112 protein-coding genes and 1 pseudogene (1 of these 113 only partly in view) are annotated in these 115,343 nt (G+C 40.6%); 32 read left to right on the forward strand and 81 right to left on the reverse strand.

Annotated features, from left to right (window positions below):
• The coding region (gene istB, locus KQ486_RS01775; protein WP_246569090.1) for an IS21-like element helper ATPase IstB at positions 1–662 on the forward strand (662 nt) is incomplete at its 5' end.
• A 628-nt stretch (positions 663–1,290) separates the two neighbouring features.
• Here the strand turns inward: istB and KQ486_RS01780 are convergent.
• From KQ486_RS01780 to rpoE, 23 genes are all read right to left on the reverse strand, one after another.
• Positions 1,291–1,548, reverse strand: coding sequence for a hypothetical protein (locus KQ486_RS01780; RefSeq protein ID WP_144161487.1), 258 nt, complete (start codon positions 1,546–1,548; stop codon positions 1,291–1,293).
• A 162-nt stretch (positions 1,549–1,710) separates the two neighbouring features.
• Entirely contained in the window at positions 1,711–1,920 is a 210-nt protein-coding gene (locus KQ486_RS01785; protein WP_216686602.1) for a hypothetical protein, read from the reverse strand.
• Between the two features lie 78 nt (positions 1,921–1,998).
• Positions 1,999–2,202 carry a hypothetical protein gene (locus KQ486_RS01790; RefSeq protein ID WP_216686603.1) on the reverse strand — a complete coding sequence of 68 codons (204 nt, stop codon included), beginning with the start codon at positions 2,200–2,202 and terminating at the stop codon, positions 1,999–2,001.
• Positions 2,203–2,327: 125 nt separating this feature from the next.
• Entirely contained in the window at positions 2,328–3,239 is a 912-nt protein-coding gene (locus KQ486_RS01795; protein WP_216686604.1) for an ABC transporter ATP-binding protein, read from the reverse strand.
• A 2-nt stretch (positions 3,240–3,241) separates the two neighbouring features.
• Positions 3,242–3,940, reverse strand: coding sequence for an ABC transporter permease (locus tag KQ486_RS01800; RefSeq protein WP_216686605.1), 699 nt, complete (start codon positions 3,938–3,940; stop codon positions 3,242–3,244).
• A 27-nt stretch (positions 3,941–3,967) separates the two neighbouring features.
• The gene (locus KQ486_RS01805) at positions 3,968–4,255 is read right to left on the reverse strand and encodes a hypothetical protein (RefSeq protein WP_216686606.1); all 288 of its coding nucleotides are present in this window, start codon (positions 4,253–4,255) and stop codon (positions 3,968–3,970) included.
• Positions 4,256–4,257: 2 nt separating this feature from the next.
• The gene (locus KQ486_RS01810; RefSeq protein ID WP_144089044.1) at positions 4,258–4,554 is read right to left on the reverse strand and encodes a DUF2089 family protein; all 297 of its coding nucleotides are present in this window, start codon (positions 4,552–4,554) and stop codon (positions 4,258–4,260) included.
• Positions 4,555–4,718: 164 nt separating this feature from the next.
• Positions 4,719–5,555 (reverse strand): peptide chain release factor N(5)-glutamine methyltransferase, encoded by an 837-nt coding sequence (prmC, locus tag KQ486_RS01815; protein ID WP_144161472.1) that lies wholly within the window; start codon positions 5,553–5,555, stop codon positions 4,719–4,721.
• A 21-nt stretch (positions 5,556–5,576) separates the two neighbouring features.
• Positions 5,577–6,647, reverse strand: a complete 1,071-nt coding sequence (prfA, locus tag KQ486_RS01820; protein WP_144161469.1) for a peptide chain release factor 1 — start codon at positions 6,645–6,647, stop codon at positions 5,577–5,579.
• A gap of 102 nt (positions 6,648–6,749) precedes the next feature.
• The gene (locus tag KQ486_RS01825) at positions 6,750–7,367 is read right to left on the reverse strand and encodes a thymidine kinase (RefSeq protein WP_144161599.1); all 618 of its coding nucleotides are present in this window, start codon (positions 7,365–7,367) and stop codon (positions 6,750–6,752) included.
• A gap of 311 nt (positions 7,368–7,678) precedes the next feature.
• Positions 7,679–8,074, reverse strand: a complete 396-nt coding sequence (locus KQ486_RS01830) for a hypothetical protein (protein WP_216686607.1) — start codon at positions 8,072–8,074, stop codon at positions 7,679–7,681.
• A gap of 4 nt (positions 8,075–8,078) precedes the next feature.
• Positions 8,079–8,324: a type B 50S ribosomal protein L31 gene (locus KQ486_RS01835; protein WP_144089048.1), complete on the reverse strand. Its 246-nt coding sequence runs from the start codon at positions 8,322–8,324 to the stop codon at positions 8,079–8,081.
• Positions 8,325–8,455: 131 nt separating this feature from the next.
• Positions 8,456–9,730 (reverse strand): transcription termination factor Rho, encoded by a 1,275-nt coding sequence (gene rho / locus KQ486_RS01840; RefSeq protein ID WP_144089049.1) that lies wholly within the window; start codon positions 9,728–9,730, stop codon positions 8,456–8,458.
• Positions 9,731–9,949: 219 nt separating this feature from the next.
• Complete coding sequence (locus KQ486_RS01845; protein WP_144089050.1) at positions 9,950–10,654, reverse strand: hypothetical protein; 705 nt, start codon at positions 10,652–10,654, stop codon at positions 9,950–9,952.
• Positions 10,655–10,656: 2 nt separating this feature from the next.
• Positions 10,657–11,526, reverse strand: coding sequence for an ATP-binding cassette domain-containing protein (locus KQ486_RS01850; protein ID WP_216686608.1), 870 nt, complete (start codon positions 11,524–11,526; stop codon positions 10,657–10,659).
• Positions 11,516–11,899 (reverse strand): GntR family transcriptional regulator, encoded by a 384-nt coding sequence (locus KQ486_RS01855; protein ID WP_216686609.1) that lies wholly within the window; start codon positions 11,897–11,899, stop codon positions 11,516–11,518. Before KQ486_RS01855 ends, KQ486_RS01850 begins: the two co-directional genes overlap by 11 nt.
• A 398-nt stretch (positions 11,900–12,297) precedes the next feature.
• The gene (locus KQ486_RS01860) at positions 12,298–13,335 is read right to left on the reverse strand and encodes a nuclease-related domain-containing protein (protein ID WP_216686610.1); all 1,038 of its coding nucleotides are present in this window, start codon (positions 13,333–13,335) and stop codon (positions 12,298–12,300) included.
• Positions 13,336–13,743: 408 nt separating this feature from the next.
• Positions 13,744–14,715, reverse strand: coding sequence for a class II fructose-bisphosphatase (glpX, locus tag KQ486_RS01865; RefSeq protein ID WP_144161457.1), 972 nt, complete (start codon positions 14,713–14,715; stop codon positions 13,744–13,746).
• Positions 14,716–14,771: 56 nt separating this feature from the next.
• A complete protein-coding gene (murA, locus tag KQ486_RS01870) occupies positions 14,772–16,058 on the reverse strand; it encodes a UDP-N-acetylglucosamine 1-carboxyvinyltransferase (RefSeq protein ID WP_216686611.1) in 1,287 nt (428 codons plus the stop codon).
• Between the two features lie 55 nt (positions 16,059–16,113).
• Entirely contained in the window at positions 16,114–16,764 is a 651-nt protein-coding gene (gene fsa / locus KQ486_RS01875; RefSeq protein WP_216686612.1) for a fructose-6-phosphate aldolase, read from the reverse strand.
• A 355-nt stretch (positions 16,765–17,119) separates the two neighbouring features.
• The gene (locus tag KQ486_RS01880) at positions 17,120–17,503 is read right to left on the reverse strand and encodes a response regulator (RefSeq protein ID WP_186278552.1); all 384 of its coding nucleotides are present in this window, start codon (positions 17,501–17,503) and stop codon (positions 17,120–17,122) included.
• Positions 17,504–17,609: 106 nt separating this feature from the next.
• Positions 17,610–19,214, reverse strand: coding sequence for a CTP synthase (gene pyrG, locus KQ486_RS01885; RefSeq protein ID WP_216686613.1), 1,605 nt, complete (start codon positions 19,212–19,214; stop codon positions 17,610–17,612).
• Positions 19,215–19,395: 181 nt separating this feature from the next.
• Entirely contained in the window at positions 19,396–19,929 is a 534-nt protein-coding gene (gene rpoE / locus KQ486_RS01890; RefSeq protein WP_216686614.1) for a DNA-directed RNA polymerase subunit delta, read from the reverse strand.
• Positions 19,930–20,266: 337 nt separating this feature from the next.
• Between rpoE and KQ486_RS01895 the strand changes: the two genes are divergently transcribed.
• Positions 20,267–21,280, forward strand: coding sequence for an ABC transporter permease (locus KQ486_RS01895; RefSeq protein WP_216686615.1), 1,014 nt, complete (start codon positions 20,267–20,269; stop codon positions 21,278–21,280).
• Between the two features lie 40 nt (positions 21,281–21,320).
• Positions 21,321–21,482 (forward strand): hypothetical protein, encoded by a 162-nt coding sequence (locus KQ486_RS01900; protein ID WP_216686616.1) that lies wholly within the window; start codon positions 21,321–21,323, stop codon positions 21,480–21,482.
• Between the two features lie 21 nt (positions 21,483–21,503).
• Here KQ486_RS01900 and KQ486_RS01905 read toward each other — a convergent pair whose 3' ends face one another.
• The 10 genes from KQ486_RS01905 to KQ486_RS01950 form a co-directional block, all read right to left on the reverse strand.
• Positions 21,504–22,055 carry a guanylate kinase gene (locus KQ486_RS01905; RefSeq protein ID WP_216686617.1) on the reverse strand — a complete coding sequence of 184 codons (552 nt, stop codon included), beginning with the start codon at positions 22,053–22,055 and terminating at the stop codon, positions 21,504–21,506.
• A 103-nt stretch (positions 22,056–22,158) separates the two neighbouring features.
• The gene (locus KQ486_RS01910; RefSeq protein ID WP_216686618.1) at positions 22,159–22,350 is read right to left on the reverse strand and encodes a hypothetical protein; all 192 of its coding nucleotides are present in this window, start codon (positions 22,348–22,350) and stop codon (positions 22,159–22,161) included.
• Positions 22,351–22,434: 84 nt separating this feature from the next.
• On the reverse strand, positions 22,435–22,584 hold the full coding sequence (locus tag KQ486_RS01915) for a hypothetical protein (protein ID WP_216686619.1): 150 nt from the start codon (positions 22,582–22,584) through the stop codon (positions 22,435–22,437).
• A 158-nt stretch (positions 22,585–22,742) separates the two neighbouring features.
• Complete coding sequence (icmF, locus tag KQ486_RS01920; protein WP_216686620.1) at positions 22,743–25,973, reverse strand: fused isobutyryl-CoA mutase/GTPase IcmF; 3,231 nt, start codon at positions 25,971–25,973, stop codon at positions 22,743–22,745.
• Between the two features lie 19 nt (positions 25,974–25,992).
• Complete coding sequence (locus KQ486_RS01925; RefSeq protein WP_144161421.1) at positions 25,993–26,610, reverse strand: TetR/AcrR family transcriptional regulator; 618 nt, start codon at positions 26,608–26,610, stop codon at positions 25,993–25,995.
• Between the two features lie 5 nt (positions 26,611–26,615).
• Positions 26,616–27,557, reverse strand: a complete 942-nt coding sequence (meaB, locus tag KQ486_RS01930) for a methylmalonyl Co-A mutase-associated GTPase MeaB (RefSeq protein ID WP_216686621.1) — start codon at positions 27,555–27,557, stop codon at positions 26,616–26,618.
• Positions 27,558–27,651: 94 nt separating this feature from the next.
• Positions 27,652–28,791, reverse strand: a complete 1,140-nt coding sequence (locus KQ486_RS01935; RefSeq protein WP_144161418.1) for an acyl-CoA dehydrogenase — start codon at positions 28,789–28,791, stop codon at positions 27,652–27,654.
• A 290-nt stretch (positions 28,792–29,081) separates the two neighbouring features.
• Complete coding sequence (locus tag KQ486_RS01940) at positions 29,082–30,218, reverse strand: acyl-CoA dehydrogenase (RefSeq protein WP_144161415.1); 1,137 nt, start codon at positions 30,216–30,218, stop codon at positions 29,082–29,084.
• A gap of 48 nt (positions 30,219–30,266) precedes the next feature.
• Positions 30,267–31,118: a 3-hydroxybutyryl-CoA dehydrogenase gene (locus tag KQ486_RS01945; protein WP_144161412.1), complete on the reverse strand. Its 852-nt coding sequence runs from the start codon at positions 31,116–31,118 to the stop codon at positions 30,267–30,269.
• A 32-nt stretch (positions 31,119–31,150) separates the two neighbouring features.
• Positions 31,151–32,335, reverse strand: a complete 1,185-nt coding sequence (locus KQ486_RS01950) for an acetyl-CoA C-acetyltransferase (protein WP_144161409.1) — start codon at positions 32,333–32,335, stop codon at positions 31,151–31,153.
• Between the two features lie 268 nt (positions 32,336–32,603).
• On the opposite strand from KQ486_RS01950, the gene KQ486_RS01955 reads away from it, so the two are divergent.
• Positions 32,604–33,266, forward strand: a complete 663-nt coding sequence (locus KQ486_RS01955; protein ID WP_216686622.1) for a VC0807 family protein — start codon at positions 32,604–32,606, stop codon at positions 33,264–33,266.
• 41 nt (positions 33,267–33,307) lie between these two features.
• Here KQ486_RS01955 and KQ486_RS01960 read toward each other — a convergent pair whose 3' ends face one another.
• A complete protein-coding gene (locus KQ486_RS01960) occupies positions 33,308–35,428 on the reverse strand; it encodes a (Fe-S)-binding protein (protein ID WP_216686623.1) in 2,121 nt (706 codons plus the stop codon).
• A gap of 981 nt (positions 35,429–36,409) precedes the next feature.
• Between KQ486_RS01960 and KQ486_RS01965 the strand changes: the two genes are divergently transcribed.
• From KQ486_RS01965 to KQ486_RS01975, 4 genes are read left to right on the forward strand one after another with little or no spacing between them, the layout of a single operon-like run.
• Positions 36,410–36,628 carry a hypothetical protein gene (locus tag KQ486_RS01965; protein WP_216686624.1) on the forward strand — a complete coding sequence of 73 codons (219 nt, stop codon included), beginning with the start codon at positions 36,410–36,412 and terminating at the stop codon, positions 36,626–36,628.
• Between the two features lie 22 nt (positions 36,629–36,650).
• On the forward strand, positions 36,651–37,700 hold the full coding sequence (locus KQ486_RS01970) for a sodium:solute symporter family protein (RefSeq protein WP_246569092.1): 1,050 nt from the start codon (positions 36,651–36,653) through the stop codon (positions 37,698–37,700).
• On the forward strand, positions 37,616–37,888 hold the full coding sequence (locus tag KQ486_RS14300; protein WP_246569141.1) for a sodium:solute symporter family transporter: 273 nt from the start codon (positions 37,616–37,618) through the stop codon (positions 37,886–37,888). Before KQ486_RS01970 ends, KQ486_RS14300 begins: the two co-directional genes overlap by 85 nt.
• A gap of 19 nt (positions 37,889–37,907) precedes the next feature.
• Positions 37,908–38,492: a hypothetical protein gene (locus KQ486_RS01975; RefSeq protein WP_216686625.1), complete on the forward strand. Its 585-nt coding sequence runs from the start codon at positions 37,908–37,910 to the stop codon at positions 38,490–38,492.
• A gap of 465 nt (positions 38,493–38,957) precedes the next feature.
• On the opposite strand, the gene argS is transcribed toward KQ486_RS01975, so the two are convergent.
• Both argS and KQ486_RS01985 read right to left on the reverse strand, forming a co-directional pair.
• Entirely contained in the window at positions 38,958–40,628 is a 1,671-nt protein-coding gene (gene argS, locus KQ486_RS01980; RefSeq protein ID WP_216686626.1) for an arginine--tRNA ligase, read from the reverse strand.
• A gap of 3 nt (positions 40,629–40,631) precedes the next feature.
• Positions 40,632–41,063, reverse strand: a complete 432-nt coding sequence (locus KQ486_RS01985) for a YwiB family protein (RefSeq protein WP_216686627.1) — start codon at positions 41,061–41,063, stop codon at positions 40,632–40,634.
• A 248-nt stretch (positions 41,064–41,311) separates the two neighbouring features.
• Between KQ486_RS01985 and KQ486_RS01990 the strand changes: the two genes are divergently transcribed.
• The gene (locus KQ486_RS01990; protein ID WP_216686628.1) at positions 41,312–43,249 is read left to right on the forward strand and encodes a transglycosylase domain-containing protein; all 1,938 of its coding nucleotides are present in this window, start codon (positions 41,312–41,314) and stop codon (positions 43,247–43,249) included.
• A gap of 264 nt (positions 43,250–43,513) precedes the next feature.
• On the opposite strand, the gene KQ486_RS01995 is transcribed toward KQ486_RS01990, so the two are convergent.
• From KQ486_RS01995 to KQ486_RS02015, 5 genes are all read right to left on the reverse strand, one after another.
• Positions 43,514–44,044 (reverse strand): YwhD family protein, encoded by a 531-nt coding sequence (locus tag KQ486_RS01995; RefSeq protein WP_144161388.1) that lies wholly within the window; start codon positions 44,042–44,044, stop codon positions 43,514–43,516.
• Between the two features lie 89 nt (positions 44,045–44,133).
• Complete coding sequence (locus KQ486_RS02000) at positions 44,134–44,541, reverse strand: hypothetical protein (RefSeq protein ID WP_144161385.1); 408 nt, start codon at positions 44,539–44,541, stop codon at positions 44,134–44,136.
• A gap of 346 nt (positions 44,542–44,887) precedes the next feature.
• A complete protein-coding gene (locus tag KQ486_RS02005) occupies positions 44,888–45,256 on the reverse strand; it encodes a DUF423 domain-containing protein (protein WP_144161382.1) in 369 nt (122 codons plus the stop codon).
• A 24-nt stretch (positions 45,257–45,280) separates the two neighbouring features.
• Positions 45,281–45,613, reverse strand: coding sequence for a DUF5327 family protein (locus KQ486_RS02010; RefSeq protein ID WP_144161379.1), 333 nt, complete (start codon positions 45,611–45,613; stop codon positions 45,281–45,283).
• A gap of 143 nt (positions 45,614–45,756) precedes the next feature.
• The gene (locus tag KQ486_RS02015; protein ID WP_311379119.1) at positions 45,757–47,112 is read right to left on the reverse strand and encodes a sodium-dependent transporter; all 1,356 of its coding nucleotides are present in this window, start codon (positions 47,110–47,112) and stop codon (positions 45,757–45,759) included.
• Positions 47,113–48,065: 953 nt separating this feature from the next.
• On the opposite strand from KQ486_RS02015, the gene KQ486_RS02020 reads away from it, so the two are divergent.
• Complete coding sequence (locus KQ486_RS02020) at positions 48,066–49,421, forward strand: YjiH family protein (protein ID WP_246569094.1); 1,356 nt, start codon at positions 48,066–48,068, stop codon at positions 49,419–49,421.
• An 86-nt stretch (positions 49,422–49,507) separates the two neighbouring features.
• Here KQ486_RS02020 and KQ486_RS02025 read toward each other — a convergent pair whose 3' ends face one another.
• From KQ486_RS02025 to KQ486_RS02060, 8 genes and pseudogenes are all read right to left on the reverse strand, one after another.
• On the reverse strand, positions 49,508–50,809 hold the full coding sequence (locus KQ486_RS02025; protein ID WP_216686629.1) for a helix-turn-helix domain-containing protein: 1,302 nt from the start codon (positions 50,807–50,809) through the stop codon (positions 49,508–49,510).
• 108 nt (positions 50,810–50,917) lie between these two features.
• Complete coding sequence (locus KQ486_RS02030; protein WP_216686630.1) at positions 50,918–52,153, reverse strand: aminopeptidase; 1,236 nt, start codon at positions 52,151–52,153, stop codon at positions 50,918–50,920.
• 232 nt (positions 52,154–52,385) lie between these two features.
• Positions 52,386–53,465: a hypothetical protein gene (locus KQ486_RS02035; protein ID WP_216686631.1), complete on the reverse strand. Its 1,080-nt coding sequence runs from the start codon at positions 53,463–53,465 to the stop codon at positions 52,386–52,388.
• A gap of 140 nt (positions 53,466–53,605) precedes the next feature.
• Positions 53,606–54,429 (reverse strand): annotated as a pseudogene (locus KQ486_RS02040) (TerC family protein).
• Between the two features lie 331 nt (positions 54,430–54,760).
• Complete coding sequence (gene dctP, locus KQ486_RS02045; protein ID WP_144161362.1) at positions 54,761–55,921, reverse strand: TRAP transporter substrate-binding protein DctP; 1,161 nt, start codon at positions 55,919–55,921, stop codon at positions 54,761–54,763.
• 271 nt (positions 55,922–56,192) lie between these two features.
• Positions 56,193–57,467, reverse strand: coding sequence for a TRAP transporter large permease (locus tag KQ486_RS02050; protein ID WP_216686632.1), 1,275 nt, complete (start codon positions 57,465–57,467; stop codon positions 56,193–56,195).
• A gap of 35 nt (positions 57,468–57,502) precedes the next feature.
• Positions 57,503–58,111 carry a TRAP transporter small permease gene (locus tag KQ486_RS02055; RefSeq protein WP_246569097.1) on the reverse strand — a complete coding sequence of 203 codons (609 nt, stop codon included), beginning with the start codon at positions 58,109–58,111 and terminating at the stop codon, positions 57,503–57,505.
• Positions 58,112–59,409: 1,298 nt separating this feature from the next.
• The gene (locus KQ486_RS02060; RefSeq protein ID WP_216686633.1) at positions 59,410–61,212 is read right to left on the reverse strand and encodes a cation:proton antiporter; all 1,803 of its coding nucleotides are present in this window, start codon (positions 61,210–61,212) and stop codon (positions 59,410–59,412) included.
• Positions 61,213–61,333: 121 nt separating this feature from the next.
• Between KQ486_RS02060 and KQ486_RS02065 the strand changes: the two genes are divergently transcribed.
• Positions 61,334–62,905, forward strand: a complete 1,572-nt coding sequence (locus KQ486_RS02065; RefSeq protein ID WP_216686634.1) for an FMN-binding glutamate synthase family protein — start codon at positions 61,334–61,336, stop codon at positions 62,903–62,905.
• Positions 62,906–63,126: 221 nt separating this feature from the next.
• Complete coding sequence (locus KQ486_RS02070; RefSeq protein WP_216686635.1) at positions 63,127–63,891, forward strand: zinc ribbon domain-containing protein; 765 nt, start codon at positions 63,127–63,129, stop codon at positions 63,889–63,891.
• Between the two features lie 563 nt (positions 63,892–64,454).
• Here the strand turns inward: KQ486_RS02070 and KQ486_RS02075 are convergent.
• On the reverse strand, positions 64,455–64,637 hold the full coding sequence (locus KQ486_RS02075) for an SE1832 family protein (protein ID WP_144161352.1): 183 nt from the start codon (positions 64,635–64,637) through the stop codon (positions 64,455–64,457).
• A 358-nt stretch (positions 64,638–64,995) separates the two neighbouring features.
• Between KQ486_RS02075 and KQ486_RS02080 the strand changes: the two genes are divergently transcribed.
• Complete coding sequence (locus KQ486_RS02080) at positions 64,996–65,148, forward strand: hypothetical protein (RefSeq protein WP_186278546.1); 153 nt, start codon at positions 64,996–64,998, stop codon at positions 65,146–65,148.
• Between the two features lie 129 nt (positions 65,149–65,277).
• On the opposite strand, the gene KQ486_RS02085 is transcribed toward KQ486_RS02080, so the two are convergent.
• The 6 genes from KQ486_RS02085 to KQ486_RS02110 form a co-directional block, all read right to left on the reverse strand.
• Positions 65,278–65,808, reverse strand: coding sequence for a hypothetical protein (locus KQ486_RS02085; protein ID WP_144161350.1), 531 nt, complete (start codon positions 65,806–65,808; stop codon positions 65,278–65,280).
• 254 nt (positions 65,809–66,062) lie between these two features.
• Complete coding sequence (hutH, locus tag KQ486_RS02090; RefSeq protein ID WP_144161347.1) at positions 66,063–67,538, reverse strand: histidine ammonia-lyase; 1,476 nt, start codon at positions 67,536–67,538, stop codon at positions 66,063–66,065.
• Between the two features lie 131 nt (positions 67,539–67,669).
• The gene (hutP, locus tag KQ486_RS02095) at positions 67,670–68,119 is read right to left on the reverse strand and encodes a histidine utilization transcription antiterminator HutP (RefSeq protein ID WP_144161344.1); all 450 of its coding nucleotides are present in this window, start codon (positions 68,117–68,119) and stop codon (positions 67,670–67,672) included.
• Between the two features lie 187 nt (positions 68,120–68,306).
• Positions 68,307–68,855 carry an acyl-CoA thioesterase gene (locus KQ486_RS02100; RefSeq protein WP_246569101.1) on the reverse strand — a complete coding sequence of 183 codons (549 nt, stop codon included), beginning with the start codon at positions 68,853–68,855 and terminating at the stop codon, positions 68,307–68,309.
• A gap of 62 nt (positions 68,856–68,917) precedes the next feature.
• Positions 68,918–70,537 (reverse strand): BCCT family transporter, encoded by a 1,620-nt coding sequence (locus tag KQ486_RS02105; protein ID WP_216686636.1) that lies wholly within the window; start codon positions 70,535–70,537, stop codon positions 68,918–68,920.
• A gap of 574 nt (positions 70,538–71,111) precedes the next feature.
• On the reverse strand, positions 71,112–72,731 hold the full coding sequence (locus KQ486_RS02110; protein WP_216686637.1) for a BCCT family transporter: 1,620 nt from the start codon (positions 72,729–72,731) through the stop codon (positions 71,112–71,114).
• A 507-nt stretch (positions 72,732–73,238) separates the two neighbouring features.
• On the opposite strand from KQ486_RS02110, the gene KQ486_RS02115 reads away from it, so the two are divergent.
• Positions 73,239–73,721 (forward strand): tetratricopeptide repeat protein, encoded by a 483-nt coding sequence (locus KQ486_RS02115; RefSeq protein WP_216686638.1) that lies wholly within the window; start codon positions 73,239–73,241, stop codon positions 73,719–73,721.
• A 551-nt stretch (positions 73,722–74,272) separates the two neighbouring features.
• On the opposite strand, the gene KQ486_RS02120 is transcribed toward KQ486_RS02115, so the two are convergent.
• The 6 genes from KQ486_RS02120 to KQ486_RS02145 form a co-directional block, all read right to left on the reverse strand.
• The gene (locus KQ486_RS02120) at positions 74,273–75,226 is read right to left on the reverse strand and encodes an L-threonine 3-dehydrogenase (RefSeq protein ID WP_216686639.1); all 954 of its coding nucleotides are present in this window, start codon (positions 75,224–75,226) and stop codon (positions 74,273–74,275) included.
• 33 nt (positions 75,227–75,259) lie between these two features.
• Complete coding sequence (locus KQ486_RS02125; protein ID WP_144161328.1) at positions 75,260–76,453, reverse strand: glycine C-acetyltransferase; 1,194 nt, start codon at positions 76,451–76,453, stop codon at positions 75,260–75,262.
• Positions 76,454–76,606: 153 nt separating this feature from the next.
• Positions 76,607–77,665, reverse strand: coding sequence for an ABC transporter ATP-binding protein (locus KQ486_RS02130; protein WP_144161326.1), 1,059 nt, complete (start codon positions 77,663–77,665; stop codon positions 76,607–76,609).
• On the reverse strand, positions 77,637–78,668 hold the full coding sequence (locus tag KQ486_RS02135) for an ABC transporter ATP-binding protein (RefSeq protein ID WP_216686640.1): 1,032 nt from the start codon (positions 78,666–78,668) through the stop codon (positions 77,637–77,639). Before KQ486_RS02135 ends, KQ486_RS02130 begins: the two co-directional genes overlap by 29 nt.
• A gap of 23 nt (positions 78,669–78,691) precedes the next feature.
• On the reverse strand, positions 78,692–79,612 hold the full coding sequence (gene nikB / locus KQ486_RS02140) for a nickel ABC transporter permease (RefSeq protein ID WP_216686641.1): 921 nt from the start codon (positions 79,610–79,612) through the stop codon (positions 78,692–78,694).
• Between the two features lie 21 nt (positions 79,613–79,633).
• The gene (locus KQ486_RS02145) at positions 79,634–80,533 is read right to left on the reverse strand and encodes an ABC transporter permease (RefSeq protein WP_216686642.1); all 900 of its coding nucleotides are present in this window, start codon (positions 80,531–80,533) and stop codon (positions 79,634–79,636) included.
• 444 nt (positions 80,534–80,977) lie between these two features.
• Between KQ486_RS02145 and KQ486_RS02150 the strand changes: the two genes are divergently transcribed.
• Positions 80,978–82,780 (forward strand): glutathione ABC transporter substrate-binding protein, encoded by a 1,803-nt coding sequence (locus KQ486_RS02150; RefSeq protein ID WP_216686643.1) that lies wholly within the window; start codon positions 80,978–80,980, stop codon positions 82,778–82,780.
• Between the two features lie 351 nt (positions 82,781–83,131).
• Here KQ486_RS02150 and KQ486_RS02155 read toward each other — a convergent pair whose 3' ends face one another.
• Together KQ486_RS02155 and typA are read right to left on the reverse strand one after the other, a co-directional pair.
• Positions 83,132–84,115 (reverse strand): ATP-grasp domain-containing protein, encoded by a 984-nt coding sequence (locus tag KQ486_RS02155; RefSeq protein ID WP_216686644.1) that lies wholly within the window; start codon positions 84,113–84,115, stop codon positions 83,132–83,134.
• Positions 84,116–84,380: 265 nt separating this feature from the next.
• A complete protein-coding gene (gene typA, locus KQ486_RS02160) occupies positions 84,381–86,210 on the reverse strand; it encodes a translational GTPase TypA (RefSeq protein WP_216686645.1) in 1,830 nt (609 codons plus the stop codon).
• Between the two features lie 128 nt (positions 86,211–86,338).
• Between typA and KQ486_RS02165 the strand changes: the two genes are divergently transcribed.
• Entirely contained in the window at positions 86,339–86,563 is a 225-nt protein-coding gene (locus tag KQ486_RS02165; RefSeq protein WP_216686646.1) for a hypothetical protein, read from the forward strand.
• A 49-nt stretch (positions 86,564–86,612) separates the two neighbouring features.
• On the opposite strand, the gene KQ486_RS02170 is transcribed toward KQ486_RS02165, so the two are convergent.
• Both KQ486_RS02170 and KQ486_RS02175 read right to left on the reverse strand, forming a co-directional pair.
• A complete protein-coding gene (locus KQ486_RS02170; RefSeq protein ID WP_216686647.1) occupies positions 86,613–87,059 on the reverse strand; it encodes a hypothetical protein in 447 nt (148 codons plus the stop codon).
• A 20-nt stretch (positions 87,060–87,079) separates the two neighbouring features.
• Positions 87,080–87,367: a HesB/YadR/YfhF family protein gene (locus KQ486_RS02175; protein WP_212369231.1), complete on the reverse strand. Its 288-nt coding sequence runs from the start codon at positions 87,365–87,367 to the stop codon at positions 87,080–87,082.
• Positions 87,368–87,492: 125 nt separating this feature from the next.
• Here KQ486_RS02175 and rarD point away from each other — a divergent pair, with 125 nt between their 5' ends.
• The 3 genes from rarD (at position 87,493) to KQ486_RS02190 (ending at position 90,061) form a co-directional block, all read left to right on the forward strand.
• Positions 87,493–88,392, forward strand: coding sequence for an EamA family transporter RarD (gene rarD, locus KQ486_RS02180; RefSeq protein WP_212369228.1), 900 nt, complete (start codon positions 87,493–87,495; stop codon positions 88,390–88,392).
• 166 nt (positions 88,393–88,558) lie between these two features.
• Positions 88,559–89,755, forward strand: coding sequence for a methionine gamma-lyase (megL, locus tag KQ486_RS02185; RefSeq protein ID WP_216686648.1), 1,197 nt, complete (start codon positions 88,559–88,561; stop codon positions 89,753–89,755).
• A 30-nt stretch (positions 89,756–89,785) separates the two neighbouring features.
• Positions 89,786–90,061 carry a hypothetical protein gene (locus KQ486_RS02190; protein WP_216686649.1) on the forward strand — a complete coding sequence of 92 codons (276 nt, stop codon included), beginning with the start codon at positions 89,786–89,788 and terminating at the stop codon, positions 90,059–90,061.
• Here the strand turns inward: KQ486_RS02190 and KQ486_RS02195 are convergent.
• Complete coding sequence (locus tag KQ486_RS02195; protein ID WP_246569103.1) at positions 90,053–90,688, reverse strand: lytic transglycosylase domain-containing protein; 636 nt, start codon at positions 90,686–90,688, stop codon at positions 90,053–90,055. The two genes, KQ486_RS02190 and KQ486_RS02195, sit on opposite strands and share 9 nt — an antisense overlap.
• A gap of 156 nt (positions 90,689–90,844) precedes the next feature.
• Here KQ486_RS02195 and kynU point away from each other — a divergent pair, with 156 nt between their 5' ends.
• Both kynU and kynB read left to right on the forward strand, forming a co-directional pair.
• Positions 90,845–92,128: a kynureninase gene (gene kynU / locus KQ486_RS02200; RefSeq protein WP_375713315.1), complete on the forward strand. Its 1,284-nt coding sequence runs from the start codon at positions 90,845–90,847 to the stop codon at positions 92,126–92,128.
• A gap of 31 nt (positions 92,129–92,159) precedes the next feature.
• Positions 92,160–92,786 carry an arylformamidase gene (kynB, locus tag KQ486_RS02205; RefSeq protein ID WP_216686651.1) on the forward strand — a complete coding sequence of 209 codons (627 nt, stop codon included), beginning with the start codon at positions 92,160–92,162 and terminating at the stop codon, positions 92,784–92,786.
• Here the strand turns inward: kynB and kynA are convergent.
• Positions 92,781–93,608, reverse strand: coding sequence for a tryptophan 2,3-dioxygenase (gene kynA, locus KQ486_RS02210; protein ID WP_216686652.1), 828 nt, complete (start codon positions 93,606–93,608; stop codon positions 92,781–92,783). The genes kynB and kynA overlap by 6 nt on opposite strands.
• Before the next feature lie 137 nt (positions 93,609–93,745).
• On the opposite strand from kynA, the gene cysK reads away from it, so the two are divergent.
• The 9 genes from cysK (at position 93,746) to KQ486_RS02255 (ending at position 102,433) form a co-directional block, all read left to right on the forward strand.
• Entirely contained in the window at positions 93,746–94,675 is a 930-nt protein-coding gene (gene cysK, locus KQ486_RS02215) for a cysteine synthase A (protein WP_216686653.1), read from the forward strand.
• A gap of 167 nt (positions 94,676–94,842) precedes the next feature.
• Positions 94,843–96,096 (forward strand): MFS transporter, encoded by a 1,254-nt coding sequence (locus KQ486_RS02220; protein ID WP_375713316.1) that lies wholly within the window; start codon positions 94,843–94,845, stop codon positions 96,094–96,096.
• Positions 96,097–96,454: 358 nt separating this feature from the next.
• Positions 96,455–97,456, forward strand: a complete 1,002-nt coding sequence (locus KQ486_RS02225) for a PstS family phosphate ABC transporter substrate-binding protein (RefSeq protein ID WP_216686655.1) — start codon at positions 96,455–96,457, stop codon at positions 97,454–97,456.
• Positions 97,457–97,620: 164 nt separating this feature from the next.
• Positions 97,621–98,523, forward strand: coding sequence for a phosphate ABC transporter permease subunit PstC (gene pstC / locus KQ486_RS02230; RefSeq protein WP_375713319.1), 903 nt, complete (start codon positions 97,621–97,623; stop codon positions 98,521–98,523).
• A 1-nt stretch (position 98,524) separates the two neighbouring features.
• Positions 98,525–99,409, forward strand: coding sequence for a phosphate ABC transporter permease PstA (gene pstA, locus KQ486_RS02235; protein WP_216686657.1), 885 nt, complete (start codon positions 98,525–98,527; stop codon positions 99,407–99,409).
• Between the two features lie 15 nt (positions 99,410–99,424).
• Positions 99,425–100,255 carry a phosphate ABC transporter ATP-binding protein PstB gene (gene pstB / locus KQ486_RS02240; protein ID WP_216686658.1) on the forward strand — a complete coding sequence of 277 codons (831 nt, stop codon included), beginning with the start codon at positions 99,425–99,427 and terminating at the stop codon, positions 100,253–100,255.
• A gap of 258 nt (positions 100,256–100,513) precedes the next feature.
• Positions 100,514–101,305, forward strand: a complete 792-nt coding sequence (thiD, locus tag KQ486_RS02245; protein ID WP_144161263.1) for a bifunctional hydroxymethylpyrimidine kinase/phosphomethylpyrimidine kinase — start codon at positions 100,514–100,516, stop codon at positions 101,303–101,305.
• Positions 101,306–101,415: 110 nt separating this feature from the next.
• Positions 101,416–102,033 carry a spore coat protein gene (locus tag KQ486_RS02250; protein WP_216686659.1) on the forward strand — a complete coding sequence of 206 codons (618 nt, stop codon included), beginning with the start codon at positions 101,416–101,418 and terminating at the stop codon, positions 102,031–102,033.
• A 118-nt stretch (positions 102,034–102,151) separates the two neighbouring features.
• The gene (locus KQ486_RS02255) at positions 102,152–102,433 is read left to right on the forward strand and encodes a hypothetical protein (protein WP_216686660.1); all 282 of its coding nucleotides are present in this window, start codon (positions 102,152–102,154) and stop codon (positions 102,431–102,433) included.
• Between the two features lie 156 nt (positions 102,434–102,589).
• On the opposite strand, the gene KQ486_RS02260 is transcribed toward KQ486_RS02255, so the two are convergent.
• Positions 102,590–103,729 carry an ion transporter gene (locus KQ486_RS02260; RefSeq protein ID WP_311379120.1) on the reverse strand — a complete coding sequence of 380 codons (1,140 nt, stop codon included), beginning with the start codon at positions 103,727–103,729 and terminating at the stop codon, positions 102,590–102,592.
• Positions 103,730–103,886: 157 nt separating this feature from the next.
• On the opposite strand from KQ486_RS02260, the gene KQ486_RS02265 reads away from it, so the two are divergent.
• Positions 103,887–105,077 carry an MDR family MFS transporter gene (locus KQ486_RS02265; protein WP_216686661.1) on the forward strand — a complete coding sequence of 397 codons (1,191 nt, stop codon included), beginning with the start codon at positions 103,887–103,889 and terminating at the stop codon, positions 105,075–105,077.
• 57 nt (positions 105,078–105,134) lie between these two features.
• Here KQ486_RS02265 and KQ486_RS02270 read toward each other — a convergent pair whose 3' ends face one another.
• The 6 genes from KQ486_RS02270 to KQ486_RS02295 form a co-directional block, all read right to left on the reverse strand.
• Entirely contained in the window at positions 105,135–106,589 is a 1,455-nt protein-coding gene (locus tag KQ486_RS02270) for a UDP-N-acetylmuramoyl-L-alanyl-D-glutamate--2,6-diaminopimelate ligase (RefSeq protein ID WP_216686662.1), read from the reverse strand.
• Positions 106,590–106,823: 234 nt separating this feature from the next.
• Positions 106,824–107,159: a thioredoxin family protein gene (locus KQ486_RS02275; RefSeq protein ID WP_144161247.1), complete on the reverse strand. Its 336-nt coding sequence runs from the start codon at positions 107,157–107,159 to the stop codon at positions 106,824–106,826.
• Between the two features lie 74 nt (positions 107,160–107,233).
• Positions 107,234–107,530, reverse strand: a complete 297-nt coding sequence (locus tag KQ486_RS02280) for a 4a-hydroxytetrahydrobiopterin dehydratase (RefSeq protein ID WP_144161244.1) — start codon at positions 107,528–107,530, stop codon at positions 107,234–107,236.
• 78 nt (positions 107,531–107,608) lie between these two features.
• Positions 107,609–108,046, reverse strand: a complete 438-nt coding sequence (locus KQ486_RS02285; protein WP_216686663.1) for an SRPBCC family protein — start codon at positions 108,044–108,046, stop codon at positions 107,609–107,611.
• A 216-nt stretch (positions 108,047–108,262) separates the two neighbouring features.
• Entirely contained in the window at positions 108,263–109,639 is a 1,377-nt protein-coding gene (locus KQ486_RS02290; RefSeq protein WP_216686664.1) for a sensor domain-containing phosphodiesterase, read from the reverse strand.
• Between the two features lie 177 nt (positions 109,640–109,816).
• Positions 109,817–109,966, reverse strand: a complete 150-nt coding sequence (locus KQ486_RS02295) for a hypothetical protein (protein WP_216686665.1) — start codon at positions 109,964–109,966, stop codon at positions 109,817–109,819.
• A gap of 182 nt (positions 109,967–110,148) precedes the next feature.
• Here KQ486_RS02295 and KQ486_RS02300 point away from each other — a divergent pair, with 182 nt between their 5' ends.
• Positions 110,149–111,045 (forward strand): RNPP family C-terminal domain-containing protein, encoded by an 897-nt coding sequence (locus KQ486_RS02300; RefSeq protein ID WP_216686666.1) that lies wholly within the window; start codon positions 110,149–110,151, stop codon positions 111,043–111,045.
• A gap of 129 nt (positions 111,046–111,174) precedes the next feature.
• Here the strand turns inward: KQ486_RS02300 and KQ486_RS02305 are convergent, their stop codons facing one another.
• The 6 genes from KQ486_RS02305 to KQ486_RS02330 form a co-directional block, all read right to left on the reverse strand.
• Entirely contained in the window at positions 111,175–111,660 is a 486-nt protein-coding gene (locus KQ486_RS02305) for a PaaI family thioesterase (protein ID WP_216686667.1), read from the reverse strand.
• A 120-nt stretch (positions 111,661–111,780) separates the two neighbouring features.
• The gene (locus KQ486_RS02310) at positions 111,781–111,972 is read right to left on the reverse strand and encodes a hypothetical protein (RefSeq protein ID WP_144161229.1); all 192 of its coding nucleotides are present in this window, start codon (positions 111,970–111,972) and stop codon (positions 111,781–111,783) included.
• A gap of 105 nt (positions 111,973–112,077) precedes the next feature.
• The gene (locus KQ486_RS02315) at positions 112,078–113,070 is read right to left on the reverse strand and encodes an ABC transporter substrate-binding protein (RefSeq protein WP_216686668.1); all 993 of its coding nucleotides are present in this window, start codon (positions 113,068–113,070) and stop codon (positions 112,078–112,080) included.
• 17 nt (positions 113,071–113,087) lie between these two features.
• Positions 113,088–113,846, reverse strand: a complete 759-nt coding sequence (locus tag KQ486_RS02320; RefSeq protein WP_144161223.1) for an ABC transporter permease — start codon at positions 113,844–113,846, stop codon at positions 113,088–113,090.
• Positions 113,830–114,615: an ABC transporter ATP-binding protein gene (locus tag KQ486_RS02325; protein WP_216686669.1), complete on the reverse strand. Its 786-nt coding sequence runs from the start codon at positions 114,613–114,615 to the stop codon at positions 113,830–113,832. Before KQ486_RS02325 ends, KQ486_RS02320 begins: the two co-directional genes overlap by 17 nt.
• Positions 114,616–114,822: 207 nt before the next feature.
• Positions 114,823–115,343, reverse strand: the end of a protein-coding gene (locus tag KQ486_RS02330) for a YeeE/YedE family protein (protein WP_144161217.1). 733 nt of this gene lie beyond the right edge of the window; only the last 521 of its 1,254 coding nucleotides appear in the window; its start codon lies beyond the right edge, outside the window; the stop codon is at positions 114,823–114,825.

The following is a 115,343-nucleotide window of genomic DNA, read 5'->3' on the forward strand; positions in this document are numbered from 1 at the left end:
GAGTCCCCTTCGAGGATCCCAGTCAATACCTAGAGGCCTTATTTCAGCAGGAATTCGACCTTCGTGATACAGCAAAGGGTGAACGTCTCATAAAGAAAGCCAGATTCATGAACAATAAAGAGCTAGACAGTTTCCAATGGGGTGACCAAGTGAAATTCCCACCGCAGATCGACCGTGGAGACCTAGAGAGCTTGAGATTCATTTCGCGAAAAGAAAATGTCATTCTGACAGGCTCCCCCGGTACCGGCAAAACACATATCGCCACTGGGTTAGGACGGAACGCATGCCGAAAAGGATATGAGGTGCGTTTCTACCGCGTAGCAGATTTGGTGGATCAGTTGGAGAAAGCTTGGAGCGAGGGAAAATTACAATGGTTTAGAAACAAGTTTAAGAAAGTGGATCTCGTCATCTTGGACGAAATGGGTTATATTCCGTTTAGTAAAGATGGGGCTGAGCTACTGTTCCAGCTAGTTACGGACTGGTACGAGCAGAAGAGTCTTATCATTACTTCCAATCTAGAATTCAGCCAATGGAATCGCATCTTTGTCGATGCAAGACTGACAGCTGCATTGGTGGATCGTGTGATTCACCATGCTCATATACTAAGTTTTACCGGTGACAGTTATCGTGTTACACACGCTCTATCGAACTACCCATCATAAAAAATGGGCTGGCAAAGTTCTCGAATTTCTTTTGCATTATTATCAGATTTTCTCTTGCAAAATACATTAATCATCGAATCCCCCTTAAAATAGTTCTAACATTAGTTCCCTTTTATTCTGCTATGTGGCCCAATTGAAACGTAGTCCTTACTAAGCAATTGCGCACATCTATAAAAGATCATTAAATTTAAAACACATGTTAATCATTAGTAATTTTTAATATTTATAAGCTGTACATGTATAGCTACAAGAACTTCATCTGGTATATTTGTATGGAATTTCTTTACTTCAGGCCCAGTGCCTCTTCCATAACTACGTCCAATTGATGTATAACTTTCTTCTAGGAAACTATTGAAATTAGTAAACTGAGAGCAAAAAGAATAAATGCAAACAGTATCGTTAAGTACATTATTAACTCAAGTGAGGTAAGTTTTCTTTGTTTTTTAGTCTTTTCTAAATCCCTTAGATAAAAACCAGCACTTATAATAAGCAAGGCGCTAGCTACAACTCTTAAAATTTCCACTAGAAGATCCAATTATATAACCCCTCTTCCCCAAAGCATTTTTCCGTTAAATGGCCCTATTCTGGAATATCTTATTCGTTTATTGCGTACGATTGCTGATAGATACTATTTTACTGAGTCAACAATTTTTTTCGCATCTATCAATGACAAACCGTATTTCTCTCTCAATGATTTCACAGTCTTTACTTCCGTTGAACTTTTTAATATTTCTTTTGCTTCATTTTTCATATCGTCATATTCTCCAGTTTTCTTCAAAAGCCTAAGGTTTTCTTTTTTTAGAGCACTGTTTTGACTCATTAAACTGATACCCCAACCTAAGAGCAAAAGCATAATTAATATTGAGCTTATTTCTGACCACTGCATCTAAATGACCTCCCTATAATTTAATTTTATTTTATAATCTGGACCGATTCTAACTCAAACCTTGCGCGACAACCGCGCGCGAAGCAATAGAGGTGTCGAGCCTGCTAGCATTCACGCTTACATCCCCTCCTAATTAACTTTCTGCTACATTTTCATTATTATTTAGGTAATACGCTCAAACACTTTTATAAAGATGAATGGTAATGCTGTGGCTATTGAAACACCAATCATAGTGGAAGAAGCTACTAATAGTCTATATTTTTGTTTTGATATTTCCTTCCTCTTTAATGCAATATTTAGTGCCTTAATTATTGTACTAATCGTCATACAAATAATTATTATTGAATTAAGACTAACTAAAAATACCTCCATATTTTTCTCTCCAATCGTCAACACCTTTTATAAATAAACTATGTAGTTAAATAGCCGTTTTGTTGAAGAAAAATAATTCTATATTTTAAAATTACTTAGCCCTAATGTATCATAAGTTTCTGTGTTTTGAAGAAGATTTCCTAAAATAATCAAGTCTTTTTTTGTTACGTTATTGCTTCGATCTTGAATACTGGTTCTAAAACTTCCTTGTAGAAATGCGATGCCAACTAAGAGTGTGGTCGATTTCGTTTGACGACTTGAAGGTCTGGATAGATATGTCATATATTTACTTCCTAGTTTGTCAGAAATAACAGTTCGGAAAGATAAAAAGCCAAGTTCCATACTGATTTTTTCAGCAAGGAAATTGGCTTTGATTTCATTTTGAAGACGTCTCGAACGAGGATCACTTAAGCATTCATAAAGACATCTTCTAATGAACGTTCCTCCACTTTCATCTCATACAGATGAACATCCGATTGAATGATCTCTTTTGATACTTCTGGCAAATCTTCTTCTGAAGGCACCTGTAGGAGCGTATAATCTTTTTTAGCTTCCATAAAGATTATGTCTGTGTTCATTTTCTCGGACAGTTTTTGAATATCATTTTTCTGCAAAATCGGTTTTGTTCTAACGGAAATCGTAACGCCTGCAGCAATTCCCTCTTTTAATTGGCGTGGGGTGCCTAGTTTTTTAATCTCACCATCACTGAGAATGCCGACCCGATCACTGACTTTATCGATTTCATCTAAATTATGTGAGGTAAGAAAGACCGTTTTCCCTTCTTCCTTCAATTTTATCACTAAGTCTCGTATGTTAATTGTTGATTCTGGATCAATTCCTGATGTTGGCTCATCTAGAATAATTAAATCAGGATTTCCTAGTAACGCTTGTGCTATACAAATTTTCTTTTTCATACCAAAGGAATAGGACTTAATTTTTTTCTGTGCGGCGTCCTCTAAGCCTACTTCTTTCATTAATGTTTTCAACTCTGGCTTGCTACGCTTATCGCCAGCTAACTTACCCATGTAGCGTAAAAAGTTTAACCCTTTCATATTTTCATATAAATTAGAGACGTCTGGCATAACACCTATTCTTTTTTTGGCATGGTTGAGTTGGCTGTCTGAAATGCCCATTATCTTAAAAGAGCCTGCGCTTTTATTCGTTATACCTGTAATCGTATGAATGAAAGTAGATTTCCCAGCGCCATTATGACCCACAAAACCAAAAACCTCGCCTTGGTAGATTTCTAAGTTAATATCTTTTAACACTTCTGTTGTTCCATACTTTTTTGTTAAATGATTCACTTCAACTATACTCATATCTATAAATCCTTCCTTTGCATGATGAACACAGATATTAGTAGGTAGATCACTCCTATAATGATGGGAACGAACATCAATCCGATCGAACCTTCTAAATATCTATAAGGTAATAGGTATTTGAACGGGACTAAATACCATTTACTCGAGACAGCTGAAGCGAGCCCTAAAATCGGTAAGGCAATACCGAATAGAATACCCAAGAACATTGTTAATTTTGACTTTGTGAATACGGTGGAAACTAAAACGACGAAGCTAACAATGTAAAATAAAAATACGAAGGAATGAAAATAATCTTTCAAAAACCACGATCCAGAGATGATGAATATAACTGCAAATGATATCGTTATCGTAGCTACCCAAAATAACAATGTTCCTAAAAATTTACCTACCATGATTTGCATCCTCGACGTTTTCGTCACGAGTAAACGTATCGTTTTTAATTCGATTTCCTTGTTGATCAAATCATGAGACGTCGCAAAAACAAATAGAAATCCGAGTATTAATACGATGAGAGCGATCGCAGCAGTATATACTGTTCCTTCCTCACCACCGATTTTTACAATTTCTTGAATCAAACCTGGATTGCTATCAATGAACGTAGCTGATTGATAAGATACAAATGTAATAAATAATATAATTAGGATGGACCGCACACTTTTAAAAGAGTCAAGAAACTCTCTTGATAATATATGAATCATTCTTTGCTTTCTCCTTTTGTCATCTATTTACTTCAAGTCATGAGACGTCATTTTATCCAACTCTTGTTTCCTCTTTTTTTCGAGGGATTCTCTACCTGATATCCACTCTCCCAGTAAAATCGTTGTGCCTAAAATGGCAATAAACCAAAAGTCCCTTGAACCGACGTCCATTAATCCTGACAGAATAAGGTAAATTAGGAGTATGACATAGGCTACTGGTAGTAAACCTCCCCAAAAAACTTTATTTCTTGTTGAAAGGAAGTGTTGAAGAACTAGTATGAAAATCGCGAGTAAAATATTTAGAGACCAATGCATTGCTACCTCTCCTTTTCTTTTTTATATTTTTCAATAATCAATTTCGCTTCTTCCAAATTGATTCGATCATCAATCGATAGCTTTTTGATAAACTGAATAAATTCTTCATTTTCCGCAGCATCATTTAATTTTATTTTTTCTATTAACCGATCTAACTTAATCCTTACTGTCGGATAAGAAACCTCATAAACTTTTGCGATTTCTTTTAAAGAACCTGAGTTCATGACGAATTTTTTGATGAATTCCACATCCTCTTGATCCAAAGACAAGATCCAACTTGGAACATCTCTTATATCCATTTAATCACCTCATCTCATCTAATGTGTAAGTTTACTTTAACATTAAATTAAATAATATTAAAGTATTTTTCAATTTTATTTAAATATTATTTATATAGTGCTGAATTTTATTCCATAAAAAAGAAGCCTCTCAACAGTTTAGTAAACTAATGAGAGGCTTCGCTTTAACACTCAGCAAAAACGATACGGTCTTTTTTATTGATGTCTTGAATAATTTCCGGGCTAGCTTTGGAGCAGGTTTGTTGAATTAACATGCTTACTGCCTCGCCTTGTTGATAGCCGATTTCGAAGGCGAGCTGCTTTGGTTTTAGACGTTTCGATTGTGCAATGATTTGTTCATAAGCAAACAGTCCGTCATTTTCAGCAAATAATGCCATTTGTGGGTCGAAAATGACCGTATCGCTCAAGCTGTCTCGGTCTGATTGTGCGATGTATGGCGGGTTGGAGACAATGACGTCAATGTTGTGACCAGCCTCGATGACGGGTTCCAAAAAACTTCCTTGCAAAAACTCGATGTCCGCAGTGTGTGCCGTTGCATTTCGACGAGCAACTTGAAGGGCTTCATGCGATAAATCGGTTGCCAATACACGTAAGGTAGGCATTTCTTTTTTTAACGAGACCGCTATGATGCCGCTTCCTGTACCGATATCCACAACTGTTTCTGTTCCTGAAAGTTTTCCAAGCAAGTATTGGACTAATTCTTCGGTTTCCGGACGTGGAATGAGGACATTTTCATCGACGTAAAAGTCGCGTTCATAAAACGTCGCTGTATTGGTGAAATGTTCGAGTGGTTTTCCTGTTGCTGCATGGGTTTCAACCCAACCGACGAATGTTTCGTGCGTTTTCGTTTCCAGTTTTTCAAGGGCGTTCATAAATAACCCGCTCATTGTCGTATCCAGCAAATGACACAACATGAGGTCTGCCACGCGCTCTTCTCTATCATGTGACTGTAAAAAAGAAGAAGCCCATTTACGAGCTTCTTGAATCGTTGGTTGTTCCATGTATTTCACCGTTTCTATCAATTATTCCGTAACTTGATCAAGTTTCGATGTCTGTTCTTCAATCGTCAACGCTTCGATAATTTCGGAAAGTTTTCCTTCCATAATTTGATCGAGTTTATTGATCGTCAAGTTAATGCGGTGGTCCGTCACACGGTTTTGTGGATAGTTGTACGTACGGATTCGCTCAGAACGGTCACCTGTACCGACTGCTGATTTACGGTTTTCATCGTATTCTGCTTGTGCTTCTTGTTGGAATTTTTCATACACACGAGCACGCAAAACTTTCATCGCTTTTTCTTTGTTTTTGATCTGGGATTTTTCATCCTGACAAGATACGACTGTTCCAGTTGGTTCGTGGGTCAAACGGACAGCTGACATCGTCGTATTAACACTTTGCCCACCTGGTCCACTGGATGCGAACGTGTCGACACGAATATCTTTTTCATGGATATCTACTTCAACTTCTTCCGCTTCCGGAAGCACGGCGACGGTTGATGTAGACGTGTGAATCCGTCCACCCGATTCGGTCTCTGGGACACGTTGTACACGGTGTGCACCGTTTTCGTATTTCATTTGAGAGTATGCGCCTTTACCGGTAATCATAAAGATGATTTCTTTATAACCACCCATATCAGATTCATGGGCATCGATGATTTCGGTTTTCCAGTTACGAGCTTCCGCATAGCGTGCGTACATACGGTAAAGATTTCCAGCAAATAATGCCGCTTCTTCTCCGCCTGCTGCACCGCGAATTTCCATAATAACGTTTTTATCATCGTTCGGGTCTTTCGGAACGAGCAGTAATTTCATTTCTTGTTCGAGTGGTTCGATCTGTGGCTCGAGTTCGTTTAGTTCCTCTTGAGCCATCTCCATCACGTCTTCATCAGACTCTTCTTCGAGCATTGTTTTCGCTTCGTCTATTTGTTGCCGAATTTCTTTGTATTGACGAAATTTCTCAACGATTGGCTGTATGTCTGATTGCTCTTTTGAATAATCGCGTAATTTATTGGAATCATTGATGACTTCTGGGTCCATCAATTTTTCAGTCAATTGATTGTAACGGTCTTCGATATTTTGCAATTTATCGAACATATTCTGTTCACCTCTACTTTTTCCTTCATTATTATATTACAGTGGCGGGCTACCGTCAAAAATAGCAAGCACTAATTCACGGATAGTGCTTGCTATGTTATCTTATTGATTCATTTCTGATTTCGATACTTGATGTAAATGTGGGTGATTCGGCACTTCATGATGATGACGGCAGCGTGGCTCGTACGATTCAGAAGCGCCAACCATGATGACGGGATCGTCGTATGAAGCCGGCTCACCGTCGATCAATCGCTGTGTACGCGTTGCTGGTGACCCACACATCGGGCAAATCGCATGCAGTTTTGATACCATTTCACTGTTCGCCATCAATTGTGGCATCGGACCGAACGGCTCGCCTCTGAAATCTTGGTCAAGACCAGCAACAATGACACGAATGCCTCGATTCGCTAATCGCTGTGTCACTTGAACGATTTCTTCGTCAAAGAATTGGACCTCATCAATACCAATGATATCCAAATCATCCGTTACATTTTCTTCAATTTCTGAAGCTTGTCGGATCGGGTGGGCGATGATCGCGTTTCCGTTATGAGAGACGACCGAATCATCTTTATACCGATTGTCGATAGCTGGTTTAAATACGCGAATTTTTTGATTGCCATATGTCGCTCGTTTCACGCGTCGGATGAGTTCTTCTGATTTCCCAGAGAACATACTTCCGCAAATGACTTCCATCCAGCCTTTATGGTTCATTATATACATCATGGGAGGCACCTCTTTTTTCGTGGTTTATGTTAAAACATATTCATATATGTGTGTTAATCGTCAGTAATGCTTGCGGTATTTGTCAAAATGACATGAAAAATCATACCCGCAAATGGTCACTTATCATTCTACCGAATCCGAAGAGGAATAAAAAGGGTTAGTTTTTCCTAATTTTGATTTTGGGCAGTGGATTGTTTAGATAAAGGTAGATTCGCTTGGCTTTGATTAGATGAAGATTTTTTAAGTCGAGTTTGGTAGATCAGGTCTAACCGCTCGATGAGTGAGGGGCAACCGCTCGATAACGCGTTCTAACCGCTCGACAAACGGGGGGAAACCGCTCGATAATGCGTTCTAACCGCTCGACAAACGTGACGAACCGCTCGACGAAGCGCTCCAGCCGCTCGACAAACAGGGTGGAACCGCTCGATAAAACGTTCCAACCACTCGACAAACGTGACGAACCGCTCGACGAAGCGCTCCAGCCGCTCGACAAACGGGGTGGAACCGCTCGATAATCCGTTCCAAACGCTCGACAAACGGGGGGCAACCGCTCGATAAAGTGTTCCAAACGCTCGACAAACGGGGTGGAACCGCTCGACGAAGCGCTCCAGCCGCTCGACATAAAAAGAAAAAAGCTGACCGCGATCAGCCGCATCCCTTTGACAGGTGATTGGCTGAATTACGGTCAGCGTTTGTTTTCTCATCTTATTAGTTAAGATTGTATTTTTTCTTGAATCGGTCTACACGGCCACCGACTTTGTCAGCTTTTTGCTTACCAGTGTAGAAAGGATGTGACTCTGAGCTGATTTCAACTCGGATTAATGGGTACGTATTGCCGTCTTCCCATTCGATTGTTTCGTCAGAATTAAGAGTAGATCCAGACAAAAATTTGAAATCAGAACTTGTATCTAAGAATACAACTTTGCGGTATTCCGGATGAATATCCTTTTTCATGGTTAACCCTCCTTGCCCTGAATCCTGTGGAAACAGAGTTTTTTCAAAACAACGGTGTGCTTTGTCTTTTCATACAGAGTGATTATATCAACTGCATGTTCATAATGCAAGAAGTTTTTACTGTGCTAAGACTAGTTTTTCCCTTGCATTTCATCTTCCATTCGTTTGAAGAATTCATCGTTCGTTTTCGATTGTCTTAATCGCTTCATGAAGCGTTCGAGGAATCCATTTTGATCCTGCATCGTTTTCCGGATGGCCCACATTTTATCGAGTTGATCTTTCGGTAACAACAGCTCTTCTTTCCGTGTGCCGGAGCGCAATACATCGATTGCTGGGAAGATTCGACGCTCGGCCAAGCTTCGGTCGAGGTGAAGCTCCATGTTCCCCGTTCCTTTAAATTCTTCGTAAATGACATCGTCCATGCGTGATCCTGTATCGACTAAGGTCGTTGCCAAGATGGTCAAACTGCCGCCTTCTTCGATATTTCTCGCCGCACCGAAGAAACGTTTTGGACGGTGGAAGGACGCTGGGTCGATCCCTCCGGACAATGTTCTTCCACTTGGCGGGATGACGAGGTTGTAAGCACGCGCTAAACGCGTAATACTATCCATGAGAATTACGACATCTTGTTTATGCTCAACAAGTCGCATCGCTCGTTCTAACACAAGTTCGGAAACCTTAATATGGTTTTCCGGAACTTCATCGAACGTGGAACTGACAACGTCTACCTCATCAGCGACAGAGCGTTCGATATCCGTCACTTCTTCTGGACGCTCATCGATTAAAAGTATGATCAATTTGGAATGTGGATGATTTTTCGTAATCGCATTCGCCATTTCTTTTAATATCGTTGTTTTCCCCGCTTTTGGCGGGGCAACGATGAGGCCACGTTGACCAAAGCCGACGGGTGACATCATATCAACAATCCGAGTTGATAATACATTGCTCGTCGTTTCCAAGTTCATTTTCCGATCAGGATAAAGAGCGGTCAGGCCTGGAAAGTGGATTCGTTCTTTCGCGCTTTCCGGGTCGTCACCATTGACGGCGTCGACGTGTAGTAGGCCGAAATAACGCTCATTTTCTTTTGGTGGACGTGCTTTTCCGGAAACCAAGTCGCCATTTCTTAGGTCAAAACGACGGATTTGGGATGCGGAAATATAAATGTCTTCCGGACTCGGCGCATAGTTAATCGGACGCAAAAATCCGAAGCCTTCTGTCGGGATAATTTCTAAAATCCCATCAACGAATAGCTTGCCGTCTTTTTCAGCTTGCGCTTTTAAAATCGCAAAAATCAATTCTTTTTTGTTTAGTTTTGCATAGTAAGAAACGCCGAAATCACGTGCAAGGGCATAGAGGTCCTTGAGTGTTTTCGTTTCTAACTCTGCGATTGTCAATGTTTTTGACAAATCATTACACCACGCTTTTATTTTATATTATTTTTCATTCAAATTTATTTTGGAAATAAAGGGATGATCTCTTGGGTTGGGAAGAGAAAATCTTGGGGTAAAATTATGACTCTTCCATTGTATCGATTTTACTGTCAGATAGCAAGAAAGAGTCTGATTTTTTATTGGGATTTACTGTTAAAAAGACTGGCTAGGAAGTTCTAGCCAGCTTACGTTCTTTTATAATTCTAATGCTATGTTGCGGGTAAGGCTCCGGATTGTGATGAAAAGGCCGACTAATATGATCAGCGTTCCGGTTAGTGAGATGAAAAAGTGAGATTCCCAAAAATTATTGAAGTCTATTCCGTTTATTGTGATTACAAGAAACTCATTTTCCCAAAAGTAATCTAGTATTCCAAATAAAAACAATGAAATGATGATGGCAATCGTCCCTCCAAACCAACCAAGTCTGTAAAAGGATAACCCGATGGTCCATCCTATGAAAAAGATGGCCAGCGAAGAGAGGTAATAACCGACTGAAGCAAGGAGAAGGTTTTCACCGAAACCACCTAATTCAAGCGTGCCATTAATAGGCAGTTGAAATACGTTCTTTGCAACATATGCCAAACCGAGAAACACAAGTGCAATCAATAAAGAAAGAAATGTTGTTTTGATGGCAGCTGCGATGGTCCCTTTCAAGTAATTTTTACGAGTAACACCATGGAAAGCGAGCAACGTAAGATAAGGATAAACCGCCATGACTCCAAAGACTATCATGACGACAGAATAAGCATCAAATGCCGTGGTGAACACATCACCTGTCTCTACGCTAAAAATAACTTTTACGATTGTGACACCAATTTGTAATACGAGTAATACGGTTGCTACGATGAGTATCCATGTGGCGAAAAATCGTTGTAAATCATTCGTTACTAGTTTGCTCATCACTACGCTTCCCCTCCTGTCAAATGGATAAATAAATCTTGCAAAGACACATTGCCGATTTCAAGCTCTTGCTTCTTCGCTTTCTGACGCTCTTCTTCGCTTAATTCACCGTAGATTGTCACGGATTTCGTCGGGCCCAGTCGTTGTTCGTTCAGTACTTTTTTCCCAGAAACGAATTGATCGACAGCATTTGCTTCACCGATCACTGTCTGCCCTTTCAGTGTCATTGCTTCGTACTCATCGTGAAGCAGTAATTTCCCTTGGTGAATCATAACAATCTCATCGAACAAATAGTCCATTTCCGAGACGAGATGTGTTGATAGAATAAACATGCGTGGGTGTTCAGCTTGCTCATTTAAGACTTCATTGTAAAATTTCTTCCGCGTCGGTGCGTCCATTCCTGTGTAAACTTCATCAAATATTGTGATTGGCGCTCGACTTGCTAAGCCTAAAACGACTTGCAGGGCCGACCTCATTCCTTTCGACAATTCACTCATACTTTTTTTTGTTGATAAGTTAAATGTTTTGATTAACTCATCCGCATATATTCGGTCGAAATTCGGACGGAATGTTTCAGTCATATCAAGCATTTCTCTGACTTTCAATGATTGATCACGTTGGGAGTCTGATAGGAACATGACCTGTTGCATCCGTGATTGATTTTCAAAGATAGGCTCCCCATCCAAAGTGATTTCTCCTTGATCTGACTGCTTAAGCCCAGCAATTAAAGAGAGCAACGTTGTTTTCCCTGCGCCGTTTCGACCGATCAGTCCAACGATTTTATTTCCTTCGACATTAAAGTCAATTTCATTAATTACTTCATGCTTTTTAAATGACTTTGACACTCGCTTGATTTCTAATTTATGATTCATGTTCTTCACCTCTCTTAATCTTTTGAATTAACCTCAGCATTTCTTTTTCTTCAATCGCCAATTTTTCCGCTTCCTGAACCATCGGAACAACGTAATCATCCATAAAGGCATCGCGACGCTTCTGCACTAGCTTTGTTTTTGCACCCTCTGCCACAAACATTCCAACACCTCTTTTTTTAAATAAAATTCCTTCGTCGACGAGTTGATTCACTCCCTTTGCGACCGTCACATGGTTAATCTCATAAAACTGGACCAACTGATTGGTTGAAGGTGCTTGATCTCCTTCTTTTAACTGATCATTCACAATCTGATCTTCAATCCGTTCTCGTACTTGTTGGAAAATCGGCTTCCCTTCATCAAAATCTCTTCTCATCGTCTTCACCGCCTTATTGTGTGGCTTTGTTGATTTATCTTGTTTGTTCTGTTGTTTGTTGGTTATATAGTTTAGTATATGACCATAATACGTTTGAGAGTTGAGTTTGTCAACGAATTCTTAAAAAGTTGTGGGGTTTTCCATTTTAATAGTGAGGAATTACGGGGCATTGGAAGATTGTTTTGACGTGGTTACGCAGCTTTTTCGATGGCTGGGCGCCTCTTTTCGATGGCTGCTATTCATTTTCCGACGGCTTCGTTGCTTTTTTCGACGGCTAGCGCTCATTATTCGACGGCTTCGTTGATTTTTTCGACGGCTTCTGCTCATTATTCGATGGCTTCTGTTCGTTTTTCGACGGCTCCGTTGCTTTCTAGTTATTCGGCAGCATTCAAAGCCGACTACTGAAGCTCATTTTTCAACTTGCTTTTTATTGTGTTCAATTTAGATAAATAATTGAAATCCTCTGAATCAAAATTATAAGAAAGTTGGTATTGTCTGGATTTTGTATTGCCAGTAACTTTTGATGAAGCTTTGTTCAACATGTCTTTCGCTGTACTGCCGGATTTTAACGATGTGAAGTTTCGAAAATTTTGATTCGTAATGGTGGGACCAATCAGCAAGAAATAATCTTTCAACGTATTTTCATGAGCATCACGAGAACGGTAATCACATGTAACACATTGCCATCTAAGTCTGTACATTTTCATGCCAACCGTTCCGCATTTCATACAAATAACACCTTTCAAAATGTCCCCTTCACTGACTTTCATTGTTTTTAAAATATCTGGATTATAGGTCTGATGATGATAAGAAATGGTTTTAGTGAGGTTACTCATTTCATTTAACGTGAGTGTATCTTGTTGATATCTTTTGATTAGTTCACGAAACAGGGAAGGTAACCGCTGGAGGGAGATAACTTTTTCAGCATGATGATTATTAGTAGGATCGATTCGCAATCGTGTTTGAGAATTCGTCATGACAACATAATACTCAATCGGCAAATTACTGTAGCCTAGTTTTTCTAACCACATCGTGAGTTGATATGCTTGTTCTTCAGCTTGTAGAACAGGGTCGTCGAATACTCTTATTTGCTGATCCTTTTTCTGAATTACTTGATGAACCGTGTCATCGAACATTAGATCATCACTATAATATTTTGATTCAAGGATGAGTAGAAATTTAGGAGTGATAATTAAAAAATCTATTTGAAAGTAGGACGAGTGAAGATAAAGACGCGTGTTTTGTAAAACTTTGTGTGGAGTTGGGAATTTACTGAGTGGATAATATAATCTTGATTCGCCGTATAAACCAGCAAGTTCATTTTTGATCCTTTTTTCAACATGAGGGTAACGGCTGTGATTCAGAGGTAGACGGTGGTACAGAGCTTGTAACTTGAGGATGTGCGGGGGAATTGAGGACTTTTTATCAATAGACAAGTTTTATCTCTCCTTCTATGTAATTTTAATATTATTATAGCCTATAGCTTTTTGGTGACAAGCTTTTGATACTTCTGTTTTTGCGTAAGATTCAGCGGCTGAACATGGTTATTCGACGGCTGCAAGGCGGCTTTCGACGGCTCGATTTCATTTTTCGATGGCTAGGCGCGCTTTTTCGATGGCTCGACCCCACTTTTCGACGGCTTCACTCTGTTTTTCGACGGCTCGAGCTGACTTTTCGACGGCTCGATTTCATTTTTCGACGTCTACACTTCTTTTCAGCAGCTTGTCACGCGGGATCGGGTGAAAGACATCAAAAGGTCCATTTTTGCCTAAGCAAAAATGTTCCACTCAAGGCTTTAAATCAAAAAACCAACCGCCACAGCGGTTGGTTTCCTAATAAAAGTTTTACTCATCTGTCATGACGAGGTTTGGTTTTGTTGTTAGGCGGTGGGCACCGTCGACGAAACGGATGGTGCCTGATAGTGCACGCATGACTAGGGTTTGTGTGGTTGCGCGATCGCCTTTGAATTGTACACCTTTTAGCAGTTCACCGTCTGTAATGCCGGATGCTGCGAAGATGGCGTCGTCTCCTGAGACGAGGTCTTCCATTGTCAGTACGCGATTCGGGTCGTCGATGCCCATTTTTTTGCATCGTTCGACTTGTTCGTCGTTTTCTGGTTTCAAACGGCCTTGGATTTCTCCGCCGAGGCATTTTAAACCGACGGCAGCGAGGACTCCTTCTGGTGCGCCGCCTGTTCCGAATAGGATATCAACACCTGTATGGTCAAATGCTGTGTTAATTGCTCCGGCTACGTCGCCTTCTGGAATTAGTTTGATTCGTCCGCCGTTTTCGCGGATTTCATCAATGATGTGTTGGTGTCGAGGTCTGTTCAATACACAAGCGACGACATCTTGTATAGCTTTTCCTTTTGCTTCGGCAACAGCTTTCATGTTCTCTGTAACGGAGGCATTCAAGTCGATCTTCCCGACCGCTTCCGGACCGACAGCGATTTTTTCCATATACATGTCCGGCGCATGAAGCATATGTCCGCGGTCGGCAATCCCGACGACTGCGAATGCTCCCCAACTACCTGAGGCAACGATGTTCGTTCCTTCCACGGGGTCAACCGCGATATCTACATCCGGTCCACCTGTCATTCCAAGCTCCTCACCGATATAAAGCATCGGTGCTTCGTCTCTTTCGCCTTCACCAATCACAACTCGTCCATTCATTGGAATTGTATCAAATACCTTTCGCATGGCCTCCGTTGCTGCGTTGTCTGCTTCTTCTTTCTCGCCACGGCCCATCCAACGTGCAGAGGCCATTGCTGCAGCCTCGGTGACCCGAACGATTTCCATTGATAAACTTCTTTCCATATAGGTTCCTCCCCTTTTGGTGTTGCAATTCCCTCGTCTGTTTGTTTACAAGGTATTTATATATTTTGATAAAATTTCTGATCTTCTTCTGTCATCGATTCTTTCCAAACGACAGCGCCTAAATCAGATAATTTTTTCGTTATGTCATGGTAGCCTCGTTCGATATGTTCTAATCCGACAATTTCCGTAATGCCATCAGCCAACAAACCTGCGGCCACTAATGCAGCACCTGCACGTAAGTCGCTTGCTTTCACTTTCGCACCTTCTAATGGAGATGGTCCCGTAATAATGGCTGAGCTTCCTTCAATTTTGATGGAAGCATTCATCCGGCGCAGTTCGTCGATATGTTTAAAACGCGCGCTGTAAATCGTATCGGTCACAACACTCGTTCCTTCCGCTTGGGTTAATAATGTCGTAAGCGGCTGTTGCAGATCCGTCGGAAATCCTGGATAGACGAGCGTCTTGATATCACAAGAATGGAACGGTCGGTTTCCGCGGACAATCAGTCGTTCATCTTCCGCTTCAATTTCGACACCCATTTCACGTAGCTTCGCTGTTAACGACTCCAAGTGTGTCGGAATGACATTATCGATAATGACTTCCCCGCCCTTGGCTGCAGCCATAATCGTATAAGTACCCGCTTCAATTCGGTCTGGAATGATGGTATGCTTACATCCCTTCAATTCATCTGTTCCTTCAATGCGGATGACATCCGTTCCAACACCCTTGATGTTTGCGCCCATACTGTTCAGTAAAGTAGCGACATCAATGATTTCCGGCTCTTTCGCGGCGTTTTCGATAATTGTTTTCCCTTTGGCCCGGACAGCGGCAAGCATAATATTAATCGTTGCACCGACGCTGACGACGTCCAAGTAAATCTTCGCGCCGACCAATTCATCCGCCCGGAGATAAACCGCACCTTGCTCATTCGTCACCTTGGCACCGAGAGCTTCAAATCCCTTGATGTGCTGGTCAATCGGACGTGGACCTAAATTACATCCACCCGGTAAGCCGATGACTGCTTTTTTGAACCGACCGAGCATAGCACCCATAAAGTAATAAGACGCACGGAGTTTTTTCACCTTTCCATTCGGTAGTGGCATGTCGATCATATCTGTTGAGTCAATCGTCACATCTTCACCTGTTTGCGAAACGGTTCCACCAATGTCTTCAAGTAGCTCTTTCAATATTTGAATGTCTGAAATATCTGGAAGACCTTCAATCGTCACTTCGGATTCAGCTAAAATAGTAGCTGGCAAAAGAGCTACAGCGCTATTTTTCGCACCACTGACCCGTACAGTGCCGTTTAATTCGTGGCCTCCCTCGATGAGTAGTTTTTCCATTTGTGATACCCCTCTAAAATTATTCTAGTCCTTATTATGTGGACTCTTCACAAATTCATTCTTGATTTGCTTTTTCCCAGTCGGCCAAAAATTTCTCAATGCCTTGGTCGGTCAATGGATGTTTCACGAGTTGCTGAATCACTTTGAATGGAATCGTTGCAATATGTGCTCCATTGATTGCCGCTTCCGTCACGTGCATCGGATGTCTGACGCTTGCTGCAATAATTTGTGTGTCAATCGCGTGGCGGTCAAAAATCTCAGCAATTTCAGCAATTAAATTCATGCCGTTTTGTCCGATATCGTCCAATCTGCCAAGGAAAGGAGATACGTATGTCGCACCTGCTCTTGCTGCAAGCAATGCTTGGTTGGCGGAAAAAACAAGTGTGACGTTTGTTGTGACACCCTTGTCCGTAAGTTGCTTACAAGCTTTCAATCCTTCAAGTGTCATTGGTACTTTAATCGTAATATTCGGTGCGATTTTAATGAGTTCTTCTGCTTCTTTCATCATTCCGTCAACATCTTCGGAAACAACTTCCGCACTTACCGAACCTTTTGTCACTTCTTGAGTGATTTCTTTTAAACGATCGTGAAAAGAAACGTTTTCTTTTGCGACAAGTGATGGGTTTGTTGTTACGCCCGCTAAAACACCTAACGCATTTGCTTCTTTGATTTCATCAATATTTGCTGTATCAATAAAAAATTTCATTTGTAATTAGCTCCTTCTTTTCAGTTATTTTCTGAGAGGTTTTTGATTCCATGACGAAAAGGCCAACCCAATTATGGATCAGCCTTCTTCTGTAGAGACACTCTTACTGTGTTTTTTTAATGATTTATTTATATCCATTTGCAACAGTTCAAGCATGGAAACTAACGGCACAGCAGATTTCCTCCTACTTGCATGGACTTTGACGAGATTTTCGTCATTTGACGAACACTCGAGTGAGTTTAAACGTAATCGGCAACAACCGAGTGTTACACTTTGCATCAACTGAAAAATGTTCATGCACAATCTATTTATAGAATACCAAACTATGCATTAGCTTCGCAACTTCATCTGTCCATTATTCAGAGATATTTACGAAATCATATAAATTTTGTTCAACGATTTGTATGATATCTAGAATGTTAAACGGTTTTTCAACAATTTCTACAATTGCGTCTGAATGGATTTTATCATGCATTTCTTCTTTATCGGCTCCTGACATCAGAATCACAGGAATTCTAAAGCCTTCTTCCTGAATGACATGAGCGAATTGATCGCCTTTCATTTCAGGAATTCGATAATCCACTAAAATTAAAGCTGGATTTTTTTCGTTGATCGCCATTTTGGCATCAAACGGATTAGCATAAGTGAAAACATTGTAACCTGTTCGTTCGAAAACTTCTTTGAGCATCATTCTTATGCCCTTTTCATCGTCAATGATGAATAAGGTCGTGTTTTTCATCCCATCACCCTTCTCCGTTCCAACCATCCATATTCAGCTTAGATGAAATGGAAGAAAAACACAATACATTCATAAGAAATTTTAACCTATTTTGGGATTGCTAGGTTTATTTCTGCAATTTCATACAAGCATCGACAAAATTCTTGAATAAAGGCTGTGGTCGTGTTGGGCGTGATTTGAATTCTGGATGGAATTGGGATGCCACAAACCAAGGATGATCTTTCAATTCCACGATTTCCACTAAATGATGATCTGGGCTTTGACCGGAAAAAATCAAGCCTTGCTCTTCCATTTGCTCTCGGTATTCGTTGTTGAACTCAAAACGGTGACGGTGACGTTCGTAAATGATTTCTTGTTGGTCATATGCCTCGTATGCTTTTGTATCTTCCAACAGTCTACATGCATAGACACCTAAACGAAGCGTTCCACCTAAGTCTTCAATATTCTTTTGTTCCGGCAACAAATCAATGACTGGGTAAGGCGTTTCTGGATCGATCTCTGCTGAGTGTGCATCTTTCAGTCCTAGAACATTCCGCGCAAACTCGACCGTTGCCAACTGCATACCTAAACAAATACCTAAGAAAGGAATTTCGTTTTCTCTCGCATAACGGATCGCTTCTATTTTACCTTCGATACCACGGTCACCAAATCCACCAGGAACAATGATTCCAGATACGTCACTGAATTGTTCAGCTGCATTTTCTGCCGTCAACTTAGCGGAATCAATCCATTTGACTTTGACATCCGCATCAGCAGGATAACCGGCGTGCTTCAATGCTTCAACGACAGAAATATAAGCATCTGGCAAAGCGACGTATTTTCCGACTAAGCCGATTGTTACGGTTTTGGAAAGATTGGTCACCCGATGAATGAGCTCTTCCCATTCGGTCATATCCGCTTCAGGGCAATCCAAGCCGAAATGCTCACAAGTAAGCTGATCGAGCCCTTGCTTTTTCATTTCCAACGCGACTTCATAAAGCACTTCCTGGTTATGTGCTTCAATAACCGCTTCTTCTTTAATATCACAGAATAATGCTATTTTTTGTTTCATGCCTTCACTAATATCTTTTTCGGTACGAAGCACGATAATATCCGGTTGGATACCGAGTGAACGCAATTCTTTGACGGAGTGCTGTGTCGGCTTAGTTTTCAACTCGCCTGCAGCTTCCAAATAAGGAACGAGCGTACAATGAATGTACATGACGTTATCGCGTCCGAGGTCGCTTTTCAGCTGACGGATCGCTTCAAGAAACGGCAAGCTTTCGATATCTCCTACCGTACCGCCAATTTCAGTAATCACAACATCGGCGCTTGTTTCCTTGCCCGCTTTGTAGACACGGTCTTTGATTTCATTCGTTATGTGTGGAATCACTTGTACCGTACCGCCTAAATATTCACCTCGACGCTCTTTCCGAATGACCGAAGAATAAACTTTCCCCGTTGTAATGTTGCTGTATTTATTTAAATTAATATCGATGAACCGTTCATAGTGTCCAAGGTCCAAATCCGTTTCAGCACCATCTTCTGTGACAAAAACTTCACCGTGCTGGTATGGACTCATCGTCCCTGGGTCCACATTCAAATACGGATCGAATTTCTGAATCGTTACACTCAAACCTCGGTTCTTTAGCAAACGCCCTAAAGAAGCTGCTGTAATTCCTTTTCCAAGCGATGAAACAACCCCGCCTGTTACAAAGATATACTTCGTCATGTTTGTTCCTCTCTTTCTGTTATTGCCATTTATTTTGAATAAAAAAATGAATTTTATGATATGAAAAGCTGCGTATAAAAAACAAAAAAAGCTCCCGATCGAATCGGGAGCTTGCATTTTTTAAGAGCCCACATTGAATATTACTGTTTTATGTTGTTAAAGTCAATGGTTGTGTCGAGAATTATTTTTCTTCCTCGTCATCTACATCTAAATCATCAGTTTCCTCTTCGTCACCTTCAAAGGTATCATCTTCTGCATCTTCACGTTCTTCTTCCATTTGACCAAAAAGGTTCACATCATCATCTTCAGAAAATCCACCATCTACATCCTGAAGATCTTCCTTCAAGTAATCTTCTTCTGGTTCATCGTCGATCGTATCTGTATCTGACTTTTTACGCTTTTTCTTTTTGCGTTTCGGTCGTTCTACTTCTTCAAGCTTGATGATATCTTCTTCTGTTTTATCAAAAGGATACCATTGCTTTAAACCCCAGACGTTTGAACCAACTGGAATAAAGCGACCATCCACATTTAAGTCCGTGTAGAACTGTGAAATGAATGTCTTTTTATCTTCTTCAGTAAATTCTTTTTCTTTGGCGACTTTATTATATAAATCACTGAATGAAACGGATTGATTTTCATCTTGCAAAAATTCATAAGCAATCTCAATCATTGAAATTTCTTTCATATCTTCCTTTGCATACTTTTCCAAACCCATTGTCAGCACTCCTTTAAGACCTTAATCATCAAATGGTTTCCTATTTTATCATGCCGTATGGAAAAATCAACTGAACATGATTCTCCGTTTGAAATACTATCATTTTAATATAGATATGTGCATTTTACCACATTATCCTAAAAATTAATCCATTGAAATCAAAAGAAAACAAACAAAGGAAGAGAGGCATACGTTTTTAGCTTTTTATACTTATAAAGCTGTTGGTTTTTCGGCTAATCATGAACTTTTTCTGCTCGACACCTTTCGTATGAGTTACATATTTCGACTCAATGTTCTAAAATGGAAAATAAGAGTTATTTGGAAAAGGATGGTGCGAATGAATGGCTGGCCATTATCAGAAGTAATTCGATTCGTTCTTCAATCGTTTTGGAAAAATCCGATCATCATTATCTTTATGTTGATTACACCTTTATTATTGATTTTTTTAAGTTCAACTGTTTTACAAGAAGAAGCCTATGAACCGACAATCGGTGTCGAAGAAATTTCTGAGCGAATGCAAGCTTCCTTACTTCAGCAGGACGTAAATGTTGAACAGACTTCGACTGCGATGGCTCTGAATAAATTGTCTGCAGGCGAAATGGATGCCTTTTTCACTTTAGAGAATCAAGGCGGCCTCTTAATATTGGAAGGGAGCAAACCACACGCCAATTACAGCACGAATCTCGCGCTCAATAAAATGTACGCTAATTTATCAGCTGATGATCGTGCCTTTGATACATTGTATTTACACGGTACATCGCAAAACAACTGGTACGATTATATCGGCCCTGGCTTAATCGCATTTTTGGCCTTTGCCTTTACGTTGATTTGTAGTGCCATGCTGTTCTCCAGACAGGTTCAAACGTATGAATTTCATTTGAACGGCACACGATTCATTACCATTTACTTTTTATTGTTCAGCATTCTTTCATTGATTCAATCGTTATTGATCTTAAGCTATAGCATATATCAATTGGATATGTATTTTGCAGGTTCTTTCTGGGGTGCCTTATTGACCGTGTGGTTGATCAGCCTTGTCGCCGTAAGTCTCGGCATGGTAGTCGCAGCCTTCACACGAACATTCTTCCAGTTTGGTTTTACAATTTTCGCGATTCATTTGACGCAATTTTATTTTTCCGGAATTTTACCGAGTGAAAATGTCGTATGGATGAATCGGATTGGTTTATTTATGCCTGTTTCTTACTCCGTCGAAGCCTTACGAGATATCATCATCCGCAACGAACACTTCATGGATATCTCAACCTATGGATTGATCCTGATTATTTTTATTGCGATCAGTTTACGTCTAGTCGGTTATCAATTGAGAAAACAAGCGAATGTAGCGCCGTAGATGAGTTGTCGTGTGGTGAGTCGTTGGGCGATTGGGGTGTTTGTTTGAACGGTTGGCGGGTTCGTTTGAACGGTTGGCGCGATCGTTTGAACGGTCGGCGTGCTTATTTGAACAGTTGGCGTCTTCGTTTGAACGGTCGGGGCGATCGTTTGAACGGTTAGCGCATTTATTTGAACGGACAGCACATGTGAATGGTCAATAGTAACATCAAAAAAGCCTTCCTTTAACGGTCGGCTTTTTCTTTTTGTTTCTGTGTAAGTTGTAGGATGGTTTGTACACTTTCGTTTAAATCCTTATTTTCAATGACTACATCCACTTGCTCTGGCATGCCGAATTCGTTCTTTTTCTTTGCTTCCTCCAATCGGCTTTGGATCTCTTCCTCAGAACTTCCTCTGCGGTTTAGTCGTTCCACTAGCAGCTCTTTCGTTAATCGGATGAAAACGACTTTTGTATATTCAGGGTATTTCCTTTGCATCGCTCTCGCACCGTTCATGTCCATACAGATCACTAACTGATGATGTTGCGTTAGCTTTGTATCGACTTCATTCGCGGATAATCCGTAGTGATTTCCCGCATACTCACTTTCTTCTATCTTATCGAGATTTTTAAACTCCTCTTTTGAAACAAAATGATAGTCGTGATGATTTACTTCTCCTTCACGCATTGAGCGAGTGGTCGTCGTGATCAGTCTTTCGAAGCCGTGCGTTTCCAGTTGATGTGCAATTGTTGTTTTTCCCGAGCCACTGCCTCCGACTATTACGATGATGGTTTTCATAGAATCGCTCCTTTTGAAGTAAATTCTACACGAAAACGCTGAGCTTATGTAGATTAAATGTGCGTTTTAGAATTTTTTGCTGCTGCTAGCACAAAGGGTCATGTCAATATTCGTCTTTATTTTGATTTCCTTCAGTGTTGTTCTGCATTGCTTCAGGGTTAATTTCCGTTCCTTCAGGGTTAAAGTGGGATGCTTCAGGGTTAATCTGTGCTCCTTCAGGGTTAATTTGTGCTCCTTCAGGGTTAATCTGTGCTCCTTCAGGGTTAACGCGGAGGGCTTTAGGGTTAATTTGCATTCCTTCAGGGATATTTCGTACTTCTTCAGGGTTTATTTACTATCCTTCAGTGTTAATTCGCACCCCCTTTTGAGTTAACCCGTACTACTTCAGCGTTAATTCGCGCGTTTCTTCAGGGGTAATCTGTGCCCCTTCAGGGTTAATGCGGAGGGCTTCAGGGTTAATTTGCACTCCTTCAGGGTTAATCCGCGCTCCTTCAGGGTTAATTCGTACTTCTTCAGCGTTAAATTGCATTCCTTCAGTGTTAATTCATACTCCTTCAGCGTTAATCCACACTTCTTCAGGGTTAACCTGCACTCCCCAGCATCATCCCGCCCTGACCACCAGACTGACTTTCATAGTCTACGTAAAAAACCGAACGAGACTGGTGCGTCTCGTTCGGATTTGTATTGTTACATATTTCTTCTGTATTGTCCGCCGACTTCGTAAAGGGCATGGGTGATTTGTCCGAGGCTTGCGACTTTCACGGTTTCCATGAGCTCTTCGAAGATGTTTCCGTTTGAAGCGGCTACTTTCTTCAAGCGTTCCAAAGCTTCTTTTGCTTCTGCTTCGTTCGCTTTTTGGAAGTCACGTAGATTTTTAATTTGTTGTTCTTTTTCTTCTTGCGTTGCCCGGGCAACTTCCATTGAGTTAATGTCATCTTCTGATTGTGGGTTCGGATTCAGATATGTGTTCACTCCAATGATCGGAAGTTCTCCGGAGTGTTTCTTGCTTTCGTAATAGAGTGATTCTTCTTGGATTTTTCCGCGTTGGTATTGACGTTCCATTGCGCCTAAGACACCGCCGCGGTCGTTGATTCGCTCAAACTCTTGTAAGACGGCGTCCTCCACTAATTTAGTTAGCTCTTCGACGATGAACGAGCCTTGGATGGAGTTTTCGTTTTTCGTCAGTCCGAATTCTTTGTTGATGATCATTTGAATAGCCATCGCACGGCGCACGGATTCCTCCGTTGGTGTCGTGATTGCTTCATCATAGGCGTTCGTATGCAAGGAATTCGTGTTGTCTTGAATTGCCAAGAGTGCCTGAAGTGTCGTCCGGATATCATTAAAGGCAATTTCCTGTGCGTGTAATGAACGGCCGGATGTTTGGATATGGTATTTCAATTTTTGGCTTCGGTCATTTGCACCATATTTTTCTCGCATGGCAATCGCCCAGATTCGGCGTGCAACACGTCCGATGACGGTATACTCTGGGTCAAGTCCGTTCGAGAAGAAGAATGATAGGTTCGGTGCAAATTTATTAATATCCATTCCACGGCTTAAATAGTATTCAACATACGTAAATCCGTTCGCAAGGGTGAATGCGAGCTGACTGATCGGGTTCGAGCCCGCTTCGGCGATATGATAACCAGAAATCGAAACAGAATAATAGTTACGGACTTCATTGTCGATGAAGTATTCCTGGATGTCACCCATTAAACGCAAGGCAAATTCTGTTGAGAAGATACACGTGTTTTGGCCTTGGTCTTCTTTCAAAATATCTGCTTGCACGGTACCGCGTACGACCGAGATCGTTTCCTTTTTAATTTGCTCGCGCTCTTCGTCGTTTGGTTCACGGCCATGTTCTTCTTTGAATTTATCGATTTGTTGGTCGATTGCCGCATTGAAGTAAAACGCTAGAATAATTGGAGCCGGTCCATTGATCGTCATCGATACTGAAGTCATCGGATGGGTTAGATCAAACCCTTCATATAATTTCTTAATATCTTCAACGGTACAAATGTTGACACCGGATTCACCGACTTTCCCGTAAATGTCCGGGCGCTCGTCTGGGTCTTCTCCATATAAAGTTACGGAGTCAAATGCTGTACTGAGTCGCTTGGCTTCCTCGTTTTTCGATAGATAATGGAAGCGATGGTTGGTCCGCTCTGGTGTACCTTCTCCCGCAAATTGACGTGTTGGGTCCTCGCCTTTCCGTTTAAACGGGAAAACACCTGCCGTATAAGGGAAAGAACCTGGTACGTTTTCCGTCATCAACCAATACAGACGATCTCCCCAATCACTATACTTCGGAAGAGAAACTTTCGGGATCTTTAACCCAGAAATCGATTCTGTATTCAAATCGACAGTGAATTCTTTGTCACGTACTTTATACGTCAACTGATCCTGTTGATATTGCTCTTTAAGTTCATCAAAGTTTTCAAGTTGTTCTAGATTGTTGCGATCAATCTGTTTCTCATATGTGTCAATCAACTCATCAATCTCTTTGACTTCTGCATCGTTCATTGCTTCTTTGGCGCCTTTTAGTTGATACAGTTTGCGCGCCGCTTCACTTTGCTTTTCGGCATCTTTTTTATAATTTTGTACCGTGTCTACAATATCTCGCAAATATTGACGACGTTCAGGCGGAATAATCAAGTTATCTTTTTCGACAATCTTGATCGTTGTATCAAATGGCACTTCAACATCCCAGTCATATCGTTCATTCAATGTTTCTAAGATGGAAGCGAATAACGTGTTTGTACCTGGGTCATTGAACTGGCTCGCAATCGTACCGAATACCGGGAAGGTTTCTGGGTCTTGATGAAACAACATCCGGCTTCGTTCGTATTGTTTTCGAACTTGGCGGAACGCGTCTTCGGAACCTTTTTGCTCGAATTTATTAATGACGATAAAGTCAGCAAAGTCGATCATGTCGATTTTTTCAAGCTGCGTTGGTGCACCGAATTCCGCTGTCATTACGTACATAGAAAGGTCGGTGATTTCGGTAATTTCGGCATCCCCTTGCCCGATCCCACTTGTTTCGATGATAATGAAATCGAAATCTGCTGCTTTTACGACTTGAATAGCCTCTTGGATTGACTTGGATAGCTCGCTCTTTGAATCTCTCGTTGCCAATGAGCGCATATAAACGCGTGGATTAAAAATCGCGTTCATGCGGATTCGGTCACCGAGTAACGCGCCGCCGGTTTTCTTCTTCGTTGGGTCGACAGATAAAATCGCTATCTTTTTATCCGGTACTTCGTTGATGAATCGGCGGATCAATTCATCCGTCAATGAACTTTTACCAGCTCCACCGGTTCCAGTAATCCCTAAAACGGGAGCGCCATCATTTTTCGTTGTCAGTTTACCAATGATTTCTTCACTAGCGACATCCTCATTTTCCACGTGGCTAATCAAGCGGGCAACTGCCTGGTAATCTCCCTTGTTGACAGCTTCTACATCATTCTCAATATCCATTGGTGTCGGATGATCGCATTCCTCAAGCATATTGTTGATCATCCCTTGAAGACCAACTTCACGTCCATCATCCGGTGAAAAGATTCGTGCCACGCCATATTCGTGAAGTTCTTTAATCTCGCGAGGTAAAATAACCCCACCACCGCCACCGTACACGCGGATGTGACCGGCACCTTTTTCATTCAATAAGTCGACCATGTATTTGAAGTACTCAACGTGACCGCCTTGATAGGATGAGATCGCAATCCCTTGGACATCTTCTTGAATCGCTGCATTCACTACATCTTCGACCGAACGGTTATGCCCTAAGTGGATGACCTCGGCACCGCTCGCTTGCAAAATTCGTCTCATAATGTTGATGGAAGCGTCATGACCATCAAATAAACTGGATGCTGTAACAAAACGGACAGCATGCTTCACATGATACGGTTTCGTTTGTTGCATGATTCGTTCCTCCCTCATATTAATTCGCTTGAAAAGCCAATTGGCTCTTCAGTAATTGAAACTGCATTTCCATATATTCTTGAAGCGTAAACTCCTTTTGAATTAACCATCTGCGAAAGCCCCACATTTGCCCTTGAACATACACATTATTGGCAACCAATTTCACATTTTTTTCATCCAATACATTGGCATAGCTATTGCTGATCACTCGTTCGAGAATCCCAACCATTTCACGTTCTTTTTGCATGACATATTCTTGATCTTCTTTTGGAAGGGCTTTCAATTCTTGGTATAAAATCAAGACTTCATCCTGCATTTGGTCCATGATTTGAAAATAAGCGAACACTGCTTGCCTGAGGGCTTCTTCTGAAGTGGAGTTACGATCAATGACATTTTCCATACGTGTCTTTACTTCATCGTGGACGGCATCGCAGACTAAAAATAAGACATCTTCTTTTTTTCGAATGTACTCATATAATGTTCCGATGCTGAAACCTGCCGCTTTGGCGATTTCCCGGGTCGTCGCCCGGTGAAATCCTTTTTGTTTAAATAATTGGACAGCACCTTTTTGTAGCTGGTTTAATCGTTTCTTAACCAGTGCCTCATCTTTTATCGATGAAGTGATCCGGTGATCCATCCAGTTCACCCTCTCTTTTTCTCTTTCCACTCTTTATACCAGGCTTCGGCTAGCGCATAGGAGTTATCTTCTTTCTGAAGCGTCTGCTGCTTTGTTTCATCTGTTTCAATAAAACTTTCGACATCTTTCCAGATCGCTTCCTGGATTAACTCGTATACTTCATGACGCAGCTTGTTTGCCCGTCTTTCCTTTCCAAGGTCGGTATCGTTCAAGAATTGTTGATGGTTTTCTATCGCTCTAAACCACTGATCAAAGCCAAAGTTTTCGACGACACTTGTTTCAACAATCTCCGGTTCAAAGGCCCGGTTCTCGCTGGAAAGATGAATGAGGTCTTTTAGCTGACGTTTTAGTTTTTTCACACCCGGAATGTCGGCTTTATTTAAAATAAACAAATCAGCAATCTCCATAATGCCGGCTTTGAATACTTGTAATACATCCCCACTATTCGGGGTTAAGACAACAGACGTCGTGTCGGCAACCTTCATAATATCGAGTTCCGACTGTCCGACACCTACTGTTTCAATTAAAATATAATCGAACCCATAGGCATCACAGGCACGGATGGCGTCTTTTGTCGCACGGGCCAATCCACCAAGACTTCCACGTGTCGCCATGCTTCGAATGAAAATATTTTCATCGGAAAAGTGCTGTGTCATCCGCACTCGGTCCCCAAGTAAGGCTCCCCCACTAAATGGACTCGTCGGATCGACAGCGATGACCGCGACAGTGAAATCCTTCTGGCGTAGCAAGGTGAGGAAACGATCGACCAAAGAGCTTTTTCCAGCACCCGGTGAACCGGTAATCCCGATATAATGTGACTTTTTTTCACTGCGATTGATCAAATCCATCAGCTTCAATTTTTCTGGATGGTCATTTTCAATCATCGTAATGGCACGTGCCAACGCTCGTTGGTTCCCTTGTTGAATTTTTTTAACGAGTTCTTCCATGTAGATCTCCTTCCAGAGATACTTGCTAAATGCAAAAGATTCCGAAAATATTTGGTAAAGCGGCACTTAGATTCTGTGCCGCCCCTTATATCACTTATTTTGTCACCATACGTCCAACAACAAGACGCTGGATTTCTTGCGTTCCTTCGTAGATCTGTGTAATTTTCGCATCACGCATATAACGTTCTACTGGATAATCTTTCGTATAACCATACCCACCGAATACTTGAACCGCTTCAACGGTTGTGCGCATCGCCGTGTCTCCAGCAAATAGTTTCGCCATCGCTGATTCTTTTTGATATGGTAATCCTTCTGACTCATTGTAAGCCGCTTGATACGTCAATAGACGAGAAGCTTCTACTTCTGTTGCCATATCTGCGAGTTTGAAAGAAATGCCTTGGTTCTTGGCAATTGGCTTCCCGAACTGCTCACGCTCTTTCGCGTAATTTGTCGCAGCGTCAAGTGCACCTTGGGCAATCCCGACAGCTTGAGCAGCAATTCCGTTACGTCCACCATCGAGTGTTGTCATCGCAATCTTGAACCCGTCGCCTTCTTCACCAAGCATATTTTCTTTCGGAATACGACAGTTTTCGAAAATCAATTCGGTTGTAGGGGATGAACGAATTCCTAGCTTTTTCTCTTTCTTACCGAATGAAAAGCCTTCTGTTCCTTTTTCTACGACAAACGCTGAGATGCCTTTGTGCTTCGCATCTTGGTCCGTTTTAGCAAATACGACATACAAGTCAGCGACTTCACCGTTTGTGATCCAAACTTTGTTTCCGTTTAAGATGTAGTCATCGCCATCTTTTTTCGCTGTCGTACGCATGGAAGCAACGTCACTTCCTGCACCAGGCTCAGACAACGCATAAGCGCCTAACGCTTCACCGGTTGCTAAACGTTGCAAGAAATTTTGCTTCTGTTCTTCATTTCCGTATTTATAAATCGGCCAACTCGCTAATGAAATATGAGCGGATAATGTGACACCGATTGATGCATCGACACGAGATAACTCTTCGACAGCAATCGCATAGCTGACAAAGTCCGCGCCAATTCCACCATATTCTTCAGGCCAAGGAATACCAGTCAGGCCAAGCTCAGCCATTTGATCAAAAATTTCTCTGTCGAAACGCTCTTCCTCATCACGTTCCGCCGCTGTTGGTTCGACATCTTTCGTCGCAAAGTCACGAACCATTTTTCGTAGCATTTGTTGTTCTTCTGTTAGTTGAAAATTCATATATAGTCCTCCTATAAACTGTGAATTAACTTATCGTTACCGCTACAGAAATACACTACGCTTTCCGCGGGCTCGCGATCAGCCTCCTCGTTCGCAAAGAACGCTCACTGTAGGGTCTGTTCGTCTTCGCTTTCCCGCAGGAGTCTACGTGTATTTCTTTCGCTGGTTTAGCGTTCATCTATTCCTGAATATTATTTCTTGTTTTTCTGTTCAAGTGAAAAGAATTCTTCTAAAAGTAATTGGCTTATTACCAAAGTGATCGCATTTTTTCTTGAAATTATTCCGACAACCTACTTCAGCAATTGCCTACTAATGACAACATTTTGTATCTCGTTTGTTCCTTCATAAATTTGAGTGATTTTTGCATCTCGGAAATATCGCTCAACTGGGTAGTCTTCTGTGTAGCCGTAACCACCGAATACTTGAACCGCTTCAATAGCTGCATTGACTGCTGTTGTGGAAGCGTATTTTTTCGCCATCGATGCTTCCTTGCTCGTATCTAGGCCTGCTTGGTATTTGGACGCGGCGTTATAGACTAATAGTTTCGCTCCTTCGACAGCTGTCGCCATGTCTGCGAGTTTAAACGAAACTCCTTGGTTTTTGGCAATTGGCTTTCCGAATTGTTCGCGTTCTTTTGCATAACCTGTCGCTGCATCGAGTGCCGCTTCAGCGATACCGAGCGCTTGGGCTGCAATGCCAATTCGACCGATATTCAAGTTGGCTAAGGCAATTTTAAAGCCTTCTCCTTCTTCTCCGAGTCGTTGGCTTTCTGATACTTTCATACTGTCGAAATTCAATGAAACGGTACTGGAACCGTGAAGACCCATTTTCTTTTCGGATTTTCCAATCTCAAGGCCTGGCGTACCTTTTTCAACGATAAAAGCGGTAATGCCTTTATTTCCTTGCTCTGGGTTTGTATTCGCAAAAACAATGAATGTATCGGCATACTCACCATTTGTAATGAATACTTTTGATCCATTAATGATGTAATGATCGCCTTCTTTTTTTGCTTTCGTTTTCAATGATCCCGCGTCACTACCTGCACCTGGCTCTGTTAAACAAAAGGCGCCGAGGTACTCACCACTCGCTAGCTTCGGTACATAGTGGTCGACTTGTTCTTTTGTACCGAATTTCAAGATCGGAAAGGTTCCAACGGATGTGTGAACGGATAAAATGACGCCGAGTGTAGCGCTCACTTTGGATAACTCATTAATGGCGATGATATAAGATGTGTAATCCATACCTGCCCCGCCTTGTTCCTCGCTGACAGGGACTCCCATCAAGCCGAGTTCTCCCATCCGTTTGATAATTTCTGTTGGGAATTCTTCATTTTCCATCGATTCAATTCTTGGTGCAACTTCTTTTTGGGCGAAGTCACGGACCATTTTGCGCATCATTTCCTGTTCGTCTGTAAATCGCAAATCCATCCTACGCCATCCTTTCTAGTAAATTCTTGTTAGTAAAAGTTTCATAGATTACTCGTAAACGTAAAATCCACGGCCGGATTTCTTGCCTAACCATCCTGCATTTACATACTTACGCAGCAATGGACATGGTCGGTATTTGCTGTCTCCGAAACCTTCGTGCAAAATTTCCATGATTGATAAACAAGTATCCAACCCGATAAAGTCTGCCAACCGGAGTGGTCCCATCGGGTGATTCATACCGAGCTTCATCACTTCATCGATCGCTTCTGGTTCTGCAACGCCTTCAAATACGGTATAAACCGCTTCGTTGATCATCGGCATCAACACTCGATTGGAAACGAATCCTGGATAATCGTTTACTTCCACCGCTGTTTTATTGAGTTTTTCTGCTGTTTCAGCAATGGTTTGATACGTTTCATCTGTAGTTTGTATGGCACGGATCACTTCGACGAGTTTCATAACCGGCACAGGGTTCATGAAGTGCATACCAATGACTTGTTCTGGACGCTCCGTTACTGCAGCGATATCCGTAATCGGGAGTGATGATGTATTGGATGCTAAAATCGCATGTTTTGGTGTGATTTGATCGAGCTGTTGAAAGACTTTTGTTTTGACGTCCATATTTTCAACGACTGCCTCAATGACTAAATCACAATCATTCGCATCATTTAATGAAGTTGTCGTTTCAAGATTATTCAATGTGTTGGTCTTGTCCGCTTCGTCCATACGACCTTTTTCAACATTTCTTGAAAGATGTTTTTCAATCGTTGCAAGGCCTTTTTGTAAATTTTCTTCTGCAATATCGTTTAATTTCACCTGGAAGCCAGACTGAGCGAATACTTGGGCAATCCCAGCCCCCATTTGTCCGGCTCCAATAACCATTACTTTTTCGACTGCCATGGGTAAAACCTCCTGTCGCTAAAAAAATTAATTTATTGTTTCGGTACTTCGATTAACACAGCATCGCCTTGACCGCCACCAGAACAAATCGCCGCAATGCCAAGTCCGCCGCCACGGCGTTTCAATTCATAAGCCAATGTCAAAATAATGCGTGCACCACTTGCACCGATCGGGTGACCAAGCGCAACTGCTCCACCGTTCACGTTCACTTTTTCTGGGTCAAGACCTGCGATTTCACCACTAGCCAAGCTGACCGCTGCAAACGCTTCGTTGACTTCAAATAAATCAATATCATCAATTTTATAGCCTGTTTTTTCTAAAAGCTTATTGATGACAAGACCTGGTGTTTCTGGAAAACGGTCTGCTTCTACCGCTAATTCTGCATTACCAAGAACTGTCGCAAGAGGCGTTTTGCCGAGTTCTTCAGCTTTTTTGTCAGACATCAATACCATTGCTGCAGCACCGTCATTCACGCCTGGTGCGTTTCCAGCTGTAATTGTTCCGTCTTTGTCAAACGCTGGACGTAATTTAGCTAAAGCTTCTTTAGAAGTTTCACGAGGTGCTTCGTCCGTATCGACTGTAATCGGATCTTTTTTCCGCTGAGGTACTTCAACTGGCACGATTTCTTCACCCAGTTTGCCTTCTTCGGTGGCTTTTAGCGCACGCTCATGACTTTTCGCAGACCATTCGTCTTGCGCTTCACGAGTTAATTTGAATTTTTCCGCTGTACGGTTACCGTAAGTTCCCATATGCACGTTTTCAAATGAGCAAGTAAGTCCATCATGAACCATGCTGTCGACAATTTTCTTGTCGCCCATACGCAAGCCCCAACGAGCGTCTGGCAAAACATACGGTGCATTACTCATCGATTCCATTCCACCAGCAACGATGACATCTTCTTCACCTAAACGGATTAACATGTCACCTAGGGTCACACTGCGAAGGCCGGATGCACATACTTTATTGATCGTTTCCGTTTTCGTTTCCCAAGGAAGTCCTGCTTCTCGCATTGCCTGTCTGGATGGAAGCTGCCCTTGCCCACCTTGCAAGACGTTTCCGATAATGACTTCTTGCACATCTTTCCCTTCAATTTCTGCACGCTTGACCGCTTCTTTAATGGCGATTCCACCAAGCTGTGCCGCTGTTAACGGTGCAAGAGCTCCACCAAACTTACCGAATGGCGTACGAGCGCCGGCTACAATAACTGTTTTTGTCATGAAAATTCCTCCCCTTTTTGAATTCTAATTTCAAATATGTTGACTGAATATTTTATTTTGTAAACGTTATCATCCATTATAACATACTTTCGACTGAACGCTCGCTCAATATGGAATTTTTGTGAAGAAAGTCTTCATTGATTTATAGACTGTTTGATTTGAGAACAATCAAATAGCAGGAAAAATAAGCAAATTACCGAATAAACTATTACAAGCTTTTGAAAAAAGGGATTATTGAACTAAGTTTCATAGGGAGGGATAGCTATAAGTGAACAGAAAAATAGCTTTTTTAGATATAATTTTCTATATCGGATTACCGTTACTCATTTGGAACCAAGGCAGAGAACTCATTGGTGATTATCCAGCGATGCTTCTATCAACGGTGCCTGGATTTATCTATACGCTTTATCGTTTTTGGCATGAACGTCGGGTGAATATTACTGGGATTTTCATCATCACCACATTACTGGTCGGTACGTCGCTTGATTTGATTGCGGGGTCGGCAGAAAAAATGCTTTGGTATCAAGTTTATTTTGGATTTGCAATCGCCGGGTTGCATGCATTCTTTTTAGTAATACGAAAGCCACTAGCGATATATTTTGCTGTCGATTTTGTTTCCTTACAAGGGTTTGACCCTGCCGAAAGCAAGATTCTTTTTAACCAACCGCCAATATTCAAGTGGTTTCAACGGATTCAACTTCTCTTTGTTGTCCGGGGAGTCACTTTAGCTTCTTTTAAGATGTGGCTACTTCAAAAGTACGGGATTGATGGATACGAGGCCATGTTAATTTACTTACGAGTGGCTGGGTGGATTTTCGGTGGTATGATTATGGGATTGTTTTTTTACACAAGTATACCAATTCAGAAGTATTTACAATCGCATGGCATGCTACAACATAATAGTACAAATAAAAATTCCCTAGAAAGATAGTCACTCGCTACCTTTCTAGGGAATTATTTTTTATGAAATCATTACGCTGGCTGATCTTCTTTTTCTGGAGCTCCGAAGATTGATTCTTCTAATACTTCAGCAACATCGCGTGTTTGAACGGTTTCGTCAACATCTTTTGCTTTTGTACCATCACTGATCATCGTCAGACAGAATGGACAAGCACTGGAGATCGTCGTTGCTTCTGTACGTAAAGCTTGTTCTGTACGTGCGACGTTGATGCGGTTTCCAGTTGTTTCTTCCATCCACATCAAACCGCCACCAGCTCCACAGCACATGCCGTTTTCCTTACTACGTTCCATTTCAACGACTTCAACACCTGGTACGTGTTCCAAAATGTAACGCGGTGGGTTGTAAATGTCGTTATAACGTCCAAGGTAACAAGAATCGTGGTACGTTATTTTTTCATGAATTGCTTTTTGTGGCTTCAAGCGACCTTCTTGAATCCACTCGGCAAGAAGCTCTGTATGGTGAAACACTTCAGCCTCAAGACCAAAATCAGGATATTCGTTTTTAAAGATGTTATATGCGTGTGGGTCAATCGTAACGATTTTCTTAATATCGTTTTTCTCGAATTCTTTAATATTCTTCTCTGCAAGCTCTTGGAATAAGAATTCGTTTCCTAAACGACGAGCCGTATCACCGGAGTTACGCTCTTTGTTTCCAAGAATAGCGAACTTAATGCCTGCTTTGTTCATCAAGCGAGCGAACGCTAGAGCGATCTTCTGACTGCGGCTGTCATAAGAGCCCATGGAAGATACCCAGAATAAGTATTCAAATTCTTCGTCTTCTTTTTTCAATTCTTTCACTGTAGGTACTTTTAGATCTTCGTCTTGGTCTCTCCAATTTTCACGATCTTTCTTGGAAAGTCCCCATGGATTCCCTTGACGCTCAATGTTCATCATCGCACGCTGCGCTTCAGGATCCATTTTTCCTTCTGTCATCACTAGGTAACGACGAAGGTCGATAATTGTATCGACGTGTTGGTTCATAACTGGACATGCATCTTCACAGTTACGGCATGTCGTACACGCCCATAACTCTTCTTCTGTCACAACGTCACCGATTAGATTTTTTTCCATGACTTGTTGAGCGAGCGTTCCATTCGGCTCATCTGCTACTTGATTTCCCGTACGTCCTGCGAATGCATATGTCGGTACCCAAGCAGAGCGTCCGGTAATTGCCGCTCCTTTTTCCGATAAGTGGTCACGGATTTTCAGTAATAAATCCATCGGGGAAAGCATTTTACCTGATCCAGATGCCGGACAAACATTTGTACAGCGTCCACATTCAACACAGGCATATAAATCCAGTAACTGAAGGTCACTTAAATCTTCTACCTTACCTGCACCGAATGTTGGTTCTTCATCTGATTCTTCCATCTCATCAATATTGAAGTCGATTTTTTTCAATTTACCATGTTTCTTATCTTTGTTGAACAATACGTTTGCAGGTCCTGCAATCAAGTGAGCGTGCTTGAACTGTGGCACGTACACTAAGAAAGCCAACAACACGAGCAAGTGAATCCACCACATGACGAAAAATACAGCTGCTGCTGCGGTTGGATTCATCCAACTGAACGCCCATGCAATCGAGGATGCGACGGGCTCTGTCCAAGTGAGATCTTTTCCATGCCAAATAATTGACATTCCGTTACCCGCTAAAACGGTTATCATTAGTGATCCGATAAAGTAATATACGAGACCCGCTGCAAAAGTCTTCTTCAAGCGGACAAGTTTTTCGATATAACGACGATAGAATCCCCAAATGACCGCAAATAGAATAACTAATGCTACGATCTCTTGGAAAAACTTAAAGCCTGGATATAAAAATCCTAGTGGCAAATGGGAGCCTGGTACGAGTCCAGCCCAAATGAAATCGATTGCACCAAACTGCACTAAAATAAATCCATAGAAAAACATAACGTGAATCGCACCGGATTTTTTATCCTTCAACAGCTTCTTCTGTCCAAACACATACACCCATGCATCTTTCAGGCGCTGTTTGACCCCTTCGTCGAACTCTGTTTTTCGACCGAGCTTTATATAAGCAATTCTTGTTCGGACGATTTGTACGAATAAGAAAATCGCATAGGCCGTTACAGCAAGAAAGGCAAGCGCATTAATGATCAACAACGTCTCCATTCTTTTCCCCCCATAATCTTATGATGAACTGACTATTGATTATTCCTTATAAACTATCTTAACAAAAAATTTTGTTTTAAAAAGGAATAATCTGAATTATTTCGTCTAAACAATGAGCATTTCGCTTAAAAATGCTCGCAAACTAAGTATTATTTAGCTCTATTATACAATGAATGAGCATTCAGTCAATCGATTTATTTATTTTCAGACAATTGTTTGGGGGGAGATTTTATTTTGTAGTTATATGGGGGTGGCGTATTTAGGGGAACTTTTTTGGGGATTGAAGGGATCTAGAAAGTTCACGGAAGTGTTCACTTCTCGAACACAGAAGGACACATGAATCCATTTGTTCCGTGCTTGAGAGCGATTCTCGAACACGGAAGGACGCAAAATTTCATTCGTTCCGTGCTTGAGAGCGCCTCTCGAACACGGAAGACAACACTTTGCCTATCCTTCCCGGCTCGAGAGCGCTTCTCGAACACGGAAGGACGCATAAATTCATTTGTTCCGTGCTTGAGAGTGCTTCTCGAACACGGAAGGACGCACTTTTCCTTTCCTTCCCGGCTTGAGAACGCTTCTCGAACACGGAAGGACGCATAAATTCATTTGTTCCGTGCTTGAGAGTGCTCCTCAAACACGGAAGGATGCATAAATCCTTTTGTTCCGTGCTTGAGAGCATACAATTCGTACCATCTTCGCTTCTCACAATTAAACAACTCAGTGCTAGTTCACTTTAAAATCTACATTAAGTTTTAACAGAGTTTTGAAACAAAATTTTATTTTTTAAAAAGGTTTTTTGGATTGTTAATAGAAGTTGAAAAATAAGTCAGAATATATCGAAATCTAAAAACCCAGACTAGCTTTCTGTCTTTGATCTATCATTTTGTCGAATGCCATCTAATGGTTAATAGTTTTTCTCCTAATTTCATAGGTTTTTAGTGTTACCAAGTAATGCAGTCATCACCGAAGGGAGGTGGAATCATGGCATCCAGATCAAAATTCAAAGATCCTGGTTTAATCTTAATGATTTTCTTGGTTCTTTATGCCCTCATGGTCTTTGTTTGGTGGCCTGCAGAGGTGTATGTATATGGAATCTCCTTAGTAGGCTGGCTGATGTTTGCTGGGCTATTTTTCTGGTTTTTATTAGCAATTGTTTATGTGATTTGGATTGAAAAGATTGAAGATCGCAACGATTCCTAGATGGTAGTGAGGAGGGTAAATTATGCAAGTCACTGAATCTATTATCATGTTTATTTATCTAGTTGTATTGACTGTCATCGGGATTTATTTCTATCGTCGAGCCAGACAGTCCGAAAGTGATTATTTTACAGCCGGACAAAGCATCAACACATTTGTTGGCGCATTTGCTATTTTTGCGGCAGTTGCCAGTTCGAGTTCGCTACTTGGTGCAGTCGGCTCAGGTGTTGCCTTAGGTGTTCCTTATTTCTTTACCTACGCTTTTGGTGTCATTGCTATTATGCCATTTGCGATGTTTTTGATTTCCGGGCAAATTCGTCGCTCTGGTGTGAAAACGGTTCCAGAGTTCTTTAACCAGCGATTTGGAAGTTCTGTTCAAATTGTGGCTGCCGTCATCGTTTGTGTCGGCATGACATTTTATATGGTTCCTCAATTAACTGCTTCAGGGATCATTGGATCATATGTTTTAGGCATTGATTATACAACCGCGGTGATTGTACTCGGGTTGGGTTTTACGTTGTATGCGGCGCTCGGTGGCATGTGGGCGATAACGTACACGGACTTGATTCAAGGCATCATTATGATTGTTGGAATTGTCATATTGGCCTTAGCAATTTTAATGGATCATAACGGGATTGGTGCTTTGATCAGTGATGCATTAAGTACTGACCCGGCGTTTGGTGATATAACTCAGCCATGGATGTCTTACTTCGGTTTATTCATTGCCTTTTTATGGTTTGGGATCATTTCGCCATCCGTCGTTATGCGTAATTTTGCTTCCAAAAGTCCAAGAATTGCCCGGCGCACTTCAATGTGGGCATGTTTAATTTATTTAACGTTATTTGTCTCAGGTTTCATCGTTACTTCAGCAGGTGCTAGCCTCGGCATTATAGATACCTTGGAAAATACGGATATGATTTTCGTATCGGTGATTGACCATTATTTACCGGCCATACTAGGTGGAATTATGTTGGCTGGGTCGGCGGCTTCCTGCTTTCCGCTTTTGGGTTTCCGCTCGTCCTTGGTATTTGGTGGAGTCGGGCGAATACACAAGGAGCGTTGGCTGGTATGCTAAGTGGGGCCATAACGTTTGTCATACTCATCACATCTGGTGTATTGCCGACAAATGCCGAGCCAATCATCGCTGCTCCGATTTCATTGATTTTTATAATTGTCGTTAGCTTAATGACTGCACCGCCACCGAAAGAGAAACAGGATTTGGTTGAGTTTTATCATACACATTTAGAAGATACGAACGGATGAGGAAAAGGTGATTGATGTGTTGACGAAAACAAAAATGACCGTGAAACAAATTGGTGAACGACAGGTAGTTACAGAAGACAACCTTCATCAGTTTATTTATAAAAATATTGGATTGAAAAATAAACTAAAAACAAAGGTAAACAAAGAATATGTGAAACAACAATTGGCCGATTATGATTTAATTTATCATCCGATGTGGTTAGCGAAAACAATTGTAATCGCTGAACGGCCACCATTTCCTCCAAAAAAATTGCCCAATATCATTTTTGTCGATGCGGTGTCCGGCTACCGAGGTGTTTTTCAAAGCGTTCCTCACGTACAAGAGATTGAGATCAGTCAGGAAAACATGGTAAAAAACAAAATTAGTCTAGAAGAATGTGAAAATAAATACGTTAAAGATGTTCAAATTCAGCAAATTAATCGCTCATATATTTTGAAAAAACCAAAGCATGAAATCGCCGACCTATTTTTAGCCTACCTACCGATTTGGAGAGTCACGATGAATACTGGCCCGATTGACGAGACATTTTTTATTAATGCAAACACTGGAGAAAATGAGAGCTATATGAGTGAACGGTGGGAAAATGGAAAAGATTTAATCTAAGAGCACAAGTCACCGTTCTAATTCCACCCCTTACTCAAAGTTTAAGTGAGGGGTGTTTTTTATGTTGATTATTCATTTTCGGTTCCATTCTGGCAGAGAGAGTTTCTGTGTTCAGCATTTTTGGGGAATTCTTCAGGGTTAATTCACTCCGCTTCAGGGTTATTTTCGCTTCCTTCAGCGTTAATTCGCTTGGCTTCAGGGTTAATTCGCTCGGCTTCAGCGTTTTTTAAGCACCCTTCAGTGTTAATTCGCTTGGCTTCAGGGTTAATTCACTCCGCTTCAGCATTATTTCAGCTTCCTTCAGCATTAATCTGCTCCACTTCAACGTCATTTTCGCTTCCTTCAGCATTAATTCCCTCAGCTTCAGGGTTAATCCGCTCCGCTTCAGTGTTAATCGACCCAGCGCTTTACCGCGCACATAAAAAAGGCACCGACCGAAGTCAGTGCCAGTTTACGCTACTACTTTTACATTTGTTCTGGTGCGTGAACACCGATTAAGTTCAGTGCATCTTGAATGACGATACGAACGGCTTTAATGAGCGCGATTCGGGCGTGTGTCTGTTCTGCGTTCTCTAAGTCGATGACTTTTTCAGCGTTATAAAAGCTGTGCAAGTCGCCGGCTAATTCAAAGACGTATTGTGGTATGCGGTGTGGCATTTTTTTGTTGGCCGCTTCTGCAATCACTTGCGGATAATCTCCTAACCGCTTCAATAAGTCGATTTCTTTTTCGGATGTCAGCAAGGAAACGTCCGCCTCTGCATTGACATCAACGCCTTTTTCTTCAGCTTGTTTCAGCATGCTGCAGATTCGGGCGTGTGCGTATTGGACATAATAAACCGGGTTTTCGTTGGATTCACTTGTCGCTAAATCCATATCGAAATCAAGGTGTGAGTCATTGGAACGCATGATGAAGAAATAGCGTGTTGCATCCAAGCCCACTTCGTCGATCAGCTCTTGCATTGTTACGGCTTTTCCTGTCCGTTTGCTCATTTTCACTTTTTCACCATCTTGGTATAAGTGAACGATTTGAACGATTTTGATGTCTAAAATATCTTTTGGGTTCCCTAATGCTTGGATTGCCGCTTTCATTCGGTTGACGTATCCGTGGTGGTCGGCACCCCAAACATTAATAAGTTCATCGAATCCGCGGTCAATTTTATTTTGGTGATACGCAATATCTGGTGTTAAATACGTATAAGTTCCATCTTGTTTAACCAGTACCCGGTCTTTGTCATCACCGAAATCGGTACTCTTAAACCAAGTGGCACCATCTTGTTCGTAAACGTAGCCATTTTCTCGCAACTGATCAACTACGGTTCCAATCACGCCTGTTTCATATAAAGATGTTTCGGAGAACCATGTATCGAATGGCACACGGTATTCTTCTAAGTCTTTTTTAATACGCTCAAGCAAGTGATCCAGTCCATGTTGACGGAAGGCTTCTAACCGCTCTTCCTCTGTCACGTCGACATAATGGTTGCCATGCTCTTTATATAAATCATTCGCAAGTTCAATAATATCTTTTCCACGGTAACTATCTTCGGGCATTTCAACGTCATGTCCGACCGCTTGGAAATAGCGAGCTTCGATTGATTTGGCTAACAAATTGATTTGATTTCCCGCATCGTTGATATAATACTCGCGATCAACTTCGTAGCCTGCTTTCTCCATGACGTTTGCGAGCGCATCTCCGTAAGCCGCACCACGGGCATGACCCAAGTGGAGTGTTCCGGTCGGATTGGCAGATACAAATTCGATTTGAACTTTTTTCCCAGCGCCGTGATCGCTTTTTCCATATTGGCTTTTCGCTTCATTAATTTCTGTAACAACTTTCGTCAAAAACGACTGATCCATAAAAAAGTTAATGAATCCCGGTCCGGCGATATCGATTTTTTTCACGGATGCTTGGCCGGTGTCAATCTGTTCTACGATTTCTTCGGCAATTTGTTTCGGCGCTTTTTTGGCAATTCGAGCAAGCTGCATCGCCATATTCGTAGCATAATCACCGTGTTCCTTTTCTTTCGGTGTTTCCAAGATAATTTCCGGCATCTCTTCTTTACTTGCTAGTTCCGCTTTTAAAATAGCTGCTTCGATTTCATTTTTCAGTTGCTGTTCTACTTCAGCGACAATATTCACGTGTTAATCCTCCTCTTGAAACTTCACCTGCAAGGTATGTCTGCGTGGTTCTTGATCGTTAATCACAACATCATAATCGATGAAAACTCGACCAGAGCGTTTGTTCATTCCTTTATAAAATTCCATCCGATGCGTGGACGTCTCTAATCGAAAACTTCCATATGGATGGGTATATAATGCTTCGGTTTTATTGCCGATTCGAAAGATTTGATGGAGTTTCAATGTGCCTTCTCTTTTCAAGACGATTTTTTCCTGTTGAATAATCAAGGTCGTTTTCACCTTGCCGAAATCATCCATCTGTTCGTCATATTTTATCACATGCAAGTCATTTTTGTGGCTATAAATACCCTTTTCTTGCTTTTGGATCGTTTCTTCGCCATTTTCATCTATTATTTCCGTGTTGACCTCTATATCTACACGAATTGGATCTGCCATATCCATTCCCCTCTCACTTTTCTCATGATGTAATGTTCTATGTAACTTTTTTCTTCATTTTTATGTTATGGAGAACTAATGTTTTAAAACCAGAGATACCCTTCTGGAACATGCAAAACCTTTTTCAGTCTAACGCAAGTCGACCTCCCTATCAAAAAATTTATCTCCATGTTTATATTCTTACCAATTTTTCCATACTAATAAAGATAATATCGGCCAAAATTTGCGTAACTTCAGGGGTTTTCGACATGTTTAAAAAACTATTCTTTCTAACTATGATCGTCAGTAGTTTTATGCTATCGGCGTTTGCCGTCATTTTATTGTTCACCTATTTACTAGGTCCGCCGGATACGAATCTTCATCAACAAACCCAATTTTTCGACCGTGATGAGAATTTGCTCGAAACGCAGGCGCTCGTCAATCAACGGGAGTATATTGCCATTGAAGAGATCTCTCCGCACGTGAAAAATGCCTTCACCGCTGCGGAAGATCAGCATTTTTACGACCATTACGGATTCGATCTCAAACGGATTGGCGGCGCTGTTTATCAAAATGTCATTCACCAAGATAAACGACAAGGTGCCAGTACAATTACCCAGCAATATGCCAAAAATCTTTATTTCACCAATGAAAAAACATGGACGCGAAAATTCAAAGAAGCCTTGGCTGCTATGCGTTTGGAAATGTTTTTAACCAAAGATGAGATTCTTGAAGGCTATTTGAATACCATTTATTTTGGCCACGGACAATACGGTGTTGAGGCTGCGAGCCAGTATTTCTTCGATAAAAGTGCACGCGATCTAGCGGTAGATGAAGCTGCTCTTTTAGCTGGCATTCCAAAAGGGCCTGCGATTTATTCACCGCTTAACGACTATGAACGCTCACACGAACGACAACAATGGATTTTGCGAAGAATGGCATCGCTCGACTTCATCGATCAACAAACATATAACGCGGTAAAGAACCGAGATGTACCGATTGTGACAGCTGTCGCGAACGAATCGAACAGTGATTCGTTGTATTTTATGGACACTGCCATGAAGCAAGCTGCTGAATTGCTCGATATTAGCCGTGAAGAGCTAAAACACGGTGGTTACAATGTTTATACCACGATGGACGTTGAAGCACAAGAGCATTTGAGTGAAACGGTTAAAGAGAACCTTCCAGAAGGAGAGCTACAAGTAGGAACAGTAACCATCAATCATCAGTCCGGTGAGATTGTTGCCCTTCAAGGTGGAAGAGATTACAAAAAATCACCATTTAACCGTGTGACTCAAGCAAGCCGAATGACTGGTTCAACATTTAAACCAATTCTTTATTATGCTGCACTATTGTACGGTTTCACACCGGCAATGACATTGGAAAGTGCGGAAACGACTTTTCAGCTGGAAAATGGCAAGACGTATAAACCTACCAACTACGGTGACCTATACGCCAACGGACCGATTACGTTGGCACAAGCCTTAGCAATCTCCGATAATATTTATGCCGTGAAAACCAATCAATTTATAACGTCGGATAATTTAATCGAAGCGGCTCGTACGTTTGGTATTGAAGACGATTTGCCAAGTGTTCCTTCTTTGGCGTTAGGTTCAGGTTCTACATCGGTGATGAATATGGCAGAAGCTTATGGCTTATTGGCAAACGGAGGGGCGTCGATCGATCCATACATCGTGAAAAAGATAACGAACGAAGATGGAGAAGTATTGTATGAGCATCCGTCACAACCATCTGAACGAGTGCTCGACCGGGATTATGCTTTTGTACTCACCCACTTGTTGACTGGGATATTCGACGAACGGCTAAACAGCTATAGCCGGGTGACTGGTGCAACAATCGCACCGATGCTGACCCATCATTATGCTGGAAAATCCGGAACGACACCAAATGACAGCTGGATGATCGGCTACAGCCCACATTATACGACAGCCGTTTGGACAGGGTACGATGACCATCAACAAATCGAAAAACGAGAGGACCTCGTTGCAGCGAAGCAAATTTGGGCTGAATATATGGAAAAGATTCACGAAAATAAACCGGTTCAACCTTTTGAAGTTCCGGATGGCGTCACGGGCGCTTACATTGATCCGGATACAGGTTATCTGCAAGGCCCTGCTTGTGAAGACCGAACACGCCTGATGTATTTCATCAAAGGAACCGTTCCTAAAAATGTGTGTACGGAGTAATTGAGGCGGTTATGGTCGTTTTAAGGCTCTTCATCACAAAAGTGCACCCGAGAAACACAATCACGTTTTTTCCAACCAAAACGGATGTCACAAAAACATATTCAATCTAAAAAAACCTAAAAAAACGGGACTGATCACTCTCTCAGTGACCAATCCCGCTTTTTTGTCCTAATAAACATGTAAAAGACCCATGTTTAATCCTATTGTAACGAGGATTTTACAAAAGTACAATCAGAAAAAACATTGTTCACAATTCATTCAAAATTAATCAAATGCAGCTTTCAATTCATCTTCCGCATTTTCCCAGTACTGTGGGTTGAATTCGATTAAAAAGTCTTTCAATAATTTCTTTGAATGGTCATCCATTTGGTCGATGACAACTCTTCCTTTTAGCGACTTATCCATGCGATTGACGTGCTCAGCAAGAATTTTATATCCGCGGCGCGCCTCCCGGTCGACTTCCAAGAAACTGGCTGCGATTCCATAATAAAAAGGTCCCGCTTCACTTCGCTCAACCGTCGTCCAGACAATCCAATACGGTTTACCGTTTGGAACTTCTTCTTTATCTGTCACAAATCGGATGCGTTTTTCCACTTCACTTCGAGCGTGCATGGCACCCATGTCTACCCATACACGATCTTCATTCGGGTCGACAATCAACGGTGACATATTCTCTAAACTGATGGCGCCTCCACCAGAGAATCCCGGATGGCCGTCAATCGGGTCATCTTTCATGATGGTAAATTGGTTACTCTTTTTTCCTGTTGATTTTTTATTTTGATCAAATGATTTCATCACCATGGACCTCCTTGACTTCCTGTTCTATTGTAAGTAGTCAATTTCTATTGTGCCATATTTTCCAACTGTTACAAAACAGAACCGCTTTAGAATAAACCTGCGAAGAAGTTAAAGATGCTTTTGAAGAAGTTTCCGATCGCAGCGAAAAAACCGCCGTCGTCCGGCTCTTCAATCTCAAAGTTTTGTTCTAAATAGTCTAGAACTTGTTGATTGTAGTCTGAACCGGTCAGCTCATCGTTACTAAAGAAATCATGTAGTTCACTGGCAATCTGGTCGTCGATTTGATTCGTCCACTCGTTTCGGATATTTTCTTTTTCCGTAAAGGCTGCGTCCATTGTATATAAAACAAAATGCAAATCGATGAGTTCATATTCGTTTCCGACTTCACGAAAATGATTTTCGACATCTATGCGATAATCGTTTTCTTCCATTGCATAAGAAGCAAACGGGATCATCCATAGAATCAGTGTTATTATGAGTATCTTCTTCTTCATTTCTTATCCCCCTAAAATACTAGGCTTTGTTAAAGTCCGTTGTTGATATTGTGATCCGCTATCGGTGGACGCTTTTACCCAAAGGGCATAAGGGCGACATCTGCGATAAATCGCAGTGTCTTCTTTACCGCGGGCACGGCTCGAGCCTCCTCGGCCCAAGGTCACGGCCTGCGGGGTCTCGAGACTCGTGCTGTTCCGACGCCTAGGACGGGCTAGTGTCAACGTTGGCCACAGGACGTGGCCGGTTTTAGTTGACCCGCTGGAGTCGCCACCTTCGCTTCTCACAATTCAACAACTCAGTGTTCTACATTAAAAAGTCAACACTAAGCTTTAACAGAGCCAAATACTAAACCATTTTCATGATGGCGTAGCCCAACACGATCCAGCCAATCAAAAACGCAACGCCGCCGACGGGTGTAATCATTGCGAAAGTTTTCGTCTCGGTCAGACTATATAGATATAAACTTCCGGAAAAGATAATGATTCCGGCAAAAAAGAACCAACCTGCAGTCACATAGTTTCCGAGCCCTGTTTTCAGTGCTAAGATGCCTGTAGCAAAAATCGCTATCGTATGAAACATTTGATATTGGACCGCTTTTTCCCATGTACCCATTAATTTTTCTGAGAGTTTACCTTCCAGTCCGTGCGCTCCGAATGCACCAAGTGCAACCGCGATAAAGCCGTTTATTGCACCAATCAGCAGTAATGCTTTCATGTTCATTTCTCCTTTTTTCTGTTGCTAGAAATCAAAGATGGAGTCTCCGTTCGCATCATCTTCATCCAGTCGTTTCCCTTGTTCAATCTGTTGCTGTTTTTTAGATTTTGGCCACATTCCCATCACTTTGGCCTCAGCTTCTTCAATTGAAAAATTTTCTGGTTGATCAGAAATGGACACGTTTGACGTACTTTGTTTACCGTCATAACTGGCATGGTAATCTGACCCTGTAATTAATGTTGCCATTGATTGAACGGAATACATTTTTGCTTTCATTTGATCTGTTGACGTTTTCGCGTCAATGGATTGTAACTCTTTGATCATCTTTTCAATGATTGCTTGATAAGAAACTGACATTGTGTTCCTCCTGTATTCATTTCTCAGTTAAATAGTATATCATTGATGGGCATTGAATTTCTTCTATGAAGACTGTGTTCATCATAAAACGTATGTTGACCAACAAAAAGTCCCAGCACTTAGCCGGGACGGTAGAAAAACTCCTATTTATCAACAATACTTGTGATGGCAATGACCAAGATGGCAACTGGTACGATGTATCGGATGATGAAATACCAACTGGATTGCAGTATAGGCGTATTGATTTCGCTCCTTTTAATCGCTTGATCTTTCGTCCAGTACCATCCAACAAAGATGGCCATTAACATAGTGCCCAACGGTAAAATATAATTCCCCGTAATGTAGTCGATTGAATCCAATATATTTTTATTTTCCACAATCGTCACATGGCTCCATATCCCATAACCTAAAGAAACCGTAACACCGATTGCGAAAATGACGGTGCCACAAACAATCGCAGCGGCTTTCCTGCTTAGTCCTAACGTTCGGTGGACATATGCTACAGGGACCTCCAACATAGACAATGCGGAGGAATAGGCCGCCATAACCAATAAAGCAAAGAATCCGATTCCGACGAGACCGCCGGCTGGCATACTTGCAAATATGCTCGGTAATGTGATGAACACTAGTGGTGGACCATCAGTAACATCACCACCGAAACTGAATACAGCCGGGAAAATCACAATTCCTGCAATGACGGCAAACACTGTGTCCATGATACCAATGCCAACCGTTGCAGTTGGCAATCGGTCGTTGCTCTTCAAGTAACTGGCATATGTCAACATCCCACCAATGCCGATACTAAGTGAGAAAAACGCCTGTCCCATTGCCGCCAAATACACTTGTGGATTCCCGAACTGGCTCCAGTCTGGAGTGAATAAGAAGGCTAATCCTTCACTCGCTCCGTCCAACGTCAACGAATACACCGCGAGAACAACCATCAAAATAGCTAGCGCTGGCATTGCGATCAAATTTGCCCGTTCAATGCCTCGCTTAATTCCCCGAATAACAACCAATACCACAGCGATCATGAATAGAAACTGCCAAAATAACGGTTCCCATGTAGTTGATGTCCAGTTTTCGAAACTTTGTCCAAACCCGCCTGTAGGCTCTGTCCAAAAGTCTCCAATTAAATAATGAAACAAATAATACAAGGACCAGCCACATACCACACTGTAAAAACTTAAAATAAGTGTCCCGCCGATCACACCCATGACACCGGTCCAATGCCACTTTGTTCCTGGAGCCAAACGCATAAAGGAACCGACAGCATCTTTCTTACCAGCTTTCCCGATACTGAATTCCGTCAGTAGTAACGGAATGCCGAACGCTAAAATAAAAAAGATATAGATGAGCAAAAATGTAGCTCCTCCATTTTCACCAGCAACATATGAAAAGCGCCAGATATTCCCTAAACCGACAGCTGACCCCATGGCAGCTAACATAAATCCGAGTCTTGATTTCCATTCGTCTCTTTTCATTCCATTGCTTTGATCCAACTCATCCACCTCTTTTTTTATGAAGAATTTCTAACTCTTCTTTTATAGCTTTCGTTATTCCCTGACTTGTACGTTAAGTTCATTATATGTATGTTAAGAAATAACTTTTTATCACTATAACACATTTATTGATTAAAGGAATAGAGGAATTTTTTTATTCTGTTAATTAAACCTTAGTGACATGAAAAAAACACCACTCAATAGAGCAGTGTTTTTCGTTTGAGATGTTGCTTCTCGGTTGAGAATTGTTTTTTGCGGGTTTGTTGATTTACCATCCATGATACTAAATCTCGTTCTTTATTGCATAAATTTCTTCCAAGTTCTCCTTCAAATCGGCCGACTAACTCTTCGAAATGCACCACTATTAAGAACGCCCCCCCCCTATTTACAACCATCTCTGTGTATTTTTTCTGTTTGTGTAAGTGTTGTTTTAGTTCCAACTATTAGTATACACGAACTTCCACTAAATGTTAAGAGTATTTTCAAAATTGTTAAATAATTTATTTACTTACTTTAAAGCGTCCATTCCATCATTTTAGACCAAGGCGTCCATGGTTTTCGAAAAATAAAAAAGGGGTACCTCCTCAAAACGTCGAATTTTAGTTAATAGAAGGTGTTTTTTAAAAGGGAGCAATTCATTATCGGTAGATCTGCTCGATTTATCAGTGGCTTCGCTCGGCTTTTCGGCGGCTTCACTCGATTTTTCGACGGCTTCACTCGGTTTTTCGGCGGCTTCGATCGGCCTTTCGGCGGAGCTCTTTTACCCACAGGATGGCTGTGGTTTTAGTGGAAGTTCTTTTATTTCCTGTCCCACCAGATTCGCCAACAGTGCGAGCCACAATTCAACAACTCAGCGCCAGAAAGCACGAATCTTTAATAAAATATTTATACTAGATATTGCATAAATAGTCATAAGGGTTTAAAATAAGTTCAATATTAAGGGGGAGTTTTCGTTGAAAGAAAAGTATGCTGGTATTCATCATGTAAAGTTTATCATTTTATCTTTAATCGGGATTGGATTATTCATGGTCCCTATTCCGATCGAAGGGGAAACGACAATTGCGGTTGCTTTTTTAGCCGATCAGTTTTTAGCTTTGCTCGGTGATTTCGCATTGATTTTGGTCGTTCTATTAATCTCTGTCGCTGCTATATTGTCTGTCATTGTTTATATCATAACATTAATGGATCCAAAAAAAGTGAACCCGGATTCCTTTTTCGGTTCATTGTTCCGGGTTAATTTATTTTGGACGATCGTTCGTGTTCTTGCGATGGTTTTTGTTTTGTTCACTTATTTCAATGTTGGTTGGGAAGCCGTATACTCTGGTGCAACAGGCAGTATGATTTTGAATGACTTGCTCGTATTTCTAATAGCCGTCTTTTTAGTCGCTGGTTTATTGTTGCCGCTTCTTCTAAACTTTGGCTTACTCGAGTTTGTCGGTGCATTGCTAACGAAAGTCATGCGTCCTGTCTTTACACTACCTGGAAGATCGACAGTCGACAACTTGGCTTCTTGGTTAGGTGACGGGACAATCGGTGTATTATTAACGAGCAAGCAATATGAAGATGGCTATTACACGAAACGTGAAGCTGCAGTCATTGGAACGACTTTTTCGGTTGTTTCCATTACCTTTACGATTGCCATCGTCCGTCAAGTTGATTTAATGCACATGTTTTTGCCGTTATACGGTACGGTTGTATTAGCTGGTTTCGTTGCCGCAGTCATTATGCCGCGAATTCCACCGTTATCCAAATTCTCGGATACGTATTTGAAAGAAGATCAAGAACCACTGGATGAATCGATTCCTAAAAATTATACAGCGATTACTTGGGGTTACAAGCAAGCGGTAGATCGTGCAAGTAAAGCACCTAACCTCATTAATTATTTAAAGATTGGTATTAAGAATGTCTTGGATATGTGGATTGGCGTCTTGCCGATTGTCATGGCAATCGGAACGCTAGGTGTCATCGTCGCCGAATTCACACCTTTCTTCACTTGGATCGGTACTCCATTCGTTCCGATTTTGGAAGTGTTGCAAGTTCCTGAAGCAAAAGCGGCAGCAGAGACATTGCTCGTCGGTTTCACGGATATGTTTCTACCTGCGATTATTATCGAAGGTGTTGCCAATGACATGACACGCTTTGTCGTTGCGGCCTTGAGTGTGACACAGTTAATCTATCTTTCAGAAGTCGGTGGTGTACTGCTTGCTTCTAAAGTACCTGTGAACTTCTGGCATTTACTCGTAATCTTTTTAATGCGTACGGCAATTACTCTACCAATCATCGTCGGTATTGCGCACTTAATCTTTTAATCTTAAATAGACAATCATATAAAAAAGCGATCCCGCAGTCATGCACATGACATTGGGATCGCTTTTTTGCTTGGTCGTCAACCGTGTCAATATGTGAGTAACGGTAAACCAGGCTTTGCTTTTGCTGATTTTAGATTAGGTAAAAACGTATCTTCACTACGATTGATCCTGTAGGCGGCCATCAAGTATTTCGTCGCATCCTTGTACCGTTTCATTTCATTCATAACACTGCCAGCCAGCAAATAATAACTGCATAGCTCATGTTCTTCATTTAACTTCTGATAGAACGGAATCGCTTCTTTGAACAGTAATTGATTCAATTCCTCGTGTTGTTCACGAAGATAGTACAAAATCGATTTTAATTTAAATTGATATCGAATATTTTGGTACGTTTTAGCTATACTGATTCCTTTATTTAATTCTTCAAATGCACGTTCATTTTCACCAAGATAAAAATACGTCATAGCTAAATAATGATAGGAACTTAATTCTACTTCATGATTTGTTTGACGCGCAGTTGCCTTCATAAAACATTCTCGGGCCATTTCATATTCCTGCTTCTGCATGGCCATCATACCTTCACACATATAAATAACTGATTTAATTAAACTACCTACTTGAGAATCATCTAGGTCCCTAAGCTTTCTAAAATAGCTCTCTGCCGTTTCGAAGTCTTCAATCAAACAATAATTCATCCCCAGGATAATTTGACAGCTTATCACACGTGTATAGTCTAATTCTGCTTGAAAAATTTGAAATGCTTTCAGTGCATATTTATTGGACCGAAGAATCATCTCCATCCGCGTATATGCATTCGCGATCATCAAGTAAAGTTCAGGATCAGATGTGTCTTTGATCATTTTTTCTGCTTGCTTGAAATGTTTGATGGCATTCGAACAATAAAACTTCGTCAAATAATAGTAACCGATAAATTTGTGATAGCTATACGGATAATGTTCTTCCAAAATCCAAGAAAAGCTTTGCAAATACTTGAATTTTTCATCGAATTTTTCATACTGTTGCGTCAATAAATAGTGACCGAATAAAGTCAGTTCATATAAGTAACTGAGTTCAACAGCTATCTTTTTTTCATCTAGTGACTGAATTTCATGATAATAAGCATCTGCTTTTTTCAAATCATAATGATGTAACGCATCGATCCAGTTTTCCAACGTTTTTTTTACATGTTCATCAGAAGGAGCAATGAACTTTTCAACAGGAAGCTCCAATCGTTCACATAATTGGCTGACAATCTCTTTATTAAATGAGATTTGGTTGTTTTCTAATTTACTTAAATAGGCACTTGAACAAATACCTTCTGCTAACTGCTCTTGTGTAATTCCTTGGCGTATCCGATGCCATTTGATTGTTTGACCAATAAGTGACAATCCAATCTCCACCTTCTGTTCCAACTTATTGTTCTATTATAGTTCTTTGTGACTATACTTTCCACAAATATATCAAATTTTACCAAGGAATTTTAACAGAAGTTATTTCTATGAATGAATTGCCCATTCGCCGTCTTTTAAAATCTCTTCTTTATCGCCATTTTCAGTAATTCCATAAACGGTTAAGTCGGCGGATCCCATCATGAAATCTTCATGTATTAAACTCTTATTGATCCCTGCCTCTTTTTGTTCGTCTGCACTCATATTTTCGCCGTTTTCCAAGTTCGTCGGATATGCTTGGCCAAGCGCTAAGTGACAAGAAGCATTTTCGTCATAAAGCGTATTGAAAAAGATTAAGCCTGACTGTGAAATAGGTGAAGAATGAGGAACTAAGGCTATTTCACCAAGTCGAACGGCTCCCTCATCTGTGTCCAATAAATGTTTAAGTGTCTCTTCTCCTTTACCTGCTTCAAAATCAACCACTTTTCCATCTTTGAACGTCAACTTAAAGTCATCGATTAAATTGCCATTGTAGTTTAACGGCTTCGTATTCCGAACAGTTCCTTCTACACCTTCTCGATGCGGTGCAGTAAATACTTCTTCTGTCGGCATATTCGGGTTGAAAATAACACCTTTTACCGATTTTGCTGTTCCGCCTGCCCATATATGGCCTTTTGGTAGCTGAATTCGAAGGTCCGTAGTAGCTGATTGATACTCTAACGCGACATATTTTTTCTCATTTAAATAATCTCGAATATCATGCAGTGTTTCATTATGATCTTCCCAAGCCTTAATTGGATCCTCTTGATCGACGCGGACGATTTTGAAAATTTCTTTCCACAATTCATCCATTGCTTCTTCTTCTTTTTTATCGGGGTATATTTTTGCGGCCCATTTTTCTGTAGGAACTGACACGATTGACCATTGAATACGATCACTCATCATGTATTCACGATACTCACTCAATGCTTCTCCAGCCGCTTTATTCGCTTTTGCGATTCGCTCTGGTTCAATCCCATCCAATAGGTCAGGATTCGGTGCATAGACGGTTAGAATGCACCCGCCATCTTTGACATGTCCTGTTTGTTTGTCCACTAACCAATCAGGAATGTTTTCTAAAACATGTAGGGGTTCGTTTTCATACTTCTTTCTTGTGATTACTTCATCTGACCAGTTAACCGTTACATTTTCCGCCCCGACGTTATAAGCTTCCTCCACAACGTGGTGCACAAAGTCTCTCGCCTCGATTGGCGCATTAATAAAGATTGGTTGTTCTTTTTGTACATTCACACCGACCTTCACAGCAAGCTCGGCATATTTCTTTAATGTAGCCTCTGTTGGCATCATGCGACACTCCTTCTTTTTATTGGTATATCTTATTATTTCATATTCCGAAACTTTAAAAAAGTAATCCCATCGACGAATGACAGATACTTTGTTGTTCGTTGAATCTCAACAATACTTCTGGGCATTAAAAAAGATGATCTCCGATTATATTCGAGATCATCTTTTAGCTGTTCATATTTTAAAGCGCCTGTTTCTCTCCGGTATGGTTCAAAGAAGTTGTATTTACTGCTTATTTTCTTTCATCCACCCAATTCATCAATTCTTCTTTCGCAACATTATAAAATTCAGGAATGGTATTTTCATGATAAATTCTTTCAAACTCATCCTGAAGCTCTTTGACACGCTTTAAGTAAGCCGTTGCCTCGTCGACCTTCACTCGATAATCCATCTTTAATAAACTGACTCTTTGTTGCTCTCTTTTCGGCAAATCTTGTGTCATAAGTTGATCAGAGAGGTTCAATTCTTCATCACTGATCAGACTTGGATCATGTTCGTGCGGGCCGGTTGCGTCGAACATGGCAACTTCGAGTTCCGGAAGGGTTACCATATCAAGGCTCGTCGGATCGAATCCACAATGGTAGACTTCTACATCAAAACCTCGGTCTTGTGCTTCGCGGGCAATCTTGCGAAGAACGGTTGATTTTCCAGACCCTGAATTGCCTTTCATAAAAATTCTCCGACTTACTTGACTCGTTAAGTTTTGAATGAAATCACGTGGTCCGTCTGGTGTGGCTGCACCTAAATAACGGTGATGTACACAGGATGGTTTATTCAATTTATTTTTTTCAAATATATCGTTTTTCAAGCGTTCTGTCTCTCGGTTCGCTTTTTCAAAATCCATATAGGGAGCATAAACATCTTCAATCTCATGATGAATCGTAAGAGCTGATTGAAACCTTTGAACAGCTAACGTGTGAACCTCTTCTATTTGTTTTTCTAATTCTACTAATAATTGTTTTTTCTCCGTTAAACCTTCCTTACTATAACCTTCTCCAAAGAATAACAGGCTTTCTTTGATGAGTGGCCATTTCATTCGTCTAATATTCATTTTCGAACGATCGAATATACCTGCATTTAAATCAGTGAAGACAATTCCTTCAAGTTCATTTCGTTGAATATGATTATAAATATAGTCAATATTCAATTGGTTTTTCATTTGGTAAGCCACATCTTTTAACAGTGGGCTGATCAACGATGTATGCCCACCTTCAATGTAAAGAACATGGTCGAGTTGTTCAATTAAGTTTTCATAAAAATTAACATACCCTTTTGCGGTGGTACCTCCCATAAAATACTTATATTCAGACATGTCATCATCCTCCCAGTCTCCCTTATTGTATGAAACTGAGCTTTAAAAAAGACCAAAGGACAAGGGGGTTTTGGGCATTTGGGCACCTACATATAACGAATGAAAAAAAGCTGAAGAGTTTCCCCTCCAGCTTGTCGTCGTCAATCCTTATTTTCCATGTCTTCTAACGCTTCTTTTTCTTGATCAGACAGGTCTTCACTTTTCGATGGACTTGAGGAAAACCAACCAATTAAGGCGATGAGTACGAGCACGATATAAAAGGTAAGCTTCCATAAAGTCGATTCTGCGAAATCATGTGGAATGATTGCGATATCTTCGTGAGCTAACGTGATCACGAGAAGCTTCACACCTACCCAACCTACAATGATAAACGCTGCTGATTCCAAACCTGGCCGTTCATTAAGCAATTTGACGAAATACGTCGCTGCAAATCGCATAATGACGACACCGATTAATCCACCAGCCAATATGACAAGAAATTTACCGCCATCCATTCCACCGATTTGCGGTAGATCGGTATTCGGTAATGCCATCGCCAGCGCAACAGCAGCCAATATAGAATCAATTGCGAATGCAATATCCGCAAATTCAACCTTGACGACAGTCATCCAAAAACCTGAACCTTTTTTGGCTTGCTGATCGCCGCATCTTCTGCGGATTCATCTTCGTTACGATGCAATATAAATTTTCTAAATAGATGATTTAACGAGATAAATAACAAATATGCTGCACCGATCGCTTGCATTTGCCATACATCGACGAGAAAAGAAATAATAAATAAAGAGCCCAAACGTAAAACAAATGCTCCAAACAATCCATAAAATAAAGCTTTCTTGCGTTCCTCTTCTGGCAAATGTTTAACCATAATAGCCAAAACGAGAGCATTATCTGCAGCTAAGATTCCTTCCAATCCGATCAGGACGAGGAGCACCCAGCCATACTCCGCTAATAAACCCCATTCCATTTCGACAAACACTCCTCAACTTCTAGCACAGTTGTTTCTTTTCCTAATCCTTATCTTCCCCAAAGCTTTCTACATTTAACAAGCTTCATCTCAAATTGAGGCGATAATGACAGAATTAGTTAAAATGACATGTTATGAGTATACACTTTTTTTGTCGAAAATTGAATCACTTCATCCTTACAGATATTTATAAGTTTAGGACTTGTTTTTCGCTCTTCAAAGACACATTTAGCATGTGACCGTCCGATATTAATGCTAAACATAGCAGAAAAAAGCTAGCTGCAGTTTACCGCAGCTAGCTTCATCAATTTCATATACATTTTAAGCTTACTTATTCACCTGTAACTTCTTCGATCTCACTCTTCAGTTTATCGAATAGTTCAGGGTCGATTCCTTCTACTTCTTCACGGTAATACTCGTGAACTGGCTGAATTGCTTCACTGAATTCAGCAATTTGATCTTCATCAAATTCAATGACTTCTGTACTTCCTTCATCTTTGATTGCTTGAAGACCAGCTTCGTTTTGTTTCTTCTGTTCGTCGAATACCCAGTCTTGTAGTTCTGTAATTGTTTCATCAACTACAGCTTTAACATTATCGTCAAGACCGTTATACCATTCTGTATTCGCAGTTGTCATCGCAACATAGTTGTTGTGACCAGAAATCATCATATAATCTTGTACTTCATTAAAGCTTGCAGATTCAATGAAGAAGATTGGGTTTTCTTGTGCATCAACTGTTTCACGATCTAACGCCGTGTACAGCTCACCCCAGCTCAATGATTGAACTGTAGCACCATAAGCATCATAAGACTCACGCATTAATGGAGATTCTTGTACGCGTACGTTCAAGCCTTCCCAATCAGATGGAGATTTAATTGCTGTATTACTTGTCCAAGCCATCTGACCTTCACTCCAATAAGCTAAAGGTGAGATGCTATGCTCTTCATATTTCTCACGAAGATCTGTATTTAATGCTTCACTATCCTTTAAAATCTGGTGAATTTGGTCTTGATCTGTCGGGAACAAATAGTGCATAGAGAAAATTTGACCGTCTGGAACTTGTCCTCCAGTGAAACCTGGAGACATAACAGCCAGCTCAACCCCGCCTTGCTGCAACAATTGTGCTTGGTCTGTTTCACTACCTAAAGCGCCATATTCTAGTGCTTCAACCGTAATCGCACCATCTGTTTTTTCTTCAATTCGTTTCGCAAATTCTTGTGCATATACAAACTGTACTTCGCCTTGAAGTTCTTCAGTCACCATGCGCCATTGATCAGATTCGAAATCTCCAGAAGCTTCTTCACTTCCTTCACTTGAACCTGAATCGGACTCTTCTTCGGACCCAGATTCTTCTTCGGATCCTGATTCTTCGTCAGACCCTTCACTTCCTGAGTCTCCTTCACTATCGCCACCGCCACATGCAACTAGCAGTAAGCTTAATGCAAAAATTGATGCTAACATTAACAAATACTTTTTGTTAAAAATGTTCATTACCCCCTGTAATGTGTTTTTTATTTGGCTATGTTTGAAGTCCGTTGCTGATATTGTGATTCGCTATGGTGGACGCTTTCCGCGGGCACGGCTCGAGTCTCCTCGGCCCAACACCCTGGCCTGCGGGGTCTCGAGACTCGTGCTTTTCCCGCTGGAGTCGCCACCTTCGCTCCTCACAATTCAACAACTCTGTGCTTTATTCATGTTTTAAAATTCAACATTAAACTTCAACAGAGCCATTATTTAAAGGAACTGCTTAGAACAGTTCACTTTATTCCTGAATAAGTACTAATGATAACTCTGGGAAGAATACCAACAACAACCCGATTGCTATGAGCATAATGATATAGGGTGGTGTACTTTTGATAACTTCCAAATAAGGTTTATTGAATACCGCACTTGCGGTAAATATGTCAACACCAAATGGTGGCGTTGCAGATCCTAATGCTGCTTGGAAAGTAACGATGATTCCAAGGTGAATCAGGTCAACTCCTGCCGCTTCAGCAGCTGGAGCAAAGATTGGTGTTAATACCAAAATAACTACTATTGGATCAACAAACATACATCCAACGAAGAAAAACACACTGACCATCAACAGGACGAATAATGCGCTTGGATCTGTTCCAAGAACTGCTTCTGTAATCATTCTTGGAATACCGGCAAAGCCGATTACCCAAGTGAAAAGCTGGCCACCAGCGACCAAGATGAAAACGGCTGATGTAACCAATCCTGTCGACAAAGAAATTTTAGGGATTTGTTTCCATTTAATTGTCCGGAAGATCATTACTTCCAAAATCAATGCATACAACACAGAAATCCCAGAAGCTTCAACAGGTGTAAATGTACCTGTATAAATCCCACCGACGATAATAATTGGGAACCCTAACGGTAAAAGTGCTTTTCTAAAATGAACGAAGCGTTCTTTCCAGCTGGCTTTTTCACCCAGAGGAATGTCCTTCACTTTCGCATGAATAATGTTGTATATTGCAAATGCCAGAAATACGATTACACCTGGAATAATTCCGGCAATGAATAGATCCCCAACTGATACTGAACCTGCTGCCAGTGCATAAATAATCATTCCCACACTTGGCGGAATCAATAGCGCCACATCACTGGAATTGATAATCAAGGCCATTGCTTGGGAATCTTTGTATCCTATTTTCAGTAATCTTTCTCTCATCGGACGTCCTACCGCAACAACAGTCGCTTGCGTTGAACCTGAAATGGCACCAAACATCGTACAAGCTGCTGCTGTTGTTACAGCATACCCTCCACGAATGTGACCGATGAACGCACCGACGAAATCTAATAAACGCTCTGAAGTTTTACCTGCTGTCATGATATCCGCTGCGAAAATAAATAACGGAACGCATAACAATACCGGTGATTCAATCCCTGTCATCAGCTGCTTCATTAGAATATCCATACTTAAATTCGGATTATAAATGAGCATAATGACAACGGGTGCCAAGATCAGCGGAATCATCATCGGAAAATTCAACAGCAAAAGAATAATCATTATAGATAATAATGTCGCTAACATAGATTTTTCCTCTCTACTTTAATCGATTTTTGACATTAGATGGATATGTCTTCCATCTTCAATTCTTTTTCTCTTTGATCGTTATAATCTACGGCATCGATTCCTAAGTAAACTTTATCTTTTGCTTTCGCTGTGAAGTTCACAAATGTGTTTCTGATATATTGAATCCCCGCTGTCACGAAGCCAATTGGAATAAATACGGCCATTAAGTATCTAGGGACTTCCAACGAGGTCGTAATAGCTCCGGTATTATATTCAAAAAGAACAAAATTATAAGTATAATACGCCATTACAAACATAACGATTGCAGTCACTGCATTAATCACGATCATCATCACTTTACGAACCTTCATAGGTGCGAAGTCATAAAAAGCTGACATACTAATATGCCGTCCCTTTCTAGCTGCATAAGCTATTCCCATAAATGTTGCAATAATGATGGCGAATTTACTCACCTCATAGGCGAAATAAAAAGCACCTGAACTAAAAACTTCTCGGGCAACTACATTACCGACAATCATAATTGAAATCAAAATGATCGAGAAGGATAATATAAATTCTTCTAATCTCATCATTACTTTATCAATGAATTGAAATACTTTTCCTATTCCTCGAACAACGCTATTGTCACTCAAGCTCCCCAAAAAACTTGCCCCCTCTCGAAAAGAATGAATCTGTAAAATTATCAAATAAATTTAGCCGTTCATTTCTTCTATTTAAGCGTATATGATTTAGCTTGGTTTATTCAACTTCCAAAAAAACACACATTTTATAATTTAATAACCTATTTTGCTAGGAATTAAACATAAAATTCAAATTTCTATAATATTATCGATATTACTTCCAGATAGTCGTGTATGCTCCAAATATTCTAGTTGATAGCCTATTTAAACTTTGTTATGGATAGACTTCCACATAATATCTTTAAAACTATTAATTTCATTTACTGGGTTATTTTCTCATTAAGTATGTCATGAAGATTTAGATTGGGTGTAAATCTTGAGGGTTAATGGATGATATTTTTAAGATTCCTGACTAAGGATGAACAGCGCATACGTGCCTTATATATGTTTTATTCGACGTTCATCAAGAACATTCCTGCAAAATAATTAAAAAATTAATTGAATATTTTGTTAAATGGCGAGTCATGAACTGACTAGTAGGTAGTTTTATCAATTGATTACATGCTGGTTCAGCAGCTTCATATTGTGAGTGAGTTGGAAGAAACGCTACTCTAACTTTCGATGGGGTACTGAGAAGGTCTCTGCGACCAAATACACTGTTCTGACTCTTATTCGGATGTTGAGAAGCACTCTCGACTACCCAATTCACTATTCCAACTCGCATTCGGGCGTTGACGAATTTTCTCCACTGGTTTCATTTTTAAGTGAATCAGTTTCTTAAATTAGAGTCCTCGTTGGCGGGGAAACGTAAAACGTTATTGTGAGAGTCGCAATACCCAAATTGGATGCGAGTTCTTGATTCCAGTCGAATTGACAGCGCCTATTCATCCGAATTGGATGCGTGTCTCTGATTTCGGTCGAATTGACAGCGTCTATTCACCCGGATTGGATGCGTGAGTCTGATTCCAGTCGAATTGACAGCGCCTATTCACCCGTATTGGATGCGTGAGTTTGGTTTCGGTCGAATTGACTGCATCTATTCACCCGAATTGGATGCGTGAGTTTGGTTTCGGTCGAATTGACAGCGCCTATTCACCCGAACTGGATGCGTGTCTCTGATTTCGGTCGAATAGAAAGCGTCTATTCATCCGAATCGGAAGTGAGATTCAAATTCCGGTCGAATAGATCGGATATTAGGTGGTGGGGAAAGCATCCACCGATAGCGGATCAAAATATCAACAACGGACTTTAACAAAGCCATCTAAAAAAACCAGCCAGCGACCTTCTTTAGGCCGCTGGCTGGGTGAGCTTCGTTGATCTTAGCCTTGTCGATTATTCGGCTTCGATAAACTGATGACAATATCTTTTGATTCAACTTTTGGTTCACGATTTGGAGAAAAGAAGATGATTTTCCCACTTCCTTTGATAATTGCCAATAAAACAGATTCGTGATGTAATTCTTTTTTCAATGTTTCAAACGTATATTGTTCTGAGATCTTTGTTTTTTTGAATACAAATCCTTGGTTGATTTTTTCATTCAGTACGGTCCAATTTGCCTGTTCACTGAACAAGATATTTCCGCTTATATGGTTACTGACTTCATCTAAACGATCTCCGTTGTCCATTTGGATCGGTAATTGATACAAGAATTCCCGTCCGAACTCAGGCTTAAATGTCGTACTGATTAATGTGTTGTATGAATCGAATTCCGTCATACTGATCATATACTCATATGGAGTCATATCTAGTTGGTAATCGGTTTGTTCTGAAAGCACTTCTCCATGTTTGTTTGGAACATCGAGCCTTCTTGCATGCGATAACCTACTCCAAGATGAATCAATGATCATAACCGGTATGTCATAGTCACCCAATACTTTTGCAAAATTGGCTGTGAATTTACTGGATCCAACCATTAGAATTCCTGGTGTGCTTTCAGTAGATAAATTCAATTTTTTCGAAAGCCAGCCGATTGAAAAGCCGTGAGCCACAACCGTTGCAAACACAAGGCCGAATGTTAAAGAAGTTAACATTTCAGCTTCTTCATACCCTTCAAGCAGTAAGACTCCAGCAAAATAACCAGATACCGTCAAGGCGACAATTCCTCGCGGTGCAATCCAACCCGTCAATAATTTCACTTTAAACGGTAGACCTGTTCCAATCGTTGAGATAAAAATTGTTAACGGACGAATAACAAAAAGCATTAATAAAACAAATGAAATAATCGGCCATTCAAACATAGCAATCAATGTTTCTCTTGTCAGTGATGCCGTTAACATAATAAAAATAACAGATATCAGTAGAATGGATATATTCTCTTTAAAATGACGTAGATCACCAATTGATGAAATTCTCATATTTGCAAGAGTGATACCCATTACCGTCACGGCAAGCAATCCTGTTTCGTGCATAATCATATCACTGATCGTAAAGGCGGTCACAACACTGGACAAAACAAATGGAGATTTCAAATACTCAGGCACTAGGCCATTCTCAAATAATTTGCCGACTCCAAATCCGAATCCAATTCCAATCAGAATAGCTAATATTGATCCTCCGATAAAGAATAAGATTGTAATGAATGTCACATCGTCTAGGGTGATAAATTGGATGAACACAAATGCGAAAACAGCTAATAACGCACCAAGGGGGTCGACAATAATACCTTCCCATTTAAGGATCGCAGCAGGAAGTGGCTTTAACTTAGCCTGCCTTAATAGAGGTAAAATAACGGTCGGTCCTGTGACAATGAAGATGGCACCAATCACAAATGATACAGCGAGTGGTAGTCCAGCTACATAATGTGCGGCTAATGAACCTAAAAGCCAGGCTAATAACGCACCGATTGTCACAATACGGTAGATCGGTTTACCAATTCCTCGGACTTCACGAAAATCCAAGCCTAAGCTTCCTTCAAATAAGATAATCCCAACTGCAATGGAAATCAGTGGGCTATATACGACTGCGAGGTTTTCCTCGGGATTGATTATGCCAAAAATAGGTCCCGCCAGTAATCCAACGACAGACATCACGACAATCGCCGGTAGCCTATAGCGCCATGCGACCCATTGTGAGCTGACGCCTAAAAATAAGATGAGCATCAGCTCAAATAATAAATTGTCCATCGTGTGCCTCCTTTCATATGGGCTTGTATGCTTAGTTCCCTAATGGATGTGGTATAACCCATATATACGATATTTTTTATATATACGTTAGCCATTATATAATTCACTAGGGGGGTAGTCAATGGCGGACATCGTCAGTGTTGTTTTATTAATTATTATTTTGTTTGTTCTTGTTTTGCCTGCATTCTTCGTAGTTTATGCATACTTTGTCGACCGTAACCAAAAAAGACATTCTGTACTTCGAAATTATCCGGTACTTGGACGCATTCGTTATATGTTTGAAAAGATCGGACCTGAATTAAGACAATATTTTTTCCGCGATGATACAGAAGGTAAACCATTTTCCAGAAAGGATTACCACGACATCATCATTCCAGCAAAATATGGCCACCGGTTGATTGGTTATGGTTCGCTTAGAGATTTTGAAGAGCCTGGCTATTATGTGAAAAATTCAATGTTTCCGAAGCAACTGGAGGAATTAGCACTCGGAGAAAGTCCGCAAGTTAGCTCTTTCGTCTACCAAATTGATAAGGATTCGTTGATTGGCAGAAAAGAGCACCGTGAAGATAAAATGATGAATCCATTTTTGCTTGAAGAAGAATATGAAGTTGTGATTGGTGAAAATACAAGGAATCCATTTCATGTAAAAGGTCATATCGGCATGTCTGCAATGAGTTATGGCGCTCTTGGAGATCGTGCCATAACGGCATTATCAATAGGATTAGGCCGTGCTACAGGTACATGGATGAATACAGGCGAAGGCGGACTTTCGAATCACCACTTAAAAGGTGATGTCGATCTCATCATGCAAATCGGCCCAGGTTTATTTGGAGTACGCACGGAAGCTGGTGAATTTTCCTGGGAAGAATTAAAGAAAAAAGCAGAAATTGATCAAGTGAAAGCTTTCGAATTAAAACTGGCACAAGGTGCAAAACTTCGCGGTGGACACGTTGAAGGAGATAAAGTAACGCCTGAAATTGCTAAAATCCGTAATGTTGAACCCTATAAAACCATCAACAGTCCCAATCGCTTTTACGAATTTGATGATGTTCAAACACTGCTTGATTTCTTAACTGACATTAGAGAAGCGACTGGTTTACCTGTCGGGATGAAAATCGTTGTCGGACAGGAAAAATACGTCGAAGAATTAGCGAAATTAATGAGAGAAACTGGTAAGCATCCAGATTTTATTACCGTCGACGGCGGAGAAGGTGGAACAGGCGCTACGTATCAAGAGCTTGCAGACAGTGTTGGATTGCCATTAAAATCAGCATTGCGAATTCTACATCAAGCACTCGTGAAAGAAGGTGTGCGTGACCGTGTGAAAATTATTGCTTCTGGCAAGTTGATTACACCAGATAAAATTGCCATCGCCTTGTCATTAGGTGCAGACCTCGTACAAGTGGCCCGTGCTTTCATGGTGACCGTCGGTTGTATCATGGCTCAAGTATGTCATACGAATGAATGCCCTGTCGGTGTGGCGACGACAGATCCGAAATTACAACGAGCATTAGACATTGACGAGAAGTCATATCGCGTGACCAATTTCGTCGTTGCCATGCGTGAAGGATTATTTAATTTGGCAGCTGCATCCGGACTGGAGTCACCATCTGAATTCCGGGATGAGCATGTTGCTTACAAAGACTTGTATGATGTCACCTATGATAATCACTTGAAGACAAATCAATCTTAAACTTCACTCATTTAAACGGTGAACAGTATGGATGTAGTTTATTGCGCAATCGAGTCGCGATGTTTGAACTTGATTGACAAAGATTCCGAGCTAGAGTTCCATGATATATTCTTCTAGCGATCGGAATCTTTTTTTATAAATAGTCATGAATAATTGTTTTCTGTTCTTTGTTTCTTATATGATAGTTACTAGTGATATGTTTGGTAGAAAGGAGTTTTTTTATGCGTTGTCCATCTTGCGGTATATCTGTTGAAAAAGATGTTCAATTTTGCCCTAACTGCGGACACAACATCGATCAAGCTTCAACAATTACAATCAATTCAGAGGATGTATTACCAAGTGAAAATGTGTATGGGGTGTTAAAGAAAATTCTGATACAGCCCTCTGCAAGTAAGCATTTAACCCCGAACCATTTACCAATTGGTTTGATTTCCATCGCCATCTATTCTTTATTGATCGCCGGTTTCATCTATTACTCGATGAAAAGCATTTCCTCGGATTTGCAAAGCTCGTTCAATGATCTTGGATTAGGTAGTGTACTTGGTCAAAGTGTGGAAGTTAGCTTTTTTGATTATTTTCTCTTACCGTTCGTCGGGTTTTATGCACTGCAAATCATTATGATCTTACTTATATACATTTTGGCTAAAATTACAGGAGAAATAAAAGACTTAAGAACGTTGACCGCTCAGTATGGTGCGTACTTATTTCCGTTCTCATTTATCTTCATAGTCGGTGTATTATTCTCTGTTCTTAATCTAAGTTGGTTGGCGACCGTTGCACTCCTTATCGCAACACTTGGTGTCATTTTTATGCTACCAGTCATACTGACAAAGTCCGGTATTGAGAATGCAGGTGACGGAACCGATCGTGTTTATTTATTATTGATCATTTACTTCATCGGTGTTTTAATTCTAAGCTTTGTTGCTAGAACTTATGTTGAGACGATGGTTTCCAGTTTCATCAATAACATCACGAGTATATTTTAATGTTGTCTTGATTGGTTGGTTCAACGAATTGGTCATGTGAAAATTTATTATATGAGAGAGCGGGCACTGACTTCGGTCGGTGCTTTTTTGTGTATGCTAAAGCGTTACGATTGAAAAATCACTTGTTAATATAGCGAGCGAGGAAATCAATACGAGAGGAAAAAATGGGCAGCCGTACACAGACACCAATGCATGATCCCAATAGTACACGGATTAACCCTGAAGCTTTATGAAAAAACACTGAAGGTTTGTGGATTTACACTGAAGGTTCGGGAGTTAACCCTGAAGGCGCGTGAATTAATGCTGAAGCTGTGCAAATGAACCCTGAAGCTCTGCAAATTAACACTGAAGCAGATATGTAATGTGCCTTCGATCAAGCTCTAATCACGAGTTGAGGATTAAAAACACATGCTACACTCGATTAGAAGCTCTCTATTCATAGATAGACCGCTGACATTGCGTGTTATCTTCGATTAGCAGAACCCAAAACAAGGGTAGCACTTAAATGTTGTGTGCTACCCCGTAATAATCACTGGTACCTAAATTTACTTTTTCTTCTCTGTCTATTCATCTAGTTCATTTAGCTGTTTTTTCTTTTCTGCTAATTCGATTTCTATTTTTTCGAGTACTCGTTCAATTGGTGTGATACTCCCTCCAACGGCTTCCATCTTATCAAGGTCACCTTGAATTCGGATATAATCCATCTTTAGATGAGCAATTTCCGCTTCAATGTCTGCTTTTTTCATCTTCATCACTCCATTCCTCACTCTCATTGTATAAGAGGTCGCTCTTTTTCTCAAATCGCTTGCCCTTTGGCTTGTTCCTGTCGCTATCTGGTTGATTTGACTCGTTGCAATTCATCTCACCTTAGGGGAGGGCACATATATCTTGGAATTGGGCTCATAAATTTGAATGCCGGGTGCATATCTCTGTAGTTTGGGGCCATATACGACAAATTCCGGCGCATATGGCGTGAAGGAGGGCGCATATACGATAACGTTGGGTGCATAAATCTTGGATCATCGGTCTCCGTGGTTAGCCTTTTTTAAATAAGGGTATTAGTGATGGTGTATAGGACGCTACTCACAGAAAGGAGTGGAACACATGATTGATGATTATCGAAATTCAGTTGAGTATGGACCGACGAATCCTGATCAATTAAAAACATGTACGAACTGCGGCAATATCTTACAAAAACCACTTGAAATACAAAATAAACTTTGCACAAAATGTCAAAAAGAATTAAATAGAGACTAAGTTGTTATGCGTATAACAATCGAAAGATGACAGTGGATCCTTTGCATCTTTCGATTGTTTCCTATAAAAAAACTGTTTCAAAACCTCCGAACGAATGGGAGAGGAATTGAAACAGTTCAATTTGTATGATTAATTTTTAAAAATAAACGAACGTAGTGGGAGTTCAGCTTGCTTTTCTTTCCCTTGTTCAATATATGTGATCAATAGTTTTTCTAAATCGTTCTGGTAGTTCTGATCCTTTAATGAAGTCTCAAAAACTAGCGTGAAGCGGTCTGATTCCATCTGATAATCTTGTACGGACACATAAGACTCTTTCAATAATTTATTTTCATAGGTATCTCGGTAATGGACGTTCGTTTCGCCAGTATCATCTATGTAGAGGTTAATCTGAATGGAGCTGTTTGACTGGTCGAGTTCTTCTCCATCTTGCTTGATCAATTGAATATCCTTGATCAGTGGAAAGGATTCTCCTCCCTCCCATTTGACTTCTTTACCGATATAGACTTCTTCGTAATTATTGAAGAGTTCTTTATTTGCTCCTGTATGACTAATGCTCCGAAACACTTGGTCATTGCTGTTTGCTTCTACAACGAAATAACTCGCTAGCCCACCAATAATCACAACTAACGCTACAACCAACCACCAATTAAATTTTCTCATTTATTCACCTCGGTGTGACGCAATCCATTTCTTATCTCTATCTTTACCTGAAAACTATTATACTATACATCTTCTTTGTAAAGAAAGAGTTTTTCGCTTTATTGTATTAAGTGAATACACCGAGTATGGTCAAATAACACCTTCTCTTAAACTCTTATTTTCACCGAATTTTCTTCTCTTATTGACCGGTGGAAAAGCTTGATTCAATCCTTGGCAGACAACTGCCTCATGTCACTCAGCCATCTATCTTGCTATTAAACCATTAAATGCTGGCTCATGTTCTCAATATCGTTTGAAAAAATTCGATCTTGTTTTATGCTTGGTACGACTTTGCGAGATTGCTCATAAAAAGCTCGCGTTTCGCTTGCCATCCTTTCAACCCCTTGAAATTCCACGGCCTGCATCGCACAAATCAACTCAATCGCCAGTACTTTGCTCGTATTCAAAACGATTTGGTTCGCATGCCTCGCACCAATGGTTCCCATGCTGACATGGTCCTCTTGATTCGCAGAAGATGGAATCGAATCAACACTTGCTGGGTGGGCCAGTGTTTTGTTTTCTGAAACGAGTGAAGCGGCTGTGTATTGTAAAATCATTGCTCCTGATTCTAATCCAGGCTTGGCACTCAAAAAAGGCGGCAAATCATTTAACTGTGGGTTCACTAACCGTTCCACACGTCGTTCAGACATGTTTGCCATCTCAGCGACACCGATTTTTAATAAATCCATGGCAATCGCTACAGGCTGACCATGAAAATTGCCCCCAGAAAGAATCTTTCCTTCATCTGAAAATATTAACGGGTTGTCGGTTGCGGCATTAATCTCAATGGTCAGTTTTTCTTTCACGTAATTCAGGGTTTGCCATGAGGCACCAAATACTTGCGGAATACAACGCAATGAATAAGCATCCTGGACGCGCTTTTCTCCTTGTGCGGTCGTGAGTTGACTGTCTATCAGTAATTCACGCATTTGTTCCGCTACTTCAATCTGTTCCGGATAACCGCGTGCTTGATGAATAAGTCCATCAAATGCATCTCGAATTCCTTCCAAGCCTTCGATTGTCATGGCAGCAATTTTGAGCGCTTGATGCATGAGCCGCTCCGCACTTATATACGCGATACAGCCGGTAGCCGTAATCGCTTGCGTACCGTTAATTAGTGCGAGTCCTTCCTTCGCCTTTAATGCAAGTGGTTGTAATCCTTCTTGGGATAAGGCTTGGATTGCAGGTCGCCTTGTTCCCTTATAATAAACTTCTCCTTCACCCATTAAAACGAGCGCCAAATGAGCTAATGGAGCTAAGTCGCCACTTGCCCCCAATGATCCTTGTTGCGGAATGATCGGATGTATCCGGTGATTCAATAAATCAACTAACCGTTCAATGAGAACTGGACGAACGCCAGAATTTCCTTTCATTAATGCATTCGCTCGAAGCAAAACCATCGCTCGACTAATCTCTTCAGAAAAAGGCTCACCAACACCGCAAGCATGGGAGTGTATAAGATTCAATTGTAATGTTTCCAAATCACTTGGATTGATTGTTACATTCGCTAAATGGCCGAACCCTGTATTGATTCCATACATGGTTTGTTCGGTAGATAAAATTTCTTCGACAAAGGTACGACTCTGCTTGACCTTCTCGAGTTGGTCGGTTTCCAACGTCACGGATTCGTTTTCGTAAACAATACGCTTAACGTCTTCAATCGTTAGTTCATTACCATTTAATCGCAAAATGATCCCTCCAATTCATTTCCTCAATTCCTTTTCAGCTAAAAAATTGCTTAAAAAAGCAAAAAGGGACTCATATCCAAGAGTTTCTCTTGAATACAAGCCCCCTAGTGACTTATCTCTCAACTGGGCAAGACTTATATGTGATTGATTCCAAGACCGACAGCTTCGTGTTCCAATCCTTTGATTGGTGCGCCGATCGTCCCATAGAGCGCGACGGCAATCCACTCTCCTTCCGCTTGATTACTGTACGGTTTTCCTCGTACAACAGCAAAACGGAGTCCGACAGTTCGCATGATTTCACCGAGTTGTGATTGACCGCGCGTAACTCCTTCTAATGCTTCCAAAATCGCATGATATAAAGCATGTGTTTCTCGGTAAAGCCCTTCTTCGACTAATCGATTGCGCTTGGAAGCCGTCTCAATCGCTGACACAACTTTCTTTAGGTCCATCGATCCTGTTTTTCCGATACAAAACTGATATGGCTTCGTTGAATGGCCTTTGCCCACAGCTTCGAACTCTTCACTAAAATCTAAAACGAGCTGCAAAGCAAATTTTCCAATTCCTACTTGATGATCCTTCTCCATAGTAGTTGGCCTCTCTTAGAACGTTATTATCTGAATTGTATGCTACATTGTATTTGCTGTCAATTTGGATTGGCGTAGTTGTACATTTACGGTTTGATAACTATATTATTCACACTTATTGATCGTTATTCATCATTATGTAAGAAGACCTAATGATTTTTTATTCATTAGGTCTTCTTTGTTTAAATTAACGTTCTTTGTTATTATTCGATGAATCCCACGGAAAGTCCGTCCCGAACTTTTCCGCAAGCACTTTAGAATCTTTACTACGTTTTTTACGGTAATTCATCCGTTCTTCTGCACCATCATACAACCATTTTTCTTCTTCGGTTTCTGGATAAACAGGTGGTACTTCCACAGGTCTACCATCTGCATCAACCGCAACCATGGTCATAAATGCTGTTGCACAAACCTGTCGTTCACCTGTCAATAAATTTTCCGTAATTGCTTTTACGAAAACTTCCATGGAAGACCGATGTGTCCAAGTCACGAAAGCCTCCAAGCAAATGGTGTGGCCTGCTTTGACTGGATGTAAAAAGTCTACCGAGTCTGTGGAAGCTGTGACGACTGGCTTCCGTGCATGTCGTGTTGAAGCGATCGCTCCCACGTCGTCTAGATACTCCATTAACTTTCCACCGAACAATGTGCCGTGCATATTGGTATCCGGTGGCAAAACATGTGAGTTTCTCACGGTTAATGAATGAGAACATGGTTTTGCTTCTAAGTGATCACTCAAATATAACACCTTCCATCTTTATCTGCTACGATAAATAGTATTGTAGCATTTTACGATGAATTCTACACGTGTGGATAATTGTCATCCTCTTCAAATGAATATTCTTTTTTCCCTTTAATGCCTTGTTCAACTGCTAACTCTTTGGCAACTTTCACAGAATCCCATACAGGCGGCAGCATGAGAAGCGATACTGGTACTGCTGAAGCAACGATGAAGTTTTGGAACATCCCAACGTTACTTTGACCCATTGCCAATAAAGCGATTGCTGTCGCACCAAAGATTAATGCCCAGAATACACGGACAGACGTTTTCGGATTATCATTTCCTGTAACAGATACAGCAGAGGCATAAGCCATTGAATCCGTTGTCGTTGCTACGAAGATAATTGTGATAATCAAGAAACTGAAAGCAAGAATCGATGTAAATGGCATTTGTTCAAGGATCGCCATTACTGCCGCTTCTTGGCCGGAATTATTCAACGGTTCTGAAATGATTCCAGGATTTTTCGTTTCAAAGAAAATTCCTGTTCCGCCTAAAACGGTAAACCAGATATTACTGACGATTGGTGCAAGGATACCTACGGCTAAAATTAATTCACGGATTGTTCTACCTCTTGAAATCCGCGTAATAAAGATCGCCATCATTGGAGCGTATCCGATAAACCAACCCCAGAAGAAGACTGTCCAACCTGCTAACCATGCAGGGTCTCCACGCGTTAAACTCATCATGAGATAGTTAGAGATTTGAAAAGCTTCAGCTGATACAAACGCGTCAAAAATAAACATAGTTGGTCCAATGATTAAAATAACAATCATAAGAAGCACAGCAAAACCAACGTTGAAACGACTTAAAATCTGAATCCCTTTATCAACACCTGTAATTGCCGATACTGTAGAAATGGCAATAAGGATGACGATAAATGTAATTTGTGTCGCTAATGTATTCGGTAAACCGAAAATTTGTTCAGCAGCATAGGATGCTTGTAATCCTAAAAAGCCAATAGCACCTACCGTACCTGCCGCAACTGCAACCGCTGAAGTGACATCTGCCAAGATTCCAACAATATGATTTCTTTTAAATAGTTTGTCGCCAAAAATTGGGTATAAAATCGTACGTGGTTTCAACGGCATACCTTTATGGTAGTGAGCGTACATTAAAACGATTGTTGCCGTCGTACCTAAAATTGCCCAAGCGTTGAAGCCCCAATGTAAGAACGATTGGGAGAGACCGATAACTGCTTTATCCCACTCTGTTAATTCTCCATCTGTAAACAATGGAGGTGTGTTGAGAAAATGAGCCATCGGTTCTCCGGCTGCCCAGAACACACCGCCTGCAGCTAGCAATGTCGTTAAGATCATCGCAACCCAGCGGAAATTACTGTAGAGAGGACTGTCTACAAGCCCCAACTTAACTCTTCCGTACCTGGAAAACATCAAAATTAATCCGACAATAAACGTTGCAAAGACGAGGAGCTGCCAATATAAACCAAAGTACTTAGCGGAAAAATCAAATGAATTATTTACCCAAGCACTCATGTTATCCGGCATAAAGAATGCCAAAATAACGAATAATAATAGGAATCCTCCACTTATAATAAAGGAACCCCATTGAACTCCTGTCCCCAGGTATTCATCTGAATAATACTTCTTCTTTGTAAACTGATTTTTCTTTTCTTTAGACATTCGGTAAAAAACCCTCTCACTTTTTTTTGAAAGCTAATTTACAGATGTATTAGCCTATCCAATACTAAATTGTAGATAATCTGTGAACACTCGTCAAAGAAGATGTTATATATTATGTTTGAATAATAATGAGCAAATACGCGAATTTTTTGACTCAGCTATCTAAACTGAGATAATTCCTCCCTATATAATTGTATTCCCCTATAATGTTGAAAATTATGCTACAAATTTTTAATGGTTCTAAGTCAGAGGTTGGGGGGAAGCGAACGCCCAATCTTAATTTATACGACTCGAACTGCTACATTTTTATTTAACGAGGACTTAATATGGATATGATTTCTCTTTAATTAAGCTTTAGATACTTAAAACCGATAACCTTTGCTTCTTCGTACCATGTTCGATACTTTCCATAACGCCAACATATACATTAGAGCTTGAAATAAAAAAAAGACCCAATGATTCGTCATTAAAATCATCGGGTCTTCTCTATATTGAATAATCGTTTGTTTTTGTTTTTCGGTGAATCCTACGAGCGTATCAACTATAAATATTTTATAGCAGTTTACGATGAAATCTACACATGTGGATAATTGTCATCTTCTTCAAACGAATATTCTTTTTCACCTTTGATTCCTTGTTCAACCGCTAACTCTTTCGCAATCTTCACTGAATCCCATACTGGTGGAAGCAGGAGAAGCGATACAGGTACTGCCGAAGCAACGATGAAGTTTTGGAACATACCTACATTGCTTTCACCCATTGCCAATAAAGCGACTGCGATCGCTCCAAAGATCAATGCCCAGAATACACGGACAGATGTTTTTGGATTATCGTTTCCGGTAACAGACACAGCAGATGCATAAGCCATTGAGTCCGTTGTCGTTGCTACGAAGATAATTGTGATAATTAAGAAACTGAATGCCATAATCGACGTCAATGGCAGCTGTTCAAGTATCGCCATCACTGCGGCTTCTTGACCGGAGTTATTTAAAGGCTCTGAAATGATACCAGGCTTTTCTATTTCAAAGAAAATTCCAGTCCCACCTAGAACCGTAAACCATATATTACTGACAACTGGCGCAAAAATACCGGCAGCTAAAATCAACTCACGGATTGTTCTACCTCTTGAAATCCGTGTAATAAAGATTGCCATCATTGGTGCGAATCCGATGAACCAACCCCAGAAGAAAATCGTCCAACTCGCTAACCATGCAGGGTCTCCACGAGTCAAACTCATCATGAGGAAGTTTGAAATTTGAAATGCTTCAGCCGCTACAAATGCATCAAGTAAGAACATTGTTGGTCCAATGATTAAAATAACGATCATAAGAAGTACCGCAAAACCAACGTTGAAACGACTTAAAATCTGAATTCCCTTATCAACACCTGTGATCGCCGATACTGTAGAAATGGCAATAAGTATGACGATAAATGTAATTTGTGTCGCTAACGTATTCGGCATTCCGAAAATTTGCTCAGCGGCATAGGATGCTTGTAATCCTAAAAAGCCAATTGCACCTACCGTACCAGCTGCAACTGCAATTGCGGAAGTAACATCTGCTAAAATACCTATAATATTATTCTTCTTAAATAGTTTGTCTCCAAAAATCGGATACAAAATGGTACGCGGCTTTAGTGGCATACCTTTATGATAATGTGCGTACATTAATACAATTGTTGCCGTCGTACCTAAAATTGCCCAAGCACTAAAGCCCCAGTGCATGAACGATTGGGAGAGCCCGATAATCGCTTTATCCCATTCTGTTAATTCTCCATCAACGAATTGTGGAGGTGTATCTAGAAAGTGTGACATTGGTTCCCCAGCTGCCCAAAACACACCACCAGAAGCTAGTAATGTCGTTAAAATCATTGCGACCCAGCGGAAATTACTATAGTGAGGACTGTCTATAAGTCCTAACTTTACTCTTCCATACCTAGAAAACATTAAAACCAAACCGACAATAAATGTTGCTAGGAGGAGAATTTGCCAATATAGACCAAAATATTTAGCAGAAAAATCAAATGAATTATTCACCCATGCACTCATGTTATCTGGCATAAAGAATGCCAATATAACGAATAATAATAGGAATCCTCCACTTATAACAAAGGAACCCCATTGAACTCCTGTCCCCAGATATTCATCTGAATAATACTTCTTTTTCGTAAACTGCTTTTTTTTCTCATTTGCCATTAGGAAAAAAACCCTCTCAATTTTTTTGAAAAGCCAACCTAATAAATGATTAGCTATCCAACTTTAAATTGTAGATAATCTGTGAACACTCGTCAAAGAAGATATTCTATATTATAGTGGAATAATTGCGAGCTATTTTGAGTATTTTACGACCAAGCTATATAATCTCAGATAATTCTTCATTATCTAATGCATTCCACGCCAATGTTAAATTTATTCCTATGAATTTTCTAAGAATTCATCGATTTAAACTTTACCTTTATGCTCTGTCGGGATCTCTCGGTACTTGTGAACTTTGTTTTTAATTGTGGTTGAATCTAAAATATTTCCAACAAGACTTTGCGATATGTTTTTTGCACATTCGAGTCTACCGGGCAATCAAAAAACATTTTACAACTTGATTCCATTCTATTTGTAAATTCTGATACAATTTCAATTAAGGTTGAAAAACAAGGTAGGGCTTCAAAAGATACATCTACGAAAATGAGTATTAATGGGGTGGGAAAAATGAAATTACTTCATACATTTTTTGACTTAAAACAGAATGGACATCTTCAAAGTGCGCGAGAAGAGATCACACGTTTAGCGGAAGAACAAGAAAAAAATCCGTCAATCCTTTTCGAAGCGGGTTTATTGCATAAAAATCTTGAGATGATGCCCCAAGCAATTACATACTTTAACCAAGCACTTGAATTGGATTTGCTGGAAGACATACGCAAAAATTCGTTGTTTCATCTCGGAGCGTGTTACCGTGCTGTCGGTTTATATGAAAATGCAAAGGAAGCCTTTGAAATTGGCATGAGTGAGTTCCCTGCCGCGAATGAATTTTACATTTATTTTGCCATGACCTTATATAATATGGATGAATCGGATTTAGCAATGGAAATTGTACTCTCTAAGTTATTGGAAACGACAAAAGACGAAAACATTCTAAAACATAAAGAAGAGTTTTCTTTTTATGCGAGTAGGCTTGATGAATTATTCAATTAGGAAATGAATCAATTTCATAATTGACCTTTTGACTTTGGTCTACTTCGTTTCCCGCAGGCAAGGGGCGTATAAAATGCATGTGTGGACTCAATACCGTGGTAATGGGCTCATAAAACTCGCAAGTCGGCCCAATAGACAAGGTGAGGGGCACATAAATTCGTGAGCCAGTCGGTCACATTAGACGAATGGCAGACTGGTAAATTACACTAGCACGTTCATATAAAATGATAAATTCCCCTCATATCATTCGTGGGTGGGTTCATGTCTTCATCAATCGGGTTCATTTTATCGGTCTGCTATAAATTTTAGGCGTCACGCCTATATTTGTGCCCTTTTTTGGTATTATATAATCCCTGAGTGGATCGATTTGCGTCTGCTTTTTACGGATATGCGCCTTAATATAATTGAAATGCACCCAACTCACTCATATATGCTACCAAAATTAGATTTTATGTGCCTTGCACATAATAAAGCGAACTAAACAGATCGTATTGGTTCTACAAATAGAAACATCCCCGAAAACCACACATTGAACGGTTCGGGGAAGTTCTTTATTCATTCGCTAGTTTTTTCTTGAGGTTCGTCAACATATCTTCTGTGACGTCGTCTAATGAAAATTTTGGCTTGAATTCCCATTCTTCTTTTGCAGCTATGCAATCTATAGAATTTGGCCAGCTTTCCGCTATTTTCTGTCTGACAGGGTCGACTTCATAATCCAATTCAAAAGAAGGTAAATGTTTTTGAATCGAACGCTTGAAATCTTCTGGCTCGGCACTAAACGCTGCCACATTAAAGGCATTTCGGTGCTGCAAACGTTCTGGGTTTGCTTCCATTAACTGAATGATTGCGTCAATCGCATCTTGCATATACATCATATCCATCTGCGTACCTTTTCCGATAAACGATGTATATTTATTCTGTTTCAACGCCTCATAATAAATCTCAACGGCATAGTCCGTCGTGCCACCACCTGGTTCTGTCACATAGGAAATCAAACCAGGAAAGCGAACGCCACGTGTGTCGACACCAAAACGATTATAGTAGTAATCACATAACAATTCGCCTGCAACCTTATTGACACCATACATGGTCATTGGTCGTTGCATCGTGTCTTGTGGTGTCAGATCTTTTGGCGTATTTGGACCAAATGCACCGATCGAGCTCGGTGTGAAAAATTGAGCATCTAATTCGCGTGCTACTTCCAACGCGTTCATCAATCCACCCATGTTCAAGTTCCAAGCAAATTGAGGGTTATTCTCTGCTTTTGCTGATAATAATGCAGCTAAGTGCATAATGGTGTCTACATTATATTTCTTTGCGATGTCATGCATGGCCCGTTCATCGGTAACATCTAATACCTCAAAAGGACCACTCGTGTCATCTAAGTTTTCAGGCTTTCGAATGTCGGTAGCAATGACATTCGAATGTCCATACGTTTCTCTTAGCTGTGCGGTCAATTCAGATCCAATTTGACCGAGCGCTCCTGTTACTAAAATGTTCTTCATTCAGGAATCCCCCTCTGTTCCTCTCTCTCTATTCTATTGGATGATACCCATTGCTTTTCCGACTTTTTCATAAATCGAAATAGCTTCATCTAGCATTTCCTTCGTGTGTGCCGCTGTCGGCATATTTCTTACACGGCCTGTACCACGAGGAACAGTTGGGAAGACGATGGATTTTGCATAAACGCCTTCTTCGTACAAACGCTTACTGAATTCTTGGGTTGTTTTTTCATCTCCGATAATACAAGGTGTAATTGGTGTTTCACTCTCACCAATGTCAAAACCTAAGTTCTTCAAACCTTCTTTTAGATAATTTCCATTTTCCCATAAACGATCGTGAAGTTCTGTTGACTCCATCAACAAATCGATTGCTTTTGTACATGCCGTAACATCGGCAGGTGACAAGGATGTTGAGAAAAGGAAAGGACGTGAACGCACCTTTAACCAGTCAATCAAGTTTTGTTTACCAGCTACATAGCCACCGACAACACCGATTGCTTTCGAAAGAGTCCCCATTTGAAAGTCGATTTCATCTTGAAGACCAAAATGCTTCACTGTGCCGGCACCTTTCCCCATCACTCCAGATCCGTGGGCATCATCAACATACGTAATTAAGTCAAACTCTTTGGCGATTTCAACGATCCCTGGAAGATTTGCGACGTCTCCATCCATCGAAAATACGCCATCAGTGATGATCATAATTTTATTATACTGACCTGATTCTTTGGCTTCTTTCGCCTTCTGTCTTAAATCTTCCATATCAGAATGGTTGAAACGAATGATTTTCGCTTTGGAAAGACGACAGCCATCGATAATGGAAGCGTGATTCAGTTCATCAGATAAAATGGCGTCATTTTTATCCATTACGGCAGAAATCGCCGCCATATTACAGTTGAAGCCGGAAGTATAAGCGATTGCAGCTTCAGTTCCTTTAAATTCAGCAATTTTTTCCTCAAGCTTCACGTGGACATCCAATGTTCCATTAATCGTACGAACGGCACCAGCTCCGACACCATGTGAATCAACATGTTGCTTTGCGACTTCTTTTAGTCGTTCATCCGTTGCAAGACCCAAATAGTTATTAGAGGATAGATTGATTAATTCTTTTCCTTTAATCGTTATTTTTGGGCCATTTGCACCTTCAACAACCTCGATCTCATTATAAAGACCTTGGTCTTTTAATTCCTGTAAATTTTCATTCAAAAATTGATCTAACGTTTCACTAGGCATTTTGTTACCTCCTGAATCATTTTCATTTCATTCCCATTAGTATGATAACATGATTTTTTGTCCTTGTAACGGAATAGCAAACTCATATGAAAGCGCTTTACTCCCAATTTAAATAAAAGCAGAAGACCGTTTGGCCTCCTGCTCGCTTTTTAACTATACTCTTTCAGGTTCTTCACTCAATTGGCGGACTTTGCTTGTTTCACGAGTTGGCTGGTGTTCACCAGACTCAATCAACTCCATGTAATGACAAGCTCCTTGGTGACCTTCTGCCATATATCCTGTGCTGCGTAGCTCAGGTGTCTCTTCCTTACAACGTTCTGTCGCAAATGGACAACGTGTATGGAAACGACAGCCAGTAGGCGGATCGATCGGTGAAGGTACATCTCCTTGTAGGAAGATACGATCTTTATCATGATCTGGATCCGGTACTGGAATAGCAGATAATAAAGCTTTTGTATAAGGATGTTGAGGATTTTCAAAGATGGACTTCTTATCTCCCACCTCAACGATTTTTCCTAGATACATGACGATGACTCGATCTGAGATATGACGAACAACGCCAAGGTCATGTGAAATGAATAAATACGTCAAATTCATTTCTTTTTGGAACTTTTTCAATAGGTTCAACACTTGCGCCTGGATAGAAACGTCCAATGCTGAAACAGCCTCGTCACAGACGATAAGTTTTGGATCAACAGACAATGCACGGGCAATCCCGATACGCTGACGCTGTCCACCAGAGAATTCATGTGGGTAGCGGTCTGCATGGTATGGTTGTAATCCGACTGTTTCTAACAATTCAGCAATTCGGTCGGCACGTTCTTCTTTCGGAACGACACCTTGAATCGCCATCGCTTCTCTTAATGTTTCACGTACTGTTTGACGTGGATTTAAAGAAGCATATGGATCCTGGAAAATAATTTGCATATCTTTACGCATTTTACGCATTTCTTTTTTATTCAAATCCAGTAGGTTGATACCATCGAATTCAACCGTGCCGTCTGTCGGATTATCCAATCGTAAAATAGCTCGACCTGTCGTAGATTTTCCGCATCCGGATTCACCAACGACACTGACTGTTTCTCCTTCGTGAACGGTGAAAGATATGTCATCAACCGCTTTAACATTATTGACAGTCCGGCCTAAAATGCCACCTTTAATTGGGAAGTACTGTTTTAAATTTTTAACTTTCAGTAGTTCTTTCTGGCTCATATACTTTCACCCCCGGGTCGCCGTTCCACTCATCGGTGTAAATCCAACAGCGAATTTGTTCTCCATCCCCGACATCGTCAAGAGATGGCAATTTCTCATGGCAAAGATCCGTCGCAAATGGACAACGTGGTGCAAATCGACAACCAACAGGCATCTCATCTGGACTAGGTACAGTTCCTTTAATCGGTGTCAATTCTTCTTGGTCTCGATCACTACGCGGTAGGGATTTCAAAAGACCTACTGTATATGGATGACGTGGATTTTTGAATAATGTTCTCACATCTGCATACTCGACGACCTTACCACAATACATAACTGCTACATAATCACACGTTTCAGCAACAACACCTAAGTCATGTGTAATCATGACAACGGACATGCCTAATTCATCTTGTAATTCTTTAATCAATTCAAGAATCTGTGCCTGAATCGTAACGTCCAACGCAGTCGTTGGCTCATCTGCAATCAATAAGTCCGGTTTACATGCCAAGGCCATGGCAATCATGACACGTTGACGCATTCCACCGGATAATTCGAATGGATATTGGTCCAATCGCTTCTCAGGTGAAGGAATGCCAACAAGTTTCAACATCTCGATCGCTCGCTTGCTTCCTTCTTTTTTCCCTAATCCTTGATGGATTTTATATGATTCTCGGATCTGTTGTCCGACTGTATATGTTGGGTTTAAAGAGGTCATCGGTTCTTGGAAAATCATTGAGATTTGATTTCCACGGATTTTACGCATTTCCTTTTCAGTTAAATCCAAAAGGTTCTTCCCTCTGAATTTTATCTCTCCACCTTTGATTTTCCCTGGGTGGCTAATCAATTGCAAAATAGACATCGCAGTGATACTTTTACCTGATCCCGATTCCCCTACGATACCTAGCGTTTTACCTGCTGGTACATCAAAGGTCACTCCATCAACCGCTTTGACTTCACCGCCTTCGGTAAAGAAAGATGTCCGGAGGTCTGTTACTTCTAGTATGGATTCGTTTGTACTCAATGATTCCACCTCACTTTCATTTATTAGTCCATATCAATACGTTTGTTCAATAATGTGTATGAAATGTCTACGATTAAATTTACGACAACGAAAATAACCGAAATGATTAGAATACAGGCTTGCACGACTGGAAAGTCTCTCGCCATAATTGAGTCGATAACCAATCGGCCCAGTCCATTAATACTAAATACTGTTTCAGTAAGTACCGTACCTGCCAACAATGTTCCGAATTGCAAACCGACGACAGTAACAACTGGAATTAACGCGTTCTTCAGTGCGTGTCTATATATAACGATTTGTTCGTGAACCCCTTTTGCTCGTGCTGTTCGAATATAGTCTTGGGAAATAACATCAAGCATACTCGAACGGGTCATCCGGGCAATAACTGCGGCACCAGCTGTTCCTAATGTAATTACTGGCAACACGATCTGTTCGACCGATCCCCAACCGGTTGGCGGGAACCATCCTAACTGAATGGAGAACCAGTTCATCAACATCAATCCTAGCCAGAAGTTCGGCATCGACATACCGAACAACGCAATAATCATGATTGTCACATCCCGCACGGAATACTGACGAACGGCAGAAACAATACCGGCAATCAAACCGATGAAAATACTTAATATTGTACTATAAATTGCCAGTTCCATCGTCACCCAGAATCTAGGTTTGATTTCGTCAAAAACTGGCGTGTTATTTCTATAAGAATAGCCAAAATCCAATTGAGCAACATCTGTAACAAAATTTACATATTGAACTGGAAGCGGATCATCTAATCCCATGCTGACTTCGATCCGTTCAATTGTACTTTGAGATGCTGTTTCACCCGCAATAAGCTGAGCTGGATTCCCTGGTGTTAAATGCATCAGTAAGAATACAAGCAATGTTACACCAAACAGTACGGGTATTAATTGAAATAAACGACGTATAATATATGTTGTCATTTTTCTGTTCGCACCCCTTTCCTAGTTCTTCAATTTCGGATCGAGAGCATCTCGTAATCCATCACCAAAAATATTAAATGCCAATACAACAATAACAATTGCCATACCTGGGAAGAATGCAATGTATCCAGCATCGAAAATGTAATCTCTTCCGTCATTCAGCATAGCGCCCCATTCTGGCATCGGCGGTTGAGCACCCATACCTAAGAACGACAGCCCTGCAGCAGTCAAGATTGCTGAGGCTATGTAAAGGGTCGCATTCACGATGACCGGAGAAGAAACGTTCGGCAAGATATGTTTAAAAATAATTCGAAAATCTGATGATCCTAATGCACGAATGGCATCTACATATTCGAGCTTCTTCGCTGCCAATGTTGAGCCTCGCACGATTCTGGCAAAACCAGGTATCGCATAAATGGCTACCGCAATCGTAACGTTGACCAAACTACCGCCCAAAATACTTACAATCGCAAGTGCGAGTAAGATTCCCGGGAAAGCTAGTAAAATATCGATGAGTCGCATGATGAAGTTATCAATACGCCCGCCATAATAGCCGGCAACGATTCCTAATGGCACACCCATGATCGCGCCCAAAAAGACAGAGCCAAAACCTACACCTAACGTATATTTCATCCCATAAACGATTCTAGTGAAGATATCCCTTCCCATATGGTCTGTCCCAAACCAATGTTCAGTAGACGGTCGACTAAATTTATTAATGACATCTACATCACTCGGGTCCATTTTTAATAGGAATGGACCGACGATTGATACGATTGATAAAAATACAATCGTATAGAAACCAATCAATGCCGCTTTGTTTTTCTTTAAGCGTTTATAGAAATCTTTCAATGGTGACGGTTTCTTATGTTCTGTTTGCAATTCAATCTCTGTGTTTTGTTCAATATTTTGATTTGCCATTCCAGGAGCCCCCCTTTTTTCATTGTAGAGAAATCGGTTTTTACTATATGTCTACTCATTATCGTCTTGCCATAACATCCGGTTCGTTTTCAAAATTGTGCGACACTTTTGGTGAAGAAGTTCTACTTAGTATACCAATTTAAAAAAATTAGTAATTAGTAGATTTCTGGAAGGATGTTAAGGAAGTATGTCGAACCGTTTCTAGATAATCATAAACGCTAGACTAAATTTTGACAACATTATTTCTTATATAGATATAATTCAGAAAATAATTAAAAAAATGAAAAATATTTAGCACCTCTTCTTCTTAGTTAGCTGGATTGCGAAGTTTATGGGATTTTTGATTAAATCAAACCTTGCTAATTGTGAAAAAATAAGGTATGATTTTTCTAACCCTATTTTACATAGGGAAAACGATATATTCTCAAGGGGGTAACACGCACTATGAAGTCAAAAAAATTACTTTGGCTGTTCGCGTTAATGCTGGTTCTATCTCTAGTATTAGCGGCATGTGCCGGTGATGGCGAGTCTGATAGTGAAGGTGAGTCAGGCGAGTCAGAAAGCGGTTCTGAAGAGTCGGGTTCTGAAGAAGATTCTAGTGAATCTGATTCTGAAGACAGTGAAGGTGAGGAAGCATCTGGAGGAGATGGCAGTAATGATGTCGTCCTAGCAGTATCTTCTGATATTGTATCATTAGATCCACACATAGAAAACGACGTTCCTTCTAGTAACGTACGTGACAACATTTATGAAACTTTAGTTGAACAAGACAGCGATATGAATATCGTTGAAGGTCTTGCGACAGATTGGGAACAAAAAGATGATACGACATGGGTATTCACACTTAGAGAAGGTGTAACATTCCATGATGGTTCTGACTTTACAGCTGAAGACGTAAAAGCGAACCTTGATCGTGTACTTGACCCTGCAGTTGCATCACCACGTGCTTTCCTTTATGACATGGTTACAGAAGTTAATGTACTTGGTGATCACGAACTAGAAATTAAGACGGAATATCCATTCGCTCCACTTCTAGCTCACTTAGCTCACGATGCTGGTGGTGTCATGAGTAAGGATGTCATCGACGCTGACTATGAGAATGCAATCTCAGAAGCAGGCCTAGACATCACGCTTGATGAATACTATCAAGCAAGAGCTGACGGTAGCGAAGAGTATTCTAGAATGGAAGAAAATGATGAAGGTGAAGAGGTTGAAGCAGGTTATGTAGCAGACCTAGCGGAATACACTGGTATTCACTCTGCTCAGAACCCAATCGGTACTGGCTACTTCAAATTAGAAGAGCGTCAGTCTGGTGAAAAGACAGTTCTATCCCGTTACGAAGATTACTGGGGTGAGCCTGCTAAACCATCAACTGTTACATTTAAAGTAGTACCTGAACCATCTGCTCGTATTGCTGAATTGGAAACTGGTGAATCTCACATTGTAGACCCACTTCAGCCAACAGACGTTAGCCGTGTTGAAAGCAATGAAGATACACGCGTAAATAACCAACCGTCTACAAGCTTGTCTTACATTGGATTCAATGTTGAAAAAGAACCATTTGATGATCCAAAAGTACGTCAAGCAATTAACCTAGCTATCAACAACGAAGAAATCATCGAAGGAATCTACCAAGGTAATGGTACACCAGCAACTGGACCATTAGCACCAGGTGTATTCGGATATGATGAAAGTGTTAAAGGTTTAGGCTATGAGCCAGACCAAGCGAAAAAACTTCTAGAGGAAGCTGGCTACGGTGATGGCTTCGAAACGACTCTATGGACAAACGATAATGAGCAACGTGTAGAAACGGCTCTTTATGTTCAAGATGCTCTAAGCGATTATGGCATCGACGTTCAGATCGAAGAACTTGAGTGGGGTGCTTACCTCGAAAGAACTTCGAATGGTGAACATGACATGTTCGTACTTGGTTGGTCCACTGTAACAGGTGACGCTGACTACGGACTATATGCACTATTCCACTCTGAAATGGTTGGTTCTCCAGGTAACCGTTCATTCATTAAAAATGATGAACTTGATAAACTTCTAGATGAAGGTCGTCGTGAGACAGACGAACAAAAACGTGCTGAGATTTACAAAGAAGCACAAGAAAAACTAACTGAACTTGCTCCAATGCTTTACATTCACCACCAAAACTACTTGACTGGTGTTCGCGAAGAGGTTGAAAACTTCTCTGTTGATACATTGGGTATTTATCAGTTAAAAGATGTTACAATCAGTGAGTAATCATTGATGATTAAAACCGGAGGATATGTTCCTCCGGTTTTTTTCTGTTTTTTGTCTACAATGCTTTAAAAGGCACATATATCTCGACTTTGGGCACATAAATTTTATGGTTGGTCCCATTTCATCGTCTATTGGGCACATATATTGTAATAATTGGCTCATATCCTCCTTGATAAGACCCATATATATGGTAACCGGGCTCATATCTTCTTCACACGACTACTTAGAGCGAGTTATTTCAACCATCAAGTCGCCAGGATGATAGTAAAAAGCTCACTGAAAAACTCCTCCAACAGATAGGTAAACAAGTATCCTAGCCACATGAGCTAGCTGATTATTTTTTCATACACGCTATTCAGAAGGGGAGTCTACCTTACGTAGCATGACTTCTGAATACTTCATCATCCATATTCCTTCTGGGTACTGAATTCTTTCAAACGGCTGATTTTCTTTTCCATTCAAGTTATTCACGATATATTGCATAAAATTACAACCCATTTCATGCGCATGAAGATAGCCTGCTCCAAACCGCGGATTGATTTCTGAGATAAAATACTTCCCATTCCATTCAAAACAATCGATATCCAACGGTCCGGTAAACCCTGCCGCTTCAACAAACGATGTAATCAGAGACAGCAACTCTTCATTGTTCACTGAAATCGATTTATCGGTTGCACCATTCACCATTTCAAACTTCTCTTTCATAAATACATCGACTAACTGACCATTCATCAAGTCTATATAGACATCAACGCCAAATTCTCTGTCTTTCAGATACGGCTGAATAATCGGGTGGTCTATTTTTTCAACCGCTTCTCTTAGTTGCGTTTCATTTTCTACATACCAAATACCTTCACTGGCTTTTCCGTCAGCTGGCTTCACTATGAGTGGATAATTAAAATCTCGTTCGTTCAGTAGTTTTAACGTCTCTTCCACTGTCGAAAATGTTGGGACTCCTGGGTAGCCTAGCTGGTCAATGTACTGATAAGTCTTCAATTTATCCGTGCACACATCGACCAAATCTTGATCACTCGTCACGAGTTTCACGCCGATATTATCCAAGACAGATTGATTCTTCACAAGCTTCGGTACCTCTTCTTCAATCAGAGGAATGATAGCGTCAATCTCTTTTTGTTTACAGGCTTGAATAATGGATGACATATAGTTCTCGTCATCAACCGGCTTCAGTAAGACATGATCATCTGCTGCAAATAAAGCCGGAGAATAGGGGTCCGAGTCACCTGCAACGACTTTCCCGCCTGTGGATTGAATCGTTTCTTTTATATATTGAATCATTTTTACCCTTGATCCGGTTGAACAAATAAGTATATTCATGTTGCATCACCCTTTTTTGGTGTTATATTCAACTCACTTTATCTATGTACTCGTTTCTCATGAAAGTTAAACCTCAACGAATTTGATAACCAACCGTATCGTAGGACCAAGGACCTTACCTTCTGGCGCTAATTTCTAAGACATGTGCTTCTTTACAATGGCGAAAGACTCATGTTGTTTAACGGCTTGGTTTCATTTGAATGAAATTTATACTTTTTGAAATAAAAAATCCCTTGCTTTTCAGCAAGAGATTTTTTTCATTTTTTTATGCTTTTTTGGCACGTTTCTGATCACGTTCACGTTCGTTTTTATTCAAGATTTTCTTACGGAGTCGCACTGAATCTGGTGTAACTTCGCAATACTCATCGTCGTTCAAGAACTGAATCGCTTCTTCTAAGGTTAGCTGTCGTGTACTACGGATATTCACGGTATTATCTTTGTTCGCTGAACGAACGTTTGTGAGAGCTTTTTCTTTTGTAATGTTAACCGTCAAATCATTTTCACGGTTATGTTCGCCTACAATCATACCCTCATAAACTTCGGTTCCTGGCTCAACGAAAATCGTACCACGATCTTCCAATGCCAAAATACTGTAGTTTGTCACTTTTCCACGTTCCTGTGCCACAAGGACACCTGAGCGTCTTCCACCTACACGTCCGGTAATGAACGGTGCGTACTGATCAAATGAATGGTTAATGATTCCATAACCATGCGTTTGTGTCATGAATTCAGTGGAATATCCAATCAATCCTCGGGATGGTACGTTAAACTCTAACCGAACTTGACCATTCCCTTGGTTTTCCATGTTTCGCATTTCACCTTTTCGCTCACCCAATGATTCCATGACCGCTCCGGTGTATGCTTCCGGTACATCAATTTGAACACGTTCCATCGGTTCACATTTCACGCCATCAATTTCTTTGATAATAACTTCTGGCTTGGAAATTTGAAGTTCATAACCTTCGCGGCGCATATTCTCAATCAAAATGGACAAATGCAATTCTCCACGCCCAGAAACCTTCCATGCATCAGGTGAATCTGTCGGCTCGACGCGTAAGCTGACATCCGTCTCTAACTGCGTCAAAAGACGTTCTTCAATTTTACGAGAAGTGACGTGCTTTCCTTCTTTTCCGACAAACGGACTATTGTTCACGACAAAAGTCATCTGCAAGGTTGGCTCATCAATACGTGGAACAGGTAGTGGGTCATGATGATTCTGGTCACAGACCGTTTCCCCTACATTCAGATCTTCAACGCCGGCAATTGCAACGATGTCGCCTGCTTGCGCTTCTTGAATCTCTGTTCGTTTCAAACCGAGGAAGCCAAATAATTTTGTGACACGGAAATTTTTCACTGTGCCGTCTTTTTTGATTAGAGAAACACTGTCGCCCACTTTGATACGTCCACGGAAAATTCGCCCGATACCGATTCGGCCGACATAATCGTTATAGTCGAGCAATGTAATCTGGTATTGTAATGGCCCGTCTATATCTTGTTTCGGTGCTGGGATGTGGTCCATAATGGTTTCAAACACAGGGTCCATTGTCTCTTGTAGTTCATCTGATTCGGTTCCAGATGTACCTTGAAGCGCTGATGCATAAACAACCGGAAACTCCAATTGTTCGTCGTCTGCACCTAATTCGATGAATAGGTCAAGAACCTCGTCAACGACTTCATCCGGACGAGCATTCGGACGATCAATTTTATTCAATACAACAACTGGTTGAAGCTTTTGCTCCAATGCTTTCTTTAACACAAAGCGTGTCTGTGGCATACAGCCTTCATAGGCATCGACCACAAGAAGCACCCCATCAACCATTTTCATGATCCGTTCGACCTCGCCACCAAAATCGGCGTGTCCAGGTGTATCCATAATGTTGATTCGAGTATCTTTATAATTAATAGCCGTATTTTTAGCTAAAATTGTAATTCCACGCTCTTTTTCAATGTCATCGGAGTCCATGGCACGTTCATCAATGTGCTCATGTTCTTTAAATGTTCCTGAGTAATGTAGTAACTGGTCAACTAACGTCGTCTTTCCGTGATCGACGTGTGCAATAATTGCGATATTGCGGATATCTTTTGAGACTTGCATATCATTCCTCCTAGTTCTTTTCAACTTTTCTATTTTACCACAATATGTGGTGAATACCTAATAATCAAAATTATTTTTTTATGTGAATGACAAATCTATTTAAAGTGTTTTCCTGTTGACACTCTTATATGCTTATTTTCCACACTCTGAAGCTTTTAACACGTATCAATTTTGAATGGCAATTTAACGCACAAAAAAAACCGCCGATTGACGGGTGGTTGGACGCGTTCGTCGAGCGGTTGGACTCATTCGTTGAGCGGTTCGGCGCGTTTGTCGAGCGGTTGGACGCGTTCGTCGAGCGGCTGCAACCGTTTGTTGGGCGGCTCCACGTGACTATCAGGGCGGATGGATAAGTTATTGCACAGCCGCCAGATGTCCGCCAAAATCATTATTCTCTCATCTTTATGACTCCTTCATTTCCGTCAATAACGGATAGACGGCTTCGACGCCATTCTCAGCAATCTGGCAAGCAATTCCCAATGGCGTTTCCCAAAATGATTCAGGTATGATTGGGTTTTTAAGTGCTGCAGGTTGAAATAGTGATTGATATACTCTTTGAAGATGTTTTCTTGTCAACTGACGATCAATTTCCATCTCACCACGCGCAATCAAAAACAAATAACGCATCGACTGAAAAATGTTGTCACCTGGCATAAACGTAAATTCTTTAAAAAGATATAACTGTCTCTCCGCTTTCTCAGAGATTGCTTGATTGATTGCCAAGTCATCCAGTCGTTCATACAGTTGGCGATGGAGCATTTTAAATACACGGCGTTTTTCTTGCTGCATTATTTGATCGTCATACAATTCTTTCAAGAAATCGAACGCTTCTTCCCTTGTCCACTCCACCTTTTAGACCTCCTCACTTATCAGTCATCTTTCTTTTCAAATTTAACTTCATCATTTTCCACGACTACTTCTAAATCATTTCCGTCGAAAAACCAAGCATCTTTTTCATCCACTTGAAAAGTGATCTCTTTCTTTTCAACGATTGTTTCCGGTGTCGGTGCCGTTTCTAACCCCATACCGACTGAGAACCCTTGTTGAAACGCACTGTCTCCTCCGTATTTTGGAAAAAACCTGACTTGATCTCCTGCTTCTAAGTCCATTTCTTCTATTAACCAATCAACTGCTTCATCGGTGATATAAATTTGCATGGGTTAGCCTCCTTCAATATATTCAGTGTATCGAATGTTCCCTCTAGTAACAACAAAATAACGTGTTGAAAAATTCAATCAATTGATTTACGATTGCTTTAAATCGATAAAGTGAGGACAGTTAAATGAATGAAGAAAGAATAGGCATCCTATATGGATTTTCTGCATATTTGCTTTGGGGATTCCTTCCACTCTATTGGAAGCTAGTTGAATCCGTACCTGCATGGGAAGTTTTAGCTCACCGAGTCATCTGGTCGTTTGTCTTTATGCTTTGCTTCATTCTGTTTATCCGACGGTGGCAGCTATTCAAGGAAGAATCCAAGTATGTTTTTTCCTATTGGAAAAGATGGCTTGGCATTTTAGTTGCTTCCATTCTAATTAGTTTAAATTGGGTAACCTATATCTGGGCTGTCAACGCTGGGCATGTTTTAGATGCGAGTCTTGGCTATTATATCAATCCACTGTTCAATGTCGTCTTAGGTATTCTTTTTTTACAAGAAAAATTATCACCTTTACAATGGATAGCCGTTTTCTCTGCCTTCATCGGCGTTAGCTTCATGACGGTTCATTTTGGTTCGGTTCCGTGGGTGGCAATCGTTCTAGCGATGACTTTCGGATTGTATGGGTTTTTGAAAAAGGTCGCTGACTTGAATCCGATATTTGCGTTAGGAATTGAAACGATGTTCATCACTCCTATTGCTCTCATTTATCTTTCCGTTATCGAATGGAATGGCGCGGGATCGTTTTCTTTCGATTTAATAGGACTCTTTTTATTTGGAACGGGTGCCATCACGGCAATTCCACTATTATTGTTCGCCCAAGGAGCGAAACGAATTCCTCTTTCGTTAATCGGCTTTTTGCAATACCTTGCCCCAACGATCATGTTACTGATCGGTGTGTTCTTACTCAATGAAACCTTTACATATGTTCACGCTGTAACGTTTCTATTCATTTGGGTCGGCTTAATTCTTTACACGTATGAAAGATATCGGGGAAAGCGCCAACAAAGAGCCTTAACGACATAACTAAATATGAAAACCTTTGAGGCGGTTGTGAATGCATCCCCTTCTTCATTTTCCCTATTTAAAGATTACTTACACTAACCCTGCCGAACACTATTTTTATAAACACAAGAAAGCGCTTACAAAAATATGTTATACTATACAAAAAGGGTACGAGGAGGAGTTTTTCATGAAACGAAAATTTGAAACAGAAGTCATCCATCACGGTTATGATTCAAAAGATTTTCTTGGCAGTTTATCCGCTCCTATTTTTCAGACATCAACGTATACATTCGAGTCCGCTGAACAAGGAGAGCGTCGATTTGCGGGTGAGGAAGAAGGCTATATTTATTCACGGCTTGGAAACCCGACAGTTAACATATTAGAAGAGAAAATGGCTTTGTTGGAAAACGGCGAAGCAGCTTTAGCATTTTCATCAGGAATGGCTGCGGTTTCTGCTGTGTTAGTCAAGCTGACGAAAGCAAATGATCACATTCTATGTTCGAAAGGGATATATGGTTGTACATTTGGTTTGTTGGATATGATGAATGAAAAATATCAAATTAGTTCGGACTTTATTTCTATGGAATCCGAAGAAGAAGTCGAAGCAGCAATTCAGCCAAATACAACGTGTATTTATATCGAAACGCCAATTAATCCGACGATGAAAATCATTGATTTAGAAATGGTTGACCGTGTCGCTCGCAAGTATGAGATCCCTGTTGTCGTTGATAATACATTCTCTTCACCTTATTTACAGCGACCACTAGATTTAGGTTGTGACATCGTCATTCATAGTGCAACGAAATATATTTGTGGTCATGGTGATGTGATTGCTGGAATTGTTGTCGGTAAGAAGGATTTCATTAGTGATGTTGCAATGACGACGCAAAAAGATATAGGCGGAGTCATTTCACCTTTCGACGCTTGGCTATTATTAAGAGGGTTGAAAACCTTGCCGCTTCGGATGGATCGCCATTCTTCCAACGCTGAAAAGGTTGTCGAAAAGCTAAAGGAACATCCAAAAGTGAAGAAAGTATTTTATCCATTTGATCCAGACAATCCCGATTACCACATCGCTAAAAAACAAATGAGTCAAGGTGCCGGCGTCATTTCATTTGAGATTGATGGCGATAAAGCAGAGGCTCAAGCATTGTTAAATCGATTGACCTTTATGAAAATTGCCGTCAGCTTAGGCGACGCTGAAACAATTATTCAACACCCTGCGACCATGACACACGCAGTCATCCCTGAAGAGGAACGATTGAAAATGGGTATAAGCAATTCACTGATCCGGATGTCTTGTGGATTAGAAAATTGGGAGGACATTTGGGAAGATTTACAAGCAAGTTTAAATCATGTTGGCGAACACGCTCATACTTCATAAATAAATCACGGGGGGACTCATAGTCAATCTATGGGTCCTTTTTTAGATTTATTCAAGACAATCGATTGTAGCGCTTCAGTGTTATTTCGTGTGACTTCAGGGTTAATTTCCGAAGCTTCAGTGTTTATTCGTGCGGCTTCAGGGTTAATTTCCGAAGCTTCAGTGTTTATTCGTGCGGCTTCAGGGTTATTTCGCGTGGCTTCAGGGTTAATTCACGGACCTTCAACATTATTTCGCGAGGCTTTAACGTTAAAGAAAAATCCAATAAAAAAACGTTCGCCACAAAGCGAACGTGTCTTATCCTAATATTTTCTGGATGTATTTCTGTGTTTCTTCAAACGGTGGCACGCCGTTATGGCGGTCAACGTTTCCAGGACCTGCGTTATAGGCAGCTAGGGCAAGTGTGACATCCCCATCATAGCGATTCAGCATATCTTTTAAATAGCGGACGCCACCTTCTATATTTTGTTTCGGGTCAAATAAATCTGTAACGCCTAAGCTTTGTGCGGTAGCAGGCATCAGTTGCATTAAACCAGAAGCTCCAGCGTGGCTGACTGCGTTCGGGTTAAAGTTAGATTCGGCATGAATGACACGCTTAATCAATGAGATGTCGACATTGAATTTCTCTGCTGCTTGTTGGATTAACTCCTCGAATCGGCTCGCCTTCTGGTCACTTTCATTCATCGTTGGAATCGGTGTCGTCTGATGTGTATACGGCAGTTGACCAACAGCGAATACAGATTGTTGAGAACTCGGTTGATTTAAGTAAAGCGATTGGTTGCTACTTGGTTGCATATATGTAGAAAAAAGTTGCTGAAATAATTGACCGGTTGACGTGTGATTTCCCGGTTGATTGACCGAAGAAAAATGATTCGTTCTGGAAGTTGCCTGACGATAATTCATCATCATTTCAAATAGTCGAGACTCTAGCATGGTCTTCACTACCTTTAACTAGTTAATACTTCTATCATACCACAAATACAAACTTCATTCGCCACCTTAATACATTTCTTAACAGACTCACTTTCTCATTCATGAACGCTAAATTTTAACGAAATATATGATATATTTAACGTAGTCATAGGAGGTATGAAAATGGTTCAACCGACAAAAGAGTACGCTGAAAAATTAGATCAACAAGATGCTTTACGTGATATGAAAAAAGAATTTTATGTGCAAGAAGATCAAATTTACTTAGATGGAAATTCTTTAGGATTAATGCCAAAACGCGCAGAAGATACATTGAACGAGGTCATTGATTCTTGGAAGAATTTTGGCATTGATGGCTGGTCTGAAGGGAAATACCCTTGGTACTATTTATCTGAAAATCTAGGAAAACAAGTGGCTTCATTGATTGGGGCCAAACCAGAAGAAGTCATCGTGACGGGTTCGACGACAACGAACTTGCATCAACTTGCTGCTACTTTTTACCGACCTGAAGGAAAGCGCACAAAAATTTTAGCAGATGAGTTGAATTTCCCTTCTGATATTTATGCATTGCAAAGCCAGCTTTTATTGCATGGTTATGATCCTGACGAGCACCTCATTCAAGTGCAGAGTGAGGATGGCCGGACGATTGACGAAGACAAAATTATTGAATCGATGAGTGATGAGGTTGCGTTGATTATTTTACCGACAGTCCTTTATCGAAGCGGTCAACTATTAAATATTGAAAAGGTGACTAAAGCAGCGAATGAGCGTGGGATTCCTATTGGCTGGGATGGTTGCCATTCGGTCGGCGCGATTCCACATCATTTTCATGATCTTGATGTAGATTTTGCGTATTGGTGCCATTATAAATATGTCAACAGTGGTCCTGGTGGTGTTGCCGGTTTATTTGTTCACGAAAAACATTTGGACAAGCGCCCTGGCCTGACGGGGTGGTTCGGTTCGGATAAAGACCGTCAATTTGATATGGAGCATACGTTTACAAAAGCTCACACGGCTGGTGCTTACCAAATTGGAACGCCGCATATTTTCAGTGTCGCCCCATTGATTGGATCCTTACAGCTATTTGAGGAAGCCGGCGGAATTGAAAAAATTCGTGAAAAATCATTGCAACAGACTCGTTATATGATGGCGCTTGTTGAAGAAAAATTAATGGCTTATGGTTTCGAGCTTGGGAACCCAGTTGAAGATGAACATCGTGGTGGCCATATTTGTTTGGAACATCCAGAAGCCGCAAGAATAGCGAAAGCCTTAAAAGAACAAAACGTGATACCTGATTTCCGCGCACCGAACGTTCTGCGGGTTGCGCCAATAGCGTTTTACACGTCTTATGCCGATATTTACGAAGCGGTTGAACGATTGCAGTTTATTATGGAAAATGAAACATATAAAGCTTTTCCTAACGAGCGTGGAACGATTGCATAACGATTCGGATACAGTTTAGAGGAGGAATTCCATGATTATCGATATTTCTAGAAAGTTGAATGCCCATACACCGACATGGCCTGGAGACAGACCTTTTTCTTATGACCTAACATGGTCCAAGGAAGAGACTGGGTCCGTTAACGTCGGTCAAATCGCATCAAGTTGCCATACAGCAACACATGTTGATGCTCCTTTCCACTTTAATTCGCATGGAACGACAATCGATCAATTGCCACTTGAGTTGTTCATTGGAAGAGCAAAAGTTGTTGATGTTTCCACTAAATGGATAATTAAACCTGAGGATTTAGCTTTCGTCGATTTTTCACAGACGAAGCGGTTGTTGTTAAAAACCAACGCATGGTCGGACCCATCCACTTTTCCAAAAGAAATTCCCCAGTTAGATCCGAGTTTAGGGGAATACTTGAATCGTCACGGGGTGGAATTGCTCGGTGTTGACTTGCCTTCTGTTGACCCATTAGACAGTAAAACACTCGATATGCACCATGCATTGGAAGAAAATTATATTCATATTTTAGAAGGGCTTGATTTGTCTGCAGTCGAGCCAGGTGATTACCGGTTAACCGCATTGCCACTATTCATCGAAGGTGCGGATGGAAGCCCTGTTCGTGCGATTTTGGAGACCATCGGCCAATCATAGCGTCGTGCGTAAACTCCATAGTTCTGGGAAGAAATAGTGGTCAAGCACTTGTTTCAAGTAACCGACACCCGAAGAACCGCCTGTTCCCTTTTTGTGGCCAATGATCCGTTCAACGGTTTTCATGTGCCGGAAACGCCATTGTTGAAAAGCGTCTTCAATATCGACTAATTTCTCGGCTAACTGATATAAGTTCCAGTAACGTTCCGTGTCGCGGTACACTTTTTCCCAAGCACGTTGCACACTTTCATTGACTTCATAGGAATTTCTGACATCGCGTGTCAAAACTTCTTGATCAATTTCAAAGCCTTCTTTCTCCAACGCTTTAATACTGACATCATAAAGACCTGGTGCTTCATAAGCTTTTTGTAAAGTTTTATGAAGTTCTGGGTCTTTTTCATAAATTTTTAACACATGTTTTGTTTTATAACCAAGTGCAAATTCGAGCATACGATATTGATAGGATTGAAATCCGGAAGCTTGGCCAAGATAATCACGAAACTCCATATATTCAGAAGGCGTCATTGTCGCAAGGACGTCCCACGCTTGGATAATCTGTCGTTGAATGGAAGATACGCGAGCCAACATTTTAAACGATGGTTGGTAGGCTTCTTGCTGTATCGCCTCGATTGCTGCATTTACTTCGTGAAGTGCTAACTTCATCCACAGTTCACTTACTTGGTGGATCACGATAAAAAGCATTTCATCATGGTGGTCAGATAAACGGTTCTGACTCGTCAAAATAGAATCCAATGATAAATAATCACCATAAGTCATTCGTTTTTTAAAATCTGTATGAATCTCTTTCTCGTTTTCAAACACCATATCGTTCGCCTCCTTCTTCTGTTTATTTTATCATACTGTATAAGAAGAGATATTGTCGGTTCAATCAGTTGAATTATAATAAAGTCTATTGGTAAACTAGGATTAAAGCTTATCAAAAGAAAAGGAAGTGAATCAGCATGCGAGTTGTAAATAATATTGCCGATTTAATCGGAGATACACCGCTTGTCAAATTGAATAAATTAAGTCCCGAAAATGGTGCGGATGTTTACGTGAAGTTGGAATTGTTTAATCCAAGTGGAAGTGTAAAAGACCGGGCAGCCTTTAATATGATCCTTGAAGCTGAAAAAGCCGGTCACTTAAAAGAAGGTTCAACAATTATCGAACCGACGAGCGGAAACACAGGAATCGGGCTTGCGATGAATGCTGCAGCTCGTGGATATAAAGCAATTTTGACAATGCCTGATACGATGACAAAAGAGCGCATCAATTTATTGAAAGCCTATGGCGCTGAAGTTGTTTTGACACCAGGTGATGAAAAAATGCCAGGGGCTATTGAAAAAGCGAAGCAACTCGTTGAAGAAACACCAAATAGCTTTATGCCAATGCAATTTGAAAATGAAGCGAACTCAGATGCTCACCGAACAACAACAGCTGTAGAAATTCAAGAAGCAATGGAACAGCTAGGTAAGCCTCTTTCCGCTTTCGTTTGTACATCGGGAACAGGTGGAACAGTCACCGGAACAGGTGAAGAGTTGAAAAAAATGTTCTCTGATGTGACCGTGCATATCGCTGAACCAGCTGGCTCCCCTGTTTTGACTGGTGGAAAGCCAGGAAAGCATAAATTAGTCGGAACAAGCCCAGGGTTCATTCCGCCAATTTTAAACCAAGATATTTACGATGAGATCATGTTAATTGAAGACGATCAAGCATACGATACGACACGTCGCTTAGCGAGTGAAGAGGGCATTTTGGTCGGTCCATCTTCAGGTGCTTCTGTGTATACCGCCATTGAAGTTGCTAAACGGAAAAATCCTGGTGAAGTCGTTGTCTGCTTAGCTCCTGATACAGGAGAACGTTATCTTTCTGGTGATTTATTCGATTTTTAATAAAAGCTAATAACGTAGGCTATACCTCTCAGCAAACTATTTGCTGGGGGGTTTTTTCGTTCCCCGGGGGACAGTGAGCAAATCAATCGACTCGGTTTGCATTGTTTGCTATTATTTAGATAGTCGAAAGAAACGGGTATCGAAATAAAATGAAAGAAGGATGTACATTGGATCAAGACAAACAAGCAAAACGGAATTTGGCGATCATGTGGTTCGCCAATTTTTTTATTGCTGGTAGCATGACGATGGTAATGCCGTTTCTATCTCTTTATATAGAAACATTCGGTAACTTCTCAGAAACCTATGTACGTAATTGGTCTGGTTGGGTATTTGCCATTACATTCTTAACAGCATTTGCCTTCTCCCCTTTTTGGGGACGATTCGGTGACAAATTTGGCAGAAAGCCAATTTTAGCCATTATGGGATTCGGGCTCGCCGGTAGTATATTTTTGATGGGAATCGTTGATTCAGTTCTCCAACTGTTCATTCTGCGATTTTTCATGGGTGTTTTTGCAGGCTTCATATCAACATCGCAAGCATTAATTGCTACACAAACCCCGAAAAACATCTCTGGTCGAGTCTTAGGTACGCTTCAAACAGGGAACGTTACAGGAACATTGATGGGACCACTACTTGGTGGCATGCTTGCCGATACGGTCGGCTTCTCACAGGCCTTCATGATTACTGCTCTCATCATGTTGATTTCCGGCTTTCTCGTAACGTTCGGTGTGAAAGAGCAGCGTGTAGAAGATGAAGAGTCCACAAAAACATCCTATACAAAAAAAGAAGTGCTTCAGCACATTTTCAGCAAACCGATGTTGATCATGGTCATCGTCATTTCCATGTTCATTCAAATCGCCCACTTTTCTGTCCAGCCAATTTTGGCACTCTATGTGAGTGAATTGAATGGACCTGCGAATTTGGCCTTTATTTCTGGGATTGCTTTTTCCATCACCGGACTGGGGAATTTGCTGATGACGAGAAAATGGGGAATGATTGCAGACAAAGTCGGCTATGAAAAAATCATTATTCTTTTGCTCGTATTAGCTGGAATTGTCTATTTGCCAGGCGCCTTTGTTACAGAAGTTTGGCAACTTGTCATTATCCGGTTTTTACTCGGTGTAACTTTAGGTGGAATTATGCCTGTTCGAATGGCTTATATTCGACAAGCTGCACCGGTTGCCATCCAAGGAGAAGTTCTTGGTTATAGCACAAGTCTCCGCTTCCTCGGAAACGTCATCGGCCCCGTGCTCGGTGGCGTCGTCGCCGGCTTCTATGGCATCAGTTTTGTATTTATCATAACTAGCGCACTTCTTATTCTCAGTGGCTTTGCTTTACTATTCACGAAGTGGAAAGAAAGCGAAGCAAAATCCAAAAGTACTGTTCGAGCAAGCACAAGACTTCGTAACCAAAATAACTAGTCTTTCAAAAATAGCTCCATCCTCATATCGGGGGTGGAGCTTCTTTTTATGTGTCCTAAATTTTGATACTTTCTCTGCAATCGAACGCTCCACTCCCCCTCTCATTTTTTCGGGTCAATCAAACATTTTTTCCGCTAACTATCCTTATTCTCTCCTCAATTTTTCTATGAAAATTTATCGAAAAAAGCATAAAAATCGCCGATAATCCTCTATAAAAAACCGCTTCAACCCTTGCTATAAAAGCGATTTACAAACTCTTAACGATTTCTTTACATGAACTTTACAGACATTTCTAAGAATACGAACTATGATGAATTTGTAAGACGAATAAAACATATCCAGAGGGGGAGTTTTACAAATGAAGAAATCACTCAAGTATTTTATTTTGTCAGGATTCGTATTATTGCTTGTTGCATTAGCAGCTTGCGGAAGTGATTCAGAAGAAGAAAGCGACGCTGAAGAGGTTGATACGTCAGGCTCTTCAGACGAAGAATCAGCTACAAACGAAGACATTGAAGGTAGCGTCGTCGTTGATGGTTCAGGCACGGTTTATCCCTTAATGGCCTTACTTGCTGAAAATTACATGACGAATGAACAACAAGGCGTTTCCGTTGAAGTAGGTCGCGCAGGAACGAGCGCAGGTTTTGAGAAATTTTTAATTGAAGACGGAACAGATTTCAACGATGCGTCTCGACAAATCAAACCGGAAGAAAAAGAGAAAGCTGAAGAATTGAATATTGAAGTGAAAGAACTGAAAGTCGCCCTAGACGGTTTAACCATCGTCACACATCCAGAAAACGATTGGGCAACGGAACTTACAGAACAACAAGTCATCGACATTTTCTTAGCCGATGGCGGTATTGAAACTTGGTCTGATGTTAACGCTGATTGGCCGGATGAGAAAATCCAAACGTATGGTCCAAATGAAAACCATGGAACCTATGAATTTTTCTATGAAGAGATCATGGGTGAGCAAGATTTAAGAGATGATGTCAATTTACAACAAGAATATTCTCAGTTAGTTAACTTAATCTCAGAAGACAAAAACGGCATTGGGTTTTTCGGCTTCGGTTACTACGATAACAATAAAGATCAAGTACAAGCTGTCAGCATTGACTTCGGAGATGGCCCTGTTGAACCATCTTTAGACACGATTGATGAAAATGGTGATTATGCAGGATTTACCCGTCCAGTGTTCACTTATTTGAATATGAACCATGCAAAAGAGAAACCACAAGTACTAGACTATGCGATTTACGTAATGAATACAGTAAACGATGTAGCAGGTGAAGCTGGTTTTGCTCCAATTCCGGATGAAGAAGCTGAACAACTAAAGTCTGAATTGGAAGAGCTAAAGTAGAAGAATCTTAACTGATTAATAAATTGTTTTACCCCCATTGATTGAACGATGAGAGGCAACTGTTCCCTCTCATCGTTCCCATCTTTTTTTTCGATTGGAGGTTCATCATCATGACGACAAAAAATGTGTCCGTTAACACTGCAAACCTTTCAACGAAGCAGTTAATGAAAGAAAAGAAATCAACAGCTTCATTTAAAAATGTTTTTGAAAAAATTGTTCCCACTATCTTATTTTTATTCGCAGCTGTGTCCGTGCTAACGACAATTGCTATCTTGTATACACTCATCACAGAAGCTGTCCATTTCTTCCAACGTGTATCGTTGACGGAGTTTTTCACGAGTACAAATCTTAAACCGTTAAGTCAAAACCCATCCTTTGGGTTGCTACCATTATTAAGCGGTACGCTCTTGTCCACGATGATTGCCATGGTCGTCGCCGGACCTATTGGCTTGATGGCTGCGATTTACTTAAGCGAATATGCGAGTGATCGCGTCCGTAAATTATTAAAACCGATGCTGGAGTTGTTGGCTGGAATTCCAACAATCGTTTATGGGTTCTTTGCTTTTACTTTCGTCACTCCATTACTACGATCCATATGGCCAGAAATCGAATTGACGAATATTCTAAGCCCTGGTCTTGTCATGGGAATCATGATTATTCCAATGGTTGCTTCGTTATCGGAAGACGCAATGACTTCCGTTCCGAATACAATGCGAGAAGGCGCTTATGGATTAGGCGCAACGAAGTTAGAAACGGCAATCAAAGTCGTCATCCCTGCAGCCATTTCCGGAATTGTTGCGTCATTTGTCTTGGCAATCTCAAGAGCGATTGGTGAAACGATGATTGTCACGATTGCGAGTGGTAGTACGAAAAATTTCTCTTTCGATGTTACAGAATCGATGCAAACGATGACTGCGTATATTGTTGAAGTCTCCAGTGGTGATGCCGCAGCAGGAACGACTGTTTATTACAGTATTTATGCTGTTGCTCTGACGCTATTTACAATGACATTTTTAATGAATTTACTCGCCAAAAAAATAGCCCGCCGTTTCAGGGAGGAATATTAAAATGCAATATATCGATCGTTTACAAGTAAGGAAGAGAATTAATTTTCGCCTAAGGCTTAACAGTATTCTCAAATATGTTTTTCTTGGAGCTACTCTCTCCGGCTTAGTCGTATTGGCAATTCTATTAATACGCACTGTTTCACAAGGCTTCGCTTGGATTGATTGGAACTTTATAACAGGGCATTTATCCATGGACCCTGAAAAAGCAGGAATTATGGGTGCAATTCTCGGAACGTTCTGGTTGATGCTAGTCGTCATTTTTTTCACCTTAATCCTAGGTATGGGTGCTGCCATTTACCTTGAGCTGTATGCGAAGAAAGGGCGAGTTCATTCCTTGATTCAAACCAATATTGCCAACCTTGCAGGTGTACCTTCCATTGTTTATGGAATTCTTGGACTGACCGTGTTTGTTCGATTGATGGATTTTGGCAGTACGGTATTGGCTGGTGGCTTGACTTTATCCCTGCTCATTTTGCCAATTGTCATTGTTTCTTCTCAAGAGGCTTTGCGTGCTGTCCCTCAAACACTTGGCGAAGCATCGTATGGATTAGGTGCCAGCAAATGGCAAACCATTCGAAACATTGATTTGCCAACCGCGTTGCCGAGTATTTTGACAGGTTCCATTCTTGCTTTATCACGTGCAATCGGAGAAACAGCACCACTTGTCGTATTAGGTATTCCTGCATTACTGATTCCATTTCCAGGTGGATTTATGGATCGGTTCACAGCGCTTCCGATGCAGATCTATTACTGGACATTGGATGCAGCACTCGTTGAAGAGTATGCTAATCTGGCTGCTGCTTCCATCATCATCCTGTTGTTAATGCTGTTTATCCTAAATTCAATAGCGATTTACATTCGTAATAAATTCCAACATCGTTTTTAGAAAGGAGACCAATGTATGGCTGTTCAAACACAATTATATGCTGTTCCGGAGATTGAAAAGAAAGAATCAAAGGAACAGAATGAATTGGAGAATGAAAAGATATTTGAAACCAAATCTTTAAATCTATGGTACGGAGAAACGCAAGCATTAAAAAATATTGAGCTTGAAATCCCTGAGAAAAGTATCACAGCGATTATCGGTCCTTCGGGCTGTGGGAAGTCAACATTTATCAAAACCTTAAACCGCATGGTTGAACTCATCCCCTCTGTTCAAACGAAAGGTGATATCCATTATAAAGGAAGTAATATTTTAAGTAATGACTATTCAGCCGAAGCTTTGCGTACAGATGTCGGGATGGTATTTCAGAAACCAAACCCATTTCCGAAATCCATTTATGATAATGTGGCGTATGGACCACGAATCCACGGAATTAAGAAGAAGAGGATTCTCGATGAGATTGTCGAAAAGAGTCTTAGGGACGCATTCATCTGGGATGAAGTAAAAGAACGTTTAAAGGACAATGCTTTTGGTTTATCTGGAGGTCAGCAACAACGATTATGTATTGCTCGTTGTCTTGCAATTGAACCTGAAGTCATCTTAATGGATGAACCTACTTCTGCACTAGATCCAATCTCTACAACAAAAGTAGAAGAACTTATCCAATCATTAAAAAAACAATATAGCATTGTGATCGTCACACACAATATGCAGCAAGCAGCACGTATTTCCGATCAAACAGCCTTCTTCTTAAACGGTGAAGTCGTTGAGTTTGGTAAAACCGAAGAGCTATTTACCGAGCCTGAAGATTCCCGAACAATGGATTATATCAACGGTCGGTTCGGATAATATCCAACCGAGTCCATTTTTCAACCGCTCATGAAGCTTTTGCTTTATGGGCATTTTGCATTGCAATCAACTTTAAGTTAGAGGGTACATTTTTTCCGTATCATCTATTTGTCAATATAAAGTGAAACGTGTAAAATAATATTATTCGTTAGTTAAGCATCAATTTTTCAGACTTAGAAAATGATACGTTAACCGATTAATTCGTCATTTTTCCCGTCTGTAGAAATCTAGCTACACATACCAAGGGGGAAGAACGAAATGAAAAAAGTTTTAATTATGGCTGGATCCGATACAAGTGGCGGTGCAGGTATTCAAGCAGACCTGAAAACAATGGAAGAACTAGGTGTGTATGGGATGACCGCTTTGACAACAATGGTTGCGCAAAATCCTGAAAACTGGGCGCACGATGTCTATCCGATTGAGATTGACACTGTAAAAGCACAGCTTCGCACGATCTTGGATGGTGTTGGTGTGGACCTAATGAAAACAGGGATGATTCCAACAACTGAGTCCATTCAATTGGCAGCAGATACCATCGATAAATATAATCTTGAAGCTGTGGTTGATCCTGTCTTAGCTTGTAAAGGCGTCGATGAACCCGTCCATCCAGAGAATGCGGTTGCTTTACGGGAGATCCTTGTTCCAAAAGCCACCATTACAACACCGAATCTTTTCGAAGCTAGTCAATTGACAGAAATGCCTTTATTGAAAACGGTTGATGATATGAAGGAAGCAGCCAAGAAAATTCATGATCTTGGCGCCAAAAATGTTGTCATTAAAGGTGGCTCGGATGTAGACGAAAACAAAGCTATTGATGTTTTTTACGACGGCAATGAACTCATTGTGTTAGAGGGCGAAGTCATTAAGCCTTGTTATACACACGGTGCAGGCTGTACTTTTGCCTCTGCCATAGCCGGCTCTTATGTGAACGGCAAGTCTCCGCTTGAAGCTGTTGAGTTTGCAAAACAATTCGTTTATCACGCGATCAATGGTGCAGAAAAACTGAATGAGTACGTCGGTTCTGTTAAACAATACGCAAACCGTAAATAATATAACGAACTGTTCTTAAATGAAAACATTTAAGGGCAGTTTTTTTATGAATAATTCCACGCTGAAAGAACCACCTTATGATTGTACTTTACACAAAGGAGGATTCTTTCATGCAACAGCAACAAAATCCGAACAGCCAAATGCAAGATTCGAGCAACTTAGCTGCAAACAAAAGTCATGGCGCACATGAAATCATGGATGTTCATGAAACGTTGTCCACACTCACTGGCACACTGGAGCACTATAAAATGTACCAACCGAACATTCAGTGTGAACAGCTGCAAAGTATTTTATCAAGACAAACTCAGTTCCTGAATCAATTGTATAACACGATGGTCAATACGTATCAATCCGGAACGCGTCCACAGCAACCAACCACGACGTATAACTTTGAACTTTCAAATGATGTCACATATGGCCTGAGTCCTAGCCAACCAACGCAACCACAGCAATCTCCTCAATCATTGAATGAGCAAAATTACTCAAGTTATATGATGGGGCATATTAAAGCATGTGCGACAGCATTTACGACATCTGCATTGGAAGCAACGAACCCGGTTATGCGCCGCGTCTTGCAAGATAGCGTACCGAACTTGTGTGAAATGGCTTATGAGTTATTCTTGTATCAAAATGATCGGAACTACTACCAAGTTCCTCAATTTGATGATCAATCGATGACACAATTACTGAACAGCTTCACAACTATACCGAATCCTCAGCAACACTAATGTAAAAAGATGATAGGATAAAAGATAAATTTTGATGTAAAAGACAGTTGTTTAAATAATAATGACGTAAGCGTATAGGAAGTAGAATTAAAACACGTAGCCGCCTGTGGTCAAGTAATTGCAGATTCAGCTGCTCACTGCTGAAGTTGAACTGCTGACTGCTGGAGTTCGGCTGCTCACTGCTGAAGTTGAGCCGCTCACTGCTGGAGTTCGGCTGCTCACTGCTGAAGTCGTACCGCTCACTGCTGAAGTTGAGCCGCTCACTGCTGAAGTTGAGCCGCTCACTGCTGAAGTTCGGCTGCTCACTGATGAAGTCGTACCGCTCACTGTTGGAGTTCGGCTGCTCACTGCTAAAGTTAAGTCCCAAGCAGGAGTTTGCCTATTAATTGTCGGACTCTAATGCCATATAACTTTTATAATGGAAAAAACGGACACGCAGCCCGCGGCAAGCGAAGTGTTTTGATGAAGCGCCAGTCAAATAAAAACCCGAGCGATTTATTTGATATTAAATCGTTCGGGTTTTCATCTTTTATATAACTTTTTTCTCAGATTTTCTCTAGTTTTTCTCTTTGATCAATTCTTTTAACTCTCGAATTTCCTGTCTTAATTCAGCGATTTCTCCGCGGACAATTTGTTGATCTGCTTCATCCTCTTCTTCCTTCTCCCATGCATCGATCTTTTCAAAGTTATTGACAATGACTCCGACGAATAGGTTAAGCACGACAAAAGCACCGACAAGAATAAACGCCACAAAATAAATCCACGCCCAAGAGGTAACTTCCATGACTGGACGCATGACACCACTTGCCCATGATTCCAGTGTGATCATTTGAAATAACGTCAACGCCGTCAGCTGCAGATTACCAAAGTATTCCGCACTGACATCCTGAAAGAGCATCGTACCGATGACACTGAAAATATAAAATACAATGAATAACAGTAACATGATGGTTCCTAAAGAAGGCAAGGTCATCAACAAAGCATTCACTAATTTTCGAAGAGATGGTATGACGGAAATCGTACGAAAGACACGCAACACACGTAAAATCCGTAATACGGTGATAAATGGTGACCCGATAAAGACATAACTCGCCGCAACAATGAGAAAGTCAAAGACATTCCAATTATCTTTAAAGAAATGTAAGGTTTTCTCTTCTGCAATCATCTTTAAAATAATTTCAATTGTAAACAAAATCAATACGATAATATCAAACGTCAAAAACCACTCTCGGTATTTTTCATATAAACTTCCGTATGTTTCGATTCCGACAAATATGGCATTCAATAAAATGATGCCAATTACAATCGGTTGAAACAATGGATGTTCTACAATCTTTCTACTATATGTTTGCAATCCAATCCCCCACTTTAATAATGCCTGTTTTATTTTATCATAAACAGGCTGTCTTTTTGGAGAAATGTTTGTGCTAAATTTGTACATTTGGGATGGGGATTGAACGGTTAGCAGGGTCGTTTGAACGGTTAGCGGGCTAGTTTGAACGGTTAGAGCGATACTTTGAACGGTTAGCACGATACTTTGAACGGTTAACGCGATACTTTGAACGGTTAGTACGATGCTTTGAACGGTTGGCGCGATATTTTGAACGGTTAGAGCGATATTTTGAACGATTGGCGCGATGCTTTGAACGGTTAGCACGATGCTTTGAACGGTTAGCGCGAACGTTTGAACGTTCAAACCAATCCTTTGAACAGTCAGGCACTCCCTCAACGCTCACCAACACGTTTTCATACTGTAACGACTACTTAAAATCCACTGATAGTTTTTTTCGACTAATCGTGATAAAATACGTGAAATAAAGTCTTGGTTTTCTACTGGTTAGGAGTATTAGCATATGCCAAAACAGGTATGGATTTTAATTATCGCAACATCCATTAACGTCACAGGTGCCTCTTTTATCTGGCCGTTAAATACAATTTATATGCACAATGAGCTTGGTGAGTCGCTGACTTTCGCTGGGCTCATTTTGATGTTCAATCAAGGAGCTGCGATCGTCGGTAATTTAGTCGGAGGAACGCTTTTTGATAAAATCGGCGGATATCGTACAATTTTAAGTGGTGGAGCTTTAACGCTCATTTCCGCTGTTGTGTTAACGCAATTCCATTCACTTGTCCCTTATTCGATTCTGTTAATCGTGATGGGATTAGGTTCAGGTGTCATCGTTCCTGCTATGTTCGCAATGGCAACTTCGGTGTGGCCTGAAGGCGGCAGACGCTCGTTTAATGCGATCTACGTCGCACAAAACGTCGGTGTCGCCCTGGGTGCTTCGCTTGGTGGTTTTGTTGCTTACTATTCTTTTTCTTATATTTTTTGGGCAAATGCTTCCCTTTTTATTCTGTTCTATATCATTGTGTTTTTTACATTTAAACCGATGGAGAAGAAAGTGGATGCGAATGCTTATTCAACCGTCTTCAGTAAAGGGCTAGCAATTAAAAACAAAAAGTCTTTCTTGGCTCTTGGCTTTTTAAGTATCGGTTTCTTTATCGCTTGGGTTGCTTATACACAATGGCAAACAACCATTGCGTCTTATACACAGGACTTAGGAATCCCGATTGATCGGTACAGCGTGTTATGGACGATTAATGGTGCTATGATCATCGCAGGTCAGCCATTGATGAAGCTGATCACCCGCTGGATTACGAGTCCGAAAATGCAAATCGTTGTCGGTAATACGATATTCCTCGGTTCTTTTATCTATATCCTTAAAGCCGAATCCTTTGCTGATTTTGCAACAGGTATGGTGATACTCACTTTTGGTGAAATGTTTGTTTGGCCTGCAGTGCCGACGATTGCAGGTAACTTAGCACCAAAAGGCAGAACAGGGTTTTATCAAGGTATTATTAATAGTGTTGCTACAGCCGGCAAGATGACTGGCCCCGCTTTCGGAGGATTAATTGTCGATTACTTTTCAATTCAAGTCCTTTTTGGCATTTTGGCATTGCTCCTTCTATTGCCATTCCTTTCTGTCTATCTGTTGTCCCTTGCAGAGAAGAGAATTGAAGTAGCGAGTGAGTCTGCAGGATAGTTGAGTCCATCAAAAAAGCATTCCGACAAATCGATTCGATCGATGTTGGAATGCTTTTTATATGCTCATATCTTTCACCGTTTGCTTTAATTTTTCGGCGGTTTCCCTGTCCGAATTTGTCCCTAATTGAAACGCTTGATTATATAACTCGTGACCTTTACCCGTCACCAAGATTATATCGCCTTCATCTGCTGCTTCAACGGCCTCTTTAATGGCAAGTGTACGATCGGGTATGATTTTTCCTTGTGAATGGCCATATTTGGCATGGTAGCTGTGCAGTGTTTGAACCATCTCTTCTTCTGGTTGTTCGTTGAGATCGTCTAAGGTTAAGATATATTGATCACTGTACATCGCCGAATTAATCAACATATCAGCACGTTTCGATTCATCGCGATCGCCCCGAAATCCAAACACATGAATCACTCGTTTGGCATCACATTCACGAGCGGCCTTCAAGCAATAAATAATACCTTTTGTCGTATGAGCGTAGTCGATGACGACTCGTATATTTCCCGGGAAATGAATCGACTCGAATCGACCTGGCAAAGAAGAAAAATTACGCAAGACATTCATCGACTTTTCGCGGTCTAACCCAAAATATTCACCGACAAGCAGGGTCATCGTTGCATTTAAGCGGTTATGTTCACCTGGCATTTTCAACTCGAATGACATCGCTTTTTCATTGGCAAACTGAATCGTTGACTGCCTTGTATCCAAAAGAATTGAAGCTTCCACTTCAGTACTGATTGTTTTTAATTGATACGATTGATTTTTCAGCCTGCGATAAACAATTTCTCCCCATGAATTGTCCCGACTCACGATTGCTAGTCCATTTTTCTTTAATTGTTTAAACAGTTGATACTTGGTCTCAAAGTAGTCTTCCATCGTTGAATGATAATCCAAATGCTCTTTCTCTAAATTCGTAAAAACGGCCACATCAAAGTCTACACCTTTGACACGGTCTTGCTTCAGAGCGTGTGATGATACTTCAATGATCATGACATCGTCTTCACTTTGGTGAAGTAGTTGATGTAATTTTATTGGGTTCGGGGTCGTATTAATCGTCTTGAAGGCTTGTCCATTAACAATATTTTGGATTGTCCCTACAATCCCACACTGAAATCCCTGTGCTTCCAACGTTTCTTTTACCATATAGCTTGTCGTTGTTTTTCCATTTGTTCCTGTAATTCCGATGATCTGCTGCTTTTTGTCAGCCGTATCATAGAAATTTTTCGCGAGGATTCCTAAAACCGACTTTGACTGTTCCACAGATAAATAGACAGTCTTCTCCAAGGGTGTAGGACGCTCGCCGACAATTACTGAAGCTCCGTTTTGAATGGCTTCATCAATGTATTGGTGTCCATCGATTTTCTCACCATTGACGGCAATAAACATATAACCATCTTGTACTTCACGTGAATCATCGGTAATCCCTAGGATATCTATGTGATCGATTGGTTGATTGTATGGATTTTTATATGAAATTCCACTAAGGATTTTTTCAATTTTCATGGTTGCCTCCAAGGTGACACGGTAATTTTGTATAGTTTACCCTCAATGGTCCATTTTAAAAACAGTTCTTATTGATTAAGGAAAAAGACCTTGCTCGCTAGTTAGTCAAATGTCCTAGTATAAAAAATACGTATAACGCACGTGAGGAGCACCATATAGTTTAAACATTTTCATCGATAGTTACCGCATAACTACTCAGGCCAGGGCCAATGACTAACATATAAGTAAAATAAATTATTCAAAATAATTTTCATAAAGTTCTTTTATCTTTTTGTCAAATTTTTGCATGTAAACCGAGCGAGCTTCACGGTGATATTCCTTTCCGTCTACAAAAAGCAAAAGAACAGGCACCGTAAAGATATGAAACTTTCCAGCCACTTCCGGGACATCATCTGTACGGATTTCAGCAGCTTGGATCTTCGGATACTGATCCATCACCTTTTTCACTTGTGGTTTCAACCCGTGACAAACACTACAGTTTTCCTGTGAAATATACAAAAAAGCCACATTGTTTCCTTCGATTAATTGTTCCGCTTCTTCCAAGGTTGTTAGACGTTCGAAGAATTCCATATCATTCATTTCTCCTTATACGTGTTGAAACTGCCTAGCAAAAATTCACCAGGCAGCATCCATCTATCGTGTTATTATTTATCCGATTGCTCATATAATTCATCAAAATAATTCGCCATCTCAATATCCAAATCGGTAATTCCCTGCATTTCCCAAGATGAAATTTTAAGCGTTACAACTTTATAATCAATCGCAATATTGGGGTGGTGTTGCTTTCCCTCTGCATAGGCTGCCACTTTGCTGACGAACTCAATTCCTAACAAATAATTTTCGAATTTATAACGACGGCGAATCCACTTTTCATCAATCCGCTTCCAGTTGGATAGCTTTTCGAGTTCTTGTTCAATCTGCTCTTCTGATAATAGTTCCATTCATTTTCCCTCCTCGTTCTTGTATACCCTTCTATCAAAGAAGTTAATAAGAAAAGTGATGTTTTATCAGTAAAACAACTATTGATGCTGTTCCTCAATATATTGTTTCATGACTTCTAATTGTTCCCCATCTTCTTTTTTGATCATCTTTGTGATCAGCGGTTTATACAATTTATTCTTTATTCCGGATGGTTTGAGTTTGCCGATGAACTCCACTTTTGTACCCTTTTCAACTTCAGAAAAAAGATATGTGTACGTCAGAAACAGTTGATGCTGTTGGCTCTCAATCGTGAATCGTTTATTCGGTTCAAATTCAGTCACTTTCAGGATATTTTCCACTTTGAATCCACGAATATTTCTCGTTTCCTTGATTCCAGTGTTCAATCCAACAGGACCGTCTGTGATGATCTCTACATCTTCAATATGATTCATTTTTTCTGTATATCGATAATTGGAAGCTACATCAAAAACTTGTTCGATTGGTGCTTCAATGACGGTTTCTAACTGAATTGCCATTTAAGCTCTTCCCCCATCCCCGTAAATTATTTACTTCATTATATCATTTACCGAGTGATGACTCATCTTAAAGGTAATGAGCATTACTGTTGGGAGTTGAATAAAGTTTGGCAAGGCAGCAATTTCTTTTCAAAAAAATGTCCTAACCGTTTTTAAGGTTAGGACAAATTGAAAAGGGAGTAATATGCAAACCAATAGTAAGGTAGTTAGCGATTTTCATGTACGTTGTTGAGCAATTTGTTTCTTCATATCTTCAAATTTTAACGGATGACTGAAGTAGAATCCTTGGAAGATTTTACAACCAAAGCTACGAATCATTTCGTAATGCTCCTTCGTTTCTATTCCTTCAGCCAATAGCTTTAAGTTCAAATCTTCTGCGAGCTGTATAATCGTTTTACAGATTCGTTGATCGACTGGGTTATAAATGACATCTCGCACAAATGAACGATCAAGTTTAATCATATCAACCGATAAATACTTCAAGTAATTTAATGAGGAATAAGATGTTCCAAAATCATCAATCGAGATCTGCACATCTTGCTGCTTAATTCGATCGATTGTTTTTGAGACGTGGCCAATTTGTTGCATTAAAGCTGTCTCCGTAATTTCAAGTGCGAGCTGTTCTCCAGGGAAATTTGTATTGGTTAAGATGTTTTTTAATTTTGTAGAAAAATTCACTTGGGTAATATGACGAGCCGAAATATTAACGGACAAGACAAAATCTTGATGATGCTTTTCCATTAACTCTTTGATATCCATACAAGCTTGCGCCACGACGAGGTCGTCAATCAAGTCAATGATATCGTGTTCTTCGGCATACTCGATAAATTCACTTGGCGGCAGGATCCCTTTCTGTGCATGATCCCAACGAGCTAATGCTTCAAAACCGTAGATTTGGTTGGTATCTATTTGATATAGCGGTTGATAAAATGGTTTAATCTCTTTATTTTCAATCGCTTTCAATAACTCACATTTAAATTGCTCATCAGCTTTGGATTCTGGCTCTTTGATTTCGTTTATCCACGAAAAGTCAATTCGCATTTGTTCGGATTGAATATAATTTGCAATTAACAAGGTTAATAGCGAGCGGAAGGATTTGACAATTTCTACTTCACGATTGGTCGGTGAATGAAATTGTTTTGAAAAGATGGAAAATACAGCGATCACATCGCGGTCACGATAGTCAAAGATAGGAATAGACCAACAAGAGCTTAATCTCAGTAGATCAGACACTTCTTGATAACCATCCCCTGACAGGCCATTCGAAATGTTTTCTGAAAAAGCGACTCTTTCCATGCGAATAGCCGTTGCATTTGAATCGATCCCTTTCTCAATCACTGTTCCACAACATGCTTCCTTGAACTCTTCAGATAGTCCATTAGAAATACACTCCTGAAAAAATTCTTTCTTCTCGTCCACAATCATAATTGCACTGTATGTGCCGTTTAGTTTACGGTCAAAGTATTTCAAAATATGATGTAGGGCATCTTCATAGGAATCTGATTGATTCATCGCTTCCTCGATATAACGATAACCTTCCAAGAATTCTTCTGGCGTAACCTTTACTTGTTTCTTCACTTGTTGGTGAACCATAAAAGAATCCTCCCTCGCTATGATTTAATAGTGATGGCTAATTTTCGTTTTATGTCAAACAGTGTATAATATATTTATGTATATTGTGAAAATTCAATTTGAAAAAAGAGGGCCACCAAAATTGCTGGGGTAGCCCGATATGGATGGTTGTATCATTTGTAGATTTGCAACGAACAATTAGTCTAGCGAACCGAGATCATTGTTTCCATTTCCAATACCTTGAATGGTAACAAACGCTTCTTCAGACGTGTTTTCTTGGCTCGCGTCAAATCCATAGAGACTAGAAACAATAAGAACAACAGCTACAAGGCTCAAAAGCTTTTTCAAACCAGACCCTCCTTTGCGAGTTGATTTATATTAAATCTATCACACTATCAAAATCGATGGATTTGCGATTTAAAACGGTTTGAGCCGAAAAAATGATCATTTTCTTTTGTTTTCTTCGTTTTTCTCAAAAAGTATAAACATTGGAATATTTTAAGGGAAATTTTGTAAAAGGATGTGAGGTTTTGATAGATAACCGTGAAGACATCGGGGCAAAAATCTATGATTTAAGAAGGTACTTTCATATGACGCAAAAGGAGTTGTGTGATGGCATCTGTACCCAAGCCTACATTAGTAAAATTGAAAATGGCTCTTTGGCGATTGCGGCAGATATTCTATTTAAAATCTCCGAACGGCTCGGTGTGGATGTGAATTACTTTTATGACACTACTTTTCCCGAACGAATGGATTACTCTCTGGAAGTAGAAATCCAGGCACGGGAATTGGTCATCCAAGATAATTACACTGCTTTGAAAAGGTTAATAGAAAAGGAAGAACAAACTCCCTTATATGAAAACAGACGTTTTAAACAATTTATTTTATGGCATAAAGCATTATGTAAAAGGTATGTGGATAAGGACCTGGACACCTCACTAGATTTACTGAATGAAGCTTTATTATTATTCAATACAAACCATAAGGTCAAATCCGAGCGTGAGATTGAAATTTTGATGAATAAAGCAAACATATTGGTGGACTTCAAACAATACAAACAGGCCATCGATCTGTATGAAGATTTACTTTTCTCTGTCAAGAAACTACCAATTATTCGGAATCATAACATTGAAATCATGATTCGGTATAACCTTGCCCGTTGTTATTTGATGATCTCCAATTATGAAAAGACGATTGAACACGCGAAAAAAGGGCTGACCTCATGTAGAAATAATCGTTCTTTTTATGGAATGGGTCACCTTTATTTCATTGTTGGTAGAGCATATGAAGAAATTGAACAAATGGTTCAAGCACTTGATTTTTTTCGAAAAGCAAAGCAAGTTTTTGACCTGACTGAAGAAAACCAGTATTACCAAAAAGCTTTATTCAAGTTAGACGAGCTGCAAAATTTACATAAACAAGTTTAATATACCACATTTTTATGATGTTGTTTACAAATATTTGAACTTTTTTAGATAAATAGAACGAATTGAACCCTGGCCTCTTAATTGCCAGGGTTCATTAGCTTTTCATTATATATGGAATGACGAATTATTTTATCCCTTATTCGCAAACGTATCTGGCATAACGGCTGCCACAACCTCTCCCTTTACAACAACTTCATCATTAGCATAAACGCTGGTCGTCACCTTGAATTTTTTCGGATGAATCTCTTCAATATCGCCAACTGCTTTCAACGGAACGCCTTGAGGTGTCGGCTTTAAATAGTCCACATGTAACGAGGCTGTCACAAAGCGTGGCGCCGGTTCACCATCACCTGGCTCGTGACCATTCTTCCTATGTAAAAAGAGAGCTGCTGACCCAGTACCATGACAATCTACCAAGGAAGCGATCAATCCACCATAAACAAATCCAGGAATGGCTGTGTGTTTTGGCTTAGGTTGATATACGGTTATCGACTGATCACCTTTCCATCCTGTTCGAAATAAGTGTCCATCCTTATTTTGATGTCCACAACCAAAGCAATGAGCAAAATCATTTGGATAATCATCTTGAATCGCATGCTTAACTTCTTCCATCATCTCACCTCTAAAAATATATTCTCTTCCATCTTAAATAGATTCGATAAGTGAGTGATGAATTCCTTCTTTTCTATTAATAAGAGCATCCAAGCTACGCCGCTTGAACACCCTATTCTATTTCTATTGAATTGGATTGCCGTCTTGATCGATCAGTACGATTGTATCGGTTAATGTTTCTGTCACATTGATTTTATACACGCCATCTTCAACAACTAGATGATGAATAGCATTTACTTGGTTGTTATTGTATTCATATCTCTCAGCAACATCGGCCGCAATGCTTTGTTGGCCGATTTCTACATATATTATCATGACTTTATTGAAAAGCTTTAAATTATAATAAATTGACTATTCATCACTACCGGAAGTTCTGAGAAAGAAAAAACCACCCGGCAAACCGAGTGGCTTTTAGCAGATCTATTCAATAAATTGTTTATCGACCAGACCTGACAAATCAGGCTGTTCATCCAAGAAACCTAAGTCATGAGAAGAATTGGCGAACTCCTGCAACACCTCTGAGTTAACCTCGTAGGTGAAAGTAATTCGCTCCCATGCCCGATCGACGACCTCAGGAGATAGTTCTTGGTCAGTAATGTCTTTGATTTTATCAATCGCAATTGTTTTCGCTTCATCCGGATTGTTTTGGATAAACTCTGTTGCACTTTTATGTCCATCCACGATACTTTGAACAAGTTCCGGATCATTTTCAATTAATTCATTTGATGTGACAAAAACAGCGGCCGGTAATGTCTCACCATATGCGACGTCTGGTGTATCAATCAAAACTTCACCTGTTCCTTCTTCTTCAATAAATGACGCCCATGGTTCAGGTACCGTTGCAACATCTACATTACCTGTTGCAAACATATTAGAATAAGTTGCTGGTTTACCTGTGACGTGTTTGATTTCACCGTTCACACGATCGGTTGTCATGCCATATTCTTCTTTCATTTGTGTCTCAAACTGAACATCGTGTGTGCATCCAACTCTTGGTGAAATGAAGTTTTTCCCTGCAAGGTCTTCAGGTGATTCAATTCCTGCACCTTTTCTCGCCATGATGACCGTACCGCCTGTTGAACCAGCTGCGACAACACTTACCTCTGCTCCACTCGTATAGTGGTTCATGGCAGGTCCGGGACCGACTATACCTGCTTCAATATCACCGGTTTCAAGCGCCGTCATAAACGCTGATCCATCTGGGAAGTATTGATAGTTGACAGTTGTTCCGTCCGGCAACGATTCTGAATATAAGTCTTTTTCCTCTGCAACCATGCCGGCAACGTGATTTATATTTGGAAAGTAACCAATCGTCACTTCTTCATTCGAATCCTCTTCCGCATTGGAACTACCGCAAGCTGCCATCAATGCACCTAACACTAATACCATTGCGAACAAAATCATTTTTTTCATTGAATGACTCTCCTTTTTTATGTGTTTAATAAGCCCCAACGTTTAAGGACATTTTTCTCTAGTTTTGAAAAGACCAACTGATCGACGATTGCACCGATCGTACCAATAATGATGATAATTCCAATGACCTGATCCATTTTGGCAAAATCGGAGGCAAACTGTAAGGAGTACCCCAGTCCTGGTCCATTGCTTAATAATTCCCCAGCCATTAAAGCTCTCCAGCTGAACGCCCAAGCAAGGCGTACACCTGTCATGTAATAAGGAATACTCGCCGGGATTTCTACCCGGTAAAATAACTCCGCACCACTTGTGCCCATCGTTCTTGCTGCCTTCACCAATTGAGGCGGGACATTTTGAATCGCTGACCGAACATTCAATGCCATCACGAACGTTCCACCTAATACGACAACAAAAATTACGGCGAACTCCGTGAATCCGAATAACATCAAGGATAAAGGTACCCAGACAATACTTGGAATACTTTGTAGAGCAATTAAGTACATCCCGGCCGTCTCATCCGCTTGGCGTGATTTCCCGAGAATGACGCCGAGAATTGTTCCGAAAAGTAATGCGAGCGACAAACCAATTAATAGATGTTTAAAACTGGCTCCTAGCGCTACGAGTAAACTCCCACTCGCAAAGCCATCATATAAAGCTTCCAGTACCTTAAGGGGACCTGGCAAAACGACTGGTGGGAAAACATTCATTGCCACAACCAGCTGCCAGATTCCCACAACGACAACCAGAAACAATATTCGTTTAATTGCTAGCTTCATAGTCTATTTCTTCCTTTAGCACTTTGTCGATTTCGACTTTCAGTAAGTCCATTACTTGGCTTTCCAGTTTAACTACATCCGGATTACTTCTCTTTCTAGGCCGTGGCAAATCAACATGGATGTCTGCAATGACCCGACCCGGACGAATCCCCATGACAATGACGCGATCGGAAAGCTTGATGGCTTCGTGAATGCTATGCGTAACAAATAGAATGGTTTTATTTGTTTTTTGCCAAATCTTTGTTAACTCATCTTGCATTAAATCCCTAGTCTGTTCATCCAAAGCACCAAACGGTTCATCCATCAAAAGCACTTTCGGATCCATCGACAGCGCTCTTGCAATCGCTACGCGTTGTTGCATCCCACCCGATAATTCGTAAGTATAATGATTGGTGAATTTACTTAAATGAACCATTTTCAAAAAATGCTTCACCCGTTCTTCCGCTTCTTGTTTCGGCAATTGCTTCTTAATCGGGTAAAGAACATTATTCTTTACATTCAACCAAGGAAACAGTGAAGGTTCTTGAAAAACCATCCCTCTGTCCGAGCCCGGTTTACTGATTTCTTCCCCTTCCAACAAAATGGTGCCTTCTGTTACGTTCTCTAAGCCTGCAATCATTGAAAGCAACGTAGATTTTCCACAACCTGAAGGACCGAGAATGGAAACAAATTGATTTTCCTCAATGGATAAATCAATATCGGAAAAGACTTCAAACTGATTCTGTTGATCTTTGTATCTTTTACCTACTTGCTTTAGCTCCAAAAACATTTAAGCACCATTCCTAATTAATCCGATATAATTACTCGGTTTTATTTTATAATAGTAGATTATACAGTGGAGACATAAAGTGTGTCAATTATTTGTTATGTTTTCTTTAAAATAAGTTAACACCCTACTAATTTGGGAAATAAGCGTGTTTATCTGCTACTTACAAGAATAAAAGCCACTCTTTTTATAGAGTAGCTTTTATCCTTGCTAACAGAATGAATCCTTAGGCTTCGGTACCGATAAACCAAATAGAGGTCGTAGATACAGAGCGACAAAGGTTCCTGCCAATGCAAGCAATCCCCATACATAACCATGCACACTGAATGAAGCAATGCCACCGAAGTAAGCACCGATATTACAACCGAATGCTAGGCGTGCGCCATATCCCATCAACAGTCCACCGATGATTGAAGCTGCTACATTGCCTTTCGTCAGCTTGGAAAACTTAAATAATCCGCCAGCCGCTGATGCGAGAAAGGCACCTAAAATGACACCAAGATTCAAAACGGTCGTTGAATCTGTAAAAATACTAGACTGCAAAACTTCCGCGTTTGCACCTTGCCAATATCCCCAACTGGCGACATCAATTCCGAAAAATTGAGCTGTTTTGGATCCCCATAATGCAAATGCTGATGTGATTCCCCATGGTTGGCCTCTTGTCATTAACGTTAGAGCATTCAAAACCGCTAAACCGATTGCAGCTGCGAATAGTGGCCATGAACCACGAA

It is taken from the genome of Allobacillus halotolerans (genome assembly GCF_018967645.1).
Lineage (GTDB): Bacteria > Bacillota > Bacilli > Bacillales > Alkalibacillaceae > Allobacillus > Allobacillus halotolerans.

What these genes read in the sequence shown, in the direction of transcription:
- KQ486_RS01950 (WP_144161409.1), bottom strand. Translation starts at nt 32,335, where the DNA reads ATGACAAAAACAGTTATTGTAGCCGGCGCTCGTACGCCATTCGGTAAG.
- KQ486_RS01970 (WP_246569092.1), top strand. Translation starts at nt 36,651, where the DNA reads ATGCAAGTCACTGAATCTATTATCATGTTTATTTATCTAGTTGTATTG.
- KQ486_RS02085 (WP_144161350.1), bottom strand. Translation starts at nt 65,808, where the DNA reads ATGAGAAAATTTAATTGGTGGTTGGTTGTAGCGTTAGTTGTGATTATT.
- pstB (WP_216686658.1), top strand. Translation starts at nt 99,425, where the DNA reads ATGGCTGTTCAAACACAATTATATGCTGTTCCGGAGATTGAAAAGAAA.
- KQ486_RS02030 (WP_216686630.1), bottom strand. Translation starts at nt 52,153, where the DNA reads ATGCCAACAGAGGCTACATTAAAGAAATATGCCGAGCTTGCTGTGAAG.
- KQ486_RS02075 (WP_144161352.1), bottom strand. Translation starts at nt 64,637, where the DNA reads ATGAAAAAAGCAGACATTGAAGCGGAAATTGCTCATCTAAAGATGGAT.
- KQ486_RS01915 (WP_216686619.1), bottom strand. Translation starts at nt 22,584, where the DNA reads ATGCAATTTAACGCTGAAGAAGTACGAATTAACCCTGAAGGAGCGCGG.
- KQ486_RS01790 (WP_216686603.1), bottom strand. Translation starts at nt 2,202, where the DNA reads ATGACATATCTATCCAGACCTTCAAGTCGTCAAACGAAATCGACCACA.
- KQ486_RS02250 (WP_216686659.1), top strand. Translation starts at nt 101,416, where the DNA reads ATGCAACAGCAACAAAATCCGAACAGCCAAATGCAAGATTCGAGCAAC.
- KQ486_RS02105 (WP_216686636.1), bottom strand. Translation starts at nt 70,537, where the DNA reads ATGTCTAAAGAAAAGAAAAATCAGTTTACAAAGAAGAAGTATTATTCA.
- KQ486_RS02315 (WP_216686668.1), bottom strand. Translation starts at nt 113,070, where the DNA reads ATGAAAAAAATGATTTTGTTCGCAATGGTATTAGTGTTAGGTGCATTG.
- KQ486_RS02290 (WP_216686664.1), bottom strand. Translation starts at nt 109,639, where the DNA reads ATGGTTCACCAACAAGTGAAGAAACAAGTAAAGGTTACGCCAGAAGAA.
- KQ486_RS01985 (WP_216686627.1), bottom strand. Translation starts at nt 41,063, where the DNA reads ATGGCAGATCCAATTCGTGTAGATATAGAGGTCAACACGGAAATAATA.
- KQ486_RS01855 (WP_216686609.1), bottom strand. Translation starts at nt 11,899, where the DNA reads ATGAGAAGAGATTTTGATGAAGGGAAGCCGATTTTCCAACAAGTACGA.
- glpX (WP_144161457.1), bottom strand. Translation starts at nt 14,715, where the DNA reads ATGGAAAGAAGTTTATCAATGGAAATCGTTCGGGTCACCGAGGCTGCA.
- rarD (WP_212369228.1), top strand. Translation starts at nt 87,493, where the DNA reads ATGAATGAAGAAAGAATAGGCATCCTATATGGATTTTCTGCATATTTG.
- KQ486_RS01960 (WP_216686623.1), bottom strand. Translation starts at nt 35,428, where the DNA reads ATGGAGACGTTGTTGATCATTAATGCGCTTGCCTTTCTTGCTGTAACG.
- thiD (WP_144161263.1), top strand. Translation starts at nt 100,514, where the DNA reads ATGAAAAAAGTTTTAATTATGGCTGGATCCGATACAAGTGGCGGTGCA.
- KQ486_RS02060 (WP_216686633.1), bottom strand. Translation starts at nt 61,212, where the DNA reads ATGGACAATTTATTATTTGAGCTGATGCTCATCTTATTTTTAGGCGTC.
- KQ486_RS02005 (WP_144161382.1), bottom strand. Translation starts at nt 45,256, where the DNA reads ATGAAAGCATTACTGCTGATTGGTGCAATAAACGGCTTTATCGCGGTT.
- KQ486_RS02110 (WP_216686637.1), bottom strand. Translation starts at nt 72,731, where the DNA reads ATGGCAAATGAGAAAAAAAAGCAGTTTACGAAAAAGAAGTATTATTCA.
- kynB (WP_216686651.1), top strand. Translation starts at nt 92,160, where the DNA reads ATGATTATCGATATTTCTAGAAAGTTGAATGCCCATACACCGACATGG.
- KQ486_RS01925 (WP_144161421.1), bottom strand. Translation starts at nt 26,610, where the DNA reads ATGGATCACCGGATCACTTCATCGATAAAAGATGAGGCACTGGTTAAG.
- KQ486_RS01990 (WP_216686628.1), top strand. Translation starts at nt 41,312, where the DNA reads ATGTTTAAAAAACTATTCTTTCTAACTATGATCGTCAGTAGTTTTATG.
- KQ486_RS01825 (WP_144161599.1), bottom strand. Translation starts at nt 7,367, where the DNA reads ATGTATATAATGAACCATAAAGGCTGGATGGAAGTCATTTGCGGAAGT.
- KQ486_RS02010 (WP_144161379.1), bottom strand. Translation starts at nt 45,613, where the DNA reads ATGTCAGTTTCTTATCAAGCAATCATTGAAAAGATGATCAAAGAGTTA.
- KQ486_RS02195 (WP_246569103.1), bottom strand. Translation starts at nt 90,688, where the DNA reads ATGCTAGAGTCTCGACTATTTGAAATGATGATGAATTATCGTCAGGCA.
- KQ486_RS02130 (WP_144161326.1), bottom strand. Translation starts at nt 77,665, where the DNA reads ATGAGCCAGAAAGAACTACTGAAAGTTAAAAATTTAAAACAGTACTTC.
- prfA (WP_144161469.1), bottom strand. Translation starts at nt 6,647, where the DNA reads ATGTTCGATAAATTGCAAAATATCGAAGACCGTTACAATCAATTGACT.
- KQ486_RS01965 (WP_216686624.1), top strand. Translation starts at nt 36,410, where the DNA reads ATGGCATCCAGATCAAAATTCAAAGATCCTGGTTTAATCTTAATGATT.
- KQ486_RS01940 (WP_144161415.1), bottom strand. Translation starts at nt 30,218, where the DNA reads ATGGATTTGCGATTTACAGACGAACAGGAAATGATGCGCAAAATGGTC.
- KQ486_RS01830 (WP_216686607.1), bottom strand. Translation starts at nt 8,074, where the DNA reads ATGAGAAAACAAACGCTGACCGTAATTCAGCCAATCACCTGTCAAAGG.
- dctP (WP_144161362.1), bottom strand. Translation starts at nt 55,921, where the DNA reads ATGAACATTTTTAACAAAAAGTATTTGTTAATGTTAGCATCAATTTTT.
- KQ486_RS02000 (WP_144161385.1), bottom strand. Translation starts at nt 44,541, where the DNA reads ATGAAGAAGAAGATACTCATAATAACACTGATTCTATGGATGATCCCG.
- KQ486_RS02155 (WP_216686644.1), bottom strand. Translation starts at nt 84,115, where the DNA reads ATGAATATACTTATTTGTTCAACCGGATCAAGGGTAAAAATGATTCAA.
- KQ486_RS02145 (WP_216686642.1), bottom strand. Translation starts at nt 80,533, where the DNA reads ATGGCAAATCAAAATATTGAACAAAACACAGAGATTGAATTGCAAACA.
- KQ486_RS02125 (WP_144161328.1), bottom strand. Translation starts at nt 76,453, where the DNA reads ATGCCTAGTGAAACGTTAGATCAATTTTTGAATGAAAATTTACAGGAA.
- KQ486_RS02050 (WP_216686632.1), bottom strand. Translation starts at nt 57,467, where the DNA reads ATGTTAGCGACATTATTATCTATAATGATTATTCTTTTGCTGTTGAAT.
- KQ486_RS02190 (WP_216686649.1), top strand. Translation starts at nt 89,786, where the DNA reads ATGGGTCCTTTTTTAGATTTATTCAAGACAATCGATTGTAGCGCTTCA.
- cysK (WP_216686653.1), top strand. Translation starts at nt 93,746, where the DNA reads ATGCGAGTTGTAAATAATATTGCCGATTTAATCGGAGATACACCGCTT.
- KQ486_RS01995 (WP_144161388.1), bottom strand. Translation starts at nt 44,044, where the DNA reads ATGAAATCATTTGATCAAAATAAAAAATCAACAGGAAAAAAGAGTAAC.
- prmC (WP_144161472.1), bottom strand. Translation starts at nt 5,555, where the DNA reads ATGGAACAACCAACGATTCAAGAAGCTCGTAAATGGGCTTCTTCTTTT.
- KQ486_RS02285 (WP_216686663.1), bottom strand. Translation starts at nt 108,046, where the DNA reads ATGGCAATTCAGTTAGAAACCGTCATTGAAGCACCAATCGAACAAGTT.
- nikB (WP_216686641.1), bottom strand. Translation starts at nt 79,612, where the DNA reads ATGACAACATATATTATACGTCGTTTATTTCAATTAATACCCGTACTG.
- typA (WP_216686645.1), bottom strand. Translation starts at nt 86,210, where the DNA reads ATGCAAGTCTCAAAAGATATCCGCAATATCGCAATTATTGCACACGTC.
- KQ486_RS02280 (WP_144161244.1), bottom strand. Translation starts at nt 107,530, where the DNA reads ATGGAACTATTATCAGAAGAGCAGATTGAACAAGAACTCGAAAAGCTA.
- KQ486_RS01795 (WP_216686604.1), bottom strand. Translation starts at nt 3,239, where the DNA reads ATGAGTATAGTTGAAGTGAATCATTTAACAAAAAAGTATGGAACAACA.
- pstA (WP_216686657.1), top strand. Translation starts at nt 98,525, where the DNA reads ATGCAATATATCGATCGTTTACAAGTAAGGAAGAGAATTAATTTTCGC.
- KQ486_RS02080 (WP_186278546.1), top strand. Translation starts at nt 64,996, where the DNA reads ATGATTGATGATTATCGAAATTCAGTTGAGTATGGACCGACGAATCCT.
- KQ486_RS01800 (WP_216686605.1), bottom strand. Translation starts at nt 3,940, where the DNA reads ATGATTCATATATTATCAAGAGAGTTTCTTGACTCTTTTAAAAGTGTG.
- KQ486_RS02325 (WP_216686669.1), bottom strand. Translation starts at nt 114,615, where the DNA reads ATGTTTTTGGAGCTAAAGCAAGTAGGTAAAAGATACAAAGATCAACAG.
- KQ486_RS02310 (WP_144161229.1), bottom strand. Translation starts at nt 111,972, where the DNA reads ATGATAATATATGTAGAAATCGGCCAACAAAGCATTGCGGCCGATGTT.
- KQ486_RS01835 (WP_144089048.1), bottom strand. Translation starts at nt 8,324, where the DNA reads ATGAAAAAGGATATTCATCCGGAATACCGCAAAGTTGTATTCTTAGAT.
- KQ486_RS02270 (WP_216686662.1), bottom strand. Translation starts at nt 106,589, where the DNA reads ATGAAAATTGAAAAAATCCTTAGTGGAATTTCATATAAAAATCCATAC.
- KQ486_RS02265 (WP_216686661.1), top strand. Translation starts at nt 103,887, where the DNA reads ATGCCAAAACAGGTATGGATTTTAATTATCGCAACATCCATTAACGTC.
- KQ486_RS01850 (WP_216686608.1), bottom strand. Translation starts at nt 11,526, where the DNA reads ATGAATCATAAATTAGAAATCAAGCGAGTGTCAAAGTCATTTAAAAAG.
- KQ486_RS01945 (WP_144161412.1), bottom strand. Translation starts at nt 31,118, where the DNA reads ATGGCAGTCGAAAAAGTAATGGTTATTGGAGCCGGACAAATGGGGGCT.
- rpoE (WP_216686614.1), bottom strand. Translation starts at nt 19,929, where the DNA reads ATGGGTTTGGAAAAGTATGCAAAGGAAGATATGAAAGAAATTTCAATG.
- KQ486_RS01845 (WP_144089050.1), bottom strand. Translation starts at nt 10,654, where the DNA reads ATGAGCAAACTAGTAACGAATGATTTACAACGATTTTTCGCCACATGG.
- KQ486_RS01805 (WP_216686606.1), bottom strand. Translation starts at nt 4,255, where the DNA reads ATGCATTGGTCTCTAAATATTTTACTCGCGATTTTCATACTAGTTCTT.
- KQ486_RS01905 (WP_216686617.1), bottom strand. Translation starts at nt 22,055, where the DNA reads ATGAAAACCATCATCGTAATAGTCGGAGGCAGTGGCTCGGGAAAAACA.
- KQ486_RS02305 (WP_216686667.1), bottom strand. Translation starts at nt 111,660, where the DNA reads ATGATGGAAGAAGTTAAGCATGCGATTCAAGATGATTATCCAAATGAT.
- KQ486_RS01880 (WP_186278552.1), bottom strand. Translation starts at nt 17,503, where the DNA reads ATGAAAAACACGACCTTATTCATCATTGACGATGAAAAGGGCATAAGA.
- KQ486_RS01810 (WP_144089044.1), bottom strand. Translation starts at nt 4,554, where the DNA reads ATGGATATAAGAGATGTTCCAAGTTGGATCTTGTCTTTGGATCAAGAG.
- meaB (WP_216686621.1), bottom strand. Translation starts at nt 27,557, where the DNA reads ATGGAAGAACTCGTTAAAAAAATTCAACAAGGGAACCAACGAGCGTTG.
- hutP (WP_144161344.1), bottom strand. Translation starts at nt 68,119, where the DNA reads ATGGAGAAGGATCATCAAGTAGGAATTGGAAAATTTGCTTTGCAGCTC.
- murA (WP_216686611.1), bottom strand. Translation starts at nt 16,058, where the DNA reads ATGGAAAAACTACTCATCGAGGGAGGCCACGAATTAAACGGCACTGTA.
- icmF (WP_216686620.1), bottom strand. Translation starts at nt 25,973, where the DNA reads ATGCAACAAACGAAACCGTATCATGTGAAGCATGCTGTCCGTTTTGTT.
- kynA (WP_216686652.1), bottom strand. Translation starts at nt 93,608, where the DNA reads ATGGTGTTTGAAAACGAGAAAGAGATTCATACAGATTTTAAAAAACGA.
- KQ486_RS01780 (WP_144161487.1), bottom strand. Translation starts at nt 1,548, where the DNA reads ATGCAGTGGTCAGAAATAAGCTCAATATTAATTATGCTTTTGCTCTTA.
- kynU (WP_375713315.1), top strand. Translation starts at nt 90,845, where the DNA reads ATGAAAATGGTTCAACCGACAAAAGAGTACGCTGAAAAATTAGATCAA.
- KQ486_RS02120 (WP_216686639.1), bottom strand. Translation starts at nt 75,226, where the DNA reads ATGAAGAACATTTTAGTAACAGGAGCGCTCGGTCAAATTGGATCTGAA.
- KQ486_RS02165 (WP_216686646.1), top strand. Translation starts at nt 86,339, where the DNA reads ATGCTTATTTTCCACACTCTGAAGCTTTTAACACGTATCAATTTTGAA.
- fsa (WP_216686612.1), bottom strand. Translation starts at nt 16,764, where the DNA reads ATGAAATTTTTTATTGATACAGCAAATATTGATGAAATCAAAGAAGCA.
- KQ486_RS02150 (WP_216686643.1), top strand. Translation starts at nt 80,978, where the DNA reads ATGAAGTCAAAAAAATTACTTTGGCTGTTCGCGTTAATGCTGGTTCTA.
- KQ486_RS01935 (WP_144161418.1), bottom strand. Translation starts at nt 28,791, where the DNA reads ATGAATTTTCAACTAACAGAAGAACAACAAATGCTACGAAAAATGGTT.
- KQ486_RS02065 (WP_216686634.1), top strand. Translation starts at nt 61,334, where the DNA reads ATGGCGGACATCGTCAGTGTTGTTTTATTAATTATTATTTTGTTTGTT.
- pstC (WP_375713319.1), top strand. Translation starts at nt 97,621, where the DNA reads ATGAAAGAAAAGAAATCAACAGCTTCATTTAAAAATGTTTTTGAAAAA.
- KQ486_RS02320 (WP_144161223.1), bottom strand. Translation starts at nt 113,846, where the DNA reads ATGAAGCTAGCAATTAAACGAATATTGTTTCTGGTTGTCGTTGTGGGA.
- KQ486_RS02115 (WP_216686638.1), top strand. Translation starts at nt 73,239, where the DNA reads ATGAAATTACTTCATACATTTTTTGACTTAAAACAGAATGGACATCTT.
- KQ486_RS01910 (WP_216686618.1), bottom strand. Translation starts at nt 22,350, where the DNA reads ATGCAAATTAACCCTAAAGCCCTCCGCGTTAACCCTGAAGGAGCACAG.
- KQ486_RS02035 (WP_216686631.1), bottom strand. Translation starts at nt 53,465, where the DNA reads ATGTCTGAATATAAGTATTTTATGGGAGGTACCACCGCAAAAGGGTAT.
- pyrG (WP_216686613.1), bottom strand. Translation starts at nt 19,214, where the DNA reads ATGACGAAGTATATCTTTGTAACAGGCGGGGTTGTTTCATCGCTTGGA.
- KQ486_RS01895 (WP_216686615.1), top strand. Translation starts at nt 20,267, where the DNA reads ATGAATGGCTGGCCATTATCAGAAGTAATTCGATTCGTTCTTCAATCG.
- megL (WP_216686648.1), top strand. Translation starts at nt 88,559, where the DNA reads ATGAAACGAAAATTTGAAACAGAAGTCATCCATCACGGTTATGATTCA.
- KQ486_RS02175 (WP_212369231.1), bottom strand. Translation starts at nt 87,367, where the DNA reads ATGCAAATTTATATCACCGATGAAGCAGTTGATTGGTTAATAGAAGAA.
- KQ486_RS02070 (WP_216686635.1), top strand. Translation starts at nt 63,127, where the DNA reads ATGCGTTGTCCATCTTGCGGTATATCTGTTGAAAAAGATGTTCAATTT.
- KQ486_RS02225 (WP_216686655.1), top strand. Translation starts at nt 96,455, where the DNA reads ATGAAGAAATCACTCAAGTATTTTATTTTGTCAGGATTCGTATTATTG.
- KQ486_RS01785 (WP_216686602.1), bottom strand. Translation starts at nt 1,920, where the DNA reads ATGGAGGTATTTTTAGTTAGTCTTAATTCAATAATAATTATTTGTATG.
- KQ486_RS02275 (WP_144161247.1), bottom strand. Translation starts at nt 107,159, where the DNA reads ATGGAATTCTTCGAACGTCTAACAACCTTGGAAGAAGCGGAACAATTA.